Raw genomic sequence first — 114,111 nt, 5'->3', positions numbered from 1 at the left:
GGCAAAAGCAATGCCTTGCGTGACCAGGTCGTGGCGAGTCGAGCCGACGAGGCCCGGCGACCCGTCATCCGCCCGATCCGGCCGCTTTCCTGAGATAATCTTGCCCAAATGGTCCCCCGGACACGCTCGTGTTCCATGTGTGCCTAAGGAAGGATGTCTAAAAAGCCGTTAACCGGAACTCACTGTGCCCGTGCGCTTTCTGGCCAAGTGGCGCCGGGCGCGCTAGGCCGCCCGCACATTGCCGAACCCGCGAGAAGGAGAATTTTGCGAATGGCCCGCTACTGGCTGATGAAATCGGAACCGTTCAAATATAGCTGGGACGACCTTGTCGCCGAGAAGGAAGGGACCTGGGACGGGGTTCGCAATCACCGCGCCAAGAACAACCTGGCGGCCATGGAAGTGGGCGATCAGGCCTTTTTCTACCATTCGCGCGAAGGACTGGAGATCGTCGGCATTTGCGAAGTGAGCGTGGCCGGGATCACCGACCCGACCGATCCCGAAGGCAACTGGGCGGCTGTGAAGATCGTGCCGAAGACCAAGCTACCTAGCCCGGTGACGTTGAAACAGATCAAGGCCGAACCCAAGCTCGAGGATTGCGAACTTGTGCGCCTGTCGCGCCTGTCGGTTGCCGAGATCAAGCCGGACGAATGGTCCGTAATCTGCTCGATGGCAGGGATCTGACCGAGGGGATCAGTTGCGAGCGCGCAATCCGCTGACGGTTGCGCCGCTTGCTGCCAGCTGTTCGACGTCGATCACGCAGTGAATCAGCCGCAGGCCCGAGCGGCCTTGTGCTGCAACCAGCGCATCCTTGAACTGCTCGGTCGTCTCGGCGCGCGCCGACCAGCCGCCATAGGCTGCGGCCAACGCCGCAAAGTCGGGATTTGCCAGGCGGGTACCGCTGATGCGTTCTTCGCCAGGGAATTCGCGCTCCTGGTGCATTCGGATCGTGCCGTATGCCCCGTTATCGACGACGATGACTATCAGGTTGCCGCCGTGCTGGACGACCGTGGCCATTTCCTGGCCATTCATCATGAAGTCGCCATCGCCTGCAACCGCCACCACGGTACGCTCTGGGAAGCGTAGCGAAGCGGCAACCGAGGCTGGAACTCCGTATCCCATGGCGCCGCAGGTAGGCGCAAGCTGCGTCGGAAATCCTTCGTAACGCCAGTAGCGATGCCACCATCCGGCGAAATTGCCCGCGCCGTTGCAGATGATCGTGTCTGCCGGAAGAGTGTCGCGCATGAACTGGACGCAAGCGCCCATGTCGAGCGGATAGTCGTTGGGCGTGGCCGTGGCCCAGGCTTCCCACTCCGCATTTGCTTCTGCACCAGCATCGAAATCGATCGTGTCGCCATCGTCCCACAGAGCGGCGCTTTCCGCGAACTCGTCCATCTCGGCACAGATGGCGAGTTCGGTGGGATAGACGCGGTGCAATTCCTCCGGATCGGGGTGGACGTGGATCAGCGTGCGTTCGGCATCCTCCAACGGCGGGACCGTATAGCCGTCGGTGGTCGCTTCCCCGAGCCGTGCGCCGACAGCCAAGACCAAGTCGGCATTCTTCACCCGCTCGACCAGCTTGGGATTGGGGCCGTAGCCCAGCGATCCGGCATAGACGCGGCTCGACGGGCTGATCGCGTCCTGTCGGCGGAAAGCGGTGGCGACGGGAATGCCAAGGCGTTCGGCAAACAGCTGAAAGTGCTCGCGTGCCTTTGCATTCCATCCCGCGCCGCCGACAATGGCGACTGGCGAAGCGGCATCGGCAATGAGGGCCATCATCGCCTGCATGGCATCGGGGCAGGGGGCCTGCGCAGGCCGCTCCACGCGCTTGCGGGGCTTTGCCGCAGTGTCATGGCTCAGCATGTCTTCGGGGAGGGCCAGCACGACCGGCCCGGGGCGCCCGGAAATGGCCGTGGCATAGGCGCGGGCGACGTATTCCGGAATGCGGTCCGCGCTATCGATGCGGGCCGCCCATTTTGCGATCGGCCCGAAGAAGGCCGCGAAGTCGACTTCCTGGAAGCCTTCACGGTCGCGCATGCCGGAATCTACGTCGCCGACGAACATGATCATCGGCTGCGAATCCTGCTGGGCGACGTGGATGCCGATGCTTGCGTTTGTCGCACCGGGGCCGCGGGTGACGAAGGCGATCCCCGGCCTTCCGGTCATCGCTCCGTCCGCGCACGCCATCATCGCAACCCCGCCTTCCTGGCGGCAAGTGACAAGCTCGATCGCCTCCTGCTGGCCGAGCGCGTCGAGCACCTGCAGGAAGCTTTCTCCCGGCACTGTGAAAATTCGGTCGCAGCCCTGTTCGATCAGGCAATCGACGAGCAGTTTCGCGGCGGCGGGAGTGGGGCGTGTAGTCATGGATCAGGCGGTTAGCCTCGCGGGCAGCTTCGCGCAATCGCGGTGGCAATTCTTGCAGATTATCCTCAGCAAACACGCTGAATGTCCCGAATTGCTACAGCGTTGATTGTGCGGGACCCCAAGGGTTAAAAATGCGTTAAGACCTGCATCATGAGACGCGCATTAGTCCTTAACACCGAAGCCGCCCGCCACTGGTTGCGGGCAAGTCTGCCACAGCGCCGCGCGATGTTTGCCGACGTGCCGCAGGACCAGCCGATGGACTGGCGCCTTACGGCTTCGGACGTTCGCGGTGCAGCAACGGTTTATTTTGCGACCTTCGCAGCGGTTCTCGCCTTCATCGCCTGATTGCTAGGCCCGGCTAATGGCCGCGGCGGTTCGTTCTGCCTTCAGCAGCTTGCGCCCCAACCATGCAGAGATCAGGCACATCAGCGCACTGATGAGGACCTGCTCCACGATCGGCACCCCGGCGGCGCTCATTCCCATTGCCATAAGCGACCCGCAGACCATTGCGCCGGAATTGACGATATTGTTTGCGGCGATCGTGCGCGATGCTTTCTCCGGCGCCACGCGCGTGGTGAGAAAAGCATAGAGTGGCACGACGAACATTCCGCCCGCGATCGCAATGCCGAGCAGGCATAGCAGGAGGATGGTCGCCATGGGCCAGGCGAGGAACCCTGCGACGTCCAACAGCTCGGTCGGCTGGTCGGCCTCCCACAGTTTCGCAACGCCGTAGAAGGCAATGACGAACAGCCCCATCACGATGACCGATTGCGAGGCATAGCGGGCCGAGACCTTGCCTTTCAGCAAGGCGTTGATCGCGACCGAGCCGATGGCGATGCCGACCGAGAAGATCACGAGGAACAGGCTCGCGACTTCCTTGCTGGCCATGATGACATTCTTGGCAAGCGGGGGAAACTGGATGAACAGCACCGCGCCGATGGTCCAGAAGAAGCTGATCGCGATGATGGCGTAATAGACTTCGCGGGCGTGCATGGTCTCGCGTACCAGTCGCACCGAGGCGCGCAGGATATGCCAGTCGAGTTTTTCAGGCGCACCTTGGGGCGGGGCATCGGGAACCTGGCGGCTGACGAAATACGCGACGACAGAGGTGAGGATGATGCCTACCGCCGCGACTTCGACGGGGATCCATCCAGCCAGGATCGTGCCGGCGAGGATGGCGATATAAGTCCCGGCTTCTACCAGGCCCGTGCCTGCAAGGACCTCGTCCTTCTTCAAATGCTGCGGCAGGATCGCGTATTTGATCGGGCCGAGGAAAGTCGACTGCACCCCGGTCAGGAACAGCGCGAACAGCATCAGGACGATCGGTAAAGTGGTTTCGATTCCGAACAGGCTGACCGGCAGGTCATAGCCCTTCCAGGCGAGATAGAGCCCGCTTGCCCCGATGATCATCAGGATGATTTCGCAGAACTTGACCTTGCGGATGATCGCCGCCTTGTCGCGCATGTCGGCGAGCTGGCCGGCGAGCGCGGACAGGATGAAGAATGGCAGGATGAACAGGCCCGATGCGACGGCGCTGAACTGGCCCTCCGCTTCTTCGGAATTGTAGATCTGGTAGACCACGAAGAGCACCATCGCGGTCTTGTAGAGGTTGTCGTTGAACGCGTTGAAGAGCTGCGTGACGAACAGCGGCAGAAAGCGCCTGCTGCGCAGCAAATGTGTTGATGTAAGCATGACCCCCCGGGCACAACCTCGGCTCCGCGGCCCTTGTGCGGACTAACGCAGGCGCGGACAAGGCAAATGTGCCGCTTTTGCGCCGGACAGTTTGTCGTTAGAGCGATTCGTCATGTTGAGCCTGCCCAACATCCTCACCCTTTCGCGGATCTTCGCGATCCCGCTCCTGGCCTTCCTTCTGTGGTGGCCGGGCTGGGAAACCGGCTACCTTGCGGCATTCGTGCTGTACTGCGCGATGGGTATTACCGATTATTTCGACGGGATGCTGGCCCGGTCGAGCGGTGCAGTCTCCAGACTCGGTATTTTCCTCGATCCGATCGCGGACAAGATCATGGTCGCATCGGTAATCCTCGTGCTGGCGGCGCAAGGCGTGCTGACGGGCCCGTATGTTGGCGACATGCATGTCATTGCCGGACTGATCATTCTCGTGCGCGAGATCGCCGTGTCGGGCCTGCGCGAATTTCTCGGTGGGTTGCAGGTGTCGGTACCGGTCAGCAAGCTCGCCAAGTGGAAGACGACGTTCCAGCTGGTAGCGCTGGGTTCGCTGATCCTGGGTCAGGGCTTGCCGCGCTGGACCGTGATGATCGGCGACATCGCCGCCAACGTCCCGCACACGGTCGGCCTGGTGACACTTTGGGCAGCCGCCTTGCTGACGCTGATCACAGGGTGGGATTACCTGCGGGTCGGCCTCAAGCACATGGACTAACGCCGCCGCAGGTTTCTGCCTGCAACGCGGAGAAACTCGGCCTCACTTGAATCGGGGCGGCCGGAAACCAGCCACAAAAGCCAGAGTATCGCGGCATAACTCGCCGCTCCGACGCCTGCGCGCCAGACCAGCTCGACCAGCACCGAATTCGACAGGACCGGCAGGCTGATCACCACCGCATACATGGCGGTGGCGGCCAGAAAGGGGCGGGCAACGGAAATTACTGCGCCGAGAATGCTCCCGCGCGACAGGCGGGAGATGATGGCGAGGCCGACTAGCAATTGCGCTGCGCTGACGACAAGCCCGGTCTGGGCGATTGCCAGCGGCGAGCCGCCGTTGGCGGCGACCGTGACGACCGCGATGATCATGGTCGCCAATGCGGCAAGGCATAGTAGTCCGGAAACCCGTTCATGGCCGCCTGCCTGCAGCGAGGATGCAATCAGGCGGAAGACGGCGACGAGCGCCGTTCCTACGGCGATCGGCGCGACCAGTACGGCAGCTGCTCCCCATTGTTCTCCCAGGAATACCCTCACGAACTCGCCCGACACGGCAGCAAGGCCCAATCCCATCGGAGCAGCCATCATGGCATAACCGCCCAGCGAGCGGGCAATACGTCGGCCCTGTTCGGTGAACGCTCCGCTGCGTGCCGTCGTGACATAAGTGACGCGGTTGAGGGCCATCGCGATTTCCTGCGTCAGGATGTTCGCCACGTCCTTGCTGACGGAAAATGCACCAACGGTGCCGGTGTCGGCCACGCGGCCCACGGTAAGCCTCTCGACCTGGCTGAAGAAGACCTGGGCTGCGGCTCCGGCAAAGATCCAGAGCGAGACCCCGAGCAACTCGGCCTTGCGCGCGAGCGACAAGCGCGGGCGATAGGGCTGCATCGCGTAGGAAAGCACCATCAGGATGAGTGACTGTACGATCATGCCTGCGACCAGCGCCCAGTAGGACCGCAGCCAGAGTGCCAGGCCGACGGTGACGAAAAACGAAGCGATCCGGGCAGTGCCTTTCATCTTGAGGTCACGCCCGAATGCGAAGTTTCGCTCGAACTCGACGATCCCGATGTTCATCACGCCGAGCATGATGAACCGCAGCGATAGCGCGTAGATCACCGCTTCCACTCTCGGTTCGGCAAAGAAAGACGCGGCTGGCGCGGCGATCGCGAACAGGACGAGCGAGAGCAGGGAGAACATCACGATCTGGATCGTCCAGGCCGTGTCGTAATAGTCCCGCTCCAGCTTCTCCATTCGCAGCAGAGCCTGCTTCATGCCGAGGTAGGAGAAGGTTTCCACCAGCGCGACTGCGGTCATCGCGAGCCCGACCACGCCGAAGTCTGCCGGGGTCAGCAACCGCGCCAGTATGAAGACCGAAACCAGCCCGATGGCGCGCAGGACCCAAGTCATGGCGACCGCCACGGCAGCCCCGCGATAGACGCCGACCTGTTTGGCCTCTCCCTCGGTCACCGGCACTGCGCCACAGTCAATTGCACGACTTTTCAGATCCCCTGTTCCGGCTTCCACGATCCCGTACCCCGCCGGAAAACCACCTTTAGTGGCGCTTGCACAACATGACCAGACGCACCGCTTTCACGACGGGGCGGGGATACGAGCGGTGTGGTCAACGGTTTCTTTACCAACCAGCATTACTACGGTTCGCATGACTGCCACGCTACACATGCTCCTCGCGGCGCTGCTCAAGGTCGGCGCTGTTGCGATCATCTTCAACGAGATCCGCGGCCTCGTGCTCGCGGCGCCCGTGCTTTATGGACTCTACCTGTCCGGCGGCACGGCGATGGCAATCTGGATCGCTTTCTGCTCGCTCGCAGGGATCGCGCTCAGCGTGATTGTCCCGATGTTCGTGGTCAAGAAAGCCGACCGCTACCTTAAATCCAAGGTCAAGCAGGACGACGAACCGCTCGCGGCCTAACCCGCGCGAAGTTCCTCAGCCAATAATTCGAAATCGTCCCGGCGCGGAGAGTTCTTGCGCCAGATGAGCGCGATTTCGCGGCTCGCTGCCTTGCTCTTGAGCGGGCGTGCGACGACGTCGGTGCCGTTCAGGATACCCGCATCGACGGCCATCTGGGGCAACATGGTCAGGCCAAGGCCGTTGTCGACCATCTGCACCAGGGTGTGCAGGCTGGTGCCGATCATGGTTGCACTGCCACGCAATTCGGGCCGATTGCAGGCCGCAAGCGCGTGTTCCTTGAGGCAATGACCGTCTTCCAGCAGGAGCAGTCTTCCTTCGTCGATCATGTCGGTCGACACCGTTTCCGGCGGATCGCGCGGATCGTCCTTCGGGAAAGCGACGTAAAGCGGATCGTCTGCGATATGGGCTTGCTCTACCTCACCGGTAGCGAAGGGAAGGGCAAGCAACACGCAATCGACCCGTCCGTGCTGGAGCGATTCGACGGCAGCCTGGCTGGTTTCCTCACGCAGGAAAAGTTCGAGCTCGGGCCTCTCCTTGCGCAGCCTCGGAAGGAAGCGAGGCAGCATGAAAGGCGCGATCGTCGGGATCACGCTCATCCGCAATTGCCCGGCCAGCGGTTTGCCGGCAGCCTGGACGAGATCGGCCAGTTCCTCAGCCTCGCGCAGGATGCGATGGGCTTTTTCCACCACCTGGTTGCCCAGCGCCGTAAAGCGCACCACACGGCGGCTCCTTTCGACGAGGGTCACGCCGAGCAGCGATTCCAGTTCGCGGATGCCCGCCGAAAGGGTCGATTGGGAAACGAAGCTGGCCTCTGCCGCGCGGCCGAAATGGCCGTGCTCGTGGAGGGCGACTAAATATTGAAGCTGCTTGAGGGTGGGGAGGTAGGTACTCACTCTGCCGCCTGCGCTTCGTTCAGTTCGCTTTCCATGTCGTCGATATGCGTCATCAGCAGCTTGCCGTCCTTTACTGCAAAGGCGAGCCTGCCTTCGACCAGTTCGAGCGCGTCCTTGCCAAAGACTTCGTAACGCCAGCCTTCGAGTATCGGCAATTTGCGGACGCCCGCGGCCAGCGCTTCCATTTCGTCCGCCCGGGTCAGCAGGCGGGCGGCAATGTCGATTTCGCGCGAACGAATCTTGAGCAGAAGCTTGAGGAGATCGGCGACCAGCGCACCTTCCTTGCCGAGCGGCGCGCCGCGTTTCGGCTTATCGGGCATTTCGTCCTTCGGCATGGGCTCGGCCTTGTCGAGCACCTTCATCAATCGCTTGCCGATGTCGTTGTCACGCCAGGCGTTCGACAGGCCGCGCACCTTGGTCAGGTCGGCCTGCTTCTTGGGCGGGTGGCTCGCAATATCGGCGAGCGTTTCATCGCGCATGATCCGGCCGCGCGGGATATTCTTGTGCTGCGCTTCGCCTTCGCGCCATGCGGCCAGCGCCTTGAGGCGGCCAAGCACCGAGGCATTCCGGCCGGGCGAGCGAATGCGCTTCCATGCGAGATCGGCATCGTTGGCGTAGTTCGCCGGATCGGCCAGCTTGTCCATTTCGGCATCGAGCCATGCACCGCGACCGGTTTTCATGAGCTTTTCGAGAATCTTCGGGAAGATCTTGGACAGGTGGGTCACATCGCCGATGGCGTATTCGATCTGCCTTTCGGTCAAGGGGCGGCGGCTCCAGTCGGTGAAGCGGGCGCCCTTGTCGACCGTGAAGCCGAGCCAGCTTTCGACGAGGTTGGCATAGCCGATCTGTTCGGACTGGCTGATCGCCATCATCGCGATCTGCGTATCGAAAATGGGGTGGGGCGTCTTGCCCGTGAAATTGTATACGATCTCCACATCCTGCCCACCGGCGTGGAAAACCTTGAGCACGTCTTCGTTCTCGCACATCAAATCCCACAGCGGGGCAAGGTCGATGCCGTCCGCCAGCGGATCGATCGCCGCCGCTTCTTCCTCGTTGGCGATCTGCAGTAGGCAAAGTTCCGGCCAGTACGTGTTCTCACGCATGAACTCGGTGTCGACGGTGACGAATTCGCTTTTCGCCAGACGCTCGCACAAGTCGGCGAGTGCATCGGTGGTCGTAATCAGGTCGTGTATTTTCATCGTGTCTTTTCTTGTCTCGAGCGGAGTACCGCTCCCGCACCGCCACAAGCGTCTGCCAAAGTCTTGACAAAAACCTGCCGGTGCCCTGTTAGCGCGCGCGATTCCTGTTAAAGGAGCGCGCACGCTCGCGCCCTTAGCGCCATACATCCCAAAATGGAAAGATTTCCAGATGCACGCCTATCGTACCCACAACTGCGCTCAGCTGACAAAAGACAATGTCGGCGACACCGTCCGCCTGTCCGGCTGGGTGCACAATAAGCGCGACCATGGCGGCGTGCTGTTCGTCGACCTGCGCGATCATTACGGCATTACGCAGATTGTTGCCGACAGCGACAGCAAGGCGCTTCCGGTGCTCGAAAAGCTCAAGCTGGAATCGGTCGTCACGATCGACGGCACGGTGAAGGCGCGCGACGAAGTGGCGGTCAACAAGAACCTGCCCACCGGCGAGATCGAGGTTTTTGCCCGCGAGATCGAAATCCAGAGCCGCGCGGAAGACCTGCCGCTGATCGTCAACCAAGCGGAAGATTATCCTGAAGAAACGCGCCTGAAGTACCGGTTCGTCGACCTGCGCCGCGAACGGGTCCACAAGAACATCATGCTGCGCAACCAGGTCATCACCAGCCTGCGTCGCCGCATGACCGACCAGGGCTTCAGCGAATTCCAGACGCCGATCCTGGGTGCCTCCAGCCCCGAAGGCGCGCGCGACTACCTCGTGCCCAGCCGCCTCCATCCGGGCCGTTTCTACGCGCTTCCGCAGGCGCCGCAGATGTTCAAGCAGCTCCTGATGGTCGCCGGTTTCGACCGCTATTTCCAGATTGCCCCCTGTTTCCGCGACGAAGACCTGCGCGCCGACCGGAGCCCCGAATTCTACCAGCTCGACTTCGAAATGAGCTTCGTGACGCAGGAAGACGTCTTCCAGGCAATCGAACCCGTCCTTGCCGGCGTGTTCGAGGAATTCTCGGGCGGCAAGACCGTTACGCCCGCAGGCGAATTCCCGCGCATCCCCTATGCCGAAGCGATGCTGAAATACGGCACCGACAAGCCCGACCTGCGCAACCCGCTGATTATCAGCGACGTCACGCACCACTTCGAAAAGTCTGGTTTCGGCCTGTTCGAGAAGATCGTCGGCACGGGCGGCAAGGTCCGCGTGGTCCCCGCTCCGAACACGCACGAGAAGAGCCGCAAGTTCTTCGACGAGATGAACGACTGGGCCCGCAAGGAAGGCTTTGCCGGCCTCGGCTATGTCACCCGCAAGGGCGGCGAGTTCGGCGGCCCGATCGCCAAGAATCACGGCACGGAAGGCATGGAAAAGCTCTATGCCGAGCTCGGCCTTGGCGAAAACGACGGCTTGTTCTTCGCTGCGGGCAAGGAAAAGGACGCTGCCAAGCTGGCAGGCGCGGCCCGCACGCGCGTCGGCGAAGTGCTCGAACTTATCGAGGAAAATTGCTTCAAGTTCTGCTGGATCGTCGACTTTCCGATGTTCGAGTATGACGAAGAGCTCAAGAAGGTCGATTTCAGCCACAACCCGTTCTCGATGCCGCAGGGTGAGATGGAAGCGCTGGAAACCAAGGACCCGCTCGAAATCCTCGCCTGGCAGTACGACATCGTCTGCAACGGCTACGAGCTTTCGTCGGGAGCGATCCGGAACCACAAGCCGGAAATCATGTATAAGGCGTTCGAAATCGCCGGTTACACGCAAGCCGATGTGGACGAGAACTTCTCGGGCATGATCGAAGCGTTCAAGCTCGGCGCGCCGCCGCACGGTGGCTCGGCCCCGGGCATCGACCGCATCGTGATGCTGCTCGCCGACGAGCCGAATATTCGCGAAGTGATCGCTTTCCCGCTGAACCAGAAGGCGCAGGACCTGATGATGGGCGCGCCCAATCTCGTGTCCCCGCGCCAGCTGCGCGACGTGCATATCCGCACAGTCGATGCGCCCAAGCCGCAGGGCGCCGAGGCGACCCGCGTGGACCGCGCCGGAGACTGATAGAAAAAGGGGCGCGGAGATCGCTCTCCACGCCCCTTTTCTCGATTGCAGACAAACTTAGTCGAATTGCTTCGCGATCATGTCGCCGAAGCGTTCGCCTTCGCAGATTTCGGCGTAGGCCTGCTGGACGACCGCGCGTTCCTGCGCTTCGAGCTGGTCGCTTTCCAGCGCCTGTTCGAACTTGCCCTTGATGTAGTCCTCGCCTTCCTCGACGCGCTCCGCAGCAGCTTCGTCGTCGTTCTCGAATGCGCTGGTGATGCTCTGCCACATCTGGTGCGCTTCGCCGGTCATCGTGCCCTTGGTCACAAGCTCGTCGCCCTGACGCTGCAATTCGGCGTTCATCTGCTGCAGGGTCTGCTCTCGGCTCTGGCAACGCTGCTGAAGGGCCTGCTTTAACTGCGGGCTATCGGCCTTCTCGCCGGCCTGGCGGTAACCTTCGACCGAATCATAGGTGGTGTCGGTGAGGCTCTTGAATACGGTGCTGGACATCTTTTCGTTACCTTTTCAAAGTGATAGATAACCAGCAAACGGTTCAGATGCACTTTTGGCTCGACCAACCGGACGAGTTGCCCTTGCGCTGCGCCGCGCCGTTGATTAGGGCGAAAGCCAATTTGCTAACCCCCATGAATTCGAGAGGGAATAAAATGAGCGATACTGCCGACCGCGTGCAGAAAATTGTTGTCGAGCACCTCGGCGTCGAAGCCGACAAAGTGACACAGGAAGCCAGCTTTATCGACGATCTCGGCGCAGACAGCCTCGACATCGTTGAACTGGTCATGGCGTTCGAAGAAGAATTCGGCGTTGAAATCCCCGACGATGCGGCTGAGAAGATCACCACCGTCGGCGACGCGACCAAGTACATCGAAGAGCATAAGGGCTAATTCCCTCCAAGGCTCAATTTCCCGCGTAATGCGGGACCGGACAGGCCCGACCCGATAGCGGGCCGGGCCTGTTGTTTTTTAGGCGGAGAAATTCATGCGTCGTGTGGTCGTTACCGGACTTGGACTCGTCACCCCCCTGGGCGGCGATGTAGAAACAACCTGGTCCAATCTCATCGCTGGCAAGAGCGGGGCGGGCAAGATCACCCGCTTCGATGCTTCGAACCAGAAGGCGCAGATTGCCTGCGAGGTGAAGGGCAAGGACCACGAATACGGCTTCGATCCCGACAAGCGCGTCGACCACAAGGTCCAGCGCCAGGTCGATCCGTTCATCATCTACGGTATCGACGCTGCCGGACAGGCCATCGAAGATGCCGGTCTTGAGGAAATGGACGACGAGACAAAGATGCGCACCGGCGTTTCGATCGGTTCGGGCATCGGCGGTCTTCCGGGTATCGAAAGCGAATCCATCGTCCTGCATGAACGCGGTCCGGGCCGTGTCTCCCCGCACTTCGTCCACGGACGCCTCATCAACCTCATCAGCGGCCAGGTTTCGATCAAATACGGCCTGATGGGGCCGAACCACGCTGTCGTGACCGCTTGTTCGACTGGTGCGCACTCGATCGGCGATGCCGCGCGCATGATCGCGCTCGACGATGCCGACATCATGCTGGCGGGCGGTGCGGAAAGCACTGTGAACCCGCTCGGCGTGGCCGGCTTTGCTCAGGCACGTGCGCTCAACATGAGCATGAACGACACTCCCGAAAAGGCGAGCCGTCCTTACGACAAGAACCGTGACGGCTTCGTCATGGGCGAGGGTGCGGGCGTCGTGGTCCTCGAGGAATACGAACACGCCAAGGCACGCGGTGCGAAGATCTATGCGGAAGTCGTGGGCTATGGCCTCTCGGGTGACGCCTATCACGTCACCGCTCCGCATCCGGAAGGCAAGGGTGCGGAACTGGCCATGCGCATGGCGCTGAAGAAGTCCGGCCTTGAGGCCTGCGACATCGACTACGTCAACGCGCACGGTACCTCGACCATGGCGGACACGATCGAGCTGGCTGCGGTCAAGCGCGTGCTTGGTGACGATCTGTGCGGCGCATCGATGAGCAGCACGAAATCCGCCATCGGCCACCTCCTTGGCGGCGCAGGTGCTGTCGAAGCCATCTTCTGCATTCTGGCGATCCGCGATCAGGTAGTACCGCCGACGCTCAACCTCGAAGATCCCGACGAGGGCACCGAAGGCGTCGATCTCGTCCCGCTGACGGCCAAGAAGCGCGAAGTGAAGGCTGCTCTCAACAACAGCTTCGGTTTCGGCGGCACGAACGCCTCGCTAATCCTCAAGAAGGTCGACTAAGGTGACAAAACGCCCCGCGCTGATGCTCGGCGCGGTTGCCGCGCTGGTTTTTGCTGTCGCAGCCGCGTGGTTCGCGAGCGGCTGGTTCGGCTCCGCCCAGATCGAGGAAGACACGCCCTTCATCGTGCCCTCGGGATCGACACTGACCTCGGTGGCGAACCGCATGGAGGACGAGGGCGTAGTTGCCTCCGCGGACGCTTTTCTATTGCGCGCCAAAATCTTCGGCGGCGGCGATCCGATCCAGGCAGGGGAATTCCTCCTGCCGGCAAACGCCAGCCAGTCGCAGATCCTGGGCATGTTCCAGTCGGGCGACGTCATCCGTCGCTTCGTGACGATCCCGGAAGGAATGCCCTCGATCCTGGTGTGGGAACGCCTGATGGCGCAGGAGCATCTGACCGGTGAAATACCGGTGCCGCAGGAAGGCAGCGTCCTTCCCGACACCTATGATTTCGAACGCGGCGAGCAGCGGGCTGCTGTGCTGGCGCGCATGCAGGCGGCGATGCAGAATTACCTCGCCGAAGCATGGCCGCGGCGCAAGGAAGGCATTGCGGTCGATAATGTGAAGGATGCACTCATCCTCGCGTCGATTGTCGAGAAGGAAACCGGTGTTCCCGAAGAGCGGCGTATGGTCGCAGGCCTCTATTCCAATCGCCTCAAGGACGGGATGCTGCTGCAAGCCGATCCGACGATCATCTATCCGCTCACCAAGGGAAAACCGCTTGGCCGGCGCATTCGCCAGTCCGAAATTGCCGCGGTGAACGATTATAATACGTATTCGATGGTCGGCCTGCCCAAGGGGCCGATCACCAATCCGGGACGCGAATCCATCGCTGCCGTGCTCGATCCCGAGGCGACCGAGGCACGCTACATGGTGGCTGACGGGACGGGCGGGCACGCCTTCGCGCAAACCCTGGCCGAGCATAATGCGAATGTCGAAAAGTGGTTCGCGCTGCGGCGTGAACGCGGTGAGATGTGAGCGGGGCGGACGCGCCCCTCATCCTGACGGCTGAACTGCCCACGGACCTTCACCGTCGTTTTACCGACCTGCGGACCGAGCATTTCCCGCCCGAACGCAACTACCTCGAAGCGCATGTTACGCTTTTCCACGCGCTGCCTGCGCAATGTGAAGGCGAGGTCCGCAGTTACCTTGCAAGGCTTGCCGGAGAGACGGCCCCTGTCGAAGGGCAGGTAGAAGGGCTGATGTCGCTTGGCGGAGGTACCGCCATCAAGCTTGTCAGTCCGGCCATGCTTGATCTTCGTGACCGCATTGCCGACCATTTTCACGGGATGCTGACCAATCAGGACCAGCACCGACCGCGTCTTCACGTGACGATCCAGAACAAGGTCACTTCCAAGGAAGCAAAGGCGCTTCAGGCGCAATTGAGCGGGGTGATAGAGTCCCGTGACTTCGCCTTTCGCGGCCTTGCGCTTTACGCCTATCGGGGCGGGCCGTGGGAGTTTCTGCGTCGCTTCGCATTTCGCGGGAAATGAGTGTTGACCGATAGGCGCGCGCGCCCTAAATGCGCCGCCTGCCGAGCGGGCATTTGCCCGCCGCACGGCCTTTCGGGGCGGAGTAGCTCAGGTGGTTAGAGCAGCGGAATCATAATCCGCGTGTCGGGGGTTCGAGTCCCTCCTCCGCTACCATTCTCGAATCCGCATGGGTTCGCATTCTTCCGTATAAATCCGAAAAAAATAATGAAATCAAAGTCATGTGGCTGATTCGCGTCCGCTTGCGTTCGCTTGCATGCGCTTGAAGCCGGATTTGGAGTGGGGGTATTTTGGGGGTACTTTCGGGGGGTACCGAAAAGGAGCGATACCCCCAATGGCTTTGAGTGAGATTCAGATCAAGAATGCGAAGGCGGCAGAACGACCCTACAAGCTTGCCGACGGTGAAGGGCTATTCCTCCTCGTAAAAGGGAACGGTTCGAAGCTTTGGCGCTTAAAATACCGCTATCGCGGGAAGGAGAAGCTGCTTTCCTTTGGTGCTTACCCTGACGTCGGAATCGCGGCTGCGCGTGAGTTGAAGACGCTTGCAAAGGCTGCCTTGGCCGAAGGCAAGGATCCGATGGTCCACAAGCCTGGTCGAGATTTCGAGCCAGAGAGAACCTTCAAAGCTGTTGCTGAGATGTGGCACAAGAATCGAAAGACCAGCCTCGATCCAGCTCATGCGAAGCGTGTCTGGTCTCGAATGGAACGGGACGTGTTTCCAGTATTGGGCGAAAGGTTGATGCACGAGATCACCCCGCCTGAAGTTTTAGGCGTGATCCGCAATATTGAAGAACGGGGCGCTCTGGATATCAGTCGGCGTGCGAAGCAGAGCATTGGCCAAGTTTTTCAGTTCGCCATCGCGAGCGGCCTTTGCGAAGGGGACCCCACGGCTCATCTTCGCGGCGCTCTGAAGCCGCGCCCTCGAGTAAAGCATATGGCCAAACTGCCGCTCGCTCAGTTGCCAGAGTTCATAAACAAGCTGGATCAATACAACGAAGAAGGGGAGCGACGCTCCGAAATCACTCGCGCAGCGCTCACCTTCGCACTTCTGACATGGGTTAGAACGAAAGAACTTCGTTTCGCCAAGAAGCACGAGTTTGAGGATCTAGACGGAAACTCTCCGCTTTGGCGCATCGGCCCTGATCGAATGAAGATGCACCGTGAACATATCGTACCATTGTCAATGCAAGCCGCTTCGCTCGCCAAGGACATGATCGCATGTTCTCAAAGTGACTATGTGTTTCCCGGCCAGAAGCGTGGAGTGCCGCTATCCGAAAACACCATGATCTATGGTTTGTATCGTCTGGGCTATCACGGTCGGCAGACTGTTCATGGCTTCAGAGGTCTTGCGAGCACATGGGCCAATGAACAGCTTGTCGAAGTCGGCCAACCGCCAATGTGGATCCGAAAGTACCATGAAGACTGGGTCGAGCTTCAGTTGGCTCATAGCGAGGAGAACGAAGTTCGCGGGGCCTATAATGCCGCAGAGTATCTGGCGCCCCGTCGCGCGATGCTTCAAGATTGGGCCAACTTCCTCGATGCGATGCGCGGAAACACAGACAACGTCGCGATTTTGAGAGCTGCGTGATTTAGCGAGCTACGCTGGCACTTGGCCTAGCCACTCAACTCGAAGGCGATCAAAGCCCACAACGATACCCTCGGCAGTGACCTCGAAACCGAAGTCATCGTTCGATGGCTCGTAGCCTTCCAGAACCCAGTGGTCGCCTGCATCTGTCACGATCGCTGCCCCGCGCGGGAGATGCTCGAGCCGTCCGCTGATCCTTTTCCGATTCGTGTTCATAGTGCTCCGTATGCCATCCATCTTTGGATAACGCTCCTCACATATCCCGGCGTTTCTCGATTTCTTGGTATTCCGCCTGCACGCGATACCGCGCCGGGCCCCGCATTATAGGCCGCCAGTGCGAGATGGATCGCACCAAACCGGTCGAGCATCTGCCTAAGATATCGCGCGCCACCGTCGATATTCTGAGCTGGATCGTGCCGATTGGTTACGCCGAGTTCTCGTGCGGTTGCAGGCATGAGTTGCGCAAGTCCGGCTGCACCAGCCGGACTGATCGCCATCGGATTGAACCGGGATTCCTGCCAGACCAATGCCTGAAGCAAGCGAGGAGGCAATCGATACCGTACTTCAGCTTGCCGGATGAGGGGTTCGTAGAGCGTCTCTTTGTAACTTCGATGGGCTGGGGATGAGATCTCTCTTCCGTTCCCAACGAACGCCAATGAAGGATCGTGCGTGAATTCTATGTCTGCCGGTTTTTCGACCTCGCTAAGTCGGTGATCAAAAACCCGGAACTCCTGCGCCTGGGCAATGGCGGGGATTGCAATTGCAAGCCCACAACACACGCCAGTTACCCAAATTTGCCTCATTACGCTCTCTTATCTTGCCTAGATCGACGACAGAACATAAATAGAACATTGGGGTGTAGGAAAGCGCCATACGTGTCCGGCAAGAGGAGAGGGGACAATCGGCAGGGGCAATTGTGCGGCGATGGAGCAAGTATGTCCGTTTCGAACTCAACCCTTTCCCGACCTTCGCTTGAGGAAACCGCTCGCAAGCTCTGCGAAAGCCGCGGCGGCAAGTGGTCTGGCACCAAGGGCATGGCACGTTGCCCTGCACACGACGATCGCACGCCTTCGCTCGGTGTCACCCTTGGCCGGAAGGCTATCCTCCTGCATTGTTTCGCCGGCTGCGATCAGGCGAGCGTGCTCGCTGCCCTCGCTCGAGAGGGGATCGAGACCTCAGCGCTATTCTCAGGCTCTTCTGACGAATTTCCGATCCAGCCGAGCTATTCCAATAAGCCATCAGCTGCAGCGCTCCGTATCTGGCGCGATGCCCGGCCGCTGCAGCGAACTCCTGCCAAGGTATATCTCGAAGGGCGCGACATCCTCGCCACGTCCCATGCACTAAGGTTTCACCCGCGCACACCGCTTGGTCCGAAGGGGCGCGCCCGCTTCCTGCCAGCGATGATCGCTGCGGTCAGCCTGGACGAGGGACCGATTGCCGTTCACCGGACATTCCTGTCGCATTCCGGCCATACCCAGGCCTCGTTTGCCAAGCCGAAACGCGCACTGGGGTCACTCGGCGAGGCGGCAGTACGTCTGTTCGCACCCGCCGAGGGAAGGCTCGGTCTCGCCGAAGGCATTGAGAGCGCGATGTCGGCCTATGCGCTCACCGGGATCCCGACGTGGGCAACGCTGGGCAATGAACGCTTCGGGCTGGTTGCCATTCCGGAGAGCGTGAGCGACCTCCATCTCTTCGTCGATCACGATGCTGGCGGCGACCTTGCAGCTGAGCGTGGGCGAGGTGCTTATCTCCGTGAAGGGCGGCATATCCAAGTCCGGCGGCCCAATTCACGCGGGACCGACTGGAACGACGAACTCCAGTCATGGCTTCGCCGCAAGGCGTGCCGATAAGAGGGGAGAGAGCTTCTCGAATTCCTGACCCGGCAGAGGGCGCATGTCCCGATGCCTCAATCAGGAGGACGACAAGCCATGTTCCAGTCAGACTTTTTCCCAGACCGCGAGACATCGAGCACAATTCCGCTCGCTTTCGCAATCGGTGACCAAATTGCCCAGCGACTTGCGAATGGAAGCCATCTCACCCGACGTGACATTGCCCAGCTCTTCGCCGCTCAAACCGGCGCACAGGAATGGGGCAGTGCGTGGACGATCGACGGCTATAACAACGCGGTCGAGATCGGGGCCTTGCTCTGGCTTCGCGAATTCTCACGCGTCGACCTCGATACAGGCTTCCACGAGGCCGCAGCGCGTTTCGATTGGCTCGATGCAGCCTTGCCGCCTCGCCACGTGCGCAGCGAGACCCAGGTCGAGCTTCAGCAGTTTTCGACGCCGCCGATCCTTGGATGGCTGATGGCCAAGGCCGCGTCCCTTGGCACGCGCGATCACATTCTCGAACCGTCAGCCGGGAATGGCGCGCTTGCTCTCTGGGGTGACGTTCGAAATTGTTCGATGACGCTCAACGAGATCGATCGCGCGCGTCGCGATGCGCTCGCGCATATCTTCCCTCGTGCTCGTCTATCAGCACATGATGGCGAGTTGATCGCCGAACTCGCCAAAGGTCCGAGCCCCACCGTCATCCTGATCAACCCTCCGTTCGCCCGAAGCCGCGAGCGGGGCGTCGATGGCCGCACGGCAATGCGCCACTTGCGCAGTGCGCTGCGGATTTGCGCTCCAGGAGGTCGCCTCGTCGCCATTCTCCCAGACGGCTTTGATGCCTTGGCTTTTGTCGAAGACCAGGAACAGGCTTCGCTGCTGCTCAACATCCGGCTGTCGGGCGCATTCTCACGAAGCGGAACCGGGATCGCGGTCAGAATGGTGGTCATCGAGAAGGCGGCTCTTCAGGACGCCTCCACGATCGCGGGGGATCTCGCCGATCTCGCCGAACTTCATTCCTGCCTGGCGAAGCTGCCCGATCGCGCGCCGAGGCAACCGAACATCCATCGCCTTCCGGTACGTTCGGTTGCGACCTCGGCAGACGGCGCTGTTTGGCGCAAGCCGATTGCTCCTTTCGTGACTGGAGCCGCCCAGAAAAGCGCGGCAGTCGCGCTCGACTATCAAGCCCTGGACGAGCCCGCGCCCGTTCCCGAGCAGGCAGGTATCTACCTGCCTTACCGACCGAGCCGCGTCATCATGCAGGATGCTGCCGTTCACCCGACACCGCTCGTAGAATCGGTTGCGATGGGCTCGGTCGCGGCACCGGTGCCGAAAGTGCGCCCCTTGCTTCCCGCGAACTGGCAGGAGGGCAAACTGCTCTCGGCCGCACAGTGCGAAACACTGATCTACGCTTGCGAGGCATTCGCCCGCGACCTTCCCGGGCAATTCCGTCCAAGCGAACAAGGAACGACGGTCGAACTCGCGGAGGACGGTCACTTCTACCGCCAGGGTTTTTTCCTCGGTGACGGCACGGGCGCAGGCAAGGGTCGCCAGATCGCGAGCGTCATGATGGATCGCTGGCTCTCGGGCGAACGCCGTCACGTCTGGATCACCAAGAACGAGGCATTGCTCGAAGATGCGCGCCGCGATTGGGAAGCGCTTGGGGGACTCCCACTCGACATCCAGCCGCTCTCCCGATGGAAACTCGGAAGTCCGGTGACGATGGCCGAGGGTATCCTGTTCGTAACCTATCCAACGCTTCGCTCGGGACGCGCCGAGGACACAAGGCTCGATCAGATCCTCGACTGGGCCGCCGAGCAATTCGAAGGCGTGATTGCCTTCGACGAAGCGCATGCCATGGCCAATGCGCTCGGCTCTTCCTCGACCCGCGGCAATGTCAAAGGATCGGAGCAAGGGATGGCAGGTCTCAGGCTTCAGAACCATCTGCCGCGAGCACGTGTTCTGTACGCTTCCGCGACCGGCGCATCGGACATTGCCAATCTCGGCTACACGGCCCGCCTTGGGCTATGGGGGCCCGAATCCTCGTTTCCAACGCATGAGGCATTCATGACCGAGATCCGCGCCGGCGGCGTGGCAGCGATGGAACTTGTCGCCCGCGATCTCAAGGCCCAGGGACTCTACCTTGCCCGTGCGTTGTCGTTTGCGGGGGTCGAATACGAGATCCTCGAACATCAGCTCACAGAAGCGCAGGTGCGGATCTACGATGCCTATGCCAAGGCCTGGGCGATCATTCACCGCAATCTCGATGAAGCGCTCGAAGCCACAAGGGTGGTCGACGAGGACAGCGGTGATACGCTCAACCGCAACGCCAAAGCCGCGGCGCTCTCAATCTTCGAAGGTACCAAGCAGCGCTTCTTTGCGCAGCTTCTGCTCTCGATGAAACTGCCAAGCCTGATCCCTGCCATGGAAGCATCGCTTGGCGATGACCATTCGGTGGTCGTGCAGCTGGTCTCGACCGCCGAAGCGATGCTCGACCGGCGCCTGGCCGATCTCTCGGACGAGAAGCGAGAAGCGCTCGATATCGATCTCTCTCCGCGCGAATATGTCATCGACTATCTCGCGAAGAGCTTCCCCGTGCGCCTAATGCAGGTCTTCACTGACGAGGAAGGCAATCTGCGATCCGAAGCGATGAGCGACGAGCACGGCAAGCCCGTTCTCTGCTCGCGTGCCATCGCAGCTCGCGACGCACTGATCGAGCAGCTTTGCGCTTTGCCCCCTATCGCCACTGCACTTGATGCCATCATCGAGCACTTCGGGACCGAGGCCGTGGCGGAAGTCACGGGCCGCACCCGCAGATTGGTCTTAGGGCGCGACGGTCAGCAGCGGCTTGAACGTCGAAGCGCAAGCGCCAATGTCGCTGAAGCACAGTGCTTCATGGATGGAGCGAAACGTATTCTGGTCTTCTCGGACGCAGGAGGTACGGGCCGATCCTATCACGCCGACCTTGATGCCCAAAACCAGCAGCGGCGCGTCCATTTCCTCCTCGAACCGGGCTGGCGGGCGGACAACGCGATCCAGGGTCTTGGCCGGACAAACCGCACCAACCAGGCTTCTGCGCCGCTGTTCCGCCCGGTTACTACCGACGTGAAGGGCGAACGCCGCTTCATCTCGACCATTGCGCGAAGGCTCGACGCATTGGGCGCTCTCACACGCGGCCAGCGTCAGACCGGCGGTCAGAACCTGTTCGATCCTGCCGACAATCTCGAGAGCGATTATGCGAAAGACGCGCTCTCGCGCTGGTTCTACTTGCTTTACGATGGAAAACTCGAGGCAGTCGGTTTCGGGGACTTCGTCGAGCGAACCGGCCTCAAGCTCGAGAACCCCGACGGCGGGTTGAGCGACAATCTTCCCACCATCCAACGCTGGCTCAACCGCATACTTGCGCTCCCGATCGCACTGCAGAACGGCATCTTCGAAGAGTATCTCGGACTTGTTGAAGCGCGGGTCGAAGCAGCCCGAGAGGCTGGTACTCTCGATCTAGGTCTGGAAACGGTCCGCGTCGAAAGCTTCTCGGTGCTATCCGATGATGTGCTCCGCACCGATGCTGTCTCTGGCGCCGAAACCCGCCTCGTTTCGCTCGAAGTGAAACGCCAATTGCGTCCGCTGCGCTTCAAACGTCTCGTGAGGATGCAAGAGATCGGATCACCCCAGGCCATTCCCCTGCGCAATGCGCGCTCGGGCAAGGTGGCCTTGTCAGTTCCGGCGCGGCGCCTCATCGCCGATGATGGCGCGGTGATCGAACGCCGTCGCCTGTTGCGCCCGCTTCAATCGGTCAACTGGACGCTCGAGGCGCTTGGAGAAAGCTTGTGGGAAGAGGTCGGCGTGACCGAGTTTTCCCAGCTGTGGACACAGGAAGAAGACGCCGCAGCTGCTTCGCCGGTCACTGAACGAGTGCATCTGGCGACTGGACTGCTTCTTCCGGTCTGGAAGCGGCTGCCTGGCGACCATGTCCGCGTCACCCGCCTTGCCGCCGAGCACGGGAGCTCGATTATCGGACGCGAAGTCCTTGATATCGACCTTGCCAAGATCGCCGAGACATTCGGCTTGAAGGGTGTGTCCGGCCCCGATCCGGCTGAGCTCGGAAAACTGGTCCTGACAAGCGGAACGCCCCAGTCGTTCGCAAGTCATGACGCTCTGACCGTCAAGCGCTCTCTGGTCGGCGGCGAGCAGCGCCTCGAACTCACCGGCTACGCCCCCGAACGCCTCGACTGGTACAAGACCAAGGGCTGTTTCACAGAGATCATTCGTTACCGCACGCGCCTTTTCGTCCCCGTGTCGAAGGCATCCTCTGTTCTCCCGGCCATTGCGGCCTGAACGGCAAATCCACGACCAAGCGTGAGAGAGGGGAGGGAGCCGGTGGCTTGTCGGGCCATGCATCTTCGCGTGGCTCTTCAATCCATCAGGAGACAATCCATGATCCAGTCTATTCCCTTGAAGAAGCTCGTCCCAAGCCCCCGCAATGTGCGCAAGTCGAGCGACGTTCTTGCAGACCTGCAGCTGCGTGCGGACATTGCCGCGCGCGGCCTCTTACAGAACCTCGTCGTGCGAAAAGCCAAGCGCGGCAAGTTCGAAGTCGAGGCCGGTGGTCGCCGTCTGGCTCAGCTCCAAGCGCTGGCCGAGGAAGGCACGCTTCCCAAGAACCACGAGGTTACTTGCCTTGTTATCGAAGGCGAGGAAAGCGAGGTTCGCGAAGCGAGCCTTGCTGAGAACTTCCAGCGCCTTGCGATGAACCCGGCCGACGAGGCGCAGGCTTTCGCCGCTATCATCGAAGCGGGAGCCAGCACCGAAGACGTGGCCCGCCGGTTTGGTCTCACGGTCCGCTTTGTCGAGGGTCGTCTGCGACTGGCGGGTCTCGCACCCTGTATCTTTGAAGCGCTCGCCGAAGGCGCGATCACGCTCGACATGGCCAAGGCCTATGGGGCGATTTCAGACATCGACCGCCAGGCACACGTCTATGCCGAACTGCAGGATGCCTGGTATCAGATCACGCCTGATACGATCCGCCGCATGGTGCTTGATGCCACTGTTCGTGGCTCCGATCCGCGCGCGGTTCTGGTCGGGCGCGATGCCTACCTTGCTGCAGGAGGCCGAATCGAACGCGAACTGTTCGACGACGAAGCCAGCGAGAGCTGGATCGATGTCGCGCTGCTCGAAGACCTGGCCCAGAAATCGATGGATGATGCTGCGAAAATGGTCGCTGAAGAACACGGACTTGCTTGGGTGCGACCGACGCTTGGGAACTATGTCAGCCACGATCTCGTCGAAGGCCTCAATCGGCTCCCATGCGAACCGGCTCCGCTGACCGAAGACGAGGCCCGCGAGCTGAGCGACCTTGAAGCCGACTACGATCGGACGGCCGCCATCCTCGAGGATGAGGACAGCGACGAAAGCGAGATCGCCAAGGCGGAAGAAGAACTGGTCTCGATCGACCGCGCGATGCGCGATCTCAACGACCGACCGCCGGTGCTTGCCGATGAGCTCAAGTCGGAGGCTGGAGCGTTCCTCGTGCTCTCTCGCAATGGCGAACCGGCATTGGTGCCGCAATTCTACACCGAAGTTGAAGTCGTCAACGCTGATGACGGAGCAGTCGAACCAGTGGATGCTGGGGCTGATACCAAGCGCAAGAGCGGCGCCCTTTCCCACCGTCTGCTCGACGAGCTCGCGATGCAGCGCCGCGACATCCTGGCGATCCACCTGGCCAACGATCCCGCGCTTGCGCTCGACTTCATGGTCTTCACGCTCGCGGATGCCGATGGGCATGACTGGCGCGCGAAGAAGGCATCGACGCTGGTCGGCTCGGTAGCATCGGGACCGGTGGCCGGCTTCGAGGCGAAGGACGCCCCAGCGAGCGCTGCGCTTGCCGAATTTGCCGCCTCGCTCGACGAAAGCTGGCGCTCCGGTGAGACGGATGTCGAGCGGTTCGAACGCTTCCGCGCATTGAGCGATGAAGCACGTTCGGCCTGGCTCGGCCATGTCGTATCCCGCACGCTGGTCGCTAGCCTTGCGTGTGAAGGCGATCGCTCGGCGCCGCTGCACGAGATACTCGGGTCGCTGCTCGAGATCGAGACGGCGCATTGGTGGCGGCCAACGGCGGCGAACTATTTCGATCGTGTGGCGAAGGCGCGCACGCTCGAAGCGCTCGATGCAGCAGGCGGCCCCGAACTCGTCAGCCGCTATGCAGGCTCGAAGAAGGCAGAACTGGCGAGCGCAGCCGAGCGTATCTTCTCCGGCAATTTCATCGGCGAGGCGGATGTGAAGACGCGAGCGGGAGCTTGGGTGCCCGAGATCATGCGCTTCGGTTCATCTGAGGCACCGGTCGAGAATGAAGCCGCGGACCCGACCGAAGACGAGGCCGCGAACGAAATTGCCGAGCAGGCTGCCTGACCCCTCCTGACAGGTCCAGGTCACTCGGCGGGCGGTCCGTCCCTCTCGGGACGGGCCGCCTTTTCACCTTTCCTTCCGTAGGTCGCTTACGTTGGTGAGGCTCAGAGGGGAGGGCGCCTTGTTCATCCTGAACCCGGACACGTCCGTTCCGGTGATCAGGAGACGATCTATGACCAAGTCCCGCCGCACCGCTTCAGTTTCTCCAGCCGGGCGCATCACTGCTGCCATCATTGAAAAGCTGGAGCAGGGCACCAAACCCTGGGTCAAGCCGTGGCGTGGCTTGCCGCTTTCTCGCCCGCTGCGCTCCTGCGGGACACCGTATCGCGGCATGAATACCTTCTGGCTCTGGATGGTAGCCGATGCCTGCGGATACGCCTCTCCCTACTGGATGACATACCGCCAATGCCAGACGCTTGGAGGTCAGGTCCGCAAAGGCGAGAAATCGACCATTGCGATCTTTTACAAAAGCTACACCAAGGAGGTCGAAAACGCCGAAGGCGGTCAGGACACGGAGAGCAGGCGCGTGCTGAAGGCCTATTCAGTCTTCAATGCCGACCAATGCGATGGCCTTCCCGCATTCTACCATCCGAAGCCACTGGTTGCCGCGCTTGAACCCGAAGGCCGCGAAGAGCGGCTCGATGCTTTCTTCGCCCGGATCGAGGCAGACCTGCGGCATCACGGAGCCCAGGCATACTATGAGCCGCTGCGCGACCGCATAACCATACCGCCCGCCGAGCTTTTCGAAGCCTACGACCACTACTATTCGACACTCGCGCATGAGCTGTCGCACTGGACCGGCCATTCCTCGCGGCTCGATCGCGATCTCAAGAACCGTTTCGGTAGCGATGCTTATGCTGCCGAAGAACTGATCGCCGAACTGTCCTCAGCCATTCTCGGGGCAGAGTTGGGTCTTCCAGTCACTCACCTCGATAATCATGCGAGCTACATCGCGTCTTGGCTCAAGATCCTCAAATCGGACGAGCGCGCGATCCTGACCGCGGCTGCAAAGGCCGAGGAGGCAGCCACGTTGTTGCTCGAACTGGGTGGACTTCAAACATGTGAAGGCGAGACCGACGTCGATCTTGCTAGTGCAGCCTAAGGAGCGGTGAGATGGGACGTTCCGTCAGCTATCCGACCGGCTCATTGGTAGCCTTTCGCCTGCTCGATGACGGCCAAGACGACGATGCGGACTGGGTCTATGAGTGCCTCGTCGACGAGATCATCGATACCACAAAGGCAGCCTTTCCATCCTTCGAGACCTTCGATGGATGGCGCGGTCGCGAGGAGCGTATCCTCCTGCGCAACGCTTTCGCCGATTGCGGGATATCGACCTATTGCGGGCTTGCCGCGATCTGGCTCGCCCCTCGCGATGATGCTCGCTTTTGGGAAGCTGACTTCTTTCACCCGCGCGCGGCCCGTGCGCGCCACTGGCTCGCCCAAGTGGCGCCGCGTTTCGAACGAATGTTCGGCGAACTCAAAATGGTCGGGCGTTTCTCAAACGGAGAGGCGGTCTTCGAACATCAGAAATCTTGCATTTGAGTGATAAGTGTGTATATCTTGCAGATGAAAGGAAAGGTCATGGCGACGAAGCCACTCGAATTGCAGCCCGATGATGGAAAGGTCCTCACCTCTGCTATCGCGCGCATTGCGGAGTTCTGGGGCCTCACCAACCCCAAGCTTGGTGCAATCCTGGGGGTGTCGGAATCGACGGCCTCGCGCCTGCGCTCGGGCAAGGCACAGCTCGACCCTGCATCGAAGTCCTTCGAAGCTGCTCAGTTCCTCCTGCGGCTATTCCGCTCGCTCGATGCTCTGCTCGGGAGCGATGACATGTCTGCGCGCGCGTGGCTGACGACCGCCAATCTCGATCTCGATGCGCGCCCGATCGATCTCGTCGACAGCTTCAAGGGTCTCATTACCGTTTGCGACTATGTGGACGCCCACCGCGCTCGCGTCTGAGTTCCGCCGCTATCGCCGAACGGTATGGCGGGTAGTCGAAGCACAGCATCGTATCTCGACCAATCGTTTGACCTCAGATCTTGGCGAGCAACAGCGGCTTGAGGAACTGGCAGATAGCGCAAAGCCCGACCTTCCGAAGTCCGCGCACGGGTTGCACTATCTCCTCGCTTCACCCTTTCGCTATGGCCACACGGTTGCCAGCCGCTTTCGCCGGGCAAACGAGGGACCCGGGATTTTCTACGCCAGCGAAGCCGAAGGCACCGCTATCACCGAGACCGCCTATTGGCGGCTCAAATTCTACAGCCGCTCGCCGGGGTTCGTTCCGGGCAACCGGACAAGCGAGCATCTGAGCTTTTCCGTAGCCGTATCGGTCACGCGGTTGACCGATACGACCAGGCCGCCGCTTGAGGCCGATGCCCAGCGATGGCTTGACCCGGACGACTATTCGCATTGCCAGGACCTTGCCGCTTCGGTGCGCGAGGCGGGGGGTCAGGCCATCCGGGCACGGTCCGCGCGGGAGCCGGACGGTATGAACCTGGCACTGCTCGATCCGGCCGGCTTTGCGAAATCGGAACCGGATCACGGTCGGGGGTGGCACTTGCGCCACGAGGGAGATCGACTAACCGCGATCGCGGCTTTCCCGCATGCGGAAGTGCTTGCCTTCACGCCGGGCCAGTTCGGCCTCCCGGAGCGCTCCTGAACCGATCCGGGACTCCTCCCAGACAACTCCAGCACCACTCCGACACTATCCCGCGCGAGCCTGTTCGCTGGTCCTTGTGCCCTGGACCGGTCAGGTCCCACCGCAACCCGCGCAAGGCTGCGGCCCGTGTGGCCCGCGCCAGCCTTGCCTTGCGGGGTTTCCCGCTGCCGCGGTGCGGCGTTCCCTTGTCCCGGTCCTTTTCGTGCACGGCGAACAGGCCCGCGCGGAAATTCCTCTGCCGGCACTCGCCGGTCTCAGGAGGACTACTCAGATGTATGACAGTTTTGCCAGCCAGCTTGCCGGTCTCGATCTATCCGGCTTCTCGATCACGCCTGCCCCTTTCAACGAGGCCGACTTCCCTTGCGAGGACGCCATGGCTCACACGCTCGGAGCGGTCTGGTCCGATCTCTTCGCGCTGTTCGCCGATACCGCGCTCGAATCCGACGCCGAGGATCTCGCCTGGGGCTTCGTCAACCTCTTCCACCGCGCTGCCAGCCGCAAGTCGGCCTTGGTGGACCGGGCCTCGGATGAAATCCGCGCCCTGTTGGCATCGGCCGACGGCTCCGAAGTGCATTCGTCGAACCTTGAGGAACAGACGCTGCGCGCCCAGTCAGCTGAAGCCAGCATGCTAGCATTCGAGCAGATGCGCGAGGTTGCGGCAGGTCTATACCGAGACGAAACCGGTTCCTCCTGGAAGCCCGTATCGGGATCGCGTGCGCGCCATTCAAAGACCATGACTTCGGCAGTGATCGATGCCCGCGATTTCCTGCGCGTGCGCAAGGAACGTCGTCAGGCTGCACATTCGCCAGAGGGTACACCGGTGGTCTTCGCCGGCGGCCGCAACCGCTTCGACAGCGAGAACGACGCCAAGGCATACGCGGCGAACATCTGGGCTACGCTCGACAAGGTACGCGAGGTCGTTCCCGATCTCTTTCTGATTCACGGCGGCGACGGTAAAGGAGCCGACAGACTGGCCGCATCCTGGGCCGAGCGTCACGAAGTCCAGCAACTGACGTTCGGGCTTGAACGCCGTCTCGGTGCCCGCGCAGGGTTCAAGCGCAACGAGCAAATGCTCGGTCTTAACCCTCGCTACGTCGTGGCATTTCCTGGTAACGGCGTGACCGAGCGCCTGGTGATCGAGGCCAAGAAGCAGCGCATCACGGTCGTGGATCGTCGCGGGCCGTTGGGTAGCTGTCCTAGGTGAACGCTCAAGGTTCGCTCGGCGTTTTCGCGATTGCGTCCCCGGTCACCAGAAAAAGGGCGGCCCCATTTGGAGCCGCCCACAAGGAGAGAACTCATTGCATCGCTGCTCCGAGCCCTTCGGGTCGCAATGGCTGAATAGCACCGAATGCAATCCAGTCGATTGTAGGGTTACGACAGGCCCGAATAGATACGCTTTCGAGCAAATTTATTGTTCATTGCGGTGACCTGAGTGCCTGTGCAGCCAAACATTTCTGGGACGAACACGTTTGTTGCTGGCTGCGGCGCGATGCTTGTCGTTCCTGCATCTGATTTTCCAAGCTACAAGACCGGCAATGCAACTCGATGATCTTCTCCTGCGCTACTTTGCCTCGACCAATTTGGCTGAGATAGCACCCGACACTTTCGCGGCGGGCATTGAGCATTGCCGTGTCGACCTTGGCCTCGAGCAGGACCGGGGCAAGCGCTTTGCACTGTGGTCGTTCCTGCACATGTTCGGGTCCGCCCCCGACCTCGACGTGGCGTTCGAGAACGAGGAAGACCGGGAAGCAGCTCGCAACTTCATGGATCTCCTAGCGGCATCGGAAGGCGATGGGGTAGGTTGATTGTAGCAGGGTCTTGGCACCTTCAGATCCGCACCCGATACCCATCCGGCTTTCTTCGCGAACAGTCCTGAACCAGGTCAGCTGAGGAGCCGCAACCCGTTCCTTTCCGGCCGTGTTGGCAGCTGCGCTGCCTGCCCGCACCACCCGTCATGAACAGGTTTCCCTTCGGCCCTTCAGGCCTGCGGTGCAGTCCTCCCATGCCCTGCTTCTTCTGGATGTTCGCAAGCCGGAGATGGTCTCCGGTTTGAGGAACTGAAGGACTTTCACCATGACCAATATCGCAATCCTCACCGGCCGCATCGCCCGCGATCCGGACACCCGCGAGACCAAGGGCGGCACCAATGTCACCGGGATCACCGTTGTCACCGATCGTCCCGCACGCGACAAGGACGGCAAGACCTACAAGGACGAGAACGGCTACACCGCCAAGGAAAGCGAGTTCCACCGGGTGACCTGCTTTAACGGCCTCGCCAAGACCGTCGGCCAGTATTGCTCCAAGGGTCAGCTTGTCAGCGTCCAGGGCCGCATCCACTACACCCAGTGGGAAGACAAGGACGGGGTCACGCGATACGGTACCGAGATCCTCGCCGACAAGGTCGACTTCCTCTCGCGCGGCAACGGCTCCGGCGAGAACGACGACAACAAGGATGCTCCCGAGATCGACTGAACTCTCCCGTCGATCTCCCTCCCAAAGGGGTCCTGTCCAAGCCGGACAGGGCCCCTTTCCTCGTTCTACTTCACAGGTATTTGTTGAGAGCGAGGAGAAGGTGTGGAGGCGCCCAGCCGCATCAACGCCTCGTCCTCCCCGAGCTTTGCAAGCTCCACAGCCACTCTTGCCAGGCCCTTCTTCGAGAACGTTTCGAGGCCCGTTCCGAGGATTACGCTGCCCAGTTCAAGTGCAGCCTGTTGCTCGAGTTCTTTCTGACGCTGGTCGAGTGCCAGCCGGTCGGCCTCCAGCTTCTGGAGTGCAGCTACAGCGCTTCGTTTCGATGGCATTTGAGTTCGTCCTTACTCCCCTTCTACGTTCCTCCCGGGGGCCCCAATGGAGCAGGCAAGACCCTGTAGGAAAGTCCTTTTGCAGATGACTGGCACGGGCGCTCTTCATCGGGCGGGGGAGGGGCCTGGCTCACGGACTTTCAAGGATGACGGGCCCGGCACCGGCGCGTCAAGGACGGCGGGGCCCCACCATTTTGCCTCCCCTACGCTTGCGCTGCGGTTCGACAAAATCGTTGCCCCCACCGCCGCTTCGCGGTCGCCCGTTTGGGCGATCCCTGACCCGCCGGCACCGCGCCCATCCGCCTTCCTCCTGTCGTCTCACCGACAGACATCAGGAGGAAATCATGACTACACTTGGCAATCTTGAATCGAACTCGAACAGCTACTTCGAAGCACTCGCCACTGCCGAACGGCGGGCCTTGCACAGTTTCTTCGACCAACATGTCGTCGAGGATGACGACCTTGGATACTTCGCTCTCGACGAGGGTGACTACAACGCCTTGCCAGCACACCTGGCGAGCCGGGTGGTGCATACGGTGCATGGCGGCATGCTCGACGAGTTCTGACCATCAAACAGGGCGGGAGCCGGTGACGGTTCCCGCCCTTTTTTCGTGTTCGCAGGTGGAGGGCCTAGGCGTGATGTGGAGCGGGGCTGGTGACGCGCTCGGTCCCGCACCACCTGCGGCGGTGCTCCTGCGGGCGCGGTGTATTTGTTCCGGGCCCCGCACGCGCTTGCGCACCGCGACCAGGTCGGACCAGCGCGCGCGGCAGGACCGACAGGTCCCGTTCCTGCCGCTTCACACATGGTCCTTGGCCGGTCCCTCTTGCGCAGGCGCGGTCTCTTGTTGAGGTTGGAGCATCAAGAAGACCGCTCCCAAACATTGGCCGATGCAAATGGTTGCGCACGCTCGTTTGGCATGGTTTGGGAATGACCATTGAGAAAGAACGGCCAGGATCACTGGTCACCACCCGCGCAATTGGAGACGGAGGCACACCGTACGCAGCCTAAGCTGCATGAATGAAAGAAAAGCACGATAAAACAGTACGTTCAGTTTCGGTAACACTGGAGCGATCGCATAGTAGCCAAGGCTCAGTCATAGCCCCTCGCAGGCCATCGTTCAGACTAAAACTGACTGGCCATATCGCTCGTCGCAAGTCGCTTCCCATCGGTATTACGTGGGACACCGAACTTCCCGGCTTCGGACTTCGCAAACGGAAGTCGGGTCACCTCACATGGATAGTGAAGCATAGCCCGCGAGGTGTGCAGCGCATGGTGACGCTGGGTTGCGCGGGGATGGCGGCAGGTGCGCTGAGCGCGCCCGCCGCGCGCGCTGCCGCGCGCAGTTTGCTCATCAAGGCCACGCTTGCGGACCTCCCGACCGCGCCCGAGAGGAGGCGAGTGCCGCTGTTCGCTGATTATGCCGAAGAGTTCTGGCAGGACTACTCGCCGCATTGGAAGCCAGCGACGCAGCGATCGTCGCGTTCGCGCATTGATCAGTTGCTCGTGCCCAGGTTCGGTGACCTGCCTGTCGATATGATCGAACGCGGAGACATCAACCGCTGGCGAGACAGCATGGCGGAGCGGGGAGGGACCTTTAATCGCGCGATACCGATCATGTCGGTGATGATGCAATATGCCGAGAAGCTCGGCTACCGGGTGAAGAACACCAACCCGTGTCGCGGTGTCTCGCGTTTCAAACGCGATCTTCCCGAGCGCTACCTCTCCGCCGATGAATATCGCAGGCTGGGGCGCGTTCTGGCCGAACACGATGGTGTCAATCCGTTCGTCGTTCCGGCCTTACTCATGCTCATCTACACTGGCGCGCGGGTGTCCGAGATTGCGACCTTGCGTTGGCGATATGTCCAGTTGCCACGGCTTCAATTGCCGGACAGCAAGACCGGCCCAAAGACGATCTATCTCAACCCGCAAGCAATCGCTGTGCTTGATGGACTGGAACGTCGCGCCGATGAGCTGCTGGTCTTTCCTGCCATACGTCGCGAAGCCCCGATCAACCTCGGTCAGTACTGGGATCGCATCAGGCGCAAGGCTGCGCTGCCCGACGTGCGGCTCCACGATCTGCGTCACAGCTTTGCCTCGGTTGCCATCGCTCAACACATTCCACTGGCGACAATCGGCAAGCTTCTCGGCCACGCACTTCCGGAAACGACTGCGCGGTACGCGCATCTGGCAGACGAAGTGATTGCTGAAAGCGCCGATCGCATCTGCTCCAATCTCGCCAGTGCAATGGGGATTGCGGCTTGACCAAGTACAATCTCAAGCAGATCATTGCAGAGGAACTGGCACGCGTCGTTCCGGGCGAGGCAGGCAAGCGCCGCTCGAGATTTGACTATGTGCTCCCCGGCTTTGGCGAGCGGATCCATCCATCGGGCCGCAAGAGCTATGTGCTGCAGCGCACGATTGGCGGCAGGCAACGGCTGATCACTATTGGCGATGCGGCAATCCTGACAGAGCGTATTGCCAAGGACGTCGCACGACGTCTTATCCTGCGTATCGAGCTTGGCGAGAACCCTGCCGACAAGAAGCAGCGCGCGCGCAAGACGCCTACCTATTCGGCATTTCTGAAATCATACTGGGAAGTCGCTGCGCCGACCTGGAAACCGTCAACGCGCGAAATCCAGAACATTTACCGGCGAACCCGTTTGGATCATGCTTTTCCGGGTAAGTTCATCGACGAGATAAGCCATGCTGATGCTGTGCGCTGGCATGCAGAGCTGACGCGCTCGGCGGGCCCAGGCGCTGCCAACCGCGCCATGGAAATTCTCAAAGCCATGTTCGGCAAAGCCGAGGCCTGGGGCTATCTGACCGAACATTCAAATCCGTTTCGCGGCGTGAAGCGCAACAGGGGGCGCAAGATCGAGCGTTTCCTGAGCCATGAAGAGATGGCCCGGCTTGGTCGCGCGTTGGCGGACAATCGTGCTGAGAACCCGGTCGAGGTCGGGGTGATTTCGCTTCTCGCGCTGACAGGCTGTCGTCGCGGCGAGATCCTCAATCTCACTTGGGGCGAGGTTCAGGGCCGTAAGTTGAAACTCAATGACTCAAAGACCGGTCCGCGAATTGTCTGGCTTGGTCAGGAGGCGAGGGCGGTGCTCGACGCATTTCCGCGCGGAAAGAAGGACCAGCGCGTTTTCACGTTCGACGTTCTGCCAAGATCGGCTTTGGATTGGTTTTGGCGGAGATTGCGGTGCGAAGCCGGACTGGACGATGTCCGGTTGCACGACCTAAGGCACAACTACGCCAGCCTAGCCGCGCGCTCTTCCGAAACACTGCCGATGATCGGCAATCTCTTGGGGCACCGGCACGTCACGACTACTGCTCGTTACGCTCACTTGGACGACGGCGTTTTGCTCGAGGCTGCAGCTTTGATCGGCGAGAGCATTTCGCTTCACCTGCCAAGTAGCTGACAAGACGAGTCGGACCGTCCGGAAGGACAGATTTGGCTAGCTCTTCCTCGATCGCGCCATCGGGTCTTATGGCTGCTAGGCGCCCTAATTCCGGACGTTCAGCCTTTCCCTGCGGATGCCTGAAAGCAGACCGGCAGCTTTGCTCCGGTAATGAGCACCGCCAATGTCCCATTATGGGTGGGAAGCGGACACTTCAGTTATGCTGTGGCGCCACTCTGAGCTCCATCCCATCGCCTGTAGCTTCCCACTCAGCATTTGCACTTAGCGAGTTCGCGAGCGAGTGTATCACCCTAGTACCCAATCCGGATTTCGACATGGCCCGCTCCGCATCCAACTTAGTCGCTTTTCCGTTGTCGCGGCATACAATCGACCACGAACCAGCACCGCCATTTATGTGCACGGTGATGGCCCCTATCCCATCCTTCGCGCCGTGCTTCACACTATTGGACACAAACTCATTCACGATCAGGAGAAGAGCATTTGCCAGCTGAGGTGTTGCTTCGAAAGCATCAACCTCAATCGACAAAGTTGCCGATTCCGGGATGAGGTATCGCAGGTCCGCCTGTACTCGTTCAAATAGAGATTTCAGGTCTATATGGCCACCGGCTTCCAGCTCGTGCAATTCAGCGTGAAGCGAAGCCAGAGAGCGAATGCGCGTACTTGCGTCATCGAGTTCCAGCTTTAGCGCCTCATGGGATGTTCTACGGGCTTTCATTGACAACATTGCGCCGATCGAGGCCAACGAGTTCTTCACACGATGATCCACCTCTCTTCGCAGCACTCGCTCATCTTCGAGAGCGATCCGGAGATTAAGTTCGCGCATTACGTGTTTCGATAGAACCATCAGAATCTTACGCTGGCGATCAGTGAGGGTTCGCGGTTTGTTGTCGAGGACACAAAGGGTGCCCAAAGGTAGACCATTCGCCCCCTTGAGAACCGCTCCCGCATAAAAACGAAATCCTGGCTCTGATGTGCACAGAGGGTTGTCCGCCATCCGTTCATCTCGAAGCGTATCGGGTATCTCCACGAAGTCGCCCTGTAGGATGACGTGACCACACAAACTCGTTTCTATGGGAGTGGATCTTACGCCGAGGCCGACTTCGGCCTTGAACCACTGACGTCCCTCGTCGATGAAGTTCACGACCGAAACAGGCGTCTCGCAGATTTCCGAGGCGATCTCGACCAGCTCATCGAAATCCTTCTCCCGCTCGGTGTCGAGAATGCCGTATCGGCGAAGCTCCGTTAGGCGCTCCTCTTCCTGAGGGTGAAGGCTGGGTTTCATTTGTGCGTTCTAGCAGGAACATCGGCGTTGTGAACCTGAGGCAGATGGCCGCAATCGGGTCGTTTGCGGAATGTCCGGTTTCGGTTCCAACTGCGTCAAAACTGCCATACCGCTGTCGGGTGGAAAGTCGGCGCTAACGAATGTCCGTTGATGGGGTGGCAAGCGGACGTTGAAAGAGCAACCGCTTTAACCAATCTCCTAACCCAAGAATACCTGTAGGGTCGCGCCTCCACACCATAGGATGATTAAGAGAACGCTTTCCCACCCTATGCCGGCCGGGCCGTGTTTTTGCCGTCGCAACAATCCAATGAGTAGCACTGCTGTCATCAGCAGCACCAAAGCCATCCAGAAGACTGAGCGTTGCGAGATCGCATGATAAATGGAGCCATCGCGATATGCGATATCGCTCGATGCTATGAACAGGGCATCGAACATGTTGCCGCCGATGATCCCCCCAATCGCCAGTTGCAGGGCACCCCGCCTCACGGCTGCAATCGTTGTAACAAGTTCGGGCAAAGAGGTCACGACGGCGGTACCGAGGGCCCCCACCACACCTTGCGATATGCCCAGCCTTTCGGAAAGCTCGATGCCGACTAGGCCGACAACCCAGCCGGAAATACCTACGACAATGATCAGGATTCCGAACAGCGAGCCGATAAGCCAAAGAGATCTGTGATCTTGTGATTGATCATCGTCTTCGTGCCGGGTCGCACTTGTCGACCGCGGGAGCCACATCGGTTTGCGATGGATCTTGTGAGCGTTGTAGAGCCCGATGAAGTAGGCCCCAATAAGAACGGGTGTCACAGGATTGACGGCAAAGATAGCGAATGGAGGCGCTGTCCATGCCATGATCGGCAGCGTAATAAGTATGAGCAGGACAGTTGCCTGACCAAGATTAACCGCGCTTGCAGCAGCATGTTCAAGATTTACCTTGCGATAGGCAACATCTGCCAGCGCAAGAAACATTGTTTGCGCGGCGATGCCGCCCAAGGCGTTGGTGATCGCGAGGTCGGCGGCACCCGAAGCTGCGGTGCTTGTTGAGGTTACAATGCCCGCAATGCTGGTACCTGCGCCCAACAGAACGGAACCTACCAACGCTTCTCCAAACCTTGTTCGATCAGCGATCGTGTCGGCATAACCCGCCATTCTGGTACCGAGCAATGCGATGATCAGTCCGCATCCTGCGAAAGTCGCATATAATGCCAATGTCGAAATCTGGCTAAGGTCTGGCAGAGGCTAACTCCAAGAACAATGAGCCTCCGAAACGATGGGATCAGGCGGACTGTTCCGTCATGATTAGTTTGAACGGGGATTCGACATGCCCTGCGTGAGCCAGAACTGCGGCACCACTTTGAGTCATTTAGGCTATGGCCTATCGGCGAGAATCCTTGCCGAGCAATTCTCTCATTTGTCGTCGGCTCTAGTGATTTGCCACCGACCCAGCACGATTATGTCGATGGCGGCTTACTGCTTCTCGCACATTATTAAACAAAAGAAACAGCGACTGGCGGCAAAGCATGGGAAACAACATCGTGGCATTGGCGTAATGCAGTTATGGAGTTCTTTGCACCCGAAACGATGAGCTGGGAGAGCGCCGCATGGCGTTTTGCCTTCGCAACACTCTTGCCCTTCTTAATCGGCATGGAAAGATTTCTTCGACGCAAACCAATCGATTTCAGACCATTCGTCATTATCTCTGTGGGCTCATGCGGGCTCGTCATGGCATCTATTGAAATGCTTCAGACGATCAATGAAACTAATTCGAATATCGATCCGACCAGGGTGATAGAGGGGGTAATCACTGGCATTGGTTTTTTGGGCGCTGGCGCCATGTTCCGGGAGGGTAATTTCGTTCAAGGCGCGGGTTCCGCTGCAGCCATTTGGGTTGCTGGAGCGATTGGATTGACTTGTGGGATGGGTGAGCTCTGGCTCGCCATTGCGATTGCTGTAATCGTTTTGCTGCTTTTAATCGCGAGTGGCCCATTCACCTCGAAATGGGATCCAGACAACAAGGATCACTAAGTCCCCAAAGACTAGGGTTTCCAACATGTCCTTTGCCAGGTCCCACTATCGGATCACTGCGAGTAGGTCCGTCCGTGGCACTCGCCTAGCTCGACAAATTAGGCACGAGCTGAGTGGCAAGCGGACAGAACAATGCGGAACGATTATGATCTCTAGCTAGTTCTTTTATCGAAGCGACCATTCTGGTCGTGCAATTTTAGGAGAACAACAATGGGCGAGATGAAGGACAAGGCCAAAGGAATAGCAAACGAAGCTGTTGGCGAAGCAAAGCAGCACTCTGGAGATGCCGAAACACGTGCTGAGGGAAAGGCGCAAGAACGTAAGGGCGAAGCTCAGAATTTGAAGGGCGAAATAAAGGGTGATCTCGGAAACAAGATCTGAGCTCTCCTAATCATCAATGAAGAGGTTGCCCATTGGGGGTCTTTTCATTGGCGGAGCGCCAATGAGCGACGGTAGGGCCCATTGCTATGCGCACGTGTCAATTCTCCCACTGCGATTGTGAGGAGGCAATCGTGGGGCGGGAAGCGGACGTGAAGGAATCGTAGAATCTAGTAGCCTCGTGGAACTTCAGATCCAGAACTGCGCTACTATCTCATGCAGCAAACAAGCTCCCAACCTGAAGGCCCAAACCAACTATGCGACGCTACCTTGGTGGATTCGTTAATAACTCACGTCGATCAGCCAGAATTTCCATGTGTGGGTGCGAAATCAGCCAAGGCCACCGATAATCTGCAAATCGAAACAGCCTGGCGCTTAACGAGCGCCTGGAATGACATCCAAATACATGAACGGTTGCTCGATTGGAGTGATAATTACGACGCTAACCCATCGGGTTTACGCAGTCTGGCTGTAGTTTTTGCAGGCCCACTGGATCTGGATGAGGAACAATTCGAAACTGCGATGTGGGAGAGGCTACAATCCCTCGCAGCAAAGGACGACTGGCGTGGCCAGCCTTATAGTGAAAAGGTGAGCAGCGACCCAAGCGATCCGCATTTCTCACTAAGCTTTGGGAAACAGGCTTACTTTGTTGTAGGCCTTCACCCTAACGCCTCGCGAAGCGCTCGGCGGACACCGTACCCCACTTTAGTTTTCAACTTGCATGATCAATTCGAGCAGTTGCGCGCATCCCAAAAGTACGAGCGGATGCGGCAAGCCATATTACAACGGGATGCGGAGCTCGACGGCTCGATAAATCCCATGCTCGCTCGTCACGGCGAGGACAGTGAAGCGCGGCAATATAGCGGCCGTAGAGTTAGCGAAGACTGGAAGTGCCCGTTCTCTGACCCGAGGGACCAATGACGAAGCGCATCATGCCCAGGACTGGAGTGGCGATTGACCTTGCAGAGGGGGACATACTCACTGTTATCGATCCAGAAGGTGGCCAAGTGAGCGATCTTCTCGCAGTTTCACGTTCGGACCCACGGGAGATCCTCTCCAATGGCCGCACCTTCGATTACGAAGAATCGATCAAGCTCAAGACCGGGTCGCAGCTGTGGTCCAATCGATCAAACCCGATGCTGACTATTATCGAGGACACAGTAGGGACGCATGACTTCCTGCTGACACCTTGCTCCGCAGCAACCTTTAAGCACTTTTATCCGGACAAGCCGGTCCATCGCGGGTGCTTTGGAAATCTCGCTGAAGCCCTGGCCCCTTATGGCGTCAAACCGGACGATATTCCCACCGCCTTCAATGTATTCATGAATGTACCGGTCAGACCCGATGGAATCTTGTCCGTTGAGCCGCCGCTCAGCAAAGCGGGCGACCTCATCCGCTTCCGCTCGGAGATGGATCTCGTGGTGGGCCTAACCGCCTGCTCGGCCTACGCTTCAAACGGCAGCACGTTCAAGCCAATCGATTATCGTATTGAGCGGGGTGAGGGTTAGCCCAATGCTAAATATACTCCAATGGTACGGCGCCATCGCTGGGGTTATCGCTGCGCTGCTTGTCGCTTCGAACATCAGCCGCCGCGTGTCAGGCTGGGCATTCGTGCTCTTCGTCACTTCCTCGATTGCTTTAATCGCCTGGGGGTTTCTGGGTGAGGATTCTGCCGGCATCGGTTGGCAGAATATCTGCCTTCTTATCATCAATTTATGGGGTGTTTATCGCTATCTAATTTGCAAGGCCGCCCCACCTACCCCAGAGGAAAGCGCTTGAGGATCTCCTATCTCGCGCCTCTTTCCGCAATGGTTGTGCTGGCTGTTGGTGTCGCTGGACATTTTGCCAGCGGATCGATCTACTCAGCCCTGGAAGCACGCGAACTGATCGACGCGCTCAGTCGGCCAGCATTATATCTCGGCAGTGCTATTGCGGCGAGCGCAGCTACCACTTTGGCGCTCATGCTCAACTTACTTGGGATGATCAAAAGGGCAGATGCAGACTTCGACGCTGCGATGTACAGACGGGTCTATCGAATAAGCCTGCTCGGCGCCTGGCTATTAGGTGGAGCGGTGGTCATGCTTCTTTTCATGACAATGCCCATTGGCGAGTTCGATCAGATACCTGAAATCTGGTATCCGACACTCTACAAAGTGCTCTACTGGTGGGTAGTTATCCTCAGCGCCCTATTGGTTGCTATGGTCACAATGTTATTCTCCACCATCCGCGATTTGATCGCCAGCGTTACTCCGCATGATGACATATAGCCGGCGCCCCGCTCGATAGGATCGTCGTTTCCGGAGCAGGAGCAATCGATGCTTACGCAGCTTCACACAACGATTCCGGTTCACGTAATCGACAAGGGGTCTGGGATCGCATTCGCTGTCATTGACTACGGCATCGAGCACAATCTCATTTGGGTCATCGCGCTGGATGAGAAGGGCGAGATTTGGTGTGCCCCCAATCCCAAAATCCGTGTCGCCAAAAATTGGACTCTGGGCCGCAAGAAGGACCAAGAAGTTCTGAATAGCCCCGCAGCGGTAGACGCACGGAGAACTAGCTCGAGCGAGCAGCTAAACGATCATTAGCACCGCTTGGGGAGTCGGCCGACCTAGATCAACCGATGGAGACACGGCATGTTTACGGAAATATCAACGCTCGACCTCGTCCTGCGAGGGTTCATACTCACGGCCATCGGGATGATTTGGATCGTGCTGCTCGTGCGGATCGTCGGCCTCCGGTCCTTTTCGAAGATGACCAATTTCGACTTCGTGATGACCGTTGCTATGGGCTCGTTGCTTGCGGGCTCGGGGCAATCCACAGGGTGGGACGAATTTGCCCAAACATTGATCGCTATGGTTACTCTCTTTGCGGTGCAATGGTTGGTCGCTCGCCTTCGCAAGAGTTCCGATCATTTTGAGCGGATTGTGCAGAACGAGCCGGTCATACTTATGCGTGATGGCACTTTCGATGAGAAAGCGCTGCGCAAGACACGCGTTGCGAAGGACGACCTAATCGCCAAACTGCGGGAGGCGAACGTTTTGGCGATGGATAGGGTGCGGGCTGTTGTTCTCGAGACGACCGGGGACGTGTCGGTCCTGCACGGCGATGAACTACAAGATGTGTTGCTGACCGGCGTGCGCCGCCAGAAGCCGTGACCCAAACTGAGGGCTCGTTCACTCAGGCTTATTGCGCGTAGCACCATCAAGCAACATCGTTAGCTCTACGATCAAGGATTAAATGGGAACTTGGGCGGTCGAATCAAATGGCAAATCCAAGGTTCTACAAATGACGGCGTTTGCTTTTAGGTCGCTCCAAGCTTCAGTTGCACTTGGCCGCAGGCCGCCGATACTTAATGAGTCTCATCTAGGTGCCAAATGCCTTGCCCATCTCTCATTACATCACCGAGCAGCTTATCGTCTTCCCAAAGCTTCACATGGCGAAATGCCGCCTCCCTTTCAAGCATGGTAAGAGCTGCCGCTGAACTCTCAGCTGTAAACTCCACTCGCTTGGGTTCTCCAAGCTCATCATCATCGAATTCGAGTACGTATCTTCGCATCGTCGTCACTCTGCGTCTCAAAAAGCGTCAGCCAATTCCCTTCGATCACGACCCAGCAGGAACCTTCTCGCTTAACATTGAGAGGATGGAAGCTCAAATGCGATGAGGGGTTCGGCTCAGTCGAAAGTTTCGGATCAATTTGACGCGATGATAAGTTATCAGAGAGGAGGAACTCTTGGACGGGTGTCATCAACCGAGAATCCTATCATGATTACGACGGAATTAATCGAAACTCATTTTCCAAAGGTTTCCCCGATAGCGTTGATTGAGCAAGCTGCTCGCATGATGCGGGACAATCATCTTCACGCCCTCCCAGTCGTTGATGGATCAGTGTTAAAAGGCGTCATTACTTGTGAAGACATCATATACCGCGGCATCGCTTCCGGTGAGGACTGGTTTCTAACCCATGTCGAAGATTTCATGACACGCGACCCAATCGCCGTGTCGGTCACAGATGATATTTCTGACGTTCAAGCCCTCATGAAAGCTGGGCAACATCAGTGGCTCCCTGTCGTCAGCGTGGACAAGGAATATCTAGGCGTGGTGAAGCTTAGGGCCTTGGAGAACCCGATGTTTTTCGAACAAAACTCGTTCGCATAGCCTTGCTTTCACCTCACTTTTAAGTCCGCTATGGGGGCGCTAGCTTTCCGAACATTGACCGTTGATCGGGATAAGCGAGGAGCCTCTACGAAGTAATGGTAGATTAGGAAAGGGCAGGCCCCATGGAGAGCAGTGAATCTATTTTGAACCTCAATGATCGGCGCGAGCGTCGCCGCTTGCCCATAATCGGAAGTGGGTTATCGGTGCTCTACTTGGCGGGGTTGGTGCTATATCTGTTCGCCCAAAACCAAAATCCAGCAGACCTTGATCTCAATGAGTTAGGGGACTTTCTGGGAGGGATCTCCAGTCCCTTGGCATTCCTCTGGCTCGTGCTTGGCTTCTTTCAACAAAGCCGTGAAATTCGCTTATCGAGTAAGGCGCTTCAACTTCAGGCTAGTGAAATGCGACGCACCGTTGATGAACATCGCCGTCTTGGCGGAGGAAATTGAGAGCAAGGTTCGTGCAGCAGGCGGCTGAAAGCAGAGTGTCGGCAGTCCGTTGGTGAGCTAGCGATTTCGTCATGTCGATGAGATTGGCGTCAGTTGAATGAAGGAGGCGCGGGATTTGGTGTCGCGGAACGTCCAATGCCGGTTAGACGTCTATTGGGTATGATTGGTAAAGCATGCATCAACCTTGTAGCGCTCGCGGCCGCGTCGACCGTGATCCCTGCCCCCTCACTGGCGCGAGGTTCTGACAGCCAGCCTGTATCCGTTTTTCACAGTAGTCTTAGCGTCACCTTTCCTGAAGGCGTGACGAGGGAGATGCTCGGCAAGCGCACGCTCGAGACCATTGCCCTACAGGTAATGCTGGATCGAAGTCGGCACTCTCCAGGTGTTATCGATGGCTACATGGGTAGCAACACGCGTCGCGCCATCCGTTACTATAGGCAGGCTAATGGGTTGCCAGAGGGAGATGGTGTCGACGAAGAGCTGATCAGCTCGCTCGCGAAAACGTACGGTGGGCCTACCTTCACTACGCACAAAATCAGTGAAGAGGACGCCTCAAGCCAATTCCCGGAGAACCCTGACGATTTTGCCGAGATGGCCAAGGATGATCGCCTTAACTACGAGAGCGCATCGGAAATGTTCAGTGAGCGCTTTCATATGGATCAAGGCTTCCTGGAAGCCCTCAATCCAAATGCGAATTTCAGCCAAGCCGGGACTACGCTCGTAATTGTCTCTCACGGAGACGAAAAGCTAGCAGCCGGCATTGCCAAAATCGAGGTTCGCAAAGATGACAATACTGTCGCGGCGCTCGATAAAGATGGCAAGGTTATTGCAAGTTACCCTGCGACAATAGGCAGCGATGACTTTCCTAGCCCAAACGGGGAAATGAAGGTCAAAGCAATAGCGACTGAGCCCAAATACTATTTTGACCCTGAGGATCAAAAATGGGGCCCTGGGAAGCGGCTTACGATCGCTGCCGGTCCTAACAACCCCATCGGAGGGACTTGGATTGATCTGGGCAAAGAAGGCTACGGTATACATGGCTCTCCCGACCCACAAATGGTCGGTAAGCGCACGAGCCACGGATGTGTTCGCCTAACCAATTGGGATGCCGAAGAGCTGGCGCGGGCTGTCACGACGGGAGTTCCGGTGATATTCCTCTAAGACTAAAGTGAAATTTCCCAGGCTCAGCGGACCGAATTGAGCGATGCGGCAAAGCAATAGCATTGCAATCCATGCCATCAGTTTGAACTTAAAACCGGTGTGCTTCGTAAATCACCCTTTCACGCTGTCGTTTTTTGCCGCCATCCTTGGTGGGAACTTTAATCTTATCAATGCGCTTATCTTAAAGTGCGCCACGTGATTCGCAGATTGCGAGGCTACGGAGCCCCCGAAAACAGGAAGTGCTAAATGGCTGAAATCCCCGTGGAGAAGAAATCATCGTCCAGTTGGATCTGGATTCTTTTACTCTTGCTGCTGGGCGCGCTGCTGCTCTGGTGGTTGTTTGCGAACGACGATGATGGCGAGGTGGATCTGGCTAATGCTGATAGCGACACCGTCGCCGCAAGCGATCTGAACGGTGAGGCTGATGTTTCTGCAAATAGCGATGCGTTACTGATTACGACGCTTGGAATGTTGACCGGTGATGCTTCACTCGTTGGACGGCAGGTTCGTCTGGAGGGTGTGTCGGTCAACGAAGTAGTTGGGGACATGGCATTCACGGTGGGTGAAGGAGACAACGAAACGCTCGTCACTTTCAATCAAGTACCAAGGCCAGACACGCCCATGGAAGGTGAGATCGATGTGAACCCTGGATCGACTGTTTCGATCGAAGGGGCTGTCCAGGCTTATGATGGCAACGTGCCAGCATCTGTGAGCCGCGAAATTTCGGAAAACCCTGAAATCTTCATCGATGCAACCAACGTCACTGTCGCTGAGTAAGGAGCTACCAAATGAAACACGACGATAGATTTGCAGAACTAGATTCTCTCTCGAACTGGCAGCTCGAACATGAGGAGCAGGACATTCGCGGCTATCCTGTGCAGTCGCCTACTGGCGAGAATTACGGCAAAGTTAACGATATGCTCGTCGACAAAGAAAACGAAAATGTCCTTGCTGTCAGGATGGAGGATGGGCGACTTGTTTCTGTCGACCACCTCGACATCCGCGATGACCACGTCATCTATCGCGATGATGGAGCGGCATCTCCAGCACAGTACCAGAAGGTACGGAGCCGTAGGGACTGACCAAAAAAATGACAGATTTTACAAGGGGCGCGTTCCTCAAACTCAGACAGGAGTTTCTAAGATGAAAAAACTAGCAGTGATCGCTGCACTTCCCACGCTTGCCCTGCTTGGTTCTTGCGGTGAGGATTCGGCGATGGAAGAGCGCGGAGATGCGAAGGAAGAACGGGCGGACGCCGTTGAAAATTACGGCGACGACCGTGCTGGACAGCTGGAAGAAATGGCGGACGAAGCGCCAACTGACGCTCGTGAAGACGCGCTCAACCAACGCGCAGAGCAAATCGACGACATTGGGGACGAACGCGCAGAAGCGCTCAACGAAAGAGCCGACGAGCTCGAGTAGGGCCATTAGTATTTATTGAAGGCGCCTACATTCCCCGTCGCGTTTTCACACTAGAGGGCCCCTGCTCACCGCAGCGGCCTTCTTCACATTGAGCGTGGACAAAATCGCTCAACAAGTAGCTTAAGATTTTCGCTTGGGAGACTGCAAGGTCTGCAGACGCTGGCCTCCCATTCACAAGCAAAAGCGCCCCGACATAATTGCCGAGGCGCTACACAAGGATCTAGGAGCGATTTCCAGGCCAGTAATTCAGAGGGAAATCGCCGCGATTGAGACCTGCTGCCCGCGGTTGGATGCAGCTATCCTGCTTCTCGTTCTCGCAGACATCATAGACTTTCCCCTTAACTCGGACTTTCGTCACTTTTCCTTGGGGTGTGCGCTCCACGATTTCAGGGCTTTCGGCCTTCCATTCCGCATCACGCGAATGATTGTCGGCTTGCGCGGTACCGGCAGCGGCGAACGCCGCTAGTGCCAAGCTTGGTGCAATGAAATATTTGATGAGAAATCTCCTGAATTTCTCCCGTCTGGTCACAATCCGATCCCATCGGACTAAGTCCTGTCGAGCGCGAGGGCCATACCCTTAGACGAGAACTCTCGCCCGTTTGCATCTCTCACCTTTTTAACCGGTAGTACGACAGGAATGTTCCGAAAAGTTTTGTCGGACCACAAGATCGACGGGTAATCGCTCATCGTTGCCCGATTTCACTGCAAACACTGACCTTGCGTCATAATGGAGCGCACACATGGGTTAGCATAGCGCGATGGTCAGAACCATTGTCGGACAGCACTTCAAAAGACTGTAGCTGAAGGCCGCCCTTCACCATGAGTTGATCCAACGGCCAGCCGACAAAAAGCAAGTTTGCCGGGAAGGTAGGATAGGTGCCGCGACCAATACGCGGATCACGCCAGCCGCCCGTCGAGCGAAATTTACTGGTTGTGCGCGACCAGGGGACATCGTTGAAATCACCCATCACAATGGCGTTGGGCAAGCGATCGGGTGTTTGAACACCGGCATTGACGATATTTTCGTCGCGGCTATCCGTATTCCATCCAGGCAGCGGTGGTTTCGGGTGGAGGCCGATAAATTCAATTGGCTGCGTTCCGGCAGGCTGGAGTGTCGCATAAAGCGTGGGTGTGTCCCTATGCGTGTTTTCAACCACGCTGGACTTCAAGGTTGGCAGCCGAGTGGCGAAAACTAACCCGAACGCCTCGGGTTGCGGGTGCCGGTCCACGTGACCATAGGCCGATAACACAGGCTCCAATTGATTGATCCACCGTGCATCGGTTTCCATCAAGAACAATACATCGGGATCGTGCTTTCGCACTTGTGCGATTATCTGGTCATACTGGTGGTTCTTGACCTTCACATTGACCGACATCGCGGAAAAACACGTGGCTTCAGCTGCTTGCGGAGTTTCCTCCGCGAGCGCTAGTTGCGTTTCGGCAAGAAAGGAATACGGCCAAATGCGCCAGACGTTGATGAGAATGACCAGCCCAAACATGGTCACTGCAGCCCAGCGCTGAGCTCTGGCTAGAAACAGCGCGAGAATTAGCAAGAGCGCAGCAACGTAAGACATTGGCTCACGCACGAGATCAACGGTCCTGACAAACCACGCGTCGCTCGGAATCAGAGAAATCAGAACCGCAATGAGCAAAAGTGTTGCAAGAGCGATGAGTGATATGCCGAGCTTCTTCAAAATCAATTCCCCATTGGCCCACTAATCTCTCGGCAAGCTAAGGTTCTCCCCGACTAGCAAACCCCACCGACATTCTAATGTACGTTGAGAGTGGCTCGGAACCAAGCAATTTGATTGAAAAAGGATTAGGCGGGCGGCTGCTGACGTGCTCTGACGTGCTCCCCTTTTCTCCTCCACTCATAAGTAGAGTCCGGGGTTGCCAGGGTCCCCTGGCGGGTGGGGTTGTGCAACCTGCCTGGCAACTTCGGCGGGCGTCAGCCCGCCTATCCCGCTATGCGGCCGCACATGATTGTAGTCGTCGCGCCATGCTCGCAGCACCGATCGGGCGTGGCTCAGTGATGCGAACAGCGTTTCGTTCAGGCACTCGTCGCGCAAGCGGCCATTGAAGCTTTCGACGAAGCCGTTCTGCTGCGGCTTGCCGGGCGCGATGTAGTGCCATTCGATCCGCCGATCCTGCGCCCAGCGCAGGATCGCCAGACTGGTCAGCTCCGTTCCGTTGTCGCTCACGATCATCAGCGGCTTGCCCCGAACGGCGATGATCGCATCGAGCTCGCGCGCCACACGATCGCCCGACAGCGACGTATCGACCACCAGTGCGAGATTCTCCCGCGTGAAGTCGTCGACCACCGCAAGGATGCGGATGCGCCTGCTACACACCAGCGTGTCGCTGACGAAGTCCAGGCTCCAGCGCTGGTTCGGACGCTGCGGCAACGTCATCGGTGCCCGCGTGCCCATCGCACGCTTGCGGCCCCGGCGACGCCGCACACGCAGGTTCTCCTCGCGATACAGTCGCAGCAGCTTCTTGTGGTTCATCACGATGCCCTCACGGGCGAGCATGATCCCAAGCCGCCGATAGCCGAACCGGCGACGTTCAAGCGCGATCTCACGAAGACGCGACCGAAGGTCGCCATCATCACCACGCCGATGCGCATAGCGCATCGACGATCGATCAACGCCAAGAATGGAACAGGCCCGACGCTCGCTGATCTCGAAGAGCAGTCGAACATGCTCGACTGCCCCGCGCTGAGCGGCAGGCCTCACCAGTTTTTTGACGCCACCTCTTTGAGCACCGCGTTGTCGAGCATGGCGTCTGCCAGCAACCGCTTCAGCCGGCCATTCTCGCTCTCAAGCATCTTCAGTTTGCGCGCCTGCGACACGTCCATGCCGCCATAGGTAGCCTTCCATTTATAGAACGTCGCACCGCTCACGCCGTGCTTGCGGCAAACGTCCGCCGTCGTCGATCCAGCCTCCTGCTCCCGCAGGATCGCTATGATCTGCTCCTCGGTAAACCTGCTGCGCTTCATCGCCGTCCTCCTTCATGAAGGACTCTAGCTCAGACTGGCGGAGTTTCAGGGGAGCACGTCACTGCTCATTTGCAACTAGATGCCTTGCTTGGAAGGCAAACCGTGCAGCTTTGCCGACATCATTTTGGAAAGAAGAGTTTACTACACCGCCTACTACCGATCCGATCATTGGAACGATCATGCCGGCTCGGCTGCGGAAGCTCGCAAACGCAATAGCTCGCGACACGCGCTCAACCGCTTGGTCAACAATCGGGGTGATATGTTCGTGATCAGCGTGAATCAGTTGACCTTGATCGCCAATGCCTGCTTCCAAATCGGCGATGTGCGCCTCACGTTCCTCCGGATCATCGAGCGCGGCTAGCTCCAAAACCTGTAGCCGAAACAATTTTTCAGCGGCACCTTCACCTTCGAACCCGTATGCGCGTCCGGTATCCCGAATGGTGCGCAAGGCGATGCCGATGGTTGCAGGGATATCCGCACTCATCGAAAGCGCGCCGCCCAAACCTGCGGCTGCGCCAGTGGTCGCACTAATGACTCGTGCCGCACGGGCTACTTTGTTAGCTGCACGGTGTGCTGCGGCGATGTCGGTCGTATCATGATCGAAGCGAACGAGCTGCGGAGCTGCAATCGCGCTGTCGAGACCTTTCAATACAGCTTCGATAAGACTTTTCGGCACGACGGAAGCTAGCGCCTTGCCAAATGGGTGGGTCAACCGCTCGATTCCTCGTCCAAGACGGGAAGGTTTGCTGTCGCGGAATTTCTGTTGGTCTTGCTGAATGTCCATGGCTCTTCAATGGCTGGCTACTAGGCGGGTTCCTTAAAAACTCATGCCGGCCTAGGCATCTTAAGGCGAGAGAACCACCGGGCCTCTGAGGCACCAGCCCCTTACCGGAGCGTCCGCAACGGAGTCGTTTGCGGACAGGCAACTTCCGACAGAAGAAACCACTAGCGGATCGTCCGCTTACAGCCTCAGTCTCTGCCATTCAGAGCGCGACCATAAAGGCGCTCGACACGCGCTTGATCGGTCAATCGCGCTGTTGCAACGGCCTGTCGCAAATGCCGGCTTCCGGGGGATCGCTGGGGGTATTTTCTGGATCTGAGCTAAAATAAATGAGGAGAAACAATTAGATAAGTGCTTGCGACATATCCCTCCTCCGCTACCAGGAAATAGCGTTCGCATAGGGTCGCTTGTGTTCGCATGGGTCCGGATTTTCGACCTATATCACTGATTGAAATCACAGACGCTCATTCCATCGCGCGGGTTCGATTCGAGCCGTATGCGTACGCAATTGGATGACTAAAGCCTTAGCCTTCGCGGGACTATCCTACGGGTATTTCCAGCTTTGATTGAATCAGGCGATACCCCCCAACCGCGAAGCTGAGCCAAAGGATGAATTTTTTGGCGCCCCCTCAACCGCTTGATCAAGACTTTTCATGGCGGGCGCAGTCCAAGACTCAAGCCTTTTGACTGGTCAGCATTTAGTGAGCTCGTCAGGAGTGTGCGAAATACCCTTGTCGCCCAAGATCAGTTCGGTCGTTTCTGCCGGCTGATCCCACATGGGAAAGTGCCCGCTATCCTCAAACCAATGCATCGCAGCATTTGGAAACGCCGACATCGCACGGCACGCTTGTCGCGGTAAGCACAGCCGATCCTTGCGCCCCCAGCCGATCACGACGGGTTTTGACGTATCTGGGGTGCCCTCTTGGGCCGCTCCCGTCGCGAGATCGGCGACAAGCGAACGAATTGTCCGCGTATCTGCCAATGCCTCCAATTCCTGGCACAGGAAAGCAGGATCTAGCGCCCACGGCCTTGCGGAAAGTTGGATCATGAGCGCAGTTCGACCTGCGACATTTCTGGTGATGGCCGGGAGAGCTGGCCGCAATGCGCGGACCAGGGCGATCGATGCGGTTATGGTAGTTCGGAAAAAAGTACGCTCCCACCCTTTCCAGAAGCCGCCCGGATCAAGCGCGACGACTCTACCGGCCTTTCCGCGTCGCGCCATTTCGCGCACCAGCCGTGCGCCCATCGAACTTCCCACCATATCGATGCCGTCAAGCTGTTCGGCGTCAAGCCAATCGGCCAAGCTGCACGCCAGCCCGTCGAACGTGCCACTGTCGCGCTCTTCGGGCGTCCTCCCGTGACCGGGGAGGTCCAAGGCAATGACTTCCCTGCTTCGCGAAAGCGTCGGAGAGATTGGATCCCATGATCGAATGCTTCCGCCAAGGCCGTGAACAAGCAGGAGAGGCTGGCCGTGGCCTGAGCGCGTTTGGTGAAAGGTCATATATGATGAACGTCTCTCAATGACTTCTGGGCTTCTTCGGTTGCGATTGCCCCTTTCTTCCACGATTCGGAGAGAGCGGCTGGAAAAATCCCGGTTTCAATGGTGCCCAATTGAGCCCCGGTATCAGTTCGTCGCGGGATTGCGGTATTCACTTACCGAAACGAGACCGAGAGCTTGCCATACGACCCCGGCGTGAAGGAACGCTCTTTGCAGCCACTTCCTACCAAGATCGAGACGGATGAAGCCGATCGCGCTGACCAGGAAACACATCAACGACTTGAGAATTGCAGAACAAGCTACAAGGCCAAGCCGCTCATATCCTATTTGCTGGGTGACTTTCGTGTGGGTTTGCCCCGACCGAAAGGAGCGCCTCAGTACCCAGCGCATTGTCGCCCGGTGTGGAGGGACGGGCTCGTCGACTACGGATTTCGGTTGGTAGACGATCCGCCCGCCCGCTTTCTCCAATTGGCGGAAAAACATCGTATCTTCGCCGCCGGTAACGCCCAGGCCAAGATCGAAACGCAAACCGATGGATTTGACAAACTCTGCGTCGATGAGTGCGTTGGAAGTATAGGCATTAGCAGGATTTCCTTCGATCCGATTGGAATGGAAATCGCAGACGGCAACCCAATCGGGTAATTCCGGCGAATAGATCGCCTGTGATCGACCAATTATAGCGTGAGACCCGGATCGAAACTCAGCCAGGTGGAACAGCCAGTCGGGCCGAGCTGTTTCATCATCGTCGATGAAGGCGAGCCAGCGGGTCTGGCAGGCATCAAGGCAGGCATTGCGGGCGACCGAGATGTTCCCAGCAGGAGCGTGAATGTAGCGCACGGGAAGCTTGAAATGGTGACCGGCCGTTTCAATCCTGAGGCGCGCTTTTTCGGTTTTGTCATTATCTGCAATCAGGATCTCGACCGGAACCAGACCTTTATCGAGTTGCGAGATTGAGCGGAGCGTATCGGAGACGCTGATTCTCTGGAACGTGCAAATGCCGACGGAAATTCTAGGTTCCAAAACGGAAGGGTGGCTTGCGGCTCGAAGCTCTATCGTCATGCCTCGAGTGGTGCGACAAAAAGCAACGCCAGTATACCACCTGGGTTAGCATTCGATGCTCGAATACGATCAGGCGGGCGACTGAGATTTCACTCTCGTGGCATGCGGAATGTGAAGATCGTACTCTGCGGATCCGAGTTAACAGCCAACTTGCCGCCATGTGATTGGGCGATCTGGGAGGCGATGAACAAGCCGAGGCCGAGCCCTTCCTGTGATGGACGGATCTCTTCGCGGACGAAGGGTTCGAACAGCTTTGCCATAGCTGCCGGTTCGATCTGGTCGCCACCGTTTTCAACCTCGAGAAGGAGTTCGTCCGCGTTCTCGTACGCTCGAACCGATATCACAGAGGATATGTCCCCATGTGTTACGGCATTGGCTATGAGGTTGGACAGCAATTGCGAGACGCGCGCAACGTCGCAAGGTACAGGGTCGGTCAACAGGATTTCGGATTGTATCGAGACGTCCGGATTAACGATGCGGATTTCCTGGATGACTCCGCGGATGGCAACTTCAAGCCTTTCTCCGGAAGTGATGTCGAGTGACAGGCCGCTACCCAAGCGGGTCCGTGCGAAGTCCATCAGGTCATCGATCAGGCGGCTCATGCGGTTGAGCGTTACCGTTCCATGGCCGATGACAGTCTGGCCACGCGCGCTGAGTTCTTCTTTGGCCAGCAAGGCATAGCCGGACTTCAATGCCGCGAGAGGATTGCGCAAGTCATGACCCAGGACCGCGATGAATTGTTCGCGCAGCGCGGCTTCGTCTTCGCTGCTCCGCAGAGCCGTGCGGTCGTCCACTGCTTCGGTGACATCGCGAGCGCTGCAATAGAATTTGCCTCGCTCGGGCACGCAGTTCCACGATAGCCAGCGGTATTCGCCGCTCTTGTGCCGATACCGATTGCGAAAATTCAGAATCGGCTCGCCTTGCTGGATGGCTTCGAACGCATCTTGCGTACGCTGGACATCCTCCGGATGGATGAAATCGAAGAAGCGCCGGTTTTCGATTTCGCTTGAGGCATAACCCAGAGTGGCTTCCCACGCGGGATTGGTTGCCTCGAACAGTCCGGAATCGTTGAGTACACCCAGAAGGTCGGGCGTTACCTGCCAGGTCAGGCCGTGTCGGTCCTGCGTTTCGGTATCCATCTAGTTGCCCACCCAGCCCATGAAGCGGCATTAGCACGGGCATAAAGCAGGATACAGCGTTTCCGGCTGCCGAGGGGGCGTAAAGCGCCAACACGATCAGAAATCGAGTTGGCTAATATAAGTGAAATCGCTGGTCGGGGCGTCTGCTTAGATGGCCCTTTGATATCACCCGTTTCGCGAAAGACTCATCCATGCAGTATATCCTCCGCTTCTCCAGCTTCCATCATGACCGACCGGAGAGGATCGAATTCACGGCCGCAAGTGATCGACAAGCGGCAATCATCGCCAGGGATTTGGCGCGCGCTCGCCCCAGTACCTTGTGGCAGGAGAACCGAAAAATTCCCGGTGTGATGGAATGTCTGCCAGAAATGGCAATGACGCGGTTCGATGCATTGTCAATGGAAAGCGACACAAGGGATGAGCCTGTTAATCGGTAGCCCCCGCTATACCCCGACCTTGCGCAAGGCTTCGCCCGAAAGCGCTCTCAGAGTTTCTTGTGCAAAGCGCAGTCGTGCACCGAATAAGCCTTCTCTGTCCCGGGTCATGTGCCAAAGCATTTCCCGACGGCGCGGCCAGTTCAGCGAAGGGTTTTCCGGATCGATAACCATTATTCGCATCTCGGTATTTTGCCACTGCGGCGGGCTTGATGGGAAATCGAGCTCGACATCGAATGCAGCTTCGCTCAGCTGGACGGCAAAACCGAAGCTGCCCAGCAGATCCTGCCTTTTCAAAAGCTCTTCCAAATTTGACTGATCAGCCCCACTGAGCCGGCTCAACCCTACCGCGACATCGAGCGCATATTTTCCTGAAAACTTGTGAGCCATCACCCCCTTCACAAGGTTGAGGCTTGCGACAAGGAGGCTCCCGACCGGTCCAAAGCCTTGTACCACCTCTGATCCTAGACTGAGCTGTGTAACCAAGTCGTGTATCTCTTCCGGCCTCTTTGGCGAGGGACAGCCCGGTTGCTGCAATTTGTGATGCAAGTCGATTGTACAAAGCGGGAAGTCCACGTGCTGGAGATGGACTTCCCCGAGCGACTGCCGCCACCATGCATTCCCGCAATCGGGCCGCAAGGTGAATCCGACAGACAAGAGGGTGGAAACCGCGTCGTCGAACTGTGCCTTACGGACCAGCATGTCCATGTCGTTGGCGGTGCGGAAGAACAGATCGCCGTAAAGTTGTGCAAGTGCGAGCGGTCCCTTGAAGAGAACCGGTTCGATGTTGGAGCACCTCAATGCGGGCAGCGCAAGGCGCATCATCGCCATGTTCTGAGAATTCACGAGCATCGCGCGCCCTCTTGCTGAAAGGAATGCGTCTGCAAATCCCTCAAACGGTGCGCTACCTGTCCGTGCCGTCGCGATTTCGCACGCAGTCATCATTCGGTTTTCGGCCAAGAGACGCAGGACAATTTGCGGATCGATGAACCCCCTTCCTGATCGGGCTGAACTTCGCTTTCCTTTCATCAGCACGCTCGCGCAATTTCCGATGAAATCGAGTTCGCTCATAACCATGGATTTGCCGCCGTGAATGCGCATTGCCGACACCGTTGGCACGATCACTGCAGGCAAAAATAACCTGGGTTATAAACTGGAATGGCCAAATAATATTGGCGTGATAACCTTTGCTTAACCATCTGAAAAAGTTCATTTTCGCCGGACCAATCCTTTCACTTCGAGAGCGATTAAAAGGAGTTTCGACATGAATGAGAAGAAAGCCTATTCAACCCCCGTCCTTACCGAGGTCGGCACTTTCGAGCGCATTACGCAGGCCAACGGCTGCCCCGATGCGCTCGATGCTGCATTCCCCGCCGGAACCCCTTTCGGCGACCTGACATGCGGCGTCGACGGCGGGATGTCCTGAACTGCAGGGGCGGGCAATGTAAATCTTGTCCGCCTCTCTTTCGCTGCGAAAGGGTGCGAAATGCCGATAGCTGACAGCACGATCATCAATGCCGATCCCGATGTCGTTTCGGCGGGACTTGGTCCAGGCATGGTACTCCTCAACCTTTCCCGCAAAATCTATTACAGCCTCGACGAAGTTGGCGTGGTGATCTGGAAAGCCGTGACAGACGGGGCCGGTTTTCAAGAAATTTGTGGAGCGATCGAAGCAGAATTCGATGTCGATCACGCCAGATGCCGGTCCGATGCAGAGGTCATCGTCCTTGAGATGGAAGATGCGCGGCTGGTCAGGATCGAGCGATTATTTGCCGATGCCTGACAAGCGACCAACCACCAAGCAGTTGGATCCGTTTCTACTGATGCGCTGCGCAGTGGTTTTGATTGTTGCGACAGCTTCCCTGGCCCTGCTCGGATATAACCGGCTTGCCGCCGCCACCGCCAAGCCGATTTCCCGAAAGGGTTCGCAACATTACGCCAGATGGCTTGGCCGGCATTTTCATTTTGCAGGACGTTTCATTCCATTTGCCAATTGTCTGCCACAAGCGGTTGCCCTTCGGTGGCTCCTCGCGCGGTCCGGGCACCGGTCTAACATAATAGTGGGTGTCCGGCTAAAGAGCGGCGGCCCTGTCAGCGCTCATGCATGGGTCAATTGCAATGGCGTCTGCGTGCTGGGAAATGCGGACGGAAGCGTTTCGGCATACAGGCAACTGGCAGATTTGGGCTGAGATGAATTTTGCCATTTCAGGCACCGTCCCGAAAGGCGCAGACGGCAAGGTCGATGTGCAATTTCTGGCGAACGACCCCGCAATTCTTGCCCATGATGCCGATATGAAGCTCGGGCTTGTTGCCGATGCTTCCATCTATAACCTAGTTGAGCTTTCATGTGAGCTAGGTCTGTCCAGATCGACCCCCGTCGCGTCACTTCTGCTGGCCGGTTATCGCAGATGGGGTCCGGGGCTGCCGCAAAAGCTGGATGGCGATTTTGCTCTGGCGATATGGGACAGTGCCGCGCGCACTCTTTTTTGCGCGCGTGATCGCTTCGGTGTGCGACCGCTCTGCTACCGCGAACTCGGCGACAGGCTGGTCTTCTCATCCGACCCGCAATTCTTGCCTCAATTGCCGCCCGGCGGCTCCGACTTGGAAGAATGGGCGATAGCGGATTTTCTGGTCGGCCGTGTGATCGAAGGCAACTCCAGGTGGAAGGCGATCAGCACCCTGCCGCCCGGCCACTCTCTCACCTATCGCAATGGAAGCACCGAGGTGCGCCAATACGTCAACTTGGAAATAGCAGCCGAATGTGACGCTCGCGAGGCTCCGGAACGCTTCGCGCAACTCTTCCGGAATTCGATACGCAAACGCACACGCCAGGCGGACAAGCTTGGATGCTTGTTGAGCGGCGGCCTCGACTCCACCAGCATCGCTTGCGTCACGCGCGATCATCTTGCCTCCCATACCCTATTGGCGACATACTCGATGACCTTCGCCGATGGCGGTGCGAATGATGACAAGCCGTTTATCGACGTGGCGCTCCGGAATGGCGGGTTCCGACCAACAGTAATCGAGCGAGAAAGCTATGCTCCGCTCGATGGACTCAATGCCATGCTCGAAGAACAAGGTGGCCCTTTCCTGGCCCCGAACCTGATCGCCATCAAACCGCTCGTGGAGCGCGCGGCAGACGATGGGATTGCGGTCCTGCTCGATGGGCATGGAGGGGACGAGGTGGTCTCGCACGGTTTCGGACGTCTGGACGAACTTGCTGCTGCCGGTCGATGGATGAGTCTGGCGAAGGAGTGCGGTCCGATCGCTCGCGATTATGGAAAGGCCAGACACGAATTGGTCGGGGCGGTTGCTAGAAGGACCCATGGCAGATCCGCGCGCCTGATTTACAAAGCTGTTGGCTCGAAGAAAAAGTTGCGCGGCAGTGAGAAGTGCCGTGCCCCTATGCCCGGTTGGCCGTCAAAGGATCTGATCGAAAACACCCGCCTCGACGAACGGCTGCGACAATCGCCGCCCTTTCCGTCCGGAGCAACCGAGCCGCAGCAGCATTGTGCGCAATTGAAGGCGCCATTGCAGCCCTACGCATTCGAGGTATTGGCTCGCTTTTACCGCGGGCGAGGCATCGGAAGCCGTTTTCCCTTCTGGGACAAGGAGCTCGTCAGCTTTTGCCTATCGCTTCCATCCATAGCGAAGCTTGAGGGTGGCCAGACACGGGTAGTTTTGCGCCGAGCGATGAAGGGCACGGTGCCGCAGCCGATATTACAAAGGCGCGGCAAGATGGACTTCACCGCACAGCTGAAGGACGGGATGGTCGCGCACCATTCGTCTTATATCAAACACATCCTCCATTCAGACGCGCTGGAGCCCTACGTCGATCTCGAAGCTGCGCGTGCAGCCTTTGCGCTGATGCAGGGGTCAGGCGAGAATAATTCGGCAAATGTTCAAGCAGTGTGGCGGGTGGTTGCGCTTGGGGCCTGGGTCGAAATGCGCCGGTCGATCACCAAGCGCGCGGCGGCGTGATACTGGCTCCCGATCATCAAGCGTCGCAGGAGGTGGAGCATCGATTGTTTCACTACCGCGCCTTCGGATTGCGCGTCGGATCGGCATTTGCGCTTCCCGAACTCGCTGTGTCAGCGATTACGGAAGTCGATGTTGTTTTTCTAAGGGGAAAGGATGGATGCGATTTTACCGGGTTCCCGACAGAAGGTCAGTTTCTCTTCAGCGAAAGCGAAACTATTCTTGTTTGGCCTGAACTTGGGTGCTTCCGTATCGCAGACAGGTCGCGCGTAGTGGTCGATCTGGCGGCCGGTGCCGATCCGGAGCTGCTAGGTTTTGCTTTGCTCGGCCCGGTCATGGCCCTGGTGTTGCAGGCGCGAAAAGCGTTCGTGCTTCACGGAAGCGCTCTGGCTATCGGCGGACAGGGCATCGCGTTTCTTGGTGACAAGGGTGCGGGAAAATCAACAACTGCAGCCAGCCTCGTCAATGCGGGCCATGAATTGCTCACCGACGATATACTCGCCCTTTCCGGCAGCAAGCTGAAGATGATCCAGCCGGCCTTCGCACAGGTCAAGCTTTCTTCCGCAGCCGCCAGTGTTCACCGACCGGCGGGTTCTGCAAGGAGGCCAGCCGTGATGCGGGTGCCTGACAAGGACCGCTATACTCTCGCAGCCGGTTTTAGCGCGAAGCCGACGAGGTTGCGGAAGATATATTTACTTGCGACGGGATCCCAGCTCGCCGCCGAATCCCTTCCTGTCAATTTGCGCTTCAAGGCTTTGCTGCGATTTTCCTATGTGACACGGTTCGGGCCCCAAGCGTTGGATGGAGATGCGGCGCGCAGACATCTGGACCAGTGCACCCAGGTCGCTGAAACCAGCGATATCGCCATTTTGACGGTACCACGCTCGCTTGAAAGACTGGGAGAAATCGCCTCCTTCTTGCTTGAAGACCTTCGGGAATAGCGGATGCCGAAAGAGCAAGGTAACGGCAGGAAGTCCTTCCCCGCGCTTCTGCGAATGATTTTCAGGCACGATACGAAAGGATTCTTCAGCGCACTTACCTTAATGGTGATTGCGGGTCTCGCCGAGGGCCTCTCGCTGCTTATGGTTTTGCCCTTGCTGGCGAATTTCGAAGCCTCGTCAGGCGCGGCTCGTGACCAAATCCCGCTCGTTTGGGAAATCTCGCTGTCACTCGAACAGTTGCTGGCTGTCGTTGTCGCGCTGGTCGTGTCGCAGGCGTTGCTGAGCCGCTACAAGAACATATATCTCGCCAACCACCTGTTCGGCCTGCTCAACGCAGTACGGCTCGATCTTTTCTCGCGAGTCTCGTCGATGCGTTGGGACTATCTTGTCAGCCGCAGGCAGGCCGATCTGCACCATCTCATGACCACCGATGTGGAGCGCATTTATGCGGCGGCTTTTGCCACAATGATGTTGCTGCAGACCTCGATACTACTGTTGATCTACCTCTGCGTCTCCTGGCTGATAAGTCCTGCCATGACACTCCTTGCGACCCTCTTGGGGGCCGTCATCTTTGCGGTTCTTGCGCCGCTCAGGCGTCGTGCAGCGCGTTTCGGCATTGAACGGACGGTCAACAAACGCGCGCAATATCGCACGATCGGCGAATTTCTGGGCGGCCTCAAAACAGCCAAGATCCACAACGCCGAAGACGCGTTTCGCGCCAATCTGGCGGGGAACCTTGAGACTGTGCGCGATGAATCGGTGGGCTATATGCGTTTGGCTTCGCTGGGCGGAGTGGTGTCGCAGACCCTTAGTGCTGTCGCTGTGGCTGCCATTCTCTATGTGGGCCTTTTGCACCTGCAACTTTCGCTGGCCGTTCTGGTGACGTTCCTGTTCATCCTCATGCGCCTCTCGCCGCGATTTCTCAGTCTGCAGAACGGCGCGCAGGACATCATCTCAAATCTCCCTGTGTTCATCGAAATCGAGAGATTGAAAAAGGACTTCGAGGGCCTTGGTGAGCCGGTGGCGGTCATTGCGAGCCATGGGGATCCGGTTCTTCGTCAGGCTATCTCGTTCGACCGGGTTTCCTTTGCCTACCCAGGTAACGATGATCGGCCATCGCTGAATGAAATCAGTTTCGAATTGGTTGCCGGATCGTCTTGCGCCTTGGTCGGCCGTTCCGGTAGCGGGAAAAGCACACTGGCCGATCTTGTTACCGGTCTCATGATCCCGACCAGTGGCGCGATCGCTATCGACGGCCACTATCTCGATCGCGGTTCCCTTCGCAGCTGGAGATCGAGAGTCGCTTATGTGCCGCAGAATGCCTTCTTGTTGCATGGGGATATCGCCACCAATCTCAGGCTTGCTCGGCAGGATGCTTCCGAACGTGAACTGACGGAGGCACTGGCGCTTGCCGGAGCGGACGATTTCGTTCGCGAATTGCCCTTGGGAATGAAAACCGTCATCGGTGACGATGGCGCGTTCCTGTCCGGCGGGCAGCGACAAAGGATTGCCCTTGCGAGGGCATTGATCTCCCGTCCGCAGCTTCTGGTTCTGGATGAGGCGACCAGCGCTCTCGATTGGGAAAGCCAGAATGCGATCCTCAGTACATTGGAGAAACTGCGCGGTATCGTCACGGTGCTGGTCATCGCGCATCGTCCACAAATGGTGGCCGCAGCCGATTTCGTGATCGCTCTCGAAGCCGGCAGATTGGTGGAGCAGGGAAGCCCTGACGAGTTGGCAGGTGCTGACGGCATAGTGGGAAGGATGCTCTCGTCCGACATCCCGTCCGCACCACCCGTCTCGCCCGGAGTACACGCAACTAACCTGATTTAGTGTCTCTGTCGGGCGGGGCTGCGATGGCGGCTGGCATGTTACCGGGCATCGGGAGGACTTGATGGTGCGCATCGCGAAGACCACAACTGCCATGGTCCTGATCCTGTCTGCCGCTCCCGTCGCCGCACAAAGCATCGACGATCGGTCCGCAAGCGACGAAACGCTCGAAGGATACCGCCCCGTCGGGGCGAGGATCGGCAGTTTCATGCTTCATCCAAGTGTCGATGCTTTCGTCGAATATGACGACAATCCGCTGGCCTTGCCGGATGCAAGTTCGGACGATGAGATACTCACTGTTCGCGGGAAAGTTGAAGCTCGATCTTTGTGGCGGCGACATCGGCTACGCGGCGTCGCTTACGTGGATCAATCGCTGCACCGTCGGTGGAGCAGCGAGGATGCGCTGGAAGCCGGCGCCCGGGTTGAGGGCACATTCGACATAAGCCGCGACCTTTCGCTCCGAGGTTATGTCGCCGCAGATGCCCTATCCGAAAGCCGCTCCAGCATCGGGAGCATCGAACGGTCCCGCGAACCTTCCCGCTTTTCCCGCAAAAATACTCTGGTGGCGGTGGATTGGTCGCTGCGTCCGATCGAGGTAACCGGCGAAGCCGAAATCACAGAACTCGATTTCCGGGATGGCGTGTCCTTCGAGGGAAATCCCATAGAACAGGATTTTCGCGATTCCAGATATGGCCGTTTGTCGGGGAGAGTGGCTTATGAATTTGCGCCACGCCTTTCTGCCCTGGTCCGCGCCCAGATCGACAGGTTCGAATACACCTCGGCTGAAGAAAGCGGACTTCAGGCGGACAGGGACTCGACGGGCTACAAGCTGGAGGCCGGAGGCCGGATCGAACTCACCCGCTTGCTGTTTGTCGAAGCGCGTGCTGGCATCTTGCGCAGGGAAAGCGACTCTCCCGCCTTTGCGGACATCTCCGGAGTCTCCTACGGCGGCCACGTAGACTGGAACGTGACCCCCCTGACCGATGTAAGGTTCTTTTTCGATCGCGAGATCGAGGAGGGTGGCTCGCGTCTGACGACCGGCAATCTTCGGAGCCAGGCTCGCCTCAACGTCCGCCATGAACTGCTGCGCAATTTCGTGATCGAGGCGGATGCACGCATCGCGCGTATCAGAACACTCGGCGCTATCGATGTTGCTGCAGACGAGGTAGCGGGCGAGCTGTCAGGCATCTATTATGCCAACCGCCGACTGCGCATCGTCGGATCGCTGCGGTATTTCGACCGCAGCTCGGACGCGGATTTCTTCCGGACGTTCGAACGCAAGCGAGCGATGCTGGGTGTTCGCCTCGCTTTCTGAGAGAATTTGCTCCCTTCCGCGTTATTCCATGTAGTAGCCGGCAAATTCTTCCTGATAGCTGTAGATGTCCTGCTGCCCGGTGCTTGCATGTTGCCGCACATCGACCTGTGTTAGCGCGAGGCCCGCAACACGTGCCTCGGATGTAAGGAGCAGGTCCACCGCAGTGTCGACCGCCTTGATCGAAGTCGATCTCCATCGAGCGATCACCAGTGTGGCATCAACGTCTCTCACCAGCGTCCTCGTCTCCGCAATGCCCAGGATCGGCGCGGTATCGACGATAACCACTTTATAGTTGTCTTCTAGCTGTGCGAGAAGTTCGGAGAACCGGGATGAAGCAAATAGGTCGCTTCCGTCGTCCTTCGGTACACGCGACCCGAGAACGGACAATCCTGTCGCATCTTCCACGAAGACTGCATCAGTCAGCGATAGTGAGCCAGCCAGAAAGCCGCGAAGGCCCACGTGCTTTTCCGGCAACAGCATTTCGCTGGCCGCGCGCCTGCGGGAGTCGCAATCGACAAGGATGGTGCGCTTGCCGGATAGGGCCAAAGATCGGGCGAGGCAAAGCGAAGTGGTCGACTTGCCTTCACGTGGCAGGGCCGAAGTTATTGCCAGGCTTCTTGCGCCATCGGGCGTCCCCAGCTTGAGCGCCGAGCCTAAAGCACGCAGGGACTCGGCGAACTTAGATTGAGGGTGTTCGACGAGAAAATCGTGCGGTGCCACGCCTCGCACCGCGCTTTCCGTGGTGCTTCCGAGTTCCGGAACGGCACCGAGATAGGGGATACGCAGCTTGTCCTCCACGTCGGAGCGGGTCCTGATCCGGGCGTCGAAATATTCGCCTGCGGCGACACCCAACAGCCCCCCGACAAGGGCCATGGTCGCCCCCAGCGCAATTATCAGAGGAATATTGGGGGAGGAGGGAGAACGTGGCACGCGAGCCAGCGTTTCGATCGAGGCATCGGCGCGTATCAGGCCTTCTTGCGAACCCATTTCCTGCGCGCGTTTGAGGAAAGCTTCGTAGATCGAGCGGGCGGCCTCCGCGCTGCGCTCCAGCTCCAGGAAACCCACCTGCGCTGCATCGTTGGCTTCCAGCGAGCCGCGGGCACCGCTTTGGCTGGCTTCGAGCGAACCGAGACGCGAACGTGCCGCCACGACATCGGACTCCAGCGAGGCCAGGATCCGGTCGATCTGGCTCTGGATCTGTTGTCTGGTGTCCGCAATCTCCTCTCTCGCACGCAGCACTTGCGGATGGCGTCCACCATAGCGCTCCTCGAGATTGGCCAGTTCGCCACTCAAGCGAGCCTCGCGGGAGCGCAATTCGGCAACCGTACTCGATTGTAGTGCGGCCGGAACCTGCGCCCCGCCACCACCGCGTCCAACCCTGCTTCTTGCTGCCGACAGCAGGCCTTGCTTCTCTGCCAGATCTGCGCGCGCTGCAGAAATTTCCTGGTTGAGAACGGACACTTCCTGTTCTGCCATCGTCGCGCCTTCTGCGCTCATGAGGCCATTGCGGATCTTGTAGTTGTGTAGTGCGGCATCGGCATTCGCTGCCTTGGCGCGCAAATCGACAAGTCGACCTTGCAAAAATTCGCCCGCGTCCTGGGAAACTTCCAGTTTCCCGGACTTCTGTTGTTCCAGATACTGGAGGGCATATTCGTTCGCAATGGCCGCTGCCAGTTCGGGATTGCGGGACCTGGCGTTGATGCCGATGAGGTAGGTGAGACCCGAACGCCTGATTGTGACATGGCGCTGGACGGCGCTGGCGAGCGGATGTGTGCCGGGACGGGTATTGTCATTTACCGGCGAACGCTCACCGCCTCCGAACTCCGCATACCTTCCAATATCGAGACTTTCGGCCACCTTCCCTGCGAGGCGAGGAGAGGACAGGATTTCGACCTCCGTATCGATCACGTTGGTATCCGGAACCAAATCGGGCGAAACCGGCTGCAAATCGACGACTGCCGGCTGACCCGGTTCGATCAGCACCGATGCCGTTGCAGAATATATTTTTGGCTGAAGCAAGGCATAGGCGATCGCCAAAATGAGGATGGTCCCGGCAATGGCGAGAAATATCCAGATGCGCCGCCGCAGTATCGCCCACAGATCGCCCGGGTCGGGAAGGAAGGGGGCTTTTCGAAAGTCATTATGACCTTCTCTCGATTGAGTTGTTGCGGGCTCGGAGCCGGCGTGAATGTGTGTTGCCAAGGGGGACCCCATCTCGGAAGCGGACGCGGCAACGCTTGCCGACGCAGGACTGCACTACTTCGCAATGAAGTTTCCCTTGCGCCCTGACTTTGGTTAGAAACCTGCTTGAAGGCTTGCGAACACCCGATCGGGCAGGGGCGGCTTCTTGACCTATGCCCGGCCAGCCTCCGAAATCCCGATGATTGCCTATCTGGTGCACGACCTGAACGATGCCGCGGTGGCGCGGCGCGTCGAAGGCTTTTCGGCAGGTGGTGCACAAGTCATAGTAGCCGGCTTTTATCGCCGAGAGGCGGTCGAGACTGTTTCCGGAGCTCCGGCCATAACACTGGGACAGACCCACGATGCTCGGCTCGGCCAACGCGCCTTGCTTGTCGCGAAAGCGATGGTTTTTCGAAACGCACTTGTGAAAGCAATCGCCGACTGCACCATTATCGTGGCGCGAAACCTTGAGATGCTCACCCTGGCGAGAAGCATTGCGAAAAAGCACCAGACAATCGTTTACGAATTGCTGGACATACATCGCACCCTGCTCGGCACGGGACTGCTTTCCACCTTCGTACGCAATGTCGAAAAAAAAGCGCTTCGCAGCACCGCAGCGACAATCGTCAGCTCCGACGCCTACCGCCACAAATACCTCAAGGCGGTTCAGCGACATCATGGACCGGTCATTCTCGTCGAGAACAAGGTGTCTCGCGGCGATGCTGGGGCCAACTCTCCCGCCAAAGCGCAGCTGCAAGCGCCGTGGCGGATCGGCTGGTTCGGCATGTTGCGTTGCCGACGATCTCTGGATCTGCTTTGCGAAGCTGCCGCCCGGTCGAATGGCCGGATCGAGGTGGTCCTTGCGGGTATCCCGTCGCTTACCGAATTTGAAGATTTCTACGGTCAGGTCGAACACGCCGAGGGCGTGAAGTTTGCGGGCTCCTATTCAACCGACGAATTGCCCGAACTTTATTCTTCAGTGAATTTTGCCTGGTGTATCGATTTTTTCGAGGAAGGCCTGAACTCGGCGTGGCTCTTGCCCAATCGGCTCTACGAAGCGCTTTCGCACGCGGTGATCCCTGTGGCTCTTGTAGGTACGCAAACCGGGCATTGGCTTGGCAGGGCTGGCGTGGGACTGTGCCTGTCTGTTGCCGAGGATATAGCCGGTGTCATGAATTCGATGGACGGGTCCAAACTTGCGACACTTCGCAAGCAAATCTCCCGCCTCGATCCCGGAACGTATGCTTTCTCGCAATCGGACCACGAAAGCCTTGTGCGGCAATTGGCCGCAGCGGGGTGACGGTGGATGGAAATATCCTCGCGATCGTGCCTTGCCTGAATGAGGCACGACATTTGCCAAGGTTGCTTCGGCAACTGGCCAGCGAACCGCTTTGCTCCCGTATAGTGGTGGCTGACGGCGGAAGCACGGACGGCTCGCGCGAAATCGTGCAGGCCATGCGGCACCTCTTTCCCAAGATCGATTTGATGGACAATCCCAAATTAATCCAAAGTGCGGGTGTCAATCTCGCTGTCGAGAAATTTGGCGCAAATTATGCCTTCTTCGTTCGTCTCGATGCCCACTGTCGTTACCCTCACGGCTATATTCGCACACTTGTAGAAAGTGCCAAGGCTACGAAGTCGGACTCCGTGGTCGTGCCAATGCTTACATCGGGCACGCAAGGATTCTCGAAAGCCGCCGCGGCAGCGCAGAATTCACGCCTCGGCAACGGCGGCGCGGCGCATAGAAACTTAGGAGAGGGCGGTTTTGTGGACCACGGCCATCACGCCCTTATGCGCATCGCAGCTTTTGAAAAGGTGGGTGGGTATGACGAGAACATGCCTTGCAACGAGGACGCGGAACTCGACATGAGATTGGCCTCGATCGATGCCGCCATCTGGCTCGAGCCCAAAGCAGCCATAATCTATTTTCCACGCGAATCTCCGATAGCCCTGTGGCGCCAGTATTTCCGTTACGGGAGGGGGCGTGCGCAGACCGCCATCCGCCATCGAAGCCCCTTGCGTATCCGGCAGCTTGTTCCGCTGATGGTGCCGCCTGCAATCCTTCTCGCGCTGCTTTCCCCGCTGGGCTGGATATGTCTCGCGCTACCTGCCCTTGGTTGGACGTCGATCTGTCAGCTCTGGGCCCTGAACCTCGCAGCGAGACGACGGGACCTGATGATGGCTTTCTCGGGAGCCGCGGCGATGATCATGCATACTGCCTGGTCCTTCGGGTTTATATGGGAATGGCTGGCCAATTCGATGTCAAAGAGATCACAGACCTCGACCGGAATGCCTTCTGAGCAAAAAAGCTTTTAACCGCTGCCTGTCAATTTGCCCCGATGTACGTTCTGTAATCCGACAAACTTGTTTCGCCCGTCCGCCGCTAATTTTCTCGTCATCCAGACAGCGTCAGGAGAAAGGGCGTAGGGAGCTATCTCGTCAGCGACTTCACATCCAAGCAAGATGACGTCGAATGTGGGTAGCTGGTCGGAGAGTTCGGTCGCCGATGACCAATGGAAGATGTCCTTGCAAACGACGCGGTAGCCATTTTTCATAAGAGTTGTGGCAGCTAAGTAGGTTTCGGTGCCTTCTGTGAGTGGGCCGATGATAAGGGCATTTGGGTGAGACATCTTGAAGGTTCGCCCTCGACCTTGAAATACCCTCTCCTGAATACGGCGCAAAATTCCCTGTTTTATACTGCCGGCAAGCTGAAACAGAGTTCGGGGGTGCTGCAGTGCGTAGATCACTCCCTCCAGGAATTTGCGATCCTTGAACATATTGACGAGCAACAGGTGCCTCTTTGCGTCTATCAAGCTCGTTTTACGCCTTTTAAGGGCTTGCTTCAGCACGGCGTTTTCTGAGGCAGCCGGATCGCGTGCAGCTTGTATGAGAGCATCGATGTCACCGATCGACAAACGATGTGAAGTGGAATTGGCGTGCTTGCGGTAGAAATAGGTTGGACGCGGCGTTAACGTGTATCGCGCGCCTTGTTGCAACATCCGGGCTATGAGGTCGTAGTCTTCGCCGATCCGCAACGTCGGGTCATAAGCGACGCCATGCTTTTCCAGAAATTTTAAAGAGATCATGGGCTTGAGAAACCCGAGCGACGGTCCGCCAAACCCCATGGTACCAGATTCCACGAATTGGCATTCGCTCACCTCTGCTATGGTCGAGTTTGTCGTTCCTTCGAGAAAAAGCTTGGATTGCCGCTTTCCCCCTTGTTCGCCGAATTCGATCATATTCGCAGCAATCAAATCGGCATGTCTTGTCCGAACAGCATCGAGCAAAAATTCGAGATGCCTGGGATGAAGCAGATCATCGCTATCCAGGATCGCGGCCCAAGGTGCTCTGGCGCATCCGAGGCTATAATTGCGAGCGGCTGCCAAGCCGCCAGCCGGCCCGGCAAAAATCTTTATCCTGAAGTCACTTTTGGCATGTGTACGCGCAATCGCGCGAGTCCTGTCCGACGAACCATCGTCTACGACCACAATTTCAATTTCCTGCACGGTTTGGTCCGTGGCCGATTTGAGTGCTGCACCAATGGTCTCGTCGGCGTTTTTCGCCACCATCAAGATCGATACCAACGGGCTGGATGATCGATCACATTTCCGCCCACCCACTGCGCTTGGAACGTTCGAGAATTGTCCATCCGGCGTCATGCGCCCAGTAGAGCGGGAACGTATTCGATCGACCCTAAACAAGGTTAGAGGCCGATTGCGTCGGAACTCCTAAAGGTGTTTTCCCAAGGGGTGAGAGCCTCGGCCTCTAGGAGTAATCGATGCCTTCCGACCCTTCTATCAGCGTGTTGATAGCTGCTTTCAACTCGCAGGAGACAATCGGCATCGCCGTTCGCTCTGCACTTGCACAGCCAGAAGTTACCGAAGTGATTGTGGTCGATGACTGTTCTATCGACAATTCGGTAGCAGTGGCACGAAACGCGGACGACGGCAGTGGGCGGCTTCAAATACACCCGCTCGATGCCAACAGCGGTCCCGCCGCTGCACGCAATGCGGCCATAGAGAAGTCTACGAGCGAATATGTCGCCGTGCTTGACGCGGACGATTTTTTTACACCGGAAAGATTTCAGTCTGACATGGCCCCTAGCAAAAACTGGGATGCGCTTGCCGATAATATCCTGTTCATTCCTCCGGAGAAGACGGCACGGTTTTCGTCCATGGCTCGTATCGCGGCCAGCCAAACGCCGTTCAAATTGGGCCTTACGCAGTTCGTGGATGGTAATGAATCGATTGCGGGAAAACCGCGAGGCGAACTGGGGTTTTTGAAACCGTTGATCAGTCGCGCATTTCTGGAACGCCACGGCCTGCGGTACGATGAGAGGCTGAGGCTCGGCGAAGACTTCGATCTGTATTCACGCATGCTGCAAAAAGGCGCCCGGTTCCGGGTGACACGATCATGCGGCTACGTGGCGGTAGAGCTTTTCGATTCCCTGAGTGCCAGACATCGCGCCCAAGATCTCACGGCATTGCTCGACGCGGTCGATGGCATTCTTACGGGTCCTCTCGACGCCCGCGAGAGATCTTCGCTTCATTTCCACCGGCGCCACTTGCTGACCAAGAAACGCCACATGGAATTTCTTGAGACCAAGCGCGCCGAAGGTCTCGTTGTCGCGACAGCGCGCTGTGCGCCCGACATGGCGGGAAGGGCAGCCGTGGCAAAGGCGGTTTTGCGCGACAAGGTCGACGGGATATCCATTCTCCCGAAGAACCGGGCTCCCGAAGGCGCCAAGATCAGGTTCCTTCTCCCGTTCAGGCGAAAAATTATCCCCGCCACCGCAGAAGAGGCAGTGCGGGCCTAGGTTCTCCGCTTCCCAAATCCTAACCTGGTTGATGGCTTCGATCCTTACCGATGGCCAGATCGGACGATGCCCGTCCTGTCCAATACTCCTGATCGCCGGTCGAATGCCAATTGGCGTAAGGTGGGTGACACGTCGGGCCAACCTATCTACGGTTTCGAAACCGTTCCAGTCACACCGGTTGCAATTGCCCTCGTGGCCTGCCTCGCCATGCAGGCGCTCGGCCCCCCTATCGTCATTCTGGAGATAATCCTGTTCGCGGCAATCGTCGCCATCTCTTGGCGGCAGTTGCCTGCCGTGGCCGCACGGAGTTGGTTGCTGCTTCTCTTACCTACTGCAGCTATGTTTTCGGTAATGTGGTCGCAGGTTCCGTCCATCTCCGCTCGGTATGCGGTTCAGTTATTGGCCACGATCGGCGTAGGAATAGTTCTTGCTGCGACCATTCCGCGTGGAAAGCTTGTGCTCACGCTCTTCGCAGGGCTCTCGATAGCGATGGTAATCGGCTTCCTGTCGGGAAGGACGGGAATGTCGGCCGAGGGGGCGGTGCCGATCGGCTTTACGGGCTCCAAGAACCAGATGGCGTATGTCGCCCTGTTCTGGATGGCAGCCTCGCTGTGCGCCGTGGCCGACCGCGGTCTTTCATGGTTGACGAGGCTCGCCTCACTCGTGTGTGTTTCGTTATCCGCCGCCGTCATCTGGCAAGGCGCATCTGTCACGGCGATGCTTTCTGCAGTCGCGGTCGTAGTGTTCTTCGCCCTATTGTCGATCGCCGGAACCCTGCCTCGTGGTGGTAGGCTTTTCATCCTTCTTGCAGCAGCACTTTTCTTTGCCGCCGGCACGCTGGGACTGGCCCAGATTGAAAATTATGCCGATACCGCTCGTAGTGAGGTCCTAGGCAAAGACACGCGGCTCACAGGCAGAACCGTCTTATGGGAGGCGGCAGACCGTCTCATCGAGGAAAAGCCGCTCCTCGGACACGGCTACAAGGCGATCTGGCTGGGCGATGGCGGAGTAGGCCTTTTGGCGAGAAATGGTCAGACCGATGGCCGAGCCTTCCACTTCCACGACACATTTCGCGAAATCCGGGCGGATCTGGGTTGGGCCGGGCTGATCGCATTTCTGGCACCTCTAGGTTTCGGTCTGGCCCGGCTGGCGGGACTTTTCATCGAGAGAATAACAGTCGACCGCGCGTTGGCAGGAGGAATTTTTCTGCTCCTGTGTTTGCGGATGCGAACCGAACTCATCGTCGCGCCCTTGCTGATCGACACGGTCTTCCTGTTCTTGGCACTCGCCTTTTTCACATCTGCGCGTCGTCCGGATCCTGCGCGGAACCATTCACCCCAACATTCAACCAAATCGCGAAACAGAGGCGAGCACCATGTCCCGAATACCTGAGGCCGCGTTTGCGGCATTCCTCTTAGCTGGCTTGGCCGGATGCGCAGGCGTCGGCGATATGCCCTATGCAACCGCCGCGGATGCAAATGAAATCTATCCATTGGGCACGGGTGACAAGCTGAGGGTGACCGTGTTCGGCGAGGACACGTTGTCGGGCGAATACACAGTAACCGGCGACGGGGACATTTCATTCCCGCTGATCGGAAATGTTCCAGCCAGCGGACGCAGTATCGAGGAACTGCAGGCAACACTGACTGCGATGCTCGACAACGGATATGTGAACGATCCGCGGGTCAGCGCCGAGGTGCTCGAGTATCGGCCCTATTACATCCTTGGCGAGGTCAACCGGCCAGGAGAATATCCCTATTCGGTGGGTCTGACAGTGGAACAGGCCGTCGCTACAGCAGGCGGTTACACCTATCGCGCAAACGATGAGCGGGTGTTCCTGAAGCGCTCCGACGATACGCAGGAAAAGCTCGTGGACCTAGAACGCAGCCCGGCATTTCGCCTGCGGCCTGGCGACACTGTGAGAGTGGGCGAGCGCTATTTCTGATGATCTGCTTGCAGGTTCATGATTCCATTACGGATATATTCGTGTGATGCGGATACTTTTGGCCACCGGCCACCCATACCTGCCGCAGATCGCTGGCGGCGCCCAGTCCAGCATGCATGAACTTGCGCAAGCGCTAATCGCTGAAGGGCACCAGGTCGCTACCTTTTCCGGCCTAACGGGTGTGGGGAGCCTTGGCTGGAGAGCGCGCCTTTCGTTGAAAGTCCGGAAGAGCAAACTCTTTCGCAACGACACGCTCGGTTATCTTGCATTTCGTTCTTGGGTCCCTGCAGACGCAGCCCAAGAGGTGGCCACAGCCTTCGCACCTGACATTCTGTGCATGATGTCCGGCTTTCCCGTGCCTCTTTCAAAAGCGTTCCGGCAAGCAGGCGTCGCTACGCTGATGTATTTCCGAAATGTCGAGGACGATGATTTTGGTGGCGAAGTGGCCGGGTCGGCAGATGGGTATCTTGCGAACTCGCAATTTACGGCATCGAAAATGCGTGAACGTCACGGGGTCGACTGCAGTGTCATTCCGCCGCTTGTAAATGGCAAATGCTATGCAACGCGCACGTCGCGTCACTATGTAACCCTCATCAATCCGCATCCCTTGAAGGGCAGGGATATTGCATTCGAACTCGTTAAGCGCTGCCAGGATATCCCTTTCCTGTTTGTAAAAGCATGGACGCTGGAGAAGGAAGACCAGACAGCGCTCGACGAGCTGAATTCGCGCTTTCCCAACGTCGATGTCCGGGATCGCACCGAAGACATGAAGACCGTCTATGCGCAAACCAGAATCGTCCTGATACCAAGCATCTGGGAAGAAGCTTGGGGCCGCGTGGCGACCGAAGCCCACTTTAGCGGAATACCAGTGATTGCCAGCAGGACGGGCGGATTGCCCGAGTCTGTCGGGCCTGGGGGCGTACTGATCTCGCCCGATGCGAGCGTGCAGGCATGGGTGGACGCGCTTCGTGCTCTCACCCGGAATGAGCAATTGTATCGCAAACTGTCTCGAGCGGCGCGCGACTATTCGAAGAGAAAGGAAATGCAGCCGGGGATGCAACTGGCGCATTTTATTAAAGCAGCAAACAAGGCGATCACCGCTCACAGAAGCGTGCTGACGCCGGATAGCTCGTGAGGATCTTCTATTACACGGCTGTCGATTGCTCCCACCCCGGAGGTGTACAATCAGTGGTGGGCGGTTTGGTCGAGGCGATGAAGCGCCTGGGCCATCACGTCTTCTCGACCTGGAGCGAGCCAACCGGAAGTCGTGTTGCCAACAAGACGGTGCTCGATCTGCATTTGCGCGAACCGGATCGGCGCAGACTATGGCATCTGGCCTCGCTGTTTCGCTCAATCGGAGCCCTGCTTCGTACCAGACCACACATCGTGCATCTCCATTTCCTTACAAAGCGGGCCCACTATTTCCTCCTGCTACGGCGATTCCTCGGCTTCAAGGTCGTGATAACCGCGCACGGTAGCGACCTGCTTCGACCATGGCCGGGAGACCGGGACCATCTGGGACGGTTTTTGCAAGAGGCCGATGCCGTCACTGTCGTCTCCGAAGATTTGCGCGACCATGCGCTGCGCATCGGTTCCCTGCCGCAGCAGCGAGTAGAGGTCATTCCCAATGGCGTGGACATGGAAGTCTTCCAGCCGATTGGAGGAAAGCGACAACCCGGATCAATGCGTCTGATATCGGTAGGTCGGCTTGAGCACGTCAAGGGCCATGATGTGCTTCTGCGCGCTTTGGCTGACCCACAATACGGTAGCGGGAGCTGCGAACTTACATTGGTAGGCGACGGTGAAGAACGAAGTGCGCTGATCGAACTTGCTCGCCAACTGGCGATCGAAGCGAGAGTCAATTTCGCAGGAATGCTAAACCAACAGGAAACGCTAAATCTTCTACAGAACTCCGATGTCTTTGTTCTGCCATCGCGGAGCGAAGGCCTGCCTGTCGCATTGATCGAAGCCATGGCGTGCGGTCTGCCTTGCCTAGCCAGTGACGTGGGCGGGGTTACTCAAGTCCTTTGCGGCGCTGGCATGACTGTCGAACCGGACAACCCCGAAGAGTTGGCGAGATGCCTTGGGATGATTTTAGCTGACGAAAGCCTTCGCACTGGTTTGTCCAAGGCGGCAATTCGAAGGGCAAGCAGCTTCTCTGCTGCATTAGCCGCCAACCGATACGCGGCGCTTTATAAGCGGCTCGCCAGTAGTGGCTGAGATTGCGGCCGCATAGCAGCCCGCAACCCTAACCCAGTTTGTAGTCTTCCGTAACGGTATACGCGATTGGCTTCGCGTCGCCGCTGGCACCGCTTGTCCGGCAGAGTCGTCACCGTCACGGAGCAGCAATGTCAGAAATCGTCCAGTTTCCCGGCCGCGAGGACCAAGCAGATCAGTCGGCACGCCCGCGAATCATGTTCCTGCTCAAAGAATACCCGCAGATCAGCCAGACCTATATAAAGAACGAGATAGAGGCGCTGGAAGACGACTACGACATCCATATCGTGACACGGCGGGGTCCGGACATCGCCTACGAAGATCACCGCCCCTACCGAACCGCTGAAACGCTAGAAGAATTCGCCCAGGCCGTAGCAGAGATCCGGCCCCATATCCTCCATACGCATTATCTCACCGAACTCCGTTTCATTGGGCAGTTGTCCGAAATGACCGGTATTCCTTTTACCGTACGCACCCATTCTTTCGATACCGTCGCCCTGCGCAAGAAGAGCATAAAGGGTCGGATCAAGCAGATGCTCAAACGGTCTAAGCCGCTTGAGCGTACACCGTGGTTTATCGAGGGCATACGCGCCATGGAAAGCGAGTTGTGTCTGGGTGTGCTGACGTTCCCGTTTTCGCGCCCTTGGCTGGAACGCATGGGCATCGACGGCAAGAAGCTGATCGATTGCTTCCCCGTCGTTCGCACCGCCGCTTTTTACGATGAGAGCGAGAATGGCGATGCGATCATGAACACCGGTGTTGCGACACCGAAAAAGGCGATGCCCGAATTCCTGAAGCTGGCAAAGCTCGTGCCAAACGAGTCCTTCAGACTCTACGCGATGGGCTATCACCTCGACTGGCTGAAAGAGCAGGATGCTGAGATGGGCTCCGGTGTGGAATTTGTGGAGCCGGTCCAACCTGCTGCGATGCCGGCCGAATACAAAAAGCACCGGTGGCTGGTTTATACCGGCGATTTCGACATTCCCACTGTTGGCTGGCCCATGGCGATTGCAGAGGCTCAGGCATCCGGTGTGGGAGTTTGCATGCCGAGGCTTCGTCCGGACCTTGCTGAATACGTGGGCGAAGGAGCAGGCTATCTCTACGACCACATCGAAGACGTGGTTCCGATCGTATCGGGGCCCGTCCCTGACGGGATGAGGGAACGTGGATTCGAACAGGCCCGCAAATCCGACATCGAAAACCACAAGCACCTTCTGACCGATCTTTGGGACCGCGCGCTCGATCGGGCAGGCATGAAAAGTGCCGGACATTTGCCGACCGCAGCACCTTCGAGTGTGCCGAATTGAGCGCATCACCCGTGAGGCAAGAGACCATCGAAGCAGCGGCGACCGATGATCGGGACGCATCGTTCAGGACATCGCTTGCCCGTTTGCTCGCGCTCTTGTCACGCAAGGATCGCATAAATGCGATCGCCTTATTCGTGCTCATGCTCGTGGGCGCAGCGCTAGAAGTCGTCGGCCTTGCGGCAGTTCCAGCATTCGTAAGCGCGGTCGTTGATCGAGAAGCCATGGAATATATTCCGGTTGCGGGCCCGTTGATGGCGAGCCTCACGGCGAATCTTACCGACCGCGCACTGGTCGTCTGGGGTGCGGCCGCCTTGATCGCGATCTTTGCCGTCAAGAACGGTTTCCTCGGCTTCAACTACTACCTGCAAATCCGTTACGTCACGAACCGGCGCCTCTCGATCGCGGCGCGGCTGATGCGTGCGTACATGGGCGCGCCCTATCCGTTCTTTCTCAAACGGAACACATCGGAGTTGCTCCGCAACGTCGACAACGAAGTCATAACCGTGTGCTACAATGTCATCAGCACCTTGCTGGAATTGCTCACAAAGCTGGTCATACTCATCAGCGTTTTCATCTTCCTGCTGGCCGTGGAACCTTTGATCACTATGGCGTGGATCGTCTTCCTGGGCGGGATCGCCGCGATTGGCGTTATGACGATCAGCACGAGATTGAGGACATACGGCCTCGTGCAGCAGGAAAATCGCGCGGTGTTTAACCAGTCGCTTTATCAGGCCTTCGGCGGGATCAAGGAAATCCGCACGCTGGGTCGTGAAGAGTTCTTCGTCGGCCGGGTATTGGCCGCGGTGGGGCGCATTACCATGGTGAACCGCTTCAAGATGCTCATCACCAAGATCATTCCTCCTGCGTCCGAAATGGTCGCGATGACCGGTCTGCTGGCCTTGGCGGCGGGTTTGGTATTACTCGGGCGAAGTACGGATTCCATTCTCGTCACGCTGTCACTTTTCGTCGTCGGGCTTGTCAGATTGCGTGAGGCGTCGAGTGCCGCAATGTCGCAATTCGCCGACCTTCGCTACAGCCTCGTTTCGATTGATCCGATCTTTCGCGACCTTGACGAACTGGAAAGCGAGGGACCTGAATTCGCTAGTGAGGGTAGCTGGCAAAGTCCGGCCCTTTCGATCGGTCTTGCCGAAGTCTGGCATCGCTATGAAGGCGCGGACGGCCATGCGCTCAAAGGTGTGGGTCTGGACATAGAGGTCGGGTCTGCAGTCGGCCTTGTCGGTTCGACCGGCGCAGGCAAATCGACTTTGGTGGACGTGCTTCTCGGTCTGCTCGAGCCGGAACGCGGTGGGCTTGAAGTTGACGGCATTCGGTTGGCACCGGACCAACTGCGTTCGTGGAGGCACCATGTCGGTTATGTGCCGCAGGCGATCTATCTTCTCGACGACACCATCCGTAGCAATATCGCACTCGGGCTCGACGATCACGAAATTGACGACGATGCACTGGGAAGGGCTATCGAAAGCGCGCAATTGGGCGCTTTCATAGGACGTCAGCCGCATGGACTCGACACGTTGGTCGGTGAGAGCGGTGTGCGTATCTCGGGTGGGGAAAGGCAGCGTATCGGCATTGCCCGAGCGCTCTACAAGGATCCCGCGATCATTGTTCTCGACGAGGCTACTTCTGCGCTCGACAATACGACCGAGCGGGCGGTGATCGATGCAGTCGACGCTATGCGCGGCGAACGAACCGTGGTCATGATCGCACATCGCCTCACGACCGTGCGCAATTGCGACCAACTTTACTACCTGAAGAACGGGATGATCGAGGCGTCTGGGACCTATGAAAGGCTGTGCCGCGAAAACCGGGAATTTCGCGAGATGGCGGCGTGAAAAGCCTATTCGAACGAACCAGCAGCTTCGCGAATGCTGCAATAGGAAAGGCGCGCTGGCATTGGAAACGTATGCCGGAAAGGGCGATCGAACATGGCATCCCGCCTGCGACGCTCGGCTATCGTTGGCGTCGCAGGGAAAGCGTGCGCCAGTATCTTGCACGCGTGCCAACGGCTGGCTTCATCGAACAACTTTCGCCGCCGCGCACAGTGGAAAATCCGTTGCCCAAGAATATTTCGAGCCGGAACAAACTTTCCCGCGATGGTAGTTTGTGGGGCTACTCGATGTACGATGTCCCATCGCGGTTCAGCGCCGAAACATTCTTGGCCGAACTTGCCGTGTGCCAAGTGATCGCTTTCGATACGCCATCGAAGGGCGATTACTTCCCCGCCATCATCGCTCCCGACGAGACATCGATCGAGGTGCGCGAGATATCACATCGTCCCGCGCATGTAGCTGCGTTGCCAAGGACGGGCGAGACGCAACATTATGTTTCGGGAGTCTGGTTCGCTGAACGCGCATACCACAACCATTCCCACTGGTTGACCGCGCATCTTCCCAAATTGCTTCTTATCAAGGGAATGGAGCGCCTCGACGAGGTGCTGATGCCGACGAGGAGAACGGCGGTCATGGATGCCTCGCTCCGCATGCTCGATATTGACTGTTCGTCCTTGCAACAGTTCGATCCGTTGCTTCCAGTTTCGGTCGATCGCCTCACCATTTTAGGCACGGATCGCTTCAATCCCGAGCTGTTGAGATCGGTGCGTACTGCCTTCGGCCAAACATCTGCGCCTCCGCCTTGGCGCAAGATCTACGTCAGCCGGGCATCAGCCAAAGGCCGACAAATCACTAATGAAATGTCCTTGCGTCCGGCGCTCGAAGCTGAAGGCTTTGAAACAATCCTGATGGAAGAGCTGACTTTCGAAGAGCAAGTGTGCCTGATGCAAGAGACGCGCGTCGTTGTCGCACCGCACGGGGCCGGAATCACGAACATACTCTTATGCGCCGAGGGTGCGCAGCTTGTCGAGATGGCGGACGGCGACTTTCCTAACCCGAATTTCTATGCGCTCGCTTGTGCATTGGGGATCGGTTACTGGCTGCTGCCGGTCGAAGCGGGAAGTGCTCCGAACCCTCTAGACCGCGATCTCACCGTCGATATCGATGCCTTGCTCGAGATCATCGACCAGCTCGCATGATAATTTCCGCTGTCGTGCCGTGCTACAACGCGCAGGCTTATCTCGGACCGGCACTCACCAGCCTCCTTATCCAGAAGCGTCCGCCCGACGAGATCATCGTGGCCGACAACGGTTCGACGGATGATAGCAGGGCGATCGCCAGATCATTTGGCAAGGCAGTGCGTGTCATCGAGGTGAATGAACGCGGGGCCAATTTTGCGAGGCTGGCAGGAGTGCGAAAGTCGCGCGGCGATGGCCTAATGTTCTTCGATGCCGACGACCTCCTGACGCCGAACGCGCTGGCCTCGTTAGAGGAAGCTCTCATCGACAATCGGGGTCAGATCGCGTGCTGCGATTGGAAGAGGCTCGTCGCAGAAAACGACAGCTGGCAACCAGCTCCAGCCTCTTGTTTGCCACGACTTGCGGGACAGGACGATCTCGCTGCGTGGCTGGGAGGCTGGTATCAGCCTCCGTGTTCGGTGCTTTGGTCGCGGGGCGCCTATGAAAAATCGGGGGGCTGGGATCCAGGCGTGCAGGTCAATCAGGATGGCGACATTATGATGCGTGCCTTTCTTGCAGGAAACTCCCTTGTCCGTGCCAAAGAAGGTTGTGCCTTCTATCGCAAGCTGCCCGAAGAGTCCTCGAGCGTGTCAGCTCAGCGTGCGACACCGGCCGGGCTGGAGTCGCGGCTCGACGTGCTCGACACGGTTACAAGCAGGCTTGAAACTCGCAGTCTGGCAAAGCGATATGCAGGCGATCTGCGGAGAGCTTATAGTGCTGTCCGGGCAGATATCCCGCGGAAAAACCCGGCGCTTTCCATTCGTTGCCATAACGCCATTCTTTCGCTCGAGGACCTGGAGACTCTGAATGCAAACCTGACGTGGCGTATGCGCATGGTATGGTCGCGGTTGGTCGAGCCTATCAACAGTCGATCAAGCTTTGGGGGCGGGAACGGGATGCCAACGATCCAGACCCTTTCCCTCCAAATGCCGGGAAATGCAACGGGCCCCACACCTTTCGTTAGCGTCGTCGTGCCGACGTTCAATCGCGCGAAGTCGATAAAGCGGACTATCCTCAGCATTTTGGCCCAGGATTATACCAATTTTGAGCTTATAGTGGTTGATGACTGTTCGACGGACGATACCGATGCCCAAATTCGTGCAATTGCCGACCCAAGGCTCCGCGTCATACGCCTGGAAGCCAACGCAGGTGTCGGTGCTGCGAGGAACCGTGGGATCGCCGAAGCCCAGGGCGAATTGATAGCTTTTTGCGATTCCGACGACTTCTGGCATTTAGGAAAGCTTCGTACGCAAGCGCTGGCGATGCAGGCCAGCAGTGTACGGGTTGGCATGACCTACACCGGTATCCGGATAAGCGGCGCGGGGGCGAGGAATATTGTCGAACGACCTGAGTATGGCGGCGAGCTCTACTCGACGATGCTGGTCAAGAACGTGGTCAAGGGTGGCGGAACCACGGTCATGTTTCGCAAAAGCGCCCTTGAACTTACCGGGGGGTACGACACCTCCTTGCCAGCGATCGAAGATTACGACCTGATGATCCGGATCTCGCGGTTCTTCGAGATCGGCTTTATCGGCGAACCTCTCGCCACTTATTTCGATGGCGAGGAGCAAATAGGTGTCTCTGCCGAAGGCAGGCTGTCCCAAAACCATTTGGCAAACCGGATCGCCCGCGGGCGCGTGTTCGAGCGCTATCATGGCGACATGCAAAAGCTTGGTGTCGATAATCTCTATTTGATGGATAGCGCAAAGCGCGAACTCGACAGTCAGGCAGGAAGTATCACCAAGGCTGTGGCTTACGCCTTGAAGGCTTGGGTGCGCCGCCCGGCCAACAAGTACTTCTATCGCTGGGTGGTCGAAATTTTCGGCAAAAAGGTTTCCGCGAGAATTGGAGGCAGTTTCATTAGGGCGTTCAGTGGATCGCAAACTTGAGTTGGTGAGTTTTTATCTATCTCATCGTTCTATAAAAAGTTGACCTATGTGAGTGATTGATTTCTCTTCTTAAACTAGGTGGGTTCCCGAATTAGGACAGGGGCGCACCTTTGCACGGCAACTTAGCAACCATACTCGATCAACTTTCCGGACTGGGTCAGGGATCGAAAGTGGCTCTCGATTTTCTGAGCGCGAGATCGCGCTCCTATCAAGCGAAAAGGCACGTCGTACGGCACGGTGATCCGCTATCACCCTTTCCGATCATCACCGATGGCTGGGCAGCCAGGTGCCAGATTCTACGGGATGGATCGCGGCAGATTTTCGGTCTGCTTCTTCCGGGTGACATGTGCCATTTCAATGCCAATCCACACGCCCAATCGACGCATGACATCGTTGCCTTGTCTTCGTTGCAGGTTGCATTCATCGAGCAGCGCGACTGGCGAGAGATCAAACTGAATGCCCCAGACATCGCGGTGGCGATCAGGCGCTATGCGAATTTCGAGAGTTCGATACTTTCCGCGTGGATAGTCAGTATCGGCAGGCGCAACGCACTAGAGCGCACTGCGCATCTAATCTGCGAAGTGCGCTTCCGCCTCGAGCTTATAAACCAGGTAGATGGCGATAGTTTCGCCTTCCCACTGACACAGGACGATCTGGCGGATGTGCTTGGTCTGACGCCAGTCCACACCAACCGGAAACTCCAGGATCTGCGCCAGGCCGGGCTGATCACCCTTCATGGCAAACGACTGACAGTACATGATCTCTCCAGGCTAGAAAGGCTTGCTGGCTTCGACCGCGAGTATCTCCTGCCGGGGGTACGTGAACTGGTAAGTTGAAAGTTGCCGAAGCAAACCTGGTTTATGGCAAAGTTGGTCGAGCCAAACGATCAGGTATGATGCCCTTTTCCGACACACAGGCTTCGAAATTTCAGCGATATCGCATTGCTTTGCTATCGGCGTTGGGACTGGTGGTTGCCTTGTCCGTCGTCTTTCTCGGTGGCCCATTGCCGGATAAGCAGAGTCCGCAACCGGTCGAAGAGCAGCGGGCAACATTCACTAAGGCGATAATCTCCGGGCGAAACGACAACCGGCTAGCTATCATACAGGAGGCGGACCCTGCGGAGCTGATGAAAGCCTTCGAAAATAATTCAAAGAATCCTGTCGATCTGGTCCGGGCGCTCGAGTGCATGACGAATGCGATCTATTACGAAGCGGGATCTGAAAGCGCCGATGGTCAACGCGCAGTGGCACAAGTGATCCTTAACAGGGTTCGACACCCGGCTTTTCCCGACACCGTATGTGGGGTCGTTTTCCAAGGCTCGACCAGGACAACAGGGTGTCAGTTTACCTTTACATGCGACGGTTCTTTGCTCCGCGCGCCTGCCCCAGGAAAGTGGTCGTTCGCTGAGACGATTGCTCGATCGGCGTTGGAAGGAACGGGCTATCCGGCCGTGGGATCAGCCACGCATTACCACGCCAATTATGTAACTCCCTATTGGAGCTCGAGCCTGTCGAAGATCGGCGATATCGGTCTTCATGTTTTTTACAGGTGGCAGGGAGGTGCAGGCGAAACGGCCGCATTTAGCCGCAACTATCGCGGCAACGAGCCCGCGATCTCAGATCCACTCCCACTCGGGCCCGCCGACACGCCGGTGCCATTCGGGTCGACTCTCGCAGCAACCGGCGAGGAAGAAACCGTACATCCTTCGGGGACCAAAGCCTTCGTCCCCCGCCCGCTTGAAATGGCGCAGGCTTCGGAAATTACCGGCAAGTCATGCACCGACGTGCGAACCGGCACTTGTGGGTCTCTGACTCTGGACAGGAAGAACTGATGACGGCTTCGGGGGTAAGAACCTTCTTTTGTTTGGTCGCGGCTTCGTGTCTCCTGACGCCCGCGGTCCATCCTCAAGAAAGTCTTCAGGGTTTCCAGACCGCAGGGGACCTGCTCGCCAAATGCACGAGCACTTCGAGCTTCGCGAAATCCTATTGCTTTGCATATATTGCCGGTGTCGCCGATGCGGCGCGATCCTACAAGGTCTGGCTTGAACTCGGCGAGCCGTGCGTGCCCGCTGGGTCCAGCCAAGGGCAACTCGTGGATGTATTCACGGAATATATGACAGAGCATCCTCAGGCATCCAGTTCCCAGGCTGCTTCGGTGGTCATCACCGCATTGCACCAGCGCTTTCCCTGCGAACCTATTCGCTGAAATAACCCTCGAGATAATCGCGGCTCGAAGAGCGGCGGACATTTGCCGCCCAGAAAGCCGTTCCGGCTGCACTGACGACAATGAGCAATTGTGCGCCTGCAAGCCAAAATTCCATCGACCACCACGAAGCTACGGCCCCCACAGCACCTAGCAGAGCTAAAAGGGCGATGGCCACTATCAGGAAAGTTCGCCGCGACTTCGATACCAATCTGCGCGCCGATGCGACAATCAATATCCCGGCACCTGTAGCCCATGGCAGGGCGCCAAGTATGCCGGTATCATTGGGGGTGGCGACCAGTACGACCGCCGTGGCAATGCTAGCGAAAATGAGCAGCCAAGCGGTGCGGCGCACTGTTTTCATGGCTTCGCGCTGTCGGCCGGATTGTCCAGCAGTTGTTTTCCCATCGGCGCCCTCCAGCCCAAGCCGTCGCTTCGCGGTCTGGAGTATCGACAGGTTTGGTCGCGGAGAGGTGCCATGCAGTCCTGCGCTTAGAAACGGCGCCTCTCCCTTTCACTAAACTATGTAAGAAATCAGGCTTCTATTTTCTAAAGCATAAGTGCCAACGAGGTGTCCCAATCAGGTTAGGGAGCGTCGCCGGAAATCCAAATATCAGATGAGCCTGTTCGGCAATTATCTGGTGCAAGATTTCTGATGATCCATCGCAACTACTCATTTCCCACCGTCTCTATTGCGCAAATTTTCGGGTTGGGCTGAGTGAAATACTCCGCTCCCCGAGATCTGCCAGAGGCTGCGAACGGGTACACAAATGCAAAAAATCCGATTGGTGCAGTCGGGAGATCAAGCCCTTCCCGATGGATGACGAGAACACTGGATGTGGGAATGTCGGCTTTCGCCCTGGTTATGCTTGCACCCCTATTCGGGATGATTGCGCTGGCTATCCGGATCAAGGACCCTGGCCCCGTCTTCTTCGCTCACCGTCGCATCGGACAGGAAGGAAAATGGTTCGGATGCCTCAAGTTCCGAAGCATGGTAATCGATGCGGAATTCCGCCTTGCTGACGTGCTCGATAACGATCCCGATGCTGCTGCAGAATGGCACGACAGTCAGAAGCTCAGGAAAGACCCACGGGTGACGGCGCTGGGCCGTTTTCTACGGCGTTCAAGCCTGGACGAGCTGCCCCAGCTGCTGAACGTTCTCCGGGGTGAGATGAGCATTGTAGGGCCGCGCCCGATCGTCGCGGATGAGATAGCTAGATATGGCGAGAATTTCGCAGCATATTGCTCCGTCCGTCCGGGCATTACCGGGGCAGCGCAGATCAGCGGAAGGACGGACTTGGCCTACAAGGACCGCGTCCGGATCGACACGGACTATATCGCGCGGAAATCGCTTCTGGTCGATCTGCTGATAGTTATGAAGACAGTGCCGCACGTTATGACAGGCAAGGGCGCAGTGTAGAGTACAGCGTGGATCGGCCGCTCAAATTTCAGAGCGCAGGCTCATCACTATCTTGTCCAGCAATTGCTGGGACGTCGAGCGATTCTCCGTCGTCTCTCCATTATGTTCACCGACGACGAGATCGATTTCGCAGGCGGCTACGGCGATGTTGAGCGCGTCGCGGGGAGTGATCACCGAACGTTCGATCAGGCCATGCATCAGGCTTTCGACAAGCAGCAGGGCTGCACGGCCATGAGGTTCCTCTCCTGGAACAAGGTCGATTAGGGCTACGTCGGGCATCGATACTCACCTTTCCAAGCGAAGGGCGTTGCCCTCCAGCCGCCGGTGCCTGAACGAAAAATTACGACGATGTGCTGAACTAGCACTCGACCTGTGCTATAATCAACAACCTATAATAACATTGCGCAATTTTTATGCTCTCGCCTTTGCTGTAGGCCCCTGCAATGTCGAACCCATTCATCCGAAAATTAGAAAGCTTTGTGTCGCTTGATTCGGATGTGGCATCGGAAATCGAGGCGGCGATGTCTTCGGTGAATATTTATGCCGCAAAGCAAGACCTGATCCGGGAAGGCGACAAGACCGGTCCGGTGTTTATCGTGCTGGAAGGCTGGGTCTGTCGCTACAAAATCCTTCCCAATGGTTCTCGTCAGATCATCGCCTTCCTTGTTCCGGGCGATGCTTGCGACCTGCATACCGACCTTGTGCAAGAAATGGATCACAGTATTCAGGCGGTGACGAAAGCGAGGGTTGCCGTGATTTCGCGCGAGCGTATGCACGAGTTGCTTGACCAGCATCCATCTTTTGCGAACGCGATGTACATTTCGCAATTGGTCGACGAAGGCACCATGCGCGCGTGGATCGTCAGCATGGGTCGGCGAACGAGTATCGAACGTGTCGCACACCTGATTTGCGAGCTTTATTTACGGATGCACCAGATTGGCGTTTCCGACGATGCGAAACTCGAGCTTCCGCTTTCGCAGGTCGTGCTTGCCGATGCGCTTGGAATGACACCCGTGCACATCAACCGTATTCTCAAGGAATTGAAGTTGAAGGGGACGATGGAACTGAACCGCGGCAAGCTGATTATTGCCGATGCCATCCAACTCGTCCGCATTGCAGGTTTCGATGAAAACTATCTTCACCGCAGGTTGGAGAAGAGGCTATAAATCGGGATAGGGAGCCCTCCGCGCGGAGCCGAACCTTCGGCATCCCGCAATCTAGTCTGCCAAAGCCTTCGCGTCTCTAAAGCTTACCAGGCTTCGGTTCGCTTCGTCCCAAAGGGTCAATCGCACGCTTTTGAGGCTATGCCACACGCCAATCTTGCCGGTCTCTCGCAAAGCGGGAAAAGCTCTCATAACTTCCGGCAAGCGATAAAATGGGATGCGGCTCGCTAGATGATGAATGTGGTGCAGCCCGATGTTCCCGGTGAACCAATGAAAGATCGGGTGCAGCGCATAATACGAACTGCCGTAGAGCGACGCTTCATGAAAGGACCAGTCATCCTTCGATGCCCAATGCGTACCTTCGAATTGGTGCTGGACGTAAAACATCCAGACGCCACCGGACGCGGCGAGGATCACGATTGCCAGGTGGACCGACATGACGGTTGCCAAACCGAAGACAAACGATAGCCCGACCAGCGCGCCCGCGATCGCCAGATTGGTTGCCATCGCGCTTTTCCACGGCCCCCAACCGGCCTTCATCTGTCCCACGGGAAGGCGATGCCGCAGCACGAATAGATAGACGGGTCCAACCCCGAACATGATCACCGGATGACGATAGACCCGGTAGAGAAAACGGGCCCAGGTTGAGCGTGCCCGGTATTCCCGGACTGTCAGTGTATCGATATCGCCCATCCCCCTAGCGTCGAGATTCCCCGATGTCGCATGATGCACTGCGTGAGCGCGCTTCCAGACGAGGTAAGGGGTCATAGTCAACACACCCAGCGCCGACCCGACCCGATCGTTTGCCTGCCGACGCGCGAAAAACGCTCCATGCCCGCAATCATGCTGTATGATGAAAAGGCGAAGCAGGAGCCCGGCAGCCGGCGCTACCGCAATGAGTGCAAGGTAGTTGCCACGCGTCGTCCCGAAAACCGCGATCCACCAGCATGCTGCGAACAGCAAGAACGTCAGGGCCAGTTCGAAGATGCTCCGCCACATCGCTGGAGCACCGTATGCCCGTAGTGAGGCGGCGAGTGTTCTGGCCGTGTCCTTGCGACTGGGCGCTGGCGTAGGCTGAATGGGAGTGCTGGTTTCGATCGGAGGTCTCTTTGTGAGTGGGCGGGGCGGTTCGCATATACGTTCGCGCGCTTCCACGAACTAATCTATTGATAGATTTGGGAACTCAGCAGACGAAATACGACGGGCAAACGTCTGCCGATCGAATTAAAATGCGGGTATCCTACGATTATCGGCGGGTAGGCAACCTGGATTAGGGAATGCTGCGCTGCCGCGTCCTATCACTCCTCACACGCTTCGATGGCAGGATATTTCTGTCTGCCGACCGAGAGGAAGATATCAAGATGAGCACTCCCGAGAACCTCTTCGACCTTTACGTGGGCGAACTGCAGGATCTCTGGTCGGCGAACGACCAGATGTAGAAAGCGGTTACGCAGATGGCCAAGAAGATAGATGACAAGGAACTTGCCCAGCTTTTTGCGGACTCGCTCGAGGGCATCGAAGAACACACCTCGGTGCTCGAAGAGATCATTGAGGGATGCGATGGCTCATTGGACACGAAAGAGCATTGCAAAGGTATGGAAGGCCTCGTCAAGGAGGCGCGCAAACACGCGATCGACGCCGATATCGAAAGTGATGTCAGGGCTGTCGCTGCCATCGCGCAGTACCAGCGGATGAGCCATTATGGCATTGCCGGCTTCGGCACTGCCAAGGCTTTCGCACAAGCTTTGGGCCGCGACGACGATACGGCTAAGCTCGATGAAATTGTCGACGACATTTATGGCGCGGATGATTTCGCAAGCGAACTGGCCGAACGCTCGATCAACTTGGCTGCCAAGCAGGACAACTAGATGCCGACGGGCGCGGGCGACCCCCCTCACACTTTCCCGCGCCCCGACGCTTGCCTCCGCATTTTCAGGGATAATTGAATGAATGATCAGCTCAAGCTGTCCAAGGGCGGCGCGAACCATCAAGAGCCACTTCACGATGATGATGTGATGACCACCGCGCAGGGTTCGCCCATAGCCGACGATCAGAACTGGCTGACCGGTGGCCCACGCGGGCCGCAACTGCTGGAAGATCATATTGCGCGTGAAAAAATCTTTCACTTCGATCACGAGCGCATTCCTGAACGAGTGGTCCATGCCCGCGGCTACGGAGTGCACGGCGAATTCGAATTGACGGATCCCATCCCGGAACTCACCCGGGCAAAGGTGCTGGCGGGGGAGAAGGGCAAGAAAACGCCTTGTTTCGTCCGGTTTTCTACGGTGGCCGGTAACAAGGGTTCGCCCGATCTGGCGCGCGACGTACGCGGCTTTGCGGTCAAGCTTTATACTGAAGAGGGTAATTGGGACATCGTAGGCAACAACATCCCGGTGTTCTTCATCCAGGATGCGATCAAGTTTCCCGACCTCATCCATGCAGTGAAGCCTGCGCCCGACCGCGGCTTTCCGCAGGCACAGAGCGCACATGACAACTTTTGGGACTTCATCTCGCTTTCGCCCGAAGCGATGCACATGGTGATGTGGCAGATGTCCGACCGGACCATTCCGCGCAGCTTTCGCTTCATGGAAGGTTTCGGCATCCATACATTCCGCTTCGTTAACGAGGCGGGTGGAAGCCAATTCGTCAAGTTCCACTGGAAGCCGAAACAGGGCCTGCAGTCGGTCGTCTGGAACGAGGCCCTGAAAATCAACGGCGCCGATCCCGATTTCCATCGCCGCGACATGTGGGATGCGATCGATGCAGGCGACTTCCCGCAATGGGATCTGGGCGTACAGGTTTTCGACGAGGAGTTTGCGGATAAGTTCGAATTCGACGTGCTCGACGCGACCAAGCTGATCCCCGAAGAACAGGTTCCGGTGCGCATCATCGGGACCATGACGCTGAACAACAATGTCGACAATTTCTTCGCAGAGACCGAGCAAGTCGCCTTCTGCACGCAGAATATCGTGCCTGGCATCGACTTCTCTGACGATCCGCTGCTGCAGGGCCGCAATTTCAGCTATCTCGATACGCAGCTGAAGCGCTTTGGCGGACCGAATTTCACCCATATTCCCATCAATGCGCCCAAGGTGCCGGTTCGCCATTTCCAGCAGGACGGGCACATGGCGATGACTAACCCTAAGGGACGGGTGAACTACGAGCCCAACAGCTGGGGCGATGGCGACGGCGCCGAGGAAGATCGCGGCCCGCGCGGTTGCCCCATGCAGGGCTTCACAAGTTACGAAGCCCCGGTCGAAGGTCCGAAAATGCGCGCTCGCTCCGAAACTTTTGCCGACCATTACAGCCAGGCTCGGCAGTTTTACATCAGCCAGGCCCACGTGGAGCAGATACATCTGGCCGAAGCGCTGATCTTCGAATTGAGCAAGGTGGGCAGACTGTCGAGCCGCAAGAGGATGGTCGGCCATCTGCGTCATATCGATAATGAACTGGCGCAGACCGTATGTGACGGCTTGGGCCTGTCAGAACTGCCCGAAAAGACACCCGTTGCGCGCCAGCCTATCACCGATTTGCCGGAAAGCCCCGCCCTGTCGATCCTGAAGAACGGGCCGAACAGCTTCAAAAGTCGTAAGTTAGGTATCTATATTGCCGAGGGCGCCGATGCCGCTGTCGTAGAGAGTTTGCAAGATGCGGCGGAAGAAGCAGGTGCCTTGGTCGGCATCGTTGCGCCACATATCGGCGGCGCGAAGCTTTCCGATGGCAAAATCCTCGAAGCCAACGAGAAGATCGATGGGGGACCACCGGTCGTGTTCGATGCGATTGCGGTCGTTATGGGAGAGGCGGCGGCGAAAGAACTTGCCGACGACAAACCCAGCCAGGATTTTGTTTCCGACGCCTTCGCCCACGCGAAATTCATCGCATATGTGCCGTCGGTCAAGCCGCTCTTCGAGGCGGTGGGTATAGGGGCCAAGATGGATGACGGTTTCTTCGATGTGAGCGAGGATTCGTCTGCTAAGGATTTCATCACTGCTTGCGGCAAGCTGCGATTCTGGAAAAGATTGGGGAGTTACTGAACGTCATTTTGATGAGAATCAAAATAAAGTGATGTAATGTTCTAACTAATTATACCGAAATGATTTCAAATCATTCTATATTGAAGTCAATCTCTGTCAATAATAAGTTATACTCTGAGGGTTAGGGTATTAATCGGTATTCAATATTTATGGCCTTCAGCCCTCATTTTGTGGTGAGCAAATCCAATATCGGAGAGGTCTTCACCATTTTTTAGGAGATAGAGTTATGCAGTATGGCAAGGTCAAGAGCTACGATAGCTCAAAGGGATCGGGAATGATCGCACCCGAACAAGGCGGAGACGCCCTGCCGTTTGAAAAATCCGACCTGAAGCAGCAGGGAAAAGAACCCGCAGCCAATCAGCGTTTCGGATACGAAACTCGCAAGGGCGATGACGGCAAAGAGTGCGCAACAAACCTCCAGCAGCAGCAAAACGATGATCAGTCACGAAAGGGACAGGCAAGTAAGCAGCAGGGCTGACCAGAGCACGAGGAAGGGGGCAATCGCCCCCTTCTTCATTTAAGCAGGGTTGGAATGCATGTCAGACTTTGGAACCGGCCGGGATGATCCGGAAAATCTTTCGCGGGTGACCAAGCGGCGTTCGGTAGCAAAGGCCATCTCATGGCGTGTGGTTGGCACTCTCGACACGCTGATCCTCTCTTACGTCCTGATCACCTACCTCGGTCCGTTCTTCGGCGCTGAAATCCCACAAGACGAAGCGCTGGAAACAGCCGGGCTAATTGCAATCACGGAAGTCCTCACGAAATTCGTTCTCTACTTCCTTCACGAGCGAGCGTGGGCCAGTGCATCGTGGGGATTGAATTGGAGCGACGGGAAGAGGCGTGAGTCCGTGACGCGCAGTGCTGCGAAAACCGGGCTTTGGCGAACCATCGCGTCCACCGATACATTTCTGCTCGCCTGGTTCTTTACCGGCAGCGCAGCCACCGCCGCATCGATCGGCGGACTGGAGATAGTGAGCAAGCTCATCCTTTACATGATCCACGAGCGCGTATGGTCAAGAATCTCATTCGGGCTTGCCATTCACCAAACGTGAAACTTGAACTTCCCATCGGTGCCTTACGAGCGCTGCTCTCGATAAATACGCTACGCATCTCTTTACATCATCTCTCTTAGTACCTCAGCGATTTGTTACATTTTCGCCAACGCTGGGTTGATCGTCGGAGCACTCTAGTCGTGGTAGGGTGATACATTCACTTTACGACAGGAAGCGCGGAACACGCTTAGCTCTCCTCCGGCGCTCAAGTTCGGGAAAATAGTCTATTTTGGTAGGGCGCCGCAATGAGCCATGCCTTTGCCTGTAATCGGGTCATTAACAGAGTGGCAGCTTTTTACGATACTCGGCCAATAGCAGACCGTCCGCTTCCGGCCCAATTCCAGTCATATAATTCAAAAGACCTCATTGGGCAGCTTCTGAGCCGAAAGCGGTCGGTCCGGGCTTGGGTCATCGTACGCATCATTCGGTCGTACAATGAGGATGAAACCTCGCATTGCCTTCGCAATTCTGTCTGGTAACTTTCGGCTATGGAAAGCATTCGCGAAAGCATCGACTTTATTGGCGGCCCGGCGGCGCTGTGGATTCTCGCTACCATGTATTTCGGCAGTGTGATCCTCGAGCGACTGTGGGCGATTCGGGGCAAGCCGGATTACGATAATAAGGACGCATTCAATTCGATTGGGCTCAATCTGATTACGAGTGTGCTCAATCTCGTGATCGGTATTCTGCTTCCGCTCGCTCTCTACGTGCTGGTCTATGACAATCTTCGGCTATTTGAGACCATTCCATTATGGGTGGCCATTCCGGTCGCGTTCGTAGCGCATGAGTTCGCCTATTACTGGGATCACCGCCTCAACCATCGCGTCGGGCTATTCTGGGCATTTCATGCGATCCACCATTCCTCAAACGAGTTCAACCACTCGACGGCGGCACGAGGGTTTTTCCTGGATGGACAGCTTAAACGGCTCTTCGCCGTCATTCCGGCCTTTATAGGAATTGATCCGGTACTCTACATCGCAGTGAGCGTATGCACCAACGCTTTCGGCATCTGGAACCATGCCAGCTACGTGCCGGGCTTGGGCTGGCTTGACCGATTGCTCATGACTCCGAAAATGCACAAAATTCACCATGCCAATCAGCCGCAATACATCGACAAGAACTACAGCCAGGTCACGTTGGTGTTTGACCGGCTGTTTGGAAGTACCGCATATTTAGGCGAGGAGCCTAATCCGGGGCTGGTGAAACCAGTTTACGATTACAACCCGCTGACCGCGCAGTTCGCAGGACTAAAGCAATTGAAGGATAGGATGGATATTGCAAAACGCTGGCAGGACAAGATTGCCTATCTATGGCGACCGCCCGAATGGTCGCATGACGGGGTTTGTCGTTCCGAATGTCCCAAGTACGGCGGGCCGCAATTGGTCTGAATTTGGGTTGGTTGCTGACTGTCGGTTTCTGGCCAATTGCAGCCCTGAACTGCCATTCTGCTTACTACCTGATTAACCGACATCAGCTCTCTGGTACAACTGCCGAAATCTGATAATCGGCACGAGGTTAAGCCGCTGTCACCGACGGTTCGTTGCTAGATTTCAGTCATTTTTTCCGTGCGGTCGAAACATGAGCTGGTTTACGCCAAATTGCTCGACGCCCAAGGGGCATGGGTCGATGTCTCGGAAACCCGTGCGATTTTATGACATTACTCGGCTATTCGCCCCCAAGGTAATGCGAGCGGAACCAAAATGGATGTCCCTGAATTGCCTTCACATGACCCGCTATCGTTATGTCACGGCAGAACGCAAAGGTAAGTGGTATAACCGACTTGCTGACGCGCAGGCGCACGCTAACGCCGTTGGGGCTGGGTTTCTCGCGCCGGACGGAACATTTATAGCTTATCGCGGAACAATTCTGGAGCTCACGCACGAACCGCCGACGGCAGGGTGCACCGTTGCTGAATCCTCAAAGCAAAATACACTGAGCTCCCCGCCGACTTTTGAATTTTAGGGTTTTGGGCAGAGGACGCGCAAAGCTACTATCTGTAGGCTAAATCCAGTTTACCTCAATGATCCTCGCCACTCTCAACTGACAGCCACTCTTTAACAGAGTCATTGTTGTAAGGCTTGGGCAGCACTCCCACCTGCTCCGCCAATCCATGCTGCTCGAGTAGCGCCTCGATGTTGCCTCCTGAACAAACAACAATCTGTAAATCGGATTGGTCACGGACGAGTTGTTCGATAAGTTCTATCGCCGAGCCGTCTGGTAAGCTCAAATCCGCGAACATCACGTCGAAAGTCTCGTCTTCAAGGAGTTGGCGTGCTTCTTTCAAACTTCCTGCCTGTGAAGCCTGCGCGTTGCACTCCTCTATGATGTCGACAAGCATCATCCGGATAAGAACTTCGTCTTCAAGAACTAGGACTCTCGGCGAAGAGACCTCCGGCTTCGTATGTTCAGATTCATTCGTTCGGTCTCGCTCCTTGCCTGCTTGTTCGCCTTCTTCGCGCTTCGCCAGCACAGCTCTCAGTTTCGCTGCTAATTCGGCTTGCGAGTAGGGTTTCGAAAGTAGGTCTACTCCCGGGTCAAGCCGTCCGCCATGCACGATGGCATTCTGGGTATAGCCAGACGTAAACAGGACGGCGAGATTGGGAATTTTTCGCTTGGCGAGCCTGGCAAGCTCGGGTGACCTGAGTTTCCCTGGCATGACTACGTCGGTAAAAAGAAGGTCGATGGGCGTCCCGCTGTTGATGACTGCCATGGCGTTCTCGCCATTGTTGGCTTCCAGCACAGAGTAGCCGAGATCCTTCAGCATCTCGACGGCTGTTTCGCGCACAGCTTCGTCATCTTCTGCGACGAGAACCACTTCGGTTCCGCCCTTCGCGAACCCGCTGGTCGGTAAAGGCTCGGCAATCTCTTCCTCCCTCGTGCGAGGAAGATAAATGCGAAAGGTCGTGCCTTCTCCCTTTTCAGAATAGACCTTCATATGTCCGCCTGACTGTTTGACGAAGCCAAACACCATGCTGAGCCCGAGGCCGGATCCCTCGCCAACCTTCTTGGTCGTAAAAAAGGGCTCGAAGACCTTGTCCAGGTTTTCTTGGCTGATGCCTTGGCCTGTATCGGTAATTGCCAGCATGACATACTGGCCCGGTTCCACATCTTCTTCCGATGCATAGCGATCATCGAGCGATGCGTTCCCAGCCTCAATGGTGAGCCTGCCTCCCTCGGGCATCGCGTCCCGGGCGTTGATGGCCAGATTCAGGATCGCATTCTCGATCTGTGCAGGGTCCGCAAGGCAGTTCCATAGGCCGCCTGCAATCACCGTCTCGACCTCGATGGTCTCACCCAGAGCGCGAGAAAGCATTTCATTCATTCCGCGTACGAGACGGCCAATGTTTGTCGGCTTGGGTTGCAGAGTTTGCTGCCGCCCGAAGGCAAGGAGCTGCGAGGCCAGTTTGGCTCCCTTAGTGACTGCTTCTAAAGCATTGCTCACTCGCTCTTTAGCCTTCGGAATGTGCGCAACATCCTTCTGAATAAGCTGCAAGCTGCCACCGATGACCTGAAGCAAGTTGTTGAAGTCGTGCGCGATCCCACCCGTTAGCTGGCCGATCGCTTCCATCTTTTGAGATTGCAGCAACTGTGCTTCGATCTGGCGCCGCTCCTCGAGGGCCTTTTCGACCCGATCCTTGAGAGTATCATTGAACTCTTCGAGTGCCTTGCGCGCTTCCAGTTCCTGCGTAATTTCGCGCACTTCGATGATCGTGCCCACTGGTTTTCCGGCACTATCGCGAAGCGGCGAGGCGGTATAGCCGACAGGATAGAAGCTTCCGTCCTTGTGTACGAAGATCTCTTCGCCGGATACTTGATTATCCTCAGGGAAGGCCCGGTCGATGGCGCATTCACTGATCGGGAAGGGGCGGCCATCGGGATAGGTATGATGAACGACATCGTGAAGTGGACGGCCCTCGGTTTCGGAGAGGGTGAAGCCGGTCAATTGCTCGGCTGCCGCGTTCATGAATATGCAATGCTGGCGTTCGTCCATCAAGAACACGGACATTTTCGTGTTATTGAGGATCGCATCCAGCCGGTCCGACACGTGGCGTAACTGGCGCTCGACCTCCTTGCGCTCAGAGATGTCCTGGATGGCCGCATAGAACAGAGAGCCATCGGCGGATTCGATCAACTGAAGCTGGACGGCGACTGGATATGTCGAGCCGTCCTTACGTTCATGGCTCGTCTCGAACCGAAGCAGGCTCTTGTCGCCGCTCTTCAGCGGTTCAACAAAGTCAAGGAACTCTTCCCTGCTGTATTCCGGTTTGATGTCCCACGGGGTAAGTCTGCGAAGCTCATCCATGTGATAACCGAGGTTATCCCGCGCGCCTTTGTTGACCAGCACGAATTTGCAATCGTTGGTCGAAAATACATAAGTCTCGCTGCTGGACTCTTCAACGATCTCTCCCAGGCGCTCATGGGTCAATTCTATTGAACCTAATTTGGTGCTCGACACCGCTATTCCCCTCGCGATCACATATCGGCTTGAACTATTATGTTCACGATGGACGAGCTTTCCCTCTATGTCCACGCGACGGCGAGATAATTGATCAACGAGGTATCCGATAGCGCGGCGCGGTTCTAGCCTTGTGGTGGGTCTCTCCCATCATCGAGAATCCCCAATACACGCAGCTCGGCAATGGCCTGATGTGCCGATCGGTATTGAATGAATGTACCGCCTATCTCTTCCCATCGATGCCGGTGGCGAACGGTATCGTCAACCAGGACATCACCAGCCGTTGCATGATCTCGCTTGTCGCGAGCCATGCAGGTAATGATCTCGGTGCCAGGAAAATGCCTTGCCGCCCACTGGACTTTTTGCGCCTCTGCCCAGCCTCCCCTCGGACACCCAGTGAGGATCACCGGGTTTAGATGGCGAACGGCTTTGAACAAGGTCATCGCGCCAGGCATTAGTGGAAGTCTAGCGTAGAAGTCAGGCTGCTTCGCCAGCTTCGACCAGAATGCCGATAGACCATAGCGCTTCTCGAATACTCGCGGAGGCATGCCAAGGACTGACTCTGCAGCGCAATCGAAGTCAGCTAACACGCCATCGCAATCCAAGAAAAGGGTCATTTAAGGCTACCTGTCCCGAGCTCAATTTGTATTCCTGACGTGCCCCCAGCTGGGATTAGAGCCGGGTAGCTTTGTCGTGCATGTGACCGGTTGATACAGTGGGCTGCGTAGCGGAGTCCGGTGGGTGTAGCAAAGGAGGCCATTGCTTATCCAGTTTGGCCGCGATCTCAGCACAGGCATGGGTCAGGTCCATGAACAACGTCTCGTTGAGAAGCTCATCCCGCATCCGGCCGTTAAAGCTCTCGGCGTAGCCGTTCTGCATCGGCCTTTCCGGCGCGATGGAAGGCGACTCCACGCCGATCTCGCCGCACAATGCCAGCACGGCGTTGCTGGTGAGATCCGTCCCATTGTCGCTGACGAAGATGCTAGGCTCCCCACGCTGCGCAATCAGGTCGGTCAGTTCGCGCACGCAAAGGCAGCCCGAGATCAAGATGTCGGGTGCCGCTGCCAAACACTCCCTCGGCACGTCATCGACCACGTTGAGCACACGGAACCGCCTGCCTGACGCCATCTGGTCATATACGAAGTCGAGGCTCCACGGCTGATTCGGCACAGCCAGAACCGGAGCTGGTGCCCACGTACCGACAGCACGCCTGCGACAGCGGTCGCTGGGTGCCAACTTTCATTCCAGCGTTCCCAGGTGCTCAGTGCTGCGTTACTGCGTCAAATTGCTAGGAGACCTTGGCATTTTTCCTGTGGTCGAGGTTTGGCCTTTGGAAAAAGGCGAAAGCACCCGATCTAAAGCAAATCTGACGGCAGCTTTCTGGCAGCGGGGAGGACGCTCGCTACGACCGAGGCTAGGGCGCTTAGCTGCCATCATCATCTTGATGAACGAATGGCCGCTTTCGGGCATCCGCTTGCAAAGCCGGAACCACCGAAATTAGGGCGCAAAGCCGACGCTAGCCGAGCCAGAATGGGATCGGGGCAAGCGCTCTGCACTGTGGTCGTTCCTGCACATGTTCGGGTCAGCCCCCGATCTCGATGTGGCGTTCGAGAACGAGGAAGATCGGGAGGCTGCGCTTGGGCTTCATGGATCTCCTGTTGGCATCGGAAGGCGATGGGGCAAGCTGATTGCAGCAGGGTCTCGGCACCTTCAGACCCGCACCCGATACCCATCCGGCTTTCTTCGCGAACAGTCCTGAACCAGGTCAGCTGAGGACAGCAACCCGTTCCTTTCCGGCCGTGTGGTCGCGCCCCTTTTGTGCGATTGCGGACGCAAAACTGGTTCCCACTTTTGCTGCAATCGCTGGGGCACGCCTGCCCGCACCACCCGTCATGAACCGGTTTCCCTTGGAGCTTCGCTCCTGCAGTGCAGTCCTCCCATGCCCTGCTTCTTCTGGATGTTCGCAAGCCGGAGATGGTCTCCGGTTTGAGGAACTGAAGGACTTTCACCATGACCAATATCGCAATCCTCACCGGCCGCATCGCCCGCGATCCGGACACCCGCGAGACCAAGGGCGGCACCAATGTCACCGGGATCACCGTTGTCACCGATCGTCCCGCACGCGACAAGGACGGCAAGACCTACAAGGACGAGAACGGCTACACCGCCAAGGAAAGCGAGTTCCACCGGGTGACCTGCTTCAACGGCCTCGCCAAGACCGTCGGTCAGTACTGCTCCAAGGGCCAGCTGGTTTCCGTCCAGGGCCGCATCCACTACACCCAGTGGGAAGACAAGGACGGGGTCACGCGCTACGGCACCGAGATCCTCGCCGATAAGGTCGATTTCCTCTCCCGCGGCAACGGCTCCAGCGAGAACGACGACAACAAGGATGCTCTTGAGATCGACTGAACTCTCCCGTCGATCTCCCTCCCGAAGGGGTCCTGTCCATGCCGGACAAGGCCCCTTTCTGGCATCCAAAATGCCGACGATCTTTCAGTAATCGTTTGCAAAAGCAGTGCTACGAAGAGCGCCATGACTGACCAGGCGATCGATTGCTATTCGGGCAAAGCCGCGACTGCTGCCGAGGTTGTGGCACTTGCCAATGAGTATCGGATTGCGGCTCAGCTTCTCGTGCAGAATAGACGGCCCGGAGAACCCAGGTCGCGGGCGCCGTTTCGAATGGTGGCGATCCATGCGGTCGAACTCTACCTGAATGCATTCCTTCTCCGCTCGGGTCACAGCGCGGGTCAAGTCCGGGGGCTTCAGCACAACCTCGCGGCAAGGGCGGACCTAGCGGTGCAGCTTGGGCTCGTACTACGAAAGCGGACACGGGAACACCTGCATGCCATGTAGCAGTCACGCGAATTTCTTGTGACGCGATACGTGCCCAGCGGGACCAGCCTATCGGAGATCAATCGCCTGCAGGCGACGCTAACAGAGGTCGCGCAGAAGGTCTCGGCAGCTATCTAGCTAGGAACCGGAGGGGAGCGAGCCTGGCTCACGGTGGTCCCATTCTGATGGCCGCGCAACCGGCGCGTCAAGGACGGCAGGGTCCCACCATTTTGCCTCCCCTTCGCTGCGCTGCGGTCCGACAAAATCGTTACCCCTACCGCCGCTTCGCGGTCGCCCTTTGGGCGATCCCTGACCCGCCGGCCGCACGCCCATCCGTCCTGCTCCTGCCGTCAACGGCAGACATCAGGAGGATATCATGGCTTCGATTTTTCGAACAAATTCGAACTCAGAACGCTACTTTGCCGCGCTGGCTGTGGCAGAGCGGCGGGCGTTGCACAGCTTCTTCGATCAGCACATCGTCGAGGACCGCGAACTGGGATACTTCGCTCTTGACGAGGGTGACTACAACGCTCTTCCAGCGCATCTGGCAGCGCGCGTGGTGCACACTGTGCACGGTGCGATGCTCGATGAATTCTGAGCAACGAGCAGGGCAGGGACCGGGAACGGTTCCTGCCCTTTTTCTTGTTCGCTGGGTTCAGGAAAACGCGATCCTTGCTTGACGCGTAGCTCAACTTCAATTGACCTCGGGACGGCTTGGTGATGGCCATCTGGTCCCCATGATCCGCTCAAGCAACCTAGCAATTGCCCCGCCTGAGCAATAGCCTGCCGAGAGGGATTCACACATAACTAAGGCCAGTTTGTAGCCCAGCGGCATTTTTTGCCCTGAACCTCGCTTTTCCCTGCAAAGACTCGATTGCTCACGCTCCGAGAATAAGGGTGCGAATTCAAGCGATTGGACAGAACTCAGGGCGTACTGGAAACACCCGCGCACATTGGAACTTGACAGGCACACCGTACGCAGCGGGGCCGCCAATGTTCTTCCAATGTTCTCAGTTATTTACAGCGCAAATTTGGCGCGTGCACCGACCGATTTGACCGCAAATCGCGAATTGGATTCGCAAATAGGAGGCAAATCACCTTCGCCTAAAATACTGATGTAGATAGGGAAATTTTCGTTTTCCTACACCCCCTTCGTGAATTACTGTCATTCTCGCCTTCCGCAGGTCGAACCAGGCTTCTTCAGCACAAGGAGCTTGGAAAGATGCAACGTTACAGGGTCCTCCAGACCTACGTCCCGCCGCTGATCGCGGACTGGATTCTGGAGCAATCAAGCACCCGCGAGACCAGCGTGAGCGTGGTCATTCGCGACCATTTGGTCGCCGCCTGGAACCGCGACAACGATCATGCCGATCGTCCCGGCGGGACCGATCCGGCCCGCCAGTTGGTGTTCCTCACCACCGCGCTCGATGCACTGCTTGCGAGCCATACCGACGACACTCTGCGCAAGCGTACCCATGCCGCCTACCATCGCCGCCTCGCACAGCTCGGCTTCATTCCTTCGCGCGAGAAGGAGGCAAGCAATGAAGAATAGCATCGTCAATTTCACGCGCGGCACCCAGCTTCTCGGGCACTTCGGTTTCATGTTCGCCGCGGGTTTCAAGCTGCCGCTTGTCGTCTCTGTTCTGGTCATTCTGGCGACCGTCTGGTGGCGGGTCAGCAGCATGCTGACCGACTACCAGGCCTACCTCTTGTGGATGCATGTCTATGCCTCTGCCTATGGCTTCATGGAGTTCGATCCAGCCAAGCTGGTCAACCTGCGCCTGCCCGATGGCGAGTTGGTTGCCTTCCCCATGGCAGTAGTGAGGGACTTCCCGCCGATGCGCGAAGCCTGGACCCTGTTCTTCGCCACGGCAAAGCAGGCCATGCTGCTATCTGCGCTCTGGCTCGCCCCGCTCCTTGCGGCCTTCTGGTGGGTCGCCGAGCACTTCGGCGAGCGTTCGAAACGCAAGCGTCACCTGCGCGGTGCGCAGCTCGTCTCCCTGAGCGAACTCGAGACCGATATCGCCCGGTACAACCGCCGCGCCCGCGCCCGCGAGTATGGTCGCGAAATGGGCTGGAAATGGCGCCTTGCGGGTAGTACGGCCCTGCGCGCTGCGGGTCTCTACACGCCCGCGCATATCGCCGGTGTCAGCTACCCGTGGCGGCAAGAGCAGGGTCATGCCATGCTCGTCGGAACCACCGGTATGGGCAAGACCGTGGCGCTCTTCGAGCTTGTCGATGAGATCCGCATGAGGGGAGAGCGCGCGGTCATTTTCGATCTCACGGGCGCCTTTATCGAGGCCTTCTACGAGCCCGATCGCGATGTCATCCTGAACCCGCTCGATGCCCGCTGTCCGGCATGGAGCGTCTTCAATGATTGCACCACCAGCGCCGAGTTCCATGCCGCCGCGGAGTCGCTCGTGCCGCATGATGGCGGCGGGGCGGAGCAGTTCTGGGTGCTCGGCGCGCGGACGCTCTTCGTCGAGACCTGTCTCAAGCTGCTCGAAAACGGCAAAGGCACAAACGCGGCGCTGGCAAGCGACCTCATGAACGCCAATCTTCCCGACCTTCACAAGCTGCTCGAAGACACAATGGCAGGCCCCATGACCGACCCGCAGGCTGCGAAGATGGCTGAATCGGTGCGTGCAGTGTTCAACGTGAACGCCAAGGCGCTGCAATTGTTGCCCACCGAGGGCGAACCCTTTTCGATCCGCGAGTGGGTCAAAGGCGAGGGCAAGGAAGGATCAATCCTGTTCCTTTCGGCACGCTACGCAGACCTTACCGTGCTCTCGCAGATGCTCACCTTGTGGCTCGATACGGCGATCAACACACTGATGACAGGGCGGACCACGCCCGACCTCAAATTGTGGTTCCTGATCGACGAGCTGGGCGCGCTGCACCGGCTTCCCTCGCTCGAAAAGGGCCTGCAGACAGCGCGCAATTACGGCGGTGCGATCGTCACAGGTGTGCACGCCTTTGCCAAGCTCAAGGAGGTCTATGGAGAGAACATGGCGATGACTTTGTCGTCGCTAGCCAAGACCAAGCTCATGCTCGGTACGGCCGACCGCGAGACCGCTACCTGGTGTTCGGACTCGGTCGGCCACCGCGAGGTCCGCGAAGTCGAAGAGAACCAGAGCTACGGGCACAACAGCGCCCGCGATGCGGTGAGCCTGACAGCCCGCCGCGAAATCGCTCCCTTGTTGCTTCCCGATGAGTTCATGGGGCTGAAGAGCCTTGAAGGGTACATCAAGTTTCCCGAGGGACTTCCGACCGCGCCGGTCACGCTTGAGCCCCGGGATTGGCCCCGCATCACCGAAGGGTTTATCCCTCGCGAGATCCAGCGACCCGCAAGAACGGTGGCTAGGCCGGTAAACGTCGGACCTGGCGAAGGGGAAACATCCGGGCAGGGCGGCAGCGACAGCGACGATTCCGGCGAACGCCGTCGCCGCGACGACAAGCATCCCGACCGGGACTCCGATGGCGACCAGCGGAAACGTCCCAATCGCAAATCACAACGCCGCCATGCGAAGGGCAAGTCGAAGGGAGTGGCGCCGGACGACCAGACGGGTGCCGCGCGGGACAGGCAGTCTGCTGCAGAAGCCGCCAACAAAGAGCGCCCGCCAGTGGATCAATCGACTGGTCGACAGAGCGAACTGCCACTCGAACCCGGCAGCCGCAAAGCCCCCAATGATCACGCGGACGCGCGGCCAGAAAGGTACGGCGACAGTCCTAATCCCCACCGAGCCAAGGAAAGCAGCGAACAACGCACTCGCGCCGATCAGGAGCGCCGACAGCGCGATCTTCTTGGCGGTGCGGCTCACGACAAGGAGAAGGACACACCTGATCGTGACGAACCCGACGTGGGCGATATCGAGCCGGATATCTGATGCCCAAGCCAGTGCAATCAGTGCGTCTAATCGAGGGTTAGGGCCTTGCTCTCGATCGCCAATGTCCGATCGCCATCTGCTGCCGCCAGCTACTTTGCCGACGACAATTATTATGCCCGGGCCGATGCCGATCGATCCGGGCAATGGGTCGGCGAAGGCGCGAACTCACTTGGCCTATCGGGGCGCGTTGAGACCAGGCAATTCGATGCGCTGCTGCGCGGCGAGCTTCCCGACGGAACGAGCGTCGGCAATCCTGGACAGCCACATAGGCCGGGAACCGATCTTACATTCTCGCTCCCCAAAAGCTGGTCACTCTTGGCTCTGGTCGGAAAGGACGAGCGGATCGTTGCTGCCTATCGCGAGGCGGTAACTGAGGCGCTCACATGGGCCGAAAAGAACGCTGCTGAAACCCGCCTTGTCGACCGGGGCAAGATCAGGACCGTTGCGACTGGCAATCTCGCGGTCGGACTTTTCCAGCATGATACCAACCGCAACCAGGAGCCCAATCTGCACTTCCATGCTGTCGTTGCCAATGTGACCCAGGCCAAGGACGGCAAGTGGCGAACGCTCAAGAACGACAGGCTGTTTGCGCTAGGGACCCTGTTCAACTCGATAGCCATGGCGCGCTTCCGGATCGCAGTCGAGAAGCTTGGCTACGAGACCGGCCCGGTTGGCAAACACGGTAATTTCGAGGCCCGCGGGATCTCGCGCGATCAGGTGATGGCCTTCTCCACGCGGCGGAAGGAAGTGCTCGAAGCACGCCGTGGTCCGGGGCTGGAGGCAGGCAAGATTGCGGCGCACGCCACACGTTCACCCAAGCAGCCGATCGAGGATCGCACGGTCCTGGGCGAGCAATGGCAGGCGGCAGCAAAGACTGTCGGCCTCGACCTGCCAAGACTGGTCGATACCGCCAAGACGAGAGCCAGCGAGCGCACCGCTGCCGACGCAAAGTTGCCCGGTCTGGCTGAGCGCGGCTTGGCGCTGCTCAAGGACTTTGCCGCGCGCATCAAGGGCAAGGAGCACGATCCGCTCGTCCCGGAACATGTTCTCAAGAAAGGACCACAAGAGATTGCAGCGTCCCAGGCCGTGGCTTCGGCAGTGCGCCACCTGTCGCAGCGAGAGGCAGGCTTTGCACGGGAGAACCTGTACAAGGCCGCGCTCGACTTCGGGCTGCCTACCACCATCGCCGATGTCGAAAAGGCGGTGCGCTCGCTGGTGCGTTCAGGGCACCTGCTGCGGGGCAAGGGCGAGCACAAGGGGTGGCTCGCAAGCCGAGAAGAGGTCGAGCGCGAGGCGCGGATTCTTGCCTGGGCGAATGAAGGAAAGGGCGCGGTCGAACCCGTTCTTGCCGAGCGGCGAGCCGACGCTAGTGTCCAGGCTTCCGCTCTGGTCAATCAGGGCTTCAAGCTCAATGAGGGCCAGCTGGGCGCAGCTCGACTTATCCTGACATCACGTGATCGGACCATCGCCGTGCAGGGTGTTGCCGGCGCTGGCAAATCGAGCGTGCTGAAGCCGGTCGCCGATGTGCTGCGGCATGAGGGTCACAAGGTACTTGGTCTGTCGATACAGAACACGCTGGTTCAGATGCTCGAACGCGACACCGGTATTGAGGCGCAGACGCTCGCGAGCTTCCTGAACCGCTGGAGACCGATCAGCGGGGGCGCGGGTCGGGCCAGTCTCGATCGCGAAGCGCGCGGGGAGCTGGGCGGCAGCGTCCTTATCCTCGACGAAGCCTCAATGGTCTCCAATGCAGACAAGGAGCAGCTCATCCACATCGCCAATCGCGCCGGTGCGCACCGGTTGGTGCTCATGGGCGACCGCAAGCAACTGGGCGCGGTCGATGCCGGCAAGCCGTTCGATCTCCTGCAGCAGGGAGGGATTGCGCAGGCGCAGATGAACACCAACCTGCGCGGGCGCGATCCCATCCTGCGCGAGGCACAGGCGGCAGCGCAGGCCGGGCTGGTCCGCACGGCGCTCGACCACCTCAAGGACAATACGGTCGAAGCCAAGGGGGATGGAGCGATTGCTGCTGCCGAGCGCTGGCTGTCGCTGCCACCCGAAGAGCGGGAGCGGACCGCGATCTATGCATCGGGTCGCAAGATCCGCGCCGCCGTCAACAAAGCCGTCCAGACCGGCCTAGCTGCCAACCGAGAAATCGGCCCCGAGAAGCTCGAGCTCGAAGTTCTCGACCGCGTCAATCTTACGCGGGAAGAACTGCGATACCTCGCCGCCTACCGGCCTGGTATGGTGCTCGAGGTCGCCAAACTCGAACGCACGCTTGGCCTCAAACGCGGCGAGTATCTGGTGCGCAAGGTCGACGACCGGAAAGGCATTGTCGAGCTTGAGGATAAGCATGGCAGGCTGAGCAAGCTCAACCCGTCTCGCATCGGGCACACGGGGAAAGACGACAATCTTGCGATATTCGACCGGCGCAAACTTGAGGTCCACCAAGGCGATCGCATCCGCTGGACCAGGAACGACCACCGGCGCGGCCTGTTCAACGCCGACCGGGCTCGAATCACTCGTATCGACGGCGATCAGATCACTGTCGAGACTTCCAAGGGCAACAAGATGAGGCTTGGCAAAGACGATCCGATACTCAAGCGCCTTGATTTGGCCTATGCACTCAATGCTCACATGGCGCAGGGTCTAACCTCCGATCGAGGCATTGCCGTCATGGATAGCCGTGAGCGCAACCTTTCCAACCAGAAGACCTTTCTCGTCACGGTGACCCGGCTTCGCGACCATCTCACACTTGTGGTCGACAGCGCTGCAAGGCTCGGTGCCGCTGTTTCAAAGAACCGAGGCGATAAGTCATCGGCGTTGGAGGTCACCGAGCGATTGAAGGCCGCGGGGCAGGTGGGGAGGGGCACGACTTCGGCCGAGAAGGGCCCAAAGACTCCCGAGCCAGAACTCGCCAAGGAGCGTAACCGCTCGATGGATTTTGGGATTTAACGAGATGGTGGCCCAAGAATGGCCGCCTTGCGCCCCAATTTCGGACATGAGGTCAATGCACGCGCTGGCCTAAAAGCGGTCATCGGAGCGCAAATCAGAAATGACGATTGTAAGCCCGGCTGCTAGACACCGAAGACTGTTCGTGGGTAATTTGTGCGCACCCACGCCATCTGCCGGGAAGAGCCGAATTTAGCGAAATCCGGATTGAAGTGTCTCCATCAAAGCATGCAAACAACTCCAAATACGGTACCCGGTTCAATAACTAGTTCGATCTTGGAATTTTGCCGTTCGATCGCGCCGAATGAACCGGCCTTCATTATCTCTGTTCCACTTCGAAGAAGCGCGACATCATTCTGCTTCGAAAACGTTGATCGAAAAATCGCAAAAAATGGTGGCTCCAAAGTCTTTGGCTGGGCGATTTGGCACATTCCGGACAGATACTTCGAGGCTGAGCACCACGCGGTCTGGCGCAACAAGAACGGCGGCCTTATCGACGTCAGCCCTCAAATGGGGCAGCGCAGACGGATGTTGTTTCTGCCGGACCCATCCGCTGTTTACGATCCAAAATGCCCTCTTCCAAATATTCTTGCTCCGGACGGGACTTCGCCGGAGGCCTTAGAATTCGTTCAGTTAGGCAATCAGCGTAATGCTCTTTTGACGCGATGTCGTATCCCCGGTAGCGCTGAAATACGTCTTTTCGACGCCGATCAAAACGAACTCGCTGCCATAGATCGAAGAATTCAAGAACTTCTCATCGTCTAGTATTTGACTTTCTGGGGGAAAAATACCGGAGCTGGCTGCAAAGGCGCCGAGCCTCGGTGCACGATTACCGATCCGGCTCATATTGAAGTCAGGTATGATATGCTCCCTAATAGGGAGCGATTGACATTGTTCCCAATATGAGTACATAGGGGGTGTGAATGCGAATCATTGCAAGGCGCACACTACGCGAGTTTGGGGACGCAAACCCTAGTGCGAAGGCTGCGCTTGATAGCTGGTATCACGAAGCAAAGAGCAAGGACTGGCAAACGCCAGCTGACATCAAGGAGCAGTATCGAAACGCGAGCATCGTCGGAAACAATCGAGTGGTTTTTAATATCGCAGGTAACAAATACCGCTTGGTTGTTCGCATTGATTATCAAGCTGGCATTATCTTCATCAGATTTGTCGGAACGCATGCCGACTACGACAAGATCGATGTGGAGGAGATCTAATGAGCAACGTACGTCCAATTCGGAATGAGACTGATTACGATGCTGCTCTTGCGCGCGTCGATTACATAATGTCGACTGCAGTAAACGACGAATTGCGCGATGAATTGGACGTGCTCTCGACATTGATCGAGGTCTATGAAGACGAGCATTACCCAATTGATCTACCGTCTCCGGTCGAGGCTATTCAGTTCCGAATGGAACAATCCAATTTGAGCCAGGCTGATTTGGTGCCCTACATTGGGAGCCGTGCTAAAGTTTCCGAGGTCCTATCAGGAAAGCGCACACTTACGCTCAAAATGATCCGCGCGTTGAACACCCATTTGGGAATTCCTGCAGAGGTTCTAATTGGCGATGGAAATGTTGCTGACCTCCAGAAACCCACCAGAGAAGTACAGTGGGATCGATTCCCTATAAGAGAACTTCTGAAGCGTGGCTGGTTGGAGACAAACAAGCAGGTTGCGAAATCTGCTGAAGACCTCATGGCAGGCCTTCTCCAGCAAGCGGGCGGCATGCAGGCAGTACCACAAGCATTGTACCGTAAGAACGACTCCACACGCCAAAATGCCAGTATGGACCCATATGCGCTGCAAGCCTGGTGCCTTTATGTCCTGGCCGAAGCACGCAAACAAACGCTGCCAGCAACATACAGCGAAGGAGCGATCGACCAGGACTTCCTCCGCTTCCTGGCTACTCTGAGCCGCCTTTCGGACGGTCCTAAGCGTGCAGTCGAAGCGTTGGCGCAAAAGGGCATAGCGGTCGTTTACGCTAGACACCTGCCAAAAACTTACCTCGACGGTGCCGCAATGCGAACAAAGGAACAGGTTCCAGTAATTGGTCTCAGTCTTCGTTTCGATCGCCTCGACAATTTCTGGTTTTGCCTTCTTCACGAAATCGTTCACGTCTGGCGACATCTGAAGGACGAACACGACTTCTTTATAGATGACCTTAAGTTAGACCCCTCCGACCATTCTGAAGACTGGTCAGTTGAAGAGGAAGCGGATCTGCTCGCGCAGGAGGCGCTCATTCCGTCAAAAAAATGGTCCGACGCCGACTTATTGTCGAGAGCTACACCGTCCCGCGTGATGGCCTTCGCACAGTCAGTGAATGTCCATCCCGCCATCGTTGCAGGCCGGGTGCGACGAGAGACAGGCAACTACCGTCTACTTTCGCAGTTCGTCGGCACCAATGAGGTCCGTCAACATTTCGAGGAGACATCATAAAGGCAAGCGGGGCCGACTAATCGGCCCCGCTGCCAAGCAGATTTCCCGAAGGTGCAAGCGCCGCCCGGAGGGACAACGCCATTCGGATAACCTGCCCTGAACACGCTCGCGTTATCTCGTTCGTAACGAACTGGCAACACCACACTACGGCGCGATGAGGAGGCTTACACGATGAGCCAGAACGATCAGCGTCGCATATTTGTGGCGCAAGCAGAGAATGGAAAGCTAACTGATACAGACATCCTCCAGGTATTGTCCGCAGCCGAGATTGATCTTGCGACGGTAAAGATTGTCACTGGTGCAGACGATCTCGCCACGATGACCGAGCGCGATGCTGCTGTCCTTATTTTGGCGGATAGCAATGAAGTCAGCAACCTACTGAACGAAACTGCGTTTGCCGCAGCTCAGGAGGGTGTCTGCAACATTGTTGGATTATGGGCTCCTGGCCAGGCTCAAACCGGAATTCATCCGGCGGCGGCGAAGTACAGCACGGCCCAAATTCCATGGGACCCCCAAAAGCTGAAAGATGAACTGGGCTCTGACTGTGAGCATGCCTTCCTTACGCCCGATGGTGAAAAAGCAGACCCAAATGAGGTTGAGCCCAATGAGTGCGAATAAGCGACCACGGCGCCTGTACCGGTACGTCATCGACCACGACAAGGGTTTCGCCCCTAATCCGTTTTTCAACGTCTGTACGCTGGCGTGTTGCAAGCCGGTCATCCGAAAGGGCGCTGAACTCGGTGATGTGATCGTCGGCTATGGCCCTGCCAAATACGATCTTAGCGGCCAGATCATCTACTGGATGATGGTCGATGAAATCATGAGCTACGATGACTATTGGGACGAACCGGAGTTCGAAAAAAAGCGTCCGCGAACGGGCGGCTCTCTGATGCTAAACTTTGGCGACAATATCTATCACCATGACGAAGCGACTGGTCAGTGGATACAAGAACATTCCTTCCACAGTGACGAGAATAGCCTGCATGGTGGTGGGAATCTAAAACGCGACACAGACAGAACGGATCGGGTGCTTATTGGGCGAGAGTATGCGTACTGGGGCGCCAAAGGACCTCGCCCGCCCAATGAATTTAAAGAGTTCGTTCGTCGAGGCCGCGGACAAATCTATAACGTCGATTGTGAGGCAAAAAAGGAAGCTTTCATCGCCTGGCTTCAAGGTATTCCAGATCGTGGTCTGATCCATGATCCGGCTGATTGGTCACGGGATAAAAAGGTGCGGATGCTTTTAGATCGGAAGCCCGTGACATGTTGATTGAGCGGTATGCAAAGTCGGTCTCAGAGACCAATCAGTTTTCGAGCACAGACGATGCTGAGAAGCAGTTGAGGGCAAATCCCAGAGAGATTGCGATCTTCGGCCTAGCCAGTGAGCTCGGCTCTGTGATTTCAGCGATCAAGAAGCATTGGCTGCAAGAAGGGGGTGTTCTATCCTCGCCACTCGCAAAAGCCGAACTCGAGGAAGAGCTCGGCGATGCCATGTGGTACGCGTTCGCCCTCGCCAAGATCGAAGGTCTGGACAGCAGCCTCGATATACTCCGCCAGAACATCAAGCACCTGGAAAACGAAGTCACTGAAGAGGCAAAGCGTGGCGGACGAATTCGCGAAGTGCTGTCGGACTCCGAAGTGAAAGCTTTTTTGGACGAGGCAGGGGTCTTCAGATCTAAGCGACAACGTACCCTCCGCGATTATCAGGTCTTGGCATTCCGGACCGCTCGCACTGAAAAGCACACCTTGCTGCAAGTGTGCGCGGCGGTGCTCACTCAACTTTCAGCTCAACTGATGCGTGATCTGCTGCCTGAGCTTGAAACCGAGTTGAATACGGAACTGAATGATCGGCCGATCGACGTCGTCTTGGGAGAGATTGCATGGCATCTCTGTGCCATTGCCTCGCTCTATGAGATCGACATGAACGAGGTCGCATCGGAAAACATCGAAAAAGCCAACGCCCGGCGAAATGATGGCGTTGCGACACCGTTGCATGACACGCTGGCTCCTGTGGACCAACAGCTTCCTCGCGTCTTCCAAGTTGAATTCCGTTCGGTCAGCGCCGACACCGTTGAAATCTATCTGGGCGAGGAACAAATTGGAAATTCGTTGCGCGATCAGTATTCAATTCAGGATGGATACCGCTTTCATGATGTAATCCATCTCGCCAATGCGGCCGTTTTGGGTTGGTCACCGGTCCTCCGCGACCTAATGAACGTCAAACGGACTCACTGCTCAGAAACCAAGCAGAATGAGGATGGAGGGCGGTCTGCCGTAGTTGAAGAACTGGTGATCAAGCACGTGCATTGGGAAGCTGCGCAGCGGGCTAAGCACTTGCATCAAGATCTATCACCTTACGATCGGCCCTTGTTTCCCGAAGGCGAAGAAATTCCATTCTCGCTCCTGAAAACCATCCGTGGACTGACGATCGGGCATGAGGTCTATGCGAACAAGTATTGGGAATGGGAGTTGGCAATTCGCGAAGGCTATCGGGTTTTCCAACTCCTCAAGAAGCATAAGGGCGGGCTCGTTGAAGTAGACCTAGGAGCCCGACGCTTGAGATTCACACCTCCCGGCGAACCGGTCACACCTCTTCAAGCTCGGCACTAATCTTCTCGTTTAGACCCCAATCGGGCGGGTAGAACGGAAGCGGGAGCCGACCTGCAGGAGCAAACTTCTGCTTGATGCGGGTTCTTCCCGAGCTGCCATTCACTTTAGGAAACGCGACCCTCGCATACTTAGAAATCTCGCAAAAAAGGTTTTGGCAATCAATTAGCTGAAGCGGCCTGCCCCAAAGTGACGGGAAATCGATTTCGAAAATCTCAAAGTAACGATCTTGGTACAGAGCCATATGCTTGATTATGGCTTCGGAAGGAACTCCATCGGTCGATTTGAAACACTTCGCGATCCCGTCCAGTGCTCCAGGACCAGCCTTGACAAACTCCATCTCGGAGAACGACGTCAGCGTGGAATAGTTGATGTCCGTCACAAACTGGTAGGCTAGGAACGGGCCCAGTGAAGGGGCTGAGATCATGAGATCATAGGCATCTCCCATGTTTCTACAATTCCGAAGGCGTCTTGGATAATCCTCTGCGACCATCCATTCCAGAAGGCGCAAATGATTTGCGTGTTTGCTCTTGTGTCCGAACGTCGACCCCGCAGAAGGCATAATGTACGCAGCCGAGTAGTTGCGCTTTTGCGAGGCTTGGCGACGCGAGAGGAAGGAGTCGAACTTGTCAAAGTTATGTCGCTCCCAAGTTAGCTCTCCGAACTCACGCTCAAGCGCCTCCCAAGTATCGATCTTGTTGAACAACTTGAACAAGAGCACTCGATAGAAGATGTCTTCGTCAGTCCACTGCTGCCGGTAAACCGATATCACATTGCGCAGGAGGAATTGGCTCACTCGGTCAGAGGCACGGTAGGAGTTTGTGAAGCGATAGGTGAATAGTACAGGGTCGTCAGTCAGCGCTGGGTCATTAACGCCTTTCAGCCTCTTCAAGAACATGCGCTGCCGTTCGGCCGCGAAACGCCAGTATGCAGCAAAAACCTCTGTCGTTTCCAATACAGTCCCTTCAACGTGAATAGTGAGCCCGTTGGGCTCTTTGTTTTCTGGGACGGTTTGATCATCAACCGATCGGAAAAGCTCATGTTGATCGAGCATTGCGGTCCTAATCCAAATAGTGTTCCTGCGTCGCATGTGTCCGGGATCTCGTTCGCAAAACCGGACAGGCGCTGCCTTTGCTACAAGAACGAGAACAACACCGAAAGTCTTCGAAGCGGCATATCACCGCCATTGCTAGATCGAGCATCCGCTTTTCGTGCGTACCTACCCCGAGACCAGACCGACCGCTTTCGGCCCAAGCTCTGCCGCTACAAAGCTCGGCCAAACCAGATCACCCGCCCAACCACATGCACCTCTGAACGGTCCATGTCGTGCCATGTAGGGTAGGCCGGATTGTCGCTTGCAATAGTGATCTGCCTGCCGCCCGGTTTGATCGCTATGCGCTTCACAACGAGGGTATCATCAGAGCGAAGGACGTAGATCCCATCGCGCAATCGTGAACCATGATCTGATGCATCGACCAAAACCTCATCGCCATCGCTCAACGTTGGCTCCATCGAGTCACCCTTAACGCCGACTATCGACAGACTAGCGCTCTTCGCCGATGTCAGGTGCCGCAGCCAGCGTTCGTCGAACCCAAACCGGGTATGTGCAGTCTCGCTGGCAGCGACCGCGCCGAAGCCGGCTGAGGCTTCAACATCGAGAACGGGTATTTCGACCATGCCGTCGGTGACAGGATTGGCCGGACCGCCGAGCACTTGCTCATCGACGCCGAAGAAACAGGCGAGCGTCTTTCGATCCTCGTCATCGAGCTTCCTGGGCGAACCGCGCTTGATGAATTGCTGGACGTAGGCCGGGTTGCGACCGAGCAGCCGCGAGATCGATGCATAGCCGTATCCGCGCTGCGTGATCAGCCGGTCGAGCTCTTCTCTGACATGTTCCATTCGCCTGTCCTTCGAATCTTGATCGTAGGAATTTTCCTAGACTCGCGGATGCAATCCTAGTAGGAACAGAACAAGAACACAAGGGATTTGCGAGTCGGAGCGAAAAGGACATGACCTTGCTTGAACGGATCGAAAAGCATCTGAAAGATCATCATATTTCCGCGACCCGTTTTGGCAGACGCGCTGTCGGAGATCCGCGATTCGTGCTCGACTTGCGAATGGGCCGCCGGCCGCGCCGGAGAACAATCGAACGGCTAGAGGCCTATCTCGCGTCTGCCGAAGGCTCGGATGGTAGAGATGCCATCAAGAATGGGACATGCGCTCGCCAAGCTGCTCGAAGCGACGCGCAACTTCCTCCCAAAGTTTTACGCCGTCCGGCTCGTTCGCAAGGGCAAGCTGCTCGATCTTCGCACCGATGAAATCACGGGCTTCATCGCCGTGATGCTTCTCGACCCAGAGCGCCATTCCCCACAGTTTCTGGTCGCGAGTGAGGGTCAAAACAGCGACCAGATGGCTACGGCCAAACCAAGGATGATCGGAATGCCGAGAATCCAGGCTTCAAGCTTCAGCTTCCATTCTTCCTCGTCGCTCGCCAGCGGTTCGTCTCTATCCGGCCAAACACGCATCAGCACCAAGGCTCCCGTCGCCCGGTCCATGTCCGTGCAAGACCTTCGCTAACCAATTGATCGCCCAGAGAGCGTCCGTCACGCATCAGGACCCGCAGCTTGCGGCCATACTGGTCTTCGTCCCGGTTGCCGATCGGAACTGCGGTGAATTCGCCTTGGTTAAGCAAGACAACCAACCGGTCGCGAGCCTTGATGCCGAGCTCGTATTCGTAGTCGCACCTGGGTTGCGAGATTTCCGGTGTGTCGATGTCTGCCACGCGGATCTTTACGCCTTCGAGCCAGATCGTATCGCCATCGACCACACAGGTATTCCTCACCAGCCCGCATACGCCAAAGGTATGTGTGGCTCGTGCCTCGGCGCTGGCAGAACCAAAGGGCCAATTGATCCCGATTACACCCCCAAGAATCCCGGCGAACAATCCGCCCAAGACGAGAAGCAAAAGTTTGCGCCTCTTGTCTCGCTGCTGGCGGACAGCTCCGCCGCGAAAATCGACGACGTTTGGTTCTGATGGTTCGTTCGTGCTCATGATCTGCTCTTCAATACCGTGTGTTCTTTCACTTTCCGTGAATATCGCCAAGCCTTGCGAACTCGCTTTCCCGATAGTTTTGAGCTACTTTCGCGCGAACGATCAGCGGGAAGAGTGGAGAAGAGGGGGCTCCCTTTTTCGCGAAGGAGAAGAAGCGATGAGCGGACCCGAAAACACACCACCCAAGGGCAACAAGGACTGGGAAGGTTTGCGCGAGATCGATCGCGCGATCGCCGAGAACCGGCTTTCCAAGTATCAATGGCAGAAGGCTTGGGCAGATCCTTGGGAACGTAAAGGACTCATTCTTGCTGGCCTTATTGCCGTCGGCTTCGTCATCTACGTCGCCATCTATGACGGCCTTTTCTAGGCTACCATCTTTTAACATCATCGGCAGCTTCTGCAGACGCGCCTTTCGCATCGCGCGTTTTCTTGTCGAGGTAACCCTTGACGCTTCCCACCCTTCGCTCGCCCTGTTGCTGTACCCGTTCGACATCGCGTGCGATCTCGTCACGAGCGCTCGAGGATTCCGCTAGTGAATCGGGCACCCCGCCAAGACTGACCGATCCGCGCACGCCCCTTGCGCTACTCACGGAGGGTCGGGCGACAGGGGCATTGTCTGGAAGTACAAGTTCGCTCGCAATATCCTCGTTGAGCTGATCGGCGTAGCTCTCGACGAACCGCGCCTGGAGCTGCTGGCCGCGCGCGCTCATCTGGAAATCGATATCGTCGAAACGGACCTGGCCATAGTAATCGCGGTTGGCATCGATCTCCGCCATGCCCCATTCACGATAGGCCTGGCTGAGATTGAGCGTGCCTGCGGCATTAGCGCTTTCGTACCAGCTTGCCTGGTTTTCGAGACGGCTGGCGATCTCTTCGGCGCGGCGCGCTTCGCGCGTGTAGCTCTGCGCCTCTGTGATCGAGGTTGTGATCCCGGCCGAACTGCTCGAGACCAGTGCCTCGGAAGACGAGCTTGACTCGCGCAGGAAACCTTCGCGTGTGCTCGACCAGCTCCGGCTGTCCGAGATTTGGCGCAACGCCCCCATGATCCGCGACCGGTCTTCGGAGGCGATCCCGATATCGCTGTCGGTCCAGCTCTGATTGCGCCCGCCTTTTACGCCCGCAGAACCATTTAAGATCCGTCCCTTTGCTTTCGCGCCAACACCTGCTTCTCCATTCAAGAACCAGGACACGGTGATGTCATCGGCCGCGCGGCGCGAAAGCCCGAATTGCTGCTGGAGTGTCTTCGAAGCATTGTCGACCTCGCTGAAGGCGCTGCCGATGCTGTCGCTGGTGGAAGTGCCGCTGACACTCTCGTTCGAGCGCGAACGGGTGTAGGCATCGCGCAGTTCGCTGAACCGCGTGACCGCCGAGCTGGTCGATTGCTGGGCGAGGTTCGAGAAGGTCTCGCTCAGGCCGCGGCTCTGGCTCGCCATGCTCGCAAGCCGGCTCGAAAAGTCCTGCCCGAGCGTGGGTGTGAAAGGATAGCTGGAGGTCGGCACGGTGGCGAATTCTGCCTGCGGAAAGCCGGTTGTCTGCGTGCCGCTCTCGCCCAATCCTCGTGTCTGGGCCGCGCCATAGGCGATGTTTGGCGCGAGACTGCCTTGCGCGAACTGGCGCGAGAACACGCTCGAATTGTCGAGATTGGTGTTCCCGAGCGAGACGTTGCCCGTGCTCGCTTCGCGTGCGGCTTCTTCGGCCGCATTCTGGCTCGGATTGAGGTAGCTCGTCGCCTGGCCCGAGATCGCCATGGCTCCGCGCGCAACGCCGCCTGCGAGGAACGGTATCGATGCGACGAGATAACCGGAAAGAATGCCGATATCGTTGTTGACGTCGGTCATCCCCGAGAAGGTCGCGAGCGTGAGGCCGCTCGCGCCGCCTGCTGCCGCAACATCGCCGGCGCCTTTGAGCATCAGGATCATGTGGAGAATGACGAAGAGCGGTCCCCAGGCAGCGAGGTAGAAAAACCCAGTGACATAGCCTCTGAGTGCGATCGGGCCGGTTCTTGGCATGAGGAACAGCGGGAAAAGCACCGGGAAGAGCGCGTAGAAGACGACCGTCAGCACGACGTTCAGGATCGGCACCCATTTCATCGCATTGTGCGCGATCGAGGAGTAGGTCCGCTCGGTCTGGATGTCGGCGCGGGTCTGCGCGAACACATCGACGCTCGAGGCACCGCTTGCTCCGGCAAAGCCGTGCATCGCCTGGTTCATCGCATTGATCGTCAGGACCTGGCGAAAGATGCTGCTCGCGTCCTTCGAAATGCCAGTGAGATATTGGTAGGCCACCGGCAGATCGGCGATGAGCTTGGCCTTGGCTAGCGCTTCGGTCTGCTTGGGATAGAGCTGGCGGCCGGCAACGAGCGTCATATCGTCGATCATTCCGGCCCACTGGTTCGAGAGCACGGTGTATGCCTCGCGGCAGGTGACGATGGATGCCGTGACGCTGTCATCGGCCTCGCGGGTCAGGAATTTCTGCGCACGCGCCGCGCTCCCGGGCGCAATGGTCGCCCAGATGTCATTGCTCTCGGACAGTTCCTTCATCGAGTAGCGCCCGAGCAGCAGGTCGTAGAACACGCATTGGCGGACATGTTCGTCGAAATTGGCAGCAAATTCGGGATCGGCAATGCGCAGGGACCGTGTCGCCTCGAGCAGGCGCGCGCCGTAGATCATGCCGTTCTTCGAATAGTTGAGATCGTCGGGAAGTCCGAAGACAGTCTCGGCCGAGCGGGTAAGGTAGTCGCCCGCCTGGCTGGTGAAGCTTGCCATCAGGGCAAGACCGAGCGGAACATTCGCAACCGTGGCTGGGGCTAGACTTGGATTGACACGGTCTGTGACCTGAACATCCATCCGCGGCACCATCAGGCACATGTAGATCAGCGTCGCGCCCAGAAACCAGTTGAGCCAGGCGCGCCAGTCCTGGTTGAACGCGACGACGATGACCGCGAGCGCGAATCCCATCACCAGCGAGACCTGAATCAGGCTCTTGTAACCGCCTGCGCCAGTCCACGCGGCGACAGCGTTGAGGACATTGACGATGTACTCGCCGCCGCCAGTTGTGAAGATCTCGACCATGGTGTTTGCCTCAGGGGACGATCGAGCGTGACTGGAGCCCACGCGACCAGTCGAGCGCGGCGGACATCGAGGGCGACATCGAGGCGGCGAGCGCATTCTCGATCATCGCGGTCTTCTCGATGATTTGCATGATCGCCGAGACTTTGGCCTGTCCGGTGGCCTGCCGCTGGATGAGGCCCGAGCGGACTTCGGCGACCTGGCCGCGCCATATGGCAAGTTTGGCTTCGTCGGCGGCGATGAAGCTTGCCATCGAGCGCCCGGCTTCCGACACGATCCGGTCGAGGATGGCATAGAGGAGGTCGATGCTGGCGATCTCGGCGAGCGTGTCGCGGTCATCGGTGGGCATGCCGCGACCATAAGCGGCCTGGACTGTGAGAATCTTGTACAAGGGGACCGAGGCGACCTGCAGCAGTTCCTTCTCCGCATTGCCAATTGCGGTGTCGGTGCGGATTGCACCGACCATGTTGCCGATGAGGAGCGCGACGCGCGGGCGGATTGCCTTGGCGTTGGAAAGACTCATCTGCTCGAAGGTCGGATTGAGGCAGAGATCGGTTTCGTCGCAGCGGAAGACGCGCACGGTCTGGCCCTGCGTCCCGTCGAGCAGCGCGCTCACCAAAGTAGAAGAGGCATCACCGGCGAAAGGCACGAACTTGCCTGGCTCCTCGTCCTTGGGCGGCATGTAGATCACCGTGCCGATCAGCGTCATGGCGTATTCGGCAAGCTCGCGGTCGAATGTCCCGCCGGGATTGAAGAAGGCGCTCTTTTTGAGGACATGCCAGGTGTAATTGCGCGCTACGCCCGGATTGATGTCGGCATAGTCGGCACCGGCGCCCTCGTTGGTCGAGGTGCGCTGGCCGCGCGTCCCGCAACCGTGCTTGGCCGCGGCATAGTCGGTGAAGATGCCCTCGGAATTGCCGATCGCTTCGCAGATCGCCTTGTCGGCGAGATCGCCCTTGGGCCAGAGGCCTCCGACCAGCCCCTGCGCCATTTCGCAGGAGTTGATCGAGAGATTGTTCATGAGCTGAGCCTTCTGCGAAAACTCCTGCATGATCTTGTTGCACTCGGGACAGACGGTGTCGATCGCGAGGCTGAAAGCAAAGCCGACCGCGTTGTTGGCGACGGCTTTCAGGAGCGCGACCATCTCGCTCGCATTGATGAAGGAAAAAGACCCGGCAAAGATATCGATGCCTCCGCAGCCCGCCCTTGCGCGCGGCAGCTGGAGATTGGAGATGTTGGTCGTCTTCTGAGGGAAGCGTGTCCAGACATTGCCTAGGCTGTAATAGCCCGCCGACTGGCCTTCGAAGGCGGTCGGGCCCGTCACATTCGCCGCCGCGCCCATGTCGTCCATGAAGCGGTCCATGCTGTCGCCAACGTTCGCGGCGACAGGTGATGCGACCAGGCTGGCGGCGGCGAGGGTCAATGCCGCATTGCGGATGCTAGTAATCATGTCCTGCTTCCTTGGAGGTGAGAAGGT

The 114,111-nt window shown here is 57.9% G+C and carries 110 protein-coding genes, 1 tRNA gene and 4 pseudogenes (2 of these 115 only partly in view); 80 read left to right on the top strand and 35 right to left on the bottom strand.

The window, feature by feature from the left end:
* Window positions 1-108, bottom strand: partial view of a putative bifunctional diguanylate cyclase/phosphodiesterase gene (locus tag CVE41_RS02530; RefSeq protein ID WP_232725766.1) — the start only. 1,590 nt of this gene lie to the left of the window's left edge; the window shows 108 of its 1,698 coding nt (coding positions 1-108); it begins with the start codon at window positions 106-108; its stop codon lies beyond the left edge, outside the window.
* A 162-nt stretch (window positions 109-270) separates the two neighbouring features.
* Here CVE41_RS02530 and CVE41_RS02525 point away from each other — a divergent pair, with 162 nt between their 5' ends.
* Window positions 271-681 carry an EVE domain-containing protein gene (locus CVE41_RS02525; protein WP_100259244.1) on the top strand — a complete coding sequence of 137 codons (411 nt, stop codon included), beginning with the start codon at window positions 271-273 and terminating at the stop codon, window positions 679-681.
* A 9-nt stretch (window positions 682-690) separates the two neighbouring features.
* Here CVE41_RS02525 and CVE41_RS02520 read toward each other — a convergent pair whose 3' ends face one another.
* Window positions 691-2,361: a thiamine pyrophosphate-binding protein gene (locus CVE41_RS02520; RefSeq protein WP_100259243.1), complete on the bottom strand. Its 1,671-nt coding sequence runs from the start codon at window positions 2,359-2,361 to the stop codon at window positions 691-693.
* Window positions 2,362-2,511: 150 nt separating this feature from the next.
* Here CVE41_RS02520 and CVE41_RS14555 point away from each other — a divergent pair, with 150 nt between their 5' ends.
* Window positions 2,512-2,706, top strand: a complete 195-nt coding sequence (locus tag CVE41_RS14555; RefSeq protein WP_157799375.1) for a hypothetical protein — start codon at window positions 2,512-2,514, stop codon at window positions 2,704-2,706.
* 3 nt (window positions 2,707-2,709) lie between these two features.
* Here CVE41_RS14555 and CVE41_RS02515 read toward each other — a convergent pair whose 3' ends face one another.
* Entirely contained in the window at window positions 2,710-4,053 is a 1,344-nt protein-coding gene (locus CVE41_RS02515) for an MFS transporter (RefSeq protein WP_100259242.1), read from the bottom strand.
* A 112-nt stretch (window positions 4,054-4,165) separates the two neighbouring features.
* On the opposite strand from CVE41_RS02515, the gene pgsA reads away from it, so the two are divergent.
* Window positions 4,166-4,759, top strand: a complete 594-nt coding sequence (gene pgsA / locus CVE41_RS02510; protein WP_100259241.1) for a CDP-diacylglycerol--glycerol-3-phosphate 3-phosphatidyltransferase — start codon at window positions 4,166-4,168, stop codon at window positions 4,757-4,759.
* On the opposite strand, the gene CVE41_RS02505 is transcribed toward pgsA, so the two are convergent.
* The gene (locus tag CVE41_RS02505) at window positions 4,756-6,222 is read right to left on the bottom strand and encodes an oligosaccharide flippase family protein (protein ID WP_157799374.1); all 1,467 of its coding nucleotides are present in this window, start codon (window positions 6,220-6,222) and stop codon (window positions 4,756-4,758) included. The genes pgsA and CVE41_RS02505 overlap by 4 nt on opposite strands.
* A gap of 193 nt (window positions 6,223-6,415) precedes the next feature.
* Between CVE41_RS02505 and CVE41_RS02500 the strand changes: the two genes are divergently transcribed.
* Window positions 6,416-6,685 (top strand): hypothetical protein, encoded by a 270-nt coding sequence (locus CVE41_RS02500; RefSeq protein WP_157799373.1) that lies wholly within the window; start codon window positions 6,416-6,418, stop codon window positions 6,683-6,685.
* Here CVE41_RS02500 and CVE41_RS02495 read toward each other — a convergent pair.
* Together CVE41_RS02495 and rnd are read right to left on the bottom strand one after the other, a co-directional pair.
* Window positions 6,682-7,578 (bottom strand): hydrogen peroxide-inducible genes activator, encoded by an 897-nt coding sequence (locus CVE41_RS02495; protein WP_100259238.1) that lies wholly within the window; start codon window positions 7,576-7,578, stop codon window positions 6,682-6,684. The genes CVE41_RS02500 and CVE41_RS02495 overlap by 4 nt on opposite strands.
* Complete coding sequence (rnd, locus tag CVE41_RS02490) at window positions 7,575-8,777, bottom strand: ribonuclease D (RefSeq protein ID WP_100259237.1); 1,203 nt, start codon at window positions 8,775-8,777, stop codon at window positions 7,575-7,577. Before rnd ends, CVE41_RS02495 begins: the two co-directional genes overlap by 4 nt.
* Before the next feature lie 169 nt (window positions 8,778-8,946).
* Between rnd and aspS the strand changes: the two genes are divergently transcribed.
* A complete protein-coding gene (aspS, locus tag CVE41_RS02485; protein WP_100259236.1) occupies window positions 8,947-10,764 on the top strand; it encodes an aspartate--tRNA ligase in 1,818 nt (605 codons plus the stop codon).
* A 57-nt stretch (window positions 10,765-10,821) separates the two neighbouring features.
* Here aspS and CVE41_RS02480 read toward each other — a convergent pair whose 3' ends face one another.
* A complete protein-coding gene (locus CVE41_RS02480; RefSeq protein ID WP_100259235.1) occupies window positions 10,822-11,253 on the bottom strand; it encodes a ferritin-like domain-containing protein in 432 nt (143 codons plus the stop codon).
* 155 nt (window positions 11,254-11,408) lie between these two features.
* Between CVE41_RS02480 and CVE41_RS02475 the strand changes: the two genes are divergently transcribed.
* The 6 genes from CVE41_RS02475 (at window position 11,409) to CVE41_RS02450 (ending at window position 16,075) form a co-directional block, all read left to right on the top strand.
* Window positions 11,409-11,645 carry an acyl carrier protein gene (locus CVE41_RS02475; protein WP_006834437.1) on the top strand — a complete coding sequence of 79 codons (237 nt, stop codon included), beginning with the start codon at window positions 11,409-11,411 and terminating at the stop codon, window positions 11,643-11,645.
* Window positions 11,646-11,739: 94 nt separating this feature from the next.
* Window positions 11,740-12,999 carry a beta-ketoacyl-ACP synthase II gene (gene fabF / locus CVE41_RS02470; protein ID WP_100259234.1) on the top strand — a complete coding sequence of 420 codons (1,260 nt, stop codon included), beginning with the start codon at window positions 11,740-11,742 and terminating at the stop codon, window positions 12,997-12,999.
* Window positions 13,000-13,021: 22 nt separating this feature from the next.
* On the top strand, window positions 13,022-13,975 hold the full coding sequence (gene mltG / locus CVE41_RS02465) for an endolytic transglycosylase MltG (RefSeq protein ID WP_100261329.1): 954 nt from the start codon (window positions 13,022-13,024) through the stop codon (window positions 13,973-13,975).
* Complete coding sequence (locus CVE41_RS02460) at window positions 13,972-14,490, top strand: 2'-5' RNA ligase family protein (protein ID WP_100259233.1); 519 nt, start codon at window positions 13,972-13,974, stop codon at window positions 14,488-14,490. The genes mltG and CVE41_RS02460 overlap by 4 nt, the downstream gene beginning before the upstream one ends.
* Window positions 14,491-14,566: 76 nt before the next feature.
* Window positions 14,567-14,643: transfer RNA gene (locus CVE41_RS02455), tRNA-Met, on the top strand.
* A 178-nt stretch (window positions 14,644-14,821) separates the two neighbouring features.
* Window positions 14,822-16,075: a tyrosine-type recombinase/integrase gene (locus CVE41_RS02450; protein ID WP_100261328.1), complete on the top strand. Its 1,254-nt coding sequence runs from the start codon at window positions 14,822-14,824 to the stop codon at window positions 16,073-16,075.
* A 9-nt stretch (window positions 16,076-16,084) separates the two neighbouring features.
* Here CVE41_RS02450 and CVE41_RS02445 read toward each other — a convergent pair whose 3' ends face one another.
* On the bottom strand, window positions 16,085-16,288 hold the full coding sequence (locus CVE41_RS02445) for a DUF5818 domain-containing protein (RefSeq protein ID WP_100259232.1): 204 nt from the start codon (window positions 16,286-16,288) through the stop codon (window positions 16,085-16,087).
* Window positions 16,285-16,683, bottom strand: a pseudogene (locus tag CVE41_RS02440) (transglycosylase SLT domain-containing protein); the annotation flags it as partial. The gene CVE41_RS02445 and the pseudogene CVE41_RS02440, both read right to left, overlap by 4 nt.
* A 324-nt stretch (window positions 16,684-17,007) precedes the next feature.
* Between CVE41_RS02440 and CVE41_RS02435 the strand changes: the two are divergent.
* The 10 genes from CVE41_RS02435 to CVE41_RS02390 all read left to right on the top strand — a co-directional run bounded on the left by CVE41_RS02435 (window position 17,008) and on the right by CVE41_RS02390 (window position 29,434).
* Entirely contained in the window at window positions 17,008-17,922 is a 915-nt protein-coding gene (locus CVE41_RS02435) for a DUF7146 domain-containing protein (RefSeq protein WP_100259230.1), read from the top strand.
* A 78-nt stretch (window positions 17,923-18,000) separates the two neighbouring features.
* Window positions 18,001-22,236: a strawberry notch family protein gene (locus tag CVE41_RS02430; protein WP_100259229.1), complete on the top strand. Its 4,236-nt coding sequence runs from the start codon at window positions 18,001-18,003 to the stop codon at window positions 22,234-22,236.
* 99 nt (window positions 22,237-22,335) lie between these two features.
* On the top strand, window positions 22,336-24,306 hold the full coding sequence (locus CVE41_RS02425) for a ParB/RepB/Spo0J family partition protein (protein WP_100259228.1): 1,971 nt from the start codon (window positions 22,336-22,338) through the stop codon (window positions 24,304-24,306).
* A 169-nt stretch (window positions 24,307-24,475) separates the two neighbouring features.
* A complete protein-coding gene (locus tag CVE41_RS02420) occupies window positions 24,476-25,405 on the top strand; it encodes an ArdC family protein (RefSeq protein ID WP_100259227.1) in 930 nt (309 codons plus the stop codon).
* An 11-nt stretch (window positions 25,406-25,416) separates the two neighbouring features.
* Complete coding sequence (locus CVE41_RS02415; RefSeq protein ID WP_100259226.1) at window positions 25,417-25,845, top strand: hypothetical protein; 429 nt, start codon at window positions 25,417-25,419, stop codon at window positions 25,843-25,845.
* A 39-nt stretch (window positions 25,846-25,884) separates the two neighbouring features.
* On the top strand, window positions 25,885-26,262 hold the full coding sequence (locus CVE41_RS02410; RefSeq protein WP_007163751.1) for an MbcA/ParS/Xre antitoxin family protein: 378 nt from the start codon (window positions 25,885-25,887) through the stop codon (window positions 26,260-26,262).
* Window positions 26,263-26,329: 67 nt separating this feature from the next.
* Window positions 26,330-26,962, top strand: coding sequence for an RES family NAD+ phosphorylase (locus tag CVE41_RS02405; protein ID WP_232725765.1), 633 nt, complete (start codon window positions 26,330-26,332; stop codon window positions 26,960-26,962).
* A gap of 271 nt (window positions 26,963-27,233) precedes the next feature.
* Window positions 27,234-28,166, top strand: coding sequence for a DUF2493 domain-containing protein (locus CVE41_RS02400; RefSeq protein ID WP_100259224.1), 933 nt, complete (start codon window positions 27,234-27,236; stop codon window positions 28,164-28,166).
* 331 nt (window positions 28,167-28,497) lie between these two features.
* Window positions 28,498-28,767 (top strand): hypothetical protein, encoded by a 270-nt coding sequence (locus CVE41_RS02395; protein WP_100259223.1) that lies wholly within the window; start codon window positions 28,498-28,500, stop codon window positions 28,765-28,767.
* A 268-nt stretch (window positions 28,768-29,035) separates the two neighbouring features.
* Window positions 29,036-29,434, top strand: coding sequence for a single-stranded DNA-binding protein (locus CVE41_RS02390; protein ID WP_022673610.1), 399 nt, complete (start codon window positions 29,036-29,038; stop codon window positions 29,432-29,434).
* A gap of 65 nt (window positions 29,435-29,499) precedes the next feature.
* Here CVE41_RS02390 and CVE41_RS02385 read toward each other — a convergent pair whose 3' ends face one another.
* Window positions 29,500-29,763: a DUF6437 family protein gene (locus CVE41_RS02385; protein ID WP_100259222.1), complete on the bottom strand. Its 264-nt coding sequence runs from the start codon at window positions 29,761-29,763 to the stop codon at window positions 29,500-29,502.
* A gap of 344 nt (window positions 29,764-30,107) precedes the next feature.
* Here CVE41_RS02385 and CVE41_RS02380 point away from each other — a divergent pair, with 344 nt between their 5' ends.
* The 3 genes from CVE41_RS02380 (at window position 30,108) to CVE41_RS02370 (ending at window position 33,186) form a co-directional block, all read left to right on the top strand.
* Window positions 30,108-30,329: a hypothetical protein gene (locus tag CVE41_RS02380; protein ID WP_054588548.1), complete on the top strand. Its 222-nt coding sequence runs from the start codon at window positions 30,108-30,110 to the stop codon at window positions 30,327-30,329.
* A gap of 674 nt (window positions 30,330-31,003) precedes the next feature.
* Entirely contained in the window at window positions 31,004-32,026 is a 1,023-nt protein-coding gene (locus CVE41_RS02375; protein WP_232725764.1) for a tyrosine-type recombinase/integrase, read from the top strand.
* Window positions 32,023-33,186: a site-specific integrase gene (locus tag CVE41_RS02370; protein WP_100259220.1), complete on the top strand. Its 1,164-nt coding sequence runs from the start codon at window positions 32,023-32,025 to the stop codon at window positions 33,184-33,186. Before CVE41_RS02375 ends, CVE41_RS02370 begins: the two co-directional genes overlap by 4 nt.
* Window positions 33,187-33,379: 193 nt before the next feature.
* Here CVE41_RS02370 and CVE41_RS02365 read toward each other — a convergent pair whose 3' ends face one another.
* Both CVE41_RS02365 and CVE41_RS02360 read right to left on the bottom strand, forming a co-directional pair.
* Entirely contained in the window at window positions 33,380-34,468 is a 1,089-nt protein-coding gene (locus tag CVE41_RS02365; RefSeq protein WP_100259219.1) for a histidine kinase dimerization/phosphoacceptor domain -containing protein, read from the bottom strand.
* Window positions 34,469-34,666: 198 nt separating this feature from the next.
* Complete coding sequence (locus CVE41_RS02360) at window positions 34,667-35,674, bottom strand: sodium:calcium antiporter (RefSeq protein WP_269800163.1); 1,008 nt, start codon at window positions 35,672-35,674, stop codon at window positions 34,667-34,669.
* 348 nt (window positions 35,675-36,022) lie between these two features.
* Between CVE41_RS02360 and CVE41_RS02355 the strand changes: the two genes are divergently transcribed.
* The 13 genes from CVE41_RS02355 to CVE41_RS02285 all read left to right on the top strand — a co-directional run bounded on the left by CVE41_RS02355 (window position 36,023) and on the right by CVE41_RS02285 (window position 44,059).
* A complete protein-coding gene (locus CVE41_RS02355) occupies window positions 36,023-36,490 on the top strand; it encodes an MgtC/SapB family protein (protein WP_100259217.1) in 468 nt (155 codons plus the stop codon).
* Between the two features lie 210 nt (window positions 36,491-36,700).
* Window positions 36,701-36,871, top strand: coding sequence for a CsbD family protein (locus CVE41_RS02350; RefSeq protein WP_100259216.1), 171 nt, complete (start codon window positions 36,701-36,703; stop codon window positions 36,869-36,871).
* 213 nt (window positions 36,872-37,084) lie between these two features.
* Entirely contained in the window at window positions 37,085-37,789 is a 705-nt protein-coding gene (gene gntA / locus CVE41_RS02345) for a guanitoxin biosynthesis heme-dependent pre-guanitoxin N-hydroxylase GntA (RefSeq protein WP_100259215.1), read from the top strand.
* Window positions 37,786-38,376, top strand: a complete 591-nt coding sequence (locus CVE41_RS02340; protein ID WP_100259214.1) for a DUF1989 domain-containing protein — start codon at window positions 37,786-37,788, stop codon at window positions 38,374-38,376. Before gntA ends, CVE41_RS02340 begins: the two co-directional genes overlap by 4 nt.
* 4 nt (window positions 38,377-38,380) lie before the next feature.
* Window positions 38,381-38,647 (top strand): hypothetical protein, encoded by a 267-nt coding sequence (locus CVE41_RS02335; RefSeq protein WP_100259213.1) that lies wholly within the window; start codon window positions 38,381-38,383, stop codon window positions 38,645-38,647.
* Window positions 38,644-39,135 carry a hypothetical protein gene (locus CVE41_RS02330; protein WP_157799372.1) on the top strand — a complete coding sequence of 164 codons (492 nt, stop codon included), beginning with the start codon at window positions 38,644-38,646 and terminating at the stop codon, window positions 39,133-39,135. The genes CVE41_RS02335 and CVE41_RS02330 overlap by 4 nt, the downstream gene beginning before the upstream one ends.
* 369 nt (window positions 39,136-39,504) lie before the next feature.
* On the top strand, window positions 39,505-40,026 hold the full coding sequence (locus tag CVE41_RS02320; RefSeq protein WP_100259211.1) for a DUF421 domain-containing protein: 522 nt from the start codon (window positions 39,505-39,507) through the stop codon (window positions 40,024-40,026).
* Window positions 40,027-40,634: 608 nt separating this feature from the next.
* Window positions 40,635-41,027 (top strand): CBS domain-containing protein, encoded by a 393-nt coding sequence (locus CVE41_RS02310; RefSeq protein ID WP_198507702.1) that lies wholly within the window; start codon window positions 40,635-40,637, stop codon window positions 41,025-41,027.
* Between the two features lie 122 nt (window positions 41,028-41,149).
* A complete protein-coding gene (locus CVE41_RS02305) occupies window positions 41,150-41,476 on the top strand; it encodes a hypothetical protein (RefSeq protein WP_100259208.1) in 327 nt (108 codons plus the stop codon).
* A gap of 93 nt (window positions 41,477-41,569) precedes the next feature.
* Window positions 41,570-42,637 (top strand): L,D-transpeptidase family protein, encoded by a 1,068-nt coding sequence (locus CVE41_RS02300; RefSeq protein WP_232725761.1) that lies wholly within the window; start codon window positions 41,570-41,572, stop codon window positions 42,635-42,637.
* Between the two features lie 246 nt (window positions 42,638-42,883).
* Window positions 42,884-43,414, top strand: coding sequence for a hypothetical protein (locus CVE41_RS02295; protein WP_157799371.1), 531 nt, complete (start codon window positions 42,884-42,886; stop codon window positions 43,412-43,414).
* A gap of 11 nt (window positions 43,415-43,425) precedes the next feature.
* The gene (locus tag CVE41_RS02290; protein ID WP_100259205.1) at window positions 43,426-43,719 is read left to right on the top strand and encodes a PRC-barrel domain-containing protein; all 294 of its coding nucleotides are present in this window, start codon (window positions 43,426-43,428) and stop codon (window positions 43,717-43,719) included.
* Between the two features lie 61 nt (window positions 43,720-43,780).
* The gene (locus tag CVE41_RS02285; RefSeq protein WP_100259204.1) at window positions 43,781-44,059 is read left to right on the top strand and encodes a hypothetical protein; all 279 of its coding nucleotides are present in this window, start codon (window positions 43,781-43,783) and stop codon (window positions 44,057-44,059) included.
* A 722-nt stretch (window positions 44,060-44,781) separates the two neighbouring features.
* Here CVE41_RS02285 and CVE41_RS02275 read toward each other — a convergent pair.
* From CVE41_RS02275 to CVE41_RS02250, 6 genes are all read right to left on the bottom strand, one after another.
* Window positions 44,782-45,753 carry an endonuclease/exonuclease/phosphatase family protein gene (locus CVE41_RS02275; protein ID WP_157799369.1) on the bottom strand — a complete coding sequence of 324 codons (972 nt, stop codon included), beginning with the start codon at window positions 45,751-45,753 and terminating at the stop codon, window positions 44,782-44,784.
* A 177-nt stretch (window positions 45,754-45,930) separates the two neighbouring features.
* Window positions 45,931-47,057 (bottom strand): IS3 family transposase gene (locus tag CVE41_RS02270; RefSeq protein ID WP_232725760.1). Its coding sequence is split into 2 segments (ribosomal slippage): window positions 45,931-46,805 and window positions 46,805-47,057, totalling 1,128 coding nucleotides; the frame shifts between segments, so codons are not numbered across the junction.
* 58 nt (window positions 47,058-47,115) lie between these two features.
* Entirely contained in the window at window positions 47,116-47,841 is a 726-nt protein-coding gene (locus CVE41_RS02265; RefSeq protein ID WP_100259201.1) for an EcsC family protein, read from the bottom strand.
* 688 nt (window positions 47,842-48,529) lie between these two features.
* Entirely contained in the window at window positions 48,530-49,339 is an 810-nt protein-coding gene (locus CVE41_RS02260; RefSeq protein ID WP_100259200.1) for an alpha/beta fold hydrolase, read from the bottom strand.
* 123 nt (window positions 49,340-49,462) lie between these two features.
* Window positions 49,463-50,395: a glycosyltransferase gene (locus tag CVE41_RS02255; protein WP_100259199.1), complete on the bottom strand. Its 933-nt coding sequence runs from the start codon at window positions 50,393-50,395 to the stop codon at window positions 49,463-49,465.
* An 89-nt stretch (window positions 50,396-50,484) separates the two neighbouring features.
* Window positions 50,485-51,534, bottom strand: a complete 1,050-nt coding sequence (locus CVE41_RS02250; RefSeq protein WP_100259198.1) for a PAS domain-containing sensor histidine kinase — start codon at window positions 51,532-51,534, stop codon at window positions 50,485-50,487.
* A gap of 191 nt (window positions 51,535-51,725) precedes the next feature.
* Between CVE41_RS02250 and CVE41_RS02245 the strand changes: the two genes are divergently transcribed.
* Window positions 51,726-51,971: a hypothetical protein gene (locus tag CVE41_RS02245; protein WP_100259197.1), complete on the top strand. Its 246-nt coding sequence runs from the start codon at window positions 51,726-51,728 to the stop codon at window positions 51,969-51,971.
* Between the two features lie 6 nt (window positions 51,972-51,977).
* On the opposite strand, the gene CVE41_RS02240 is transcribed toward CVE41_RS02245, so the two are convergent.
* On the bottom strand, window positions 51,978-53,093 hold the full coding sequence (locus tag CVE41_RS02240) for a nucleotidyltransferase family protein (protein ID WP_232725759.1): 1,116 nt from the start codon (window positions 53,091-53,093) through the stop codon (window positions 51,978-51,980).
* A gap of 139 nt (window positions 53,094-53,232) precedes the next feature.
* On the opposite strand from CVE41_RS02240, the gene CVE41_RS14545 reads away from it, so the two are divergent.
* From CVE41_RS14545 to CVE41_RS02210, 7 genes are all read left to right on the top strand, one after another.
* Window positions 53,233-53,394 (top strand): lasso RiPP family leader peptide-containing protein, encoded by a 162-nt coding sequence (locus CVE41_RS14545; protein ID WP_157799367.1) that lies wholly within the window; start codon window positions 53,233-53,235, stop codon window positions 53,392-53,394.
* A 60-nt stretch (window positions 53,395-53,454) separates the two neighbouring features.
* The gene (locus CVE41_RS02235) at window positions 53,455-53,751 is read left to right on the top strand and encodes a PqqD family protein (RefSeq protein WP_100259195.1); all 297 of its coding nucleotides are present in this window, start codon (window positions 53,455-53,457) and stop codon (window positions 53,749-53,751) included.
* Complete coding sequence (locus tag CVE41_RS15010; protein ID WP_100259194.1) at window positions 53,651-54,157, top strand: lasso peptide biosynthesis B2 protein; 507 nt, start codon at window positions 53,651-53,653, stop codon at window positions 54,155-54,157. Before CVE41_RS02235 ends, CVE41_RS15010 begins: the two co-directional genes overlap by 101 nt.
* On the top strand, window positions 54,108-55,949 hold the full coding sequence (locus tag CVE41_RS02225; protein ID WP_198507701.1) for an asparagine synthase-related protein: 1,842 nt from the start codon (window positions 54,108-54,110) through the stop codon (window positions 55,947-55,949). Before CVE41_RS15010 ends, CVE41_RS02225 begins: the two co-directional genes overlap by 50 nt.
* Window positions 55,946-56,887, top strand: a complete 942-nt coding sequence (locus CVE41_RS02220) for a phosphoenolpyruvate carboxykinase (ATP) (protein ID WP_100259192.1) — start codon at window positions 55,946-55,948, stop codon at window positions 56,885-56,887. The genes CVE41_RS02225 and CVE41_RS02220 overlap by 4 nt, the downstream gene beginning before the upstream one ends.
* A 3-nt stretch (window positions 56,888-56,890) precedes the next feature.
* The gene (locus CVE41_RS02215; RefSeq protein WP_100259191.1) at window positions 56,891-58,720 is read left to right on the top strand and encodes an ABC transporter ATP-binding protein; all 1,830 of its coding nucleotides are present in this window, start codon (window positions 56,891-56,893) and stop codon (window positions 58,718-58,720) included.
* Window positions 58,721-58,781: 61 nt separating this feature from the next.
* On the top strand, window positions 58,782-60,032 hold the full coding sequence (locus tag CVE41_RS02210) for an outer membrane beta-barrel protein (RefSeq protein ID WP_100259190.1): 1,251 nt from the start codon (window positions 58,782-58,784) through the stop codon (window positions 60,030-60,032).
* A 21-nt stretch (window positions 60,033-60,053) separates the two neighbouring features.
* Here CVE41_RS02210 and CVE41_RS02205 read toward each other — a convergent pair whose 3' ends face one another.
* Complete coding sequence (locus CVE41_RS02205; protein ID WP_198507700.1) at window positions 60,054-62,234, bottom strand: GumC family protein; 2,181 nt, start codon at window positions 62,232-62,234, stop codon at window positions 60,054-60,056.
* 145 nt (window positions 62,235-62,379) lie between these two features.
* Here CVE41_RS02205 and CVE41_RS02200 point away from each other — a divergent pair, with 145 nt between their 5' ends.
* Both CVE41_RS02200 and CVE41_RS02195 read left to right on the top strand, forming a co-directional pair.
* On the top strand, window positions 62,380-63,513 hold the full coding sequence (locus CVE41_RS02200) for a glycosyltransferase family protein (RefSeq protein WP_157799365.1): 1,134 nt from the start codon (window positions 62,380-62,382) through the stop codon (window positions 63,511-63,513).
* A gap of 2 nt (window positions 63,514-63,515) precedes the next feature.
* Window positions 63,516-64,529, top strand: coding sequence for a glycosyltransferase family 2 protein (locus tag CVE41_RS02195; protein WP_100259187.1), 1,014 nt, complete (start codon window positions 63,516-63,518; stop codon window positions 64,527-64,529).
* On the opposite strand, the gene CVE41_RS02190 is transcribed toward CVE41_RS02195, so the two are convergent.
* Window positions 64,526-65,782 carry a glycosyltransferase family 2 protein gene (locus tag CVE41_RS02190; protein ID WP_232725758.1) on the bottom strand — a complete coding sequence of 419 codons (1,257 nt, stop codon included), beginning with the start codon at window positions 65,780-65,782 and terminating at the stop codon, window positions 64,526-64,528. The two genes, CVE41_RS02195 and CVE41_RS02190, sit on opposite strands and share 4 nt — an antisense overlap.
* A 209-nt stretch (window positions 65,783-65,991) precedes the next feature.
* Between CVE41_RS02190 and CVE41_RS15005 the strand changes: the two are divergent.
* From CVE41_RS15005 to CVE41_RS02130, 13 genes and pseudogenes are all read left to right on the top strand, one after another.
* Window positions 65,992-66,294 (top strand): annotated as a pseudogene (locus CVE41_RS15005) (glycosyltransferase family 2 protein); the annotation flags it as partial.
* A 12-nt stretch (window positions 66,295-66,306) separates the two neighbouring features.
* Entirely contained in the window at window positions 66,307-67,029 is a 723-nt protein-coding gene (locus CVE41_RS02185; RefSeq protein WP_232725757.1) for a hypothetical protein, read from the top strand.
* Window positions 67,030-67,149: 120 nt separating this feature from the next.
* The gene (locus tag CVE41_RS02180; protein ID WP_198507699.1) at window positions 67,150-68,421 is read left to right on the top strand and encodes an O-antigen ligase family protein; all 1,272 of its coding nucleotides are present in this window, start codon (window positions 67,150-67,152) and stop codon (window positions 68,419-68,421) included.
* 58 nt (window positions 68,422-68,479) lie between these two features.
* A complete protein-coding gene (locus CVE41_RS02175; RefSeq protein ID WP_232725756.1) occupies window positions 68,480-68,974 on the top strand; it encodes a polysaccharide biosynthesis/export family protein in 495 nt (164 codons plus the stop codon).
* A 46-nt stretch (window positions 68,975-69,020) separates the two neighbouring features.
* Entirely contained in the window at window positions 69,021-70,109 is a 1,089-nt protein-coding gene (locus CVE41_RS02170; RefSeq protein WP_100259182.1) for a glycosyltransferase, read from the top strand.
* On the top strand, window positions 70,106-71,194 hold the full coding sequence (locus tag CVE41_RS02165; RefSeq protein WP_100259181.1) for a glycosyltransferase family 4 protein: 1,089 nt from the start codon (window positions 70,106-70,108) through the stop codon (window positions 71,192-71,194). The genes CVE41_RS02170 and CVE41_RS02165 overlap by 4 nt, the downstream gene beginning before the upstream one ends.
* A gap of 128 nt (window positions 71,195-71,322) precedes the next feature.
* Window positions 71,323-72,498, top strand: coding sequence for a glycosyltransferase family protein (locus CVE41_RS02160; RefSeq protein WP_198507698.1), 1,176 nt, complete (start codon window positions 71,323-71,325; stop codon window positions 72,496-72,498).
* Window positions 72,495-74,348 carry an ABC transporter ATP-binding protein gene (locus tag CVE41_RS02155; protein ID WP_198507697.1) on the top strand — a complete coding sequence of 618 codons (1,854 nt, stop codon included), beginning with the start codon at window positions 72,495-72,497 and terminating at the stop codon, window positions 74,346-74,348. Before CVE41_RS02160 ends, CVE41_RS02155 begins: the two co-directional genes overlap by 4 nt.
* A gap of 71 nt (window positions 74,349-74,419) precedes the next feature.
* Window positions 74,420-75,544, top strand: a complete 1,125-nt coding sequence (locus tag CVE41_RS02150; protein WP_157799361.1) for a glycosyltransferase family 61 protein — start codon at window positions 74,420-74,422, stop codon at window positions 75,542-75,544.
* Entirely contained in the window at window positions 75,541-77,472 is a 1,932-nt protein-coding gene (locus CVE41_RS02145) for a glycosyltransferase family 2 protein (protein ID WP_100259178.1), read from the top strand. Before CVE41_RS02150 ends, CVE41_RS02145 begins: the two co-directional genes overlap by 4 nt.
* A 170-nt stretch (window positions 77,473-77,642) precedes the next feature.
* Window positions 77,643-78,308, top strand: a complete 666-nt coding sequence (locus tag CVE41_RS02140; protein ID WP_198507696.1) for a Crp/Fnr family transcriptional regulator — start codon at window positions 77,643-77,645, stop codon at window positions 78,306-78,308.
* Window positions 78,305-79,303, top strand: coding sequence for a cell wall hydrolase (locus tag CVE41_RS02135; RefSeq protein WP_232725755.1), 999 nt, complete (start codon window positions 78,305-78,307; stop codon window positions 79,301-79,303). The genes CVE41_RS02140 and CVE41_RS02135 overlap by 4 nt, the downstream gene beginning before the upstream one ends.
* Entirely contained in the window at window positions 79,303-79,677 is a 375-nt protein-coding gene (locus CVE41_RS02130) for a Rap1a/Tai family immunity protein (RefSeq protein ID WP_157799360.1), read from the top strand. The genes CVE41_RS02135 and CVE41_RS02130 overlap by 1 nt, the downstream gene beginning before the upstream one ends.
* Here CVE41_RS02130 and CVE41_RS14540 read toward each other — a convergent pair.
* Entirely contained in the window at window positions 79,667-80,038 is a 372-nt protein-coding gene (locus CVE41_RS14540) for a hypothetical protein (protein ID WP_157799359.1), read from the bottom strand. The genes CVE41_RS02130 and CVE41_RS14540 overlap by 11 nt on opposite strands.
* 456 nt (window positions 80,039-80,494) lie before the next feature.
* On the opposite strand from CVE41_RS14540, the gene CVE41_RS02125 reads away from it, so the two are divergent.
* Entirely contained in the window at window positions 80,495-81,094 is a 600-nt protein-coding gene (locus CVE41_RS02125; protein ID WP_100259174.1) for a sugar transferase, read from the top strand.
* A 21-nt stretch (window positions 81,095-81,115) separates the two neighbouring features.
* On the opposite strand, the gene CVE41_RS14535 is transcribed toward CVE41_RS02125, so the two are convergent.
* Window positions 81,116-81,373, bottom strand: coding sequence for a hypothetical protein (locus tag CVE41_RS14535; RefSeq protein ID WP_157799358.1), 258 nt, complete (start codon window positions 81,371-81,373; stop codon window positions 81,116-81,118).
* Window positions 81,374-81,537: 164 nt separating this feature from the next.
* Between CVE41_RS14535 and CVE41_RS02120 the strand changes: the two genes are divergently transcribed.
* Entirely contained in the window at window positions 81,538-82,260 is a 723-nt protein-coding gene (locus CVE41_RS02120) for a Crp/Fnr family transcriptional regulator (protein ID WP_232725754.1), read from the top strand.
* Between the two features lie 51 nt (window positions 82,261-82,311).
* Here the strand turns inward: CVE41_RS02120 and CVE41_RS02115 are convergent, their stop codons facing one another.
* Entirely contained in the window at window positions 82,312-83,256 is a 945-nt protein-coding gene (locus tag CVE41_RS02115; protein WP_198507695.1) for a fatty acid desaturase, read from the bottom strand.
* Window positions 83,257-83,534: 278 nt separating this feature from the next.
* Here CVE41_RS02115 and CVE41_RS14830 point away from each other — a divergent pair, with 278 nt between their 5' ends.
* From CVE41_RS14830 to CVE41_RS02090, 6 genes and pseudogenes are all read left to right on the top strand, one after another.
* Window positions 83,535-83,696 carry a hypothetical protein gene (locus CVE41_RS14830; RefSeq protein WP_232725753.1) on the top strand — a complete coding sequence of 54 codons (162 nt, stop codon included), beginning with the start codon at window positions 83,535-83,537 and terminating at the stop codon, window positions 83,694-83,696.
* Between the two features lie 12 nt (window positions 83,697-83,708).
* Window positions 83,709-84,125: pseudogene (locus CVE41_RS02110) on the top strand (YciE/YciF ferroxidase family protein); the annotation flags it as partial.
* Between the two features lie 78 nt (window positions 84,126-84,203).
* Window positions 84,204-86,291, top strand: coding sequence for a catalase (locus CVE41_RS02105; RefSeq protein ID WP_100259173.1), 2,088 nt, complete (start codon window positions 84,204-84,206; stop codon window positions 86,289-86,291).
* Window positions 86,292-86,517: 226 nt separating this feature from the next.
* Window positions 86,518-86,769 carry a cold-shock protein gene (locus CVE41_RS02100; protein WP_100259172.1) on the top strand — a complete coding sequence of 84 codons (252 nt, stop codon included), beginning with the start codon at window positions 86,518-86,520 and terminating at the stop codon, window positions 86,767-86,769.
* 106 nt (window positions 86,770-86,875) lie between these two features.
* Complete coding sequence (locus CVE41_RS02095; RefSeq protein ID WP_232725751.1) at window positions 86,876-87,343, top strand: DUF2061 domain-containing protein; 468 nt, start codon at window positions 86,876-86,878, stop codon at window positions 87,341-87,343.
* A 488-nt stretch (window positions 87,344-87,831) separates the two neighbouring features.
* Complete coding sequence (locus CVE41_RS02090) at window positions 87,832-88,731, top strand: sterol desaturase family protein (protein WP_100259170.1); 900 nt, start codon at window positions 87,832-87,834, stop codon at window positions 88,729-88,731.
* Window positions 88,732-89,360: 629 nt separating this feature from the next.
* Here CVE41_RS02090 and CVE41_RS02080 read toward each other — a convergent pair.
* From CVE41_RS02080 to CVE41_RS02070, 3 genes and pseudogenes are all read right to left on the bottom strand, one after another.
* Window positions 89,361-91,799 carry a PAS domain S-box protein gene (locus CVE41_RS02080; RefSeq protein WP_232725750.1) on the bottom strand — a complete coding sequence of 813 codons (2,439 nt, stop codon included), beginning with the start codon at window positions 91,797-91,799 and terminating at the stop codon, window positions 89,361-89,363.
* Between the two features lie 125 nt (window positions 91,800-91,924).
* A complete protein-coding gene (locus CVE41_RS02075) occupies window positions 91,925-92,416 on the bottom strand; it encodes an HAD family hydrolase (protein WP_100259167.1) in 492 nt (163 codons plus the stop codon).
* A gap of 55 nt (window positions 92,417-92,471) precedes the next feature.
* A pseudogene (locus CVE41_RS02070) lies at window positions 92,472-93,020 on the bottom strand (DDE-type integrase/transposase/recombinase); the annotation flags it as partial.
* Window positions 93,021-93,809: 789 nt separating this feature from the next.
* Here CVE41_RS02070 and CVE41_RS02065 point away from each other — a divergent pair.
* The 11 genes from CVE41_RS02065 (at window position 93,810) to CVE41_RS02010 (ending at window position 106,517) form a co-directional block, all read left to right on the top strand.
* Complete coding sequence (locus CVE41_RS02065) at window positions 93,810-94,208, top strand: single-stranded DNA-binding protein (protein ID WP_100259166.1); 399 nt, start codon at window positions 93,810-93,812, stop codon at window positions 94,206-94,208.
* A gap of 799 nt (window positions 94,209-95,007) precedes the next feature.
* A complete protein-coding gene (locus tag CVE41_RS02055; protein WP_100259165.1) occupies window positions 95,008-95,229 on the top strand; it encodes a hypothetical protein in 222 nt (73 codons plus the stop codon).
* A 624-nt stretch (window positions 95,230-95,853) separates the two neighbouring features.
* Window positions 95,854-96,183, top strand: a complete 330-nt coding sequence (locus tag CVE41_RS02050) for a hypothetical protein (protein ID WP_100259164.1) — start codon at window positions 95,854-95,856, stop codon at window positions 96,181-96,183.
* A complete protein-coding gene (locus CVE41_RS02045; protein ID WP_100259163.1) occupies window positions 96,173-98,518 on the top strand; it encodes a type IV secretion system DNA-binding domain-containing protein in 2,346 nt (781 codons plus the stop codon). The genes CVE41_RS02050 and CVE41_RS02045 overlap by 11 nt, the downstream gene beginning before the upstream one ends.
* A gap of 45 nt (window positions 98,519-98,563) precedes the next feature.
* Window positions 98,564-101,473: a MobF family relaxase gene (mobF, locus tag CVE41_RS02040; protein WP_100259162.1), complete on the top strand. Its 2,910-nt coding sequence runs from the start codon at window positions 98,564-98,566 to the stop codon at window positions 101,471-101,473.
* 225 nt (window positions 101,474-101,698) lie between these two features.
* Window positions 101,699-102,235: a hypothetical protein gene (locus CVE41_RS14530; RefSeq protein ID WP_198507694.1), complete on the top strand. Its 537-nt coding sequence runs from the start codon at window positions 101,699-101,701 to the stop codon at window positions 102,233-102,235.
* 158 nt (window positions 102,236-102,393) lie between these two features.
* The gene (locus tag CVE41_RS02030; protein ID WP_100259160.1) at window positions 102,394-102,687 is read left to right on the top strand and encodes a type II toxin-antitoxin system HigB family toxin; all 294 of its coding nucleotides are present in this window, start codon (window positions 102,394-102,396) and stop codon (window positions 102,685-102,687) included.
* Window positions 102,687-103,907 carry an ImmA/IrrE family metallo-endopeptidase gene (locus CVE41_RS02025; RefSeq protein WP_100259159.1) on the top strand — a complete coding sequence of 407 codons (1,221 nt, stop codon included), beginning with the start codon at window positions 102,687-102,689 and terminating at the stop codon, window positions 103,905-103,907. The genes CVE41_RS02030 and CVE41_RS02025 overlap by 1 nt, the downstream gene beginning before the upstream one ends.
* Window positions 103,908-104,078: 171 nt before the next feature.
* The gene (locus CVE41_RS02020) at window positions 104,079-104,525 is read left to right on the top strand and encodes a hypothetical protein (RefSeq protein WP_100259158.1); all 447 of its coding nucleotides are present in this window, start codon (window positions 104,079-104,081) and stop codon (window positions 104,523-104,525) included.
* Window positions 104,512-105,177 carry an Nmad2 family putative nucleotide modification protein gene (locus CVE41_RS02015; protein WP_100259157.1) on the top strand — a complete coding sequence of 222 codons (666 nt, stop codon included), beginning with the start codon at window positions 104,512-104,514 and terminating at the stop codon, window positions 105,175-105,177. Before CVE41_RS02020 ends, CVE41_RS02015 begins: the two co-directional genes overlap by 14 nt.
* Window positions 105,171-106,517: a MazG nucleotide pyrophosphohydrolase domain-containing protein gene (locus tag CVE41_RS02010; protein ID WP_100259156.1), complete on the top strand. Its 1,347-nt coding sequence runs from the start codon at window positions 105,171-105,173 to the stop codon at window positions 106,515-106,517. Before CVE41_RS02015 ends, CVE41_RS02010 begins: the two co-directional genes overlap by 7 nt.
* Here the strand turns inward: CVE41_RS02010 and CVE41_RS02005 are convergent.
* The 5 genes from CVE41_RS02005 to CVE41_RS14825 form a co-directional block, all read right to left on the bottom strand.
* The gene (locus CVE41_RS02005; RefSeq protein ID WP_198507693.1) at window positions 106,492-107,568 is read right to left on the bottom strand and encodes a nucleotide kinase domain-containing protein; all 1,077 of its coding nucleotides are present in this window, start codon (window positions 107,566-107,568) and stop codon (window positions 106,492-106,494) included. The two genes, CVE41_RS02010 and CVE41_RS02005, sit on opposite strands and share 26 nt — an antisense overlap.
* 209 nt (window positions 107,569-107,777) lie before the next feature.
* Window positions 107,778-108,413 (bottom strand): S24 family peptidase, encoded by a 636-nt coding sequence (locus tag CVE41_RS02000; protein WP_100259155.1) that lies wholly within the window; start codon window positions 108,411-108,413, stop codon window positions 107,778-107,780.
* Between the two features lie 303 nt (window positions 108,414-108,716).
* Window positions 108,717-108,911 carry a DUF6961 family protein gene (locus CVE41_RS14525; RefSeq protein ID WP_157799356.1) on the bottom strand — a complete coding sequence of 65 codons (195 nt, stop codon included), beginning with the start codon at window positions 108,909-108,911 and terminating at the stop codon, window positions 108,717-108,719.
* Entirely contained in the window at window positions 108,908-109,039 is a 132-nt protein-coding gene (locus tag CVE41_RS14935; RefSeq protein WP_269800161.1) for a hypothetical protein, read from the bottom strand. The genes CVE41_RS14525 and CVE41_RS14935 overlap by 4 nt, the downstream gene beginning before the upstream one ends.
* Entirely contained in the window at window positions 109,039-109,566 is a 528-nt protein-coding gene (locus CVE41_RS14825) for a thermonuclease family protein (RefSeq protein ID WP_232725835.1), read from the bottom strand. Before CVE41_RS14825 ends, CVE41_RS14935 begins: the two co-directional genes overlap by 1 nt.
* A 157-nt stretch (window positions 109,567-109,723) precedes the next feature.
* Between CVE41_RS14825 and CVE41_RS01985 the strand changes: the two genes are divergently transcribed.
* Window positions 109,724-109,933 (top strand): hypothetical protein, encoded by a 210-nt coding sequence (locus CVE41_RS01985; RefSeq protein ID WP_100259153.1) that lies wholly within the window; start codon window positions 109,724-109,726, stop codon window positions 109,931-109,933.
* 1 nt (window position 109,934) lies between these two features.
* Here CVE41_RS01985 and CVE41_RS01980 read toward each other — a convergent pair whose 3' ends face one another.
* The 3 genes in view from CVE41_RS01980 to CVE41_RS01970 are tightly spaced (at most 10 nt apart) and all read right to left on the bottom strand, a layout consistent with a single transcriptional unit that may run on beyond the window.
* Entirely contained in the window at window positions 109,935-112,637 is a 2,703-nt protein-coding gene (locus CVE41_RS01980; RefSeq protein ID WP_100259152.1) for a conjugal transfer protein TraG N-terminal domain-containing protein, read from the bottom strand.
* Between the two features lie 10 nt (window positions 112,638-112,647).
* Entirely contained in the window at window positions 112,648-114,084 is a 1,437-nt protein-coding gene (locus CVE41_RS01975) for a conjugal transfer protein TraH (protein ID WP_100259151.1), read from the bottom strand.
* A protein-coding gene (locus CVE41_RS01970; protein WP_100259150.1) for a conjugal transfer protein TraF crosses the window boundary here: on the bottom strand, window positions 114,074-114,111 show its final stretch. 775 nt of this gene lie beyond the right edge of the window; the window shows 38 of its 813 coding nt (coding positions 776-813); its start codon lies beyond the right edge, outside the window — the gene reads right to left on this strand; its stop codon occupies window positions 114,074-114,076. The genes CVE41_RS01975 and CVE41_RS01970 overlap by 11 nt, the downstream gene beginning before the upstream one ends.

The sequence above is a fragment of the Qipengyuania seohaensis genome, from assembly GCF_002795865.1.
GTDB classification, from domain to species: Bacteria; Pseudomonadota; Alphaproteobacteria; order Sphingomonadales; family Sphingomonadaceae; genus Qipengyuania; species Qipengyuania seohaensis.
This window is presented reverse-complemented; position numbering and strand designations above follow the sequence as displayed.

What these genes read in the sequence shown, in the direction of transcription:
- CVE41_RS02525 (WP_100259244.1), top strand. Translation starts at nt 271, where the DNA reads ATGGCCCGCTACTGGCTGATGAAATCGGAACCGTTCAAATATAGCTGG.
- CVE41_RS02520 (WP_100259243.1), bottom strand. Translation starts at nt 2,361, where the DNA reads ATGACTACACGCCCCACTCCCGCCGCCGCGAAACTGCTCGTCGATTGC.
- CVE41_RS14555 (WP_157799375.1), top strand. Translation starts at nt 2,512, where the DNA reads ATGAGACGCGCATTAGTCCTTAACACCGAAGCCGCCCGCCACTGGTTG.
- CVE41_RS02515 (WP_100259242.1), bottom strand. Translation starts at nt 4,053, where the DNA reads ATGCTTACATCAACACATTTGCTGCGCAGCAGGCGCTTTCTGCCGCTG.
- pgsA (WP_100259241.1), top strand. Translation starts at nt 4,166, where the DNA reads ATGTTGAGCCTGCCCAACATCCTCACCCTTTCGCGGATCTTCGCGATC.
- CVE41_RS02500 (WP_157799373.1), top strand. Translation starts at nt 6,416, where the DNA reads ATGACTGCCACGCTACACATGCTCCTCGCGGCGCTGCTCAAGGTCGGC.
- rnd (WP_100259237.1), bottom strand. Translation starts at nt 8,777, where the DNA reads ATGAAAATACACGACCTGATTACGACCACCGATGCACTCGCCGACTTG.
- aspS (WP_100259236.1), top strand. Translation starts at nt 8,947, where the DNA reads ATGCACGCCTATCGTACCCACAACTGCGCTCAGCTGACAAAAGACAAT.
- CVE41_RS02480 (WP_100259235.1), bottom strand. Translation starts at nt 11,253, where the DNA reads ATGTCCAGCACCGTATTCAAGAGCCTCACCGACACCACCTATGATTCG.
- CVE41_RS02475 (WP_006834437.1), top strand. Translation starts at nt 11,409, where the DNA reads ATGAGCGATACTGCCGACCGCGTGCAGAAAATTGTTGTCGAGCACCTC.
- fabF (WP_100259234.1), top strand. Translation starts at nt 11,740, where the DNA reads ATGCGTCGTGTGGTCGTTACCGGACTTGGACTCGTCACCCCCCTGGGC.
- mltG (WP_100261329.1), top strand. Translation starts at nt 13,022, where the DNA reads ATGCTCGGCGCGGTTGCCGCGCTGGTTTTTGCTGTCGCAGCCGCGTGG.
- CVE41_RS02450 (WP_100261328.1), top strand. Translation starts at nt 14,822, where the DNA reads ATGGCTTTGAGTGAGATTCAGATCAAGAATGCGAAGGCGGCAGAACGA.
- CVE41_RS02445 (WP_100259232.1), bottom strand. Translation starts at nt 16,288, where the DNA reads ATGAACACGAATCGGAAAAGGATCAGCGGACGGCTCGAGCATCTCCCG.
- CVE41_RS02435 (WP_100259230.1), top strand. Translation starts at nt 17,008, where the DNA reads ATGTCCGTTTCGAACTCAACCCTTTCCCGACCTTCGCTTGAGGAAACC.
- CVE41_RS02430 (WP_100259229.1), top strand. Translation starts at nt 18,001, where the DNA reads ATGTTCCAGTCAGACTTTTTCCCAGACCGCGAGACATCGAGCACAATT.
- CVE41_RS02425 (WP_100259228.1), top strand. Translation starts at nt 22,336, where the DNA reads ATGATCCAGTCTATTCCCTTGAAGAAGCTCGTCCCAAGCCCCCGCAAT.
- CVE41_RS02420 (WP_100259227.1), top strand. Translation starts at nt 24,476, where the DNA reads ATGACCAAGTCCCGCCGCACCGCTTCAGTTTCTCCAGCCGGGCGCATC.
- CVE41_RS02415 (WP_100259226.1), top strand. Translation starts at nt 25,417, where the DNA reads ATGGGACGTTCCGTCAGCTATCCGACCGGCTCATTGGTAGCCTTTCGC.
- CVE41_RS02410 (WP_007163751.1), top strand. Translation starts at nt 25,885, where the DNA reads ATGGCGACGAAGCCACTCGAATTGCAGCCCGATGATGGAAAGGTCCTC.
- CVE41_RS02400 (WP_100259224.1), top strand. Translation starts at nt 27,234, where the DNA reads ATGTATGACAGTTTTGCCAGCCAGCTTGCCGGTCTCGATCTATCCGGC.
- CVE41_RS02395 (WP_100259223.1), top strand. Translation starts at nt 28,498, where the DNA reads ATGCAACTCGATGATCTTCTCCTGCGCTACTTTGCCTCGACCAATTTG.
- CVE41_RS02390 (WP_022673610.1), top strand. Translation starts at nt 29,036, where the DNA reads ATGACCAATATCGCAATCCTCACCGGCCGCATCGCCCGCGATCCGGAC.
- CVE41_RS02385 (WP_100259222.1), bottom strand. Translation starts at nt 29,763, where the DNA reads ATGCCATCGAAACGAAGCGCTGTAGCTGCACTCCAGAAGCTGGAGGCC.
- CVE41_RS02380 (WP_054588548.1), top strand. Translation starts at nt 30,108, where the DNA reads ATGACTACACTTGGCAATCTTGAATCGAACTCGAACAGCTACTTCGAA.
- CVE41_RS02365 (WP_100259219.1), bottom strand. Translation starts at nt 34,468, where the DNA reads ATGAAACCCAGCCTTCACCCTCAGGAAGAGGAGCGCCTAACGGAGCTT.
- CVE41_RS02355 (WP_100259217.1), top strand. Translation starts at nt 36,023, where the DNA reads ATGGAGTTCTTTGCACCCGAAACGATGAGCTGGGAGAGCGCCGCATGG.
- CVE41_RS02350 (WP_100259216.1), top strand. Translation starts at nt 36,701, where the DNA reads ATGGGCGAGATGAAGGACAAGGCCAAAGGAATAGCAAACGAAGCTGTT.
- gntA (WP_100259215.1), top strand. Translation starts at nt 37,085, where the DNA reads ATGCAGCAAACAAGCTCCCAACCTGAAGGCCCAAACCAACTATGCGAC.
- CVE41_RS02340 (WP_100259214.1), top strand. Translation starts at nt 37,786, where the DNA reads ATGACGAAGCGCATCATGCCCAGGACTGGAGTGGCGATTGACCTTGCA.
- CVE41_RS02335 (WP_100259213.1), top strand. Translation starts at nt 38,381, where the DNA reads ATGCTAAATATACTCCAATGGTACGGCGCCATCGCTGGGGTTATCGCT.
- CVE41_RS02320 (WP_100259211.1), top strand. Translation starts at nt 39,505, where the DNA reads ATGTTTACGGAAATATCAACGCTCGACCTCGTCCTGCGAGGGTTCATA.
- CVE41_RS02310 (WP_198507702.1), top strand. Translation starts at nt 40,635, where the DNA reads ATGATTACGACGGAATTAATCGAAACTCATTTTCCAAAGGTTTCCCCG.
- CVE41_RS02305 (WP_100259208.1), top strand. Translation starts at nt 41,150, where the DNA reads ATGGAGAGCAGTGAATCTATTTTGAACCTCAATGATCGGCGCGAGCGT.
- CVE41_RS02295 (WP_157799371.1), top strand. Translation starts at nt 42,884, where the DNA reads ATGGCTGAAATCCCCGTGGAGAAGAAATCATCGTCCAGTTGGATCTGG.
- CVE41_RS02290 (WP_100259205.1), top strand. Translation starts at nt 43,426, where the DNA reads ATGAAACACGACGATAGATTTGCAGAACTAGATTCTCTCTCGAACTGG.
- CVE41_RS02285 (WP_100259204.1), top strand. Translation starts at nt 43,781, where the DNA reads ATGAAAAAACTAGCAGTGATCGCTGCACTTCCCACGCTTGCCCTGCTT.
- CVE41_RS02265 (WP_100259201.1), bottom strand. Translation starts at nt 47,841, where the DNA reads ATGGACATTCAGCAAGACCAACAGAAATTCCGCGACAGCAAACCTTCC.
- CVE41_RS02260 (WP_100259200.1), bottom strand. Translation starts at nt 49,339, where the DNA reads ATGACCTTTCACCAAACGCGCTCAGGCCACGGCCAGCCTCTCCTGCTT.
- CVE41_RS02255 (WP_100259199.1), bottom strand. Translation starts at nt 50,395, where the DNA reads ATGACGATAGAGCTTCGAGCCGCAAGCCACCCTTCCGTTTTGGAACCT.
- CVE41_RS02250 (WP_100259198.1), bottom strand. Translation starts at nt 51,534, where the DNA reads ATGGATACCGAAACGCAGGACCGACACGGCCTGACCTGGCAGGTAACG.
- CVE41_RS02245 (WP_100259197.1), top strand. Translation starts at nt 51,726, where the DNA reads ATGCAGTATATCCTCCGCTTCTCCAGCTTCCATCATGACCGACCGGAG.
- CVE41_RS14545 (WP_157799367.1), top strand. Translation starts at nt 53,233, where the DNA reads ATGAATGAGAAGAAAGCCTATTCAACCCCCGTCCTTACCGAGGTCGGC.
- CVE41_RS02235 (WP_100259195.1), top strand. Translation starts at nt 53,455, where the DNA reads ATGCCGATAGCTGACAGCACGATCATCAATGCCGATCCCGATGTCGTT.
- CVE41_RS15010 (WP_100259194.1), top strand. Translation starts at nt 53,651, where the DNA reads ATGTCGATCACGCCAGATGCCGGTCCGATGCAGAGGTCATCGTCCTTG.
- CVE41_RS02225 (WP_198507701.1), top strand. Translation starts at nt 54,108, where the DNA reads ATGCGGACGGAAGCGTTTCGGCATACAGGCAACTGGCAGATTTGGGCT.
- CVE41_RS02215 (WP_100259191.1), top strand. Translation starts at nt 56,891, where the DNA reads ATGCCGAAAGAGCAAGGTAACGGCAGGAAGTCCTTCCCCGCGCTTCTG.
- CVE41_RS02210 (WP_100259190.1), top strand. Translation starts at nt 58,782, where the DNA reads ATGGTGCGCATCGCGAAGACCACAACTGCCATGGTCCTGATCCTGTCT.
- CVE41_RS02190 (WP_232725758.1), bottom strand. Translation starts at nt 65,782, where the DNA reads ATGGTGGCGAAAAACGCCGACGAGACCATTGGTGCAGCACTCAAATCG.
- CVE41_RS02185 (WP_232725757.1), top strand. Translation starts at nt 66,307, where the DNA reads ATGGCCCCTAGCAAAAACTGGGATGCGCTTGCCGATAATATCCTGTTC.
- CVE41_RS02175 (WP_232725756.1), top strand. Translation starts at nt 68,480, where the DNA reads ATGCCCTATGCAACCGCCGCGGATGCAAATGAAATCTATCCATTGGGC.
- CVE41_RS02170 (WP_100259182.1), top strand. Translation starts at nt 69,021, where the DNA reads ATGCGGATACTTTTGGCCACCGGCCACCCATACCTGCCGCAGATCGCT.
- CVE41_RS02160 (WP_198507698.1), top strand. Translation starts at nt 71,323, where the DNA reads ATGTCAGAAATCGTCCAGTTTCCCGGCCGCGAGGACCAAGCAGATCAG.
- CVE41_RS02150 (WP_157799361.1), top strand. Translation starts at nt 74,420, where the DNA reads ATGCCGGAAAGGGCGATCGAACATGGCATCCCGCCTGCGACGCTCGGC.
- CVE41_RS02145 (WP_100259178.1), top strand. Translation starts at nt 75,541, where the DNA reads ATGATAATTTCCGCTGTCGTGCCGTGCTACAACGCGCAGGCTTATCTC.
- CVE41_RS02130 (WP_157799360.1), top strand. Translation starts at nt 79,303, where the DNA reads ATGACGGCTTCGGGGGTAAGAACCTTCTTTTGTTTGGTCGCGGCTTCG.
- CVE41_RS14540 (WP_157799359.1), bottom strand. Translation starts at nt 80,038, where the DNA reads ATGAAAACAGTGCGCCGCACCGCTTGGCTGCTCATTTTCGCTAGCATT.
- CVE41_RS02125 (WP_100259174.1), top strand. Translation starts at nt 80,495, where the DNA reads ATGACGAGAACACTGGATGTGGGAATGTCGGCTTTCGCCCTGGTTATG.
- CVE41_RS14535 (WP_157799358.1), bottom strand. Translation starts at nt 81,373, where the DNA reads ATGCCCGACGTAGCCCTAATCGACCTTGTTCCAGGAGAGGAACCTCAT.
- CVE41_RS02120 (WP_232725754.1), top strand. Translation starts at nt 81,538, where the DNA reads ATGTCGAACCCATTCATCCGAAAATTAGAAAGCTTTGTGTCGCTTGAT.
- CVE41_RS02115 (WP_198507695.1), bottom strand. Translation starts at nt 83,256, where the DNA reads ATGTGGCGGAGCATCTTCGAACTGGCCCTGACGTTCTTGCTGTTCGCA.
- CVE41_RS14830 (WP_232725753.1), top strand. Translation starts at nt 83,535, where the DNA reads ATGCTGCGCTGCCGCGTCCTATCACTCCTCACACGCTTCGATGGCAGG.
- CVE41_RS02105 (WP_100259173.1), top strand. Translation starts at nt 84,204, where the DNA reads ATGAATGATCAGCTCAAGCTGTCCAAGGGCGGCGCGAACCATCAAGAG.
- CVE41_RS02100 (WP_100259172.1), top strand. Translation starts at nt 86,518, where the DNA reads ATGCAGTATGGCAAGGTCAAGAGCTACGATAGCTCAAAGGGATCGGGA.
- CVE41_RS02090 (WP_100259170.1), top strand. Translation starts at nt 87,832, where the DNA reads ATGGAAAGCATTCGCGAAAGCATCGACTTTATTGGCGGCCCGGCGGCG.
- CVE41_RS02075 (WP_100259167.1), bottom strand. Translation starts at nt 92,416, where the DNA reads ATGACCCTTTTCTTGGATTGCGATGGCGTGTTAGCTGACTTCGATTGC.
- CVE41_RS02065 (WP_100259166.1), top strand. Translation starts at nt 93,810, where the DNA reads ATGACCAATATCGCAATCCTCACCGGCCGCATCGCCCGCGATCCGGAC.
- CVE41_RS02055 (WP_100259165.1), top strand. Translation starts at nt 95,008, where the DNA reads ATGGCTTCGATTTTTCGAACAAATTCGAACTCAGAACGCTACTTTGCC.
- CVE41_RS02050 (WP_100259164.1), top strand. Translation starts at nt 95,854, where the DNA reads ATGCAACGTTACAGGGTCCTCCAGACCTACGTCCCGCCGCTGATCGCG.
- CVE41_RS02045 (WP_100259163.1), top strand. Translation starts at nt 96,173, where the DNA reads ATGAAGAATAGCATCGTCAATTTCACGCGCGGCACCCAGCTTCTCGGG.
- CVE41_RS14530 (WP_198507694.1), top strand. Translation starts at nt 101,699, where the DNA reads ATGCAAACAACTCCAAATACGGTACCCGGTTCAATAACTAGTTCGATC.
- CVE41_RS02030 (WP_100259160.1), top strand. Translation starts at nt 102,394, where the DNA reads ATGCGAATCATTGCAAGGCGCACACTACGCGAGTTTGGGGACGCAAAC.
- CVE41_RS02025 (WP_100259159.1), top strand. Translation starts at nt 102,687, where the DNA reads ATGAGCAACGTACGTCCAATTCGGAATGAGACTGATTACGATGCTGCT.
- CVE41_RS02020 (WP_100259158.1), top strand. Translation starts at nt 104,079, where the DNA reads ATGAGCCAGAACGATCAGCGTCGCATATTTGTGGCGCAAGCAGAGAAT.
- CVE41_RS02015 (WP_100259157.1), top strand. Translation starts at nt 104,512, where the DNA reads ATGAGTGCGAATAAGCGACCACGGCGCCTGTACCGGTACGTCATCGAC.
- CVE41_RS02010 (WP_100259156.1), top strand. Translation starts at nt 105,171, where the DNA reads ATGTTGATTGAGCGGTATGCAAAGTCGGTCTCAGAGACCAATCAGTTT.
- CVE41_RS02005 (WP_198507693.1), bottom strand. Translation starts at nt 107,568, where the DNA reads ATGCTCGATCAACATGAGCTTTTCCGATCGGTTGATGATCAAACCGTC.
- CVE41_RS02000 (WP_100259155.1), bottom strand. Translation starts at nt 108,413, where the DNA reads ATGGAACATGTCAGAGAAGAGCTCGACCGGCTGATCACGCAGCGCGGA.
- CVE41_RS14935 (WP_269800161.1), bottom strand. Translation starts at nt 109,039, where the DNA reads ATGCGTGTTTGGCCGGATAGAGACGAACCGCTGGCGAGCGACGAGGAA.
- CVE41_RS14825 (WP_232725835.1), bottom strand. Translation starts at nt 109,566, where the DNA reads ATGAGCACGAACGAACCATCAGAACCAAACGTCGTCGATTTTCGCGGC.
- CVE41_RS01985 (WP_100259153.1), top strand. Translation starts at nt 109,724, where the DNA reads ATGAGCGGACCCGAAAACACACCACCCAAGGGCAACAAGGACTGGGAA.
- CVE41_RS01980 (WP_100259152.1), bottom strand. Translation starts at nt 112,637, where the DNA reads ATGGTCGAGATCTTCACAACTGGCGGCGGCGAGTACATCGTCAATGTC.
- CVE41_RS01975 (WP_100259151.1), bottom strand. Translation starts at nt 114,084, where the DNA reads ATGATTACTAGCATCCGCAATGCGGCATTGACCCTCGCCGCCGCCAGC.